The following is a 112,932-nucleotide window of genomic DNA, read 5'->3' on the forward strand; positions in this document are numbered from 1 at the left end:
TCGAGCCAGGAGTCCGGCAGCAACTCGTAACCGACGAACGCGGTGATGTCGAGCAGGCTGTGCGCCACGATCAGCGGCATCACCCGTTTCGTCCGCAGGTAGAACAGCGCGAAGATCACCCCCATCACCACGTTGCCGACGAAGCCGCCGAAGCCCTGGTACAGGTGGTAGGAGCCGCGCAGCACGGCGGAGCACACGATGATCGCCGGCGTCGACCAGGACAGCTGCCGCAGCCGGGTGATCAGGTACCCGACGACCAGGACCTCCTCCAGCACCGCGTTCTGGATCGCGGAGAGGATCAGCACCGGCACCGCCCACCAGTACGGCTGCAGCGCGGACGGCACGATCTGCGCGCTGATCCCGAGCCGGAGCGCGGCGTAGACCAGCAGCAGCCCGGGGATGCCGATGCCGGCCGCGAGGGCGGCGCCCCAGCCCGCGTCGTAGCCCGGCCGGCGGAAGTCGATGCCCAGGTCGCGGCCGGGCCGCATGTCGTCGCGGCGCAGTAGGTACCAGGCCAGGGCGACCGGAACCAGGTCGAAGAAGATGTTCAGCAGCTGATAGGTCAGGTCCAGGTACGGCCGCGGCGACAGCGGGGCGTTGAGCGTCGCGGTGTGGCTGGCCAGCGGCTTGCCGTCGGTGAGCGTGGCGGTCAGCCGGACCAGCGACCAGATCGCCGACTGCCCGAGCGACAGCAGCATGACGATGACGATCTCGGCGGAGTACGCCGATCGGGTGGACCGCTGGCCTTCGAGAGTCACGGCACTAACTGTAGGGCGCACCAAATTCGGCCATTTCGGCGCGCGACGCGCCGGGAGACGTGACGAGTCGCACTTTTGGTGCGTCGTGTTCCCGACTGTGCTGACCACCCTGAATGCATGGGAGACCTCGCACGCTTGCTCAAGGAGAGCTGGAGTCTCGTCGAGGAACATCAGGACAAGGTGGCCGGATACTTCTACGCCCGCATGTTCCTGTCGCACCCCGGCTTGCGCGACCTGTTCCCGGTGCAGATGGATGTGCAGCGCACCCGGCTGCTGTCGGCGATCGTCACGGCGGTGCAGACCCTGGAGGATCCCGAGCGGTTCGACGACTACCTGCGTGCGCTCGGCCGGGACCACCGCAAGTTCCACGTGCTGCCCGAGCACTACGAGGTGGTCGGCGGGGCGCTGATCGAGGCGATGCGGTCGTTCGCCGGCGAGCAGTGGGGTGTCGAGTACGACCAGGCCTGGGCGGACGCCTACGCGGTGATCGCCAGCAAGATGCTGGCCGGTGCGGACGCCGATCAGAATCCACCCTATTGGTACGGCGAGGTGGTCGCCCACGAGCGCCGCTCACACGACATCGCGGTCTTCACCGTGCTGCCGTTGCAGCCGCTGGAGTTCCGCGCCGGCCAGTACGTCAGCCTGGAGGCGACGCCCTATCAGCCGCGCCTGTGGCGCACCTATTCACCGGCGAACGCGCCGCGCCGGGACAACTCCCTGGAATTCCACGTACGGGCGGTGGGCGCCGGCTGGGTGTCCAGCGCGCTGGTCCGACGACTCAAGGTGGGCGACATGATCAAGGTGGCCGCGCCGATGGGCACCATGACCCTGGATCGGCGATCGACCCGGGACGCCGTCTTCGTGGCCGGCGGTACCGGCCTGGCTCCGGTGAAGTCGCTGCTGGAGGAGCTGACCCGGTACAACCGGACCCGCTGGGTGCACGTCTTCTTCGGTGCCCGGACCCGGGACGACCTGTACGACCTGGCCGACCTGAACCGCCTGGCCGCCCGTTATCCCTGGCTGTCGGTGGTCACCGCGTGCAGCGAGGATCCGACCTTCCCCGGCGAGCAGGGCAACATCTCCGACATCGTGGCCCGGTACGGCCCGTGGAACGAGCACGACTTCTTCGTCTCCGGCTCCGGCTCGATGGTCAAGGCCACCCTGAAGACCCTCGCCGAACTGCAGGTCCCGTCGATGCGGATCAAGTACGACAGCTTCAGCGACTAGCCGGCTAGTAGTCCCACGGCTGGCCGCTCTGCTGGTACTGCGCGATCGGCAGCAGCTTGGCGTCCGGCTCCATCCGGTCCACGTACAGCCGTCCCTCCAGGTGATCGATCTCGTGACTGATCAGCCGGGCCAGGGCCCGCTCGAAGACGGTCACCACCCGGGTGCCGTCGAAACGGGCGTGCTCCACCTCGATCCGCAGCGACCGGGCGACCAGACCGCGGTAGTCGAAGAAGGAGAGGCAGCCCTCGTACTGCTCGTCGCCGTCCCGCGACTCGCCGACCACCCGGGGGTTGAGCAGCACCACCGGCTGGATCTCGCGCTCCGGGGGGCGGACCACGGCGGCCGCGACCGGCAGTCCGATCTGCGGGGCGGCCAGGCCCACCCCCTTGCTGAACTCGTGCAGGTCCTCCAGCTGGGCGAGCGAGGTGAGCAGGCGGGTGACCGTCTCCCGGGCGGCCGGTCCCTCCCGGGGCAGCTGGAAATGCCTGGCACGCTGCCGGAGCAGGTCGGAGCCGCGCTGGATGATCCCGATGCCGCGCATCCGGTGCGAGGCGCGCGGCAGGGCGGGTGGCTCAGGCGGGCCGACCTCGTCGTACCGCGGTGCGTCGGCGCCGCGGAACCGCCATTCCAGGCGGTACCGGGCGTTCAACAAAGGCTGATCGGTAGACCACTCGAAAATGGCGCGACCTCCCTCGTTGCGGCGTTCCAGGGGACTGCGAACCGGAACCTCCGCGGCCAGCGACACCTCGACGCCCCACACCTGGGGTTCGAAGCTCTGCGGGAAGTTCAGGCGGACGGTGAGCTGCCGGGTCGGCAGCCGGACGGCGCGCTGGAACCACTGGCCCCATTTCTCCTCGCCGACCGTGTACGCGTACTCGATGGTGGTCCGCTCGCCGGGATAGAGCGGGAACTGGCCGCGCTCGTTCGCGAACAGCAGCCAGAGCTCCTTGGCCGCGTCCCGGTCCAGCTTGACCCGCCACTGCATGGGTTCGGCCGCGTCACCCTCGCCGGCCATCGCGCTGACGTCCATCTCCTCGAAGGTCAGCGGGTTCTCCCGGTGGTGCCGGTTGGAGCCGGCCGGGTCGCTCGGGTACCGATCCACTGAGATCTTCACGAGGTAGCGGGTGACCGGCTCGACGCCGGCGTTGTAGAGGGACCGGATCACCCGGCAGCGGTAGCCGCCGCCGACGTAGGTGAGCTCGGCGATCTCCCGTTCCACCACCAGGCCGGTGCCCGGCGGCAACCACTGGACCGGCACCGGCGGATCCCGGTGCAGCGCCGAGCCACGGGCGTGCCGGAGCTCGTCGTACTCCTGGAAGCGCTGCCAGATGGCACCGCCGGCGCCGAGCACCGCCTCGGCCCGGCGGGCGAAGTCCTCGGTCGGCTTGTGGCGGCGGCCCTCGACGTGGCTGACGTAGGAGGGGTCGAAGCCCATCCGCGCGGCGAGCTGCTTCTTGGTCATCCCGCGCTCGACCCGCCATTGCGCAAGCGCCGTGACGAATTGGTCTGCGGCCCTCTCAATGGGCGAGGTGGTCATCACGGATGTCCCCTTCGCGACGGCACCATCAGTGTCGCTGGCGTCGGGTATCCGGATGGGGCTAGTAGCGCGTTGCCGACAGGTACCTTGACAAAACCGGCATCGCCCTAACTCTGCGTTAGAGGAACCTTGCGGAGGGTATTCGTCCGAAAGATCCCGGCCGAGATATTGGTTAGCCTACCCTTAACCGGGTACTCTCGGTCACCTCGGGTCACCACGACAACCAGGCCCGGCGAGCGACCGGGCCGCGGATCGAGCCGGGGCCACTGCAGGAGCGGTGAGGTGGAGAAAATGGTGGACGTGTGACCGTCACCCTGCTGCGCACCGGCGCCCACCCGCTGGCTCCCGTGACCGCCGCCCTGCACACGATGTTCCGTGGCGTGCCGGTCGCGACGCTGGCGCCCGGCCTGATCGTGGCCGACCGGGCCGGCTGGATCCCGGCGGCCGAGCTGACCGGCCCCCGCCTCGGCACCCTGCTGGAGTCCGCCGGCCGCCAGTGGCGGGCGCAGCCGCACGCCGCCGCCGCGCTCGCCTGGAAGACCTACACCTACTGGCTGGCCCTGCCCGCGGTCCTCGGCTGGGCCTCCGCCCGGCGGGTGCCGCTGATCACCGCCGACAACGTCCTGGTGCAGTTCGACAACCCCGGCGTGCTGCTCAAGCTCGGTCTGCGGCCGGGCACCCCGGTGGCGGTGCTCCCCGATGATCCGCTCGCGCTCGGCGGCCACCCGGACGCGGTCGTCGTCGGCGACGAGGCCGCGCTGCTCGGCGAGTTCCGTCGGGCCGTCCTCGACCAGCACCTGACGCCGCTGCTGGACGCCCTGCACACCCGGGTCCGCCTCGGCAGCAGGCCGCTGCTCGGCTCGCTGGCCTCTGGCATCGCCTACGGCATCCTGCGCTCGGCCGACACCACCCCGGGCCGGTCCGCCGAGTCGATCGGCCTCCTTCTCGGCGCGCTCGGCATCGACGACCTGATCGACCTGGTCCCGGCCCCGCACGGCGGGCTCGACGTGCAGCGCAAGACCTGCTGCCTGGCCTTCACGCTGCCGACCCCGAAACTCTGCCCGGGCTGCTGCATCAAGCCGTAAAACCGATTATCGGATTACCGCCGCACGCTTTCGTAATCCAGCATTCCTCCGAGGCGCGGCGATTCCCACGGTTTCCGGCCGCGCTCGCGGCGTACCCCAAGGAAAGAGAGACGGCCGCGAGGTCGGCGCGAACCTCGCGGTCCGCGGCCTGGCGATTGACGGTACGACTGTCCGCCGCCCGCCTCGGCGGCGTCCGGATCCGGTCGACGGAACGACCGTCAGCTGCTGGCCTCGGCGGTGAGCACCGCGTCCGGGTCGTCGACCAGGTCGCGCACATCCCACATCCAGACGCCGCCGGTCCAGGTCGGGCGGAAGCCGAGCAGGTCGGACATGGTGCGCAGCATCTCGACGTCCCGGGTCTGCGGGGTCAGCACGACCACGCCGGCCTTCCAGTACCGCAGGTCGGCGAGGGTCATCTCGCGACGCGCGTCGGTCACCTCGGGAGTCGGGTTGCCCTGCCGGATCGAGGCCATCAGCCCGCTGGTCGGGCGCCACGGCGGAGCGAACGCCGCGGTGTGGTCGGACGGGTCCTGCGGGTTCTGGGTGGGCAGCAGCGCGTAGGCGCCGGCGATCCGCAGGTCCAGGCCGGTGTAGGCACTCCACCGCAGCGGGGCCGGGTAACTGCCGTCCGGCAGCGGCAGGGTGACCATGGTGTGCTGGTCGTCGACGTAACGCTGCCACTGGCCGGAGGTGACGAAGTCCGGCACCGGCTCCATCGGCACCGAGGCCAGCCGGGTCGGCACGATCGGGACCAGCGCCATCGCGACCGCGGTGATCATCGCGATCCGGATCGGGCCGCGGGTGTGCGGCTGGGTGCGGACCAGGTCGGCGGCGCGCTGGCAGCCGAGGGCGAGCACGATGCCGACGACCGGCGCGATGGCCATCGCCCACCGGGTCGGCACCGCCGAGTTCAGCACCGGAAGGTGGTGCAGGAACGCCCAGATGCCGGGCACCCCGGTGTCCGCGCCGTCCAGATGGATGCTCGGGCCGAGCGACATCGCCGCGAACAGCACGGCCAGCGCGCCCAGGGTCAGCACCGCGGCGCTGCGCCGCAGCCAGAGGATCAGCCCGAAGAAGAGGACGACCAGGCCCCAGCCGAAGAACGCGTTCTGCTCGGACGGGTTCTGCGCCAGCAGCAGCGGCTGGGTGGTCCGGCCGGCCACCGAGTGGGTGGAGTAGGCGGTGAAGGAGCCCAGGTCCGCCCCGAAACCGCGCACCGACTCGGCCAGCCCCTGGTACGACTGCGGGCCGAAGAACTGCACGCTCAACGGGTACGCCAGCACGGCGATGGCCAGCACCGCGGCGACCGTTAGCCCGCGCAGGAACGCGACGGTCTCACCGCGGTGCCGCTTGCGCCGGACCAGCCCGAGCACCGCGCAGAAGACGCCGAGCCCGACCGCCGTCATGAACAGGATTTCCAGGTTGATGAACGCCTGCCAGATCAGCAGACCGCCGAGGAGCAGGCCGTTGCGTACCGCCCGGCCGGGCACGCGCAGCTCCAGCGTGCGCCAGATGATCAGGGGAACCAGGAACTGCGAGACGATGTTCGGGTGGCCGGCGGCGTGCGCGATCATGCTCGGCGCGAAGGTGCAGACCAGCGCGCCGACCCAGGCGGCCGCCCGGGAGGTCACCAGGCGGCGGGCGAGCACCAAATACCATGAAGCACCGGTTAATGCCAATGCACCGGTGAGGAATACGTTGAACGCCACATGCGGGCCGAACAGTTCAGTGATCGGCGTCAGTGGCACCGAAACGGCCAACACCGAGGTGTTGGCCATCATGTTCACCCCATCGGGGTAATTCATGCGATCCGAGAAGAACGGATAAACGCCATCCGTGAGCACGCGGGCACCGTGCGCCAGCATCCACTCGAAGAAAGCCTGATCCTGTGGATCATCGCGCAACTCATGATCGAGATTGAGCCACAACGGAGCCGTGACGAAGAGCGCAACAGCTAGGAAACTTGCTATTGCCAGAACGTCCTGCCAGGTGAGGGCACGCCACAGAGGACGACGCCGGACAGGTGCCGTGGCCTGCTCTTCGGTCTTCTCCCCGGCGGGTACGGCGGAGGCCGGCGCCGCCGTGGCGATGCCGTCCTCAAGTGCGCGCAGCTCGGCGTCCAGGTCCTCGGCAGCGGTCACTTGGCGCGACGGCAGAACGCTCTCACCGGTCGACTGGCCCGTCGAGTCAAAACCCGTAATCGTCATAGCATCGGCGAGCCTAACCGAGGTTGCGAAGAGTTCCACGATGAGCGCCCGCAGCGTGATAGAGACGATATGTACGCGTGTTTTCCGCGTGTCCGTGGATCACTACACGCACAAGCGCCGGGTACGGCTTACCCGCCGAACTACCAGCGCGGGCTATGTCTCAATCAGGCCAAAAAATCGGCGCCGCCCGGCGCTCAACTTTCGGATAGCGGCGGTAGATGGTTAACTTCTCCGGTCCCGCTGTCAGCTCAGATCGGCAAGATGAGGGAACCTCACCTATGGCAGACATCACTGGAGACCAGCGGATCCAGTCCGAAGTGCTCGAAGGCCTTGCCACGGCCGTGAACCACCGCCGGTGGTTCGTCGAGCTCGCTCTCCCATACCTCGGGGACAACCCCATCGAGATCGGCAGCGGCCTCGGGGACTACGCCATCGAGTGGGCCGAGCACCTCCCGCGGTTCACCGCGACCGAGGCCGACCCCGACCGGCTGGTCCTGCTCAAGGAGCGGATGGCCGAGCACCCGAACATCGAGGTGCGGCAGATGCTGCTCCCCGCCACGGATGCCGCCGGTCAGTACAGCGCCGCCGTGTCGTACAACGTGCTCGAGCACATCGAGGACCACGTCGGCGCGCTGCGCAGCATGCGTGACCTGGTCCGCCCGGGCGGCCGCGTGATCATCATCGTGCCGGCCTTCATGTTCGCGATGAGCCAGGTCGACATCGCCACCGGCCACATCCGGCGGTACACGAAGAAGACGCTGGGCGCCGCCTTCAGCGAGGCCGGCCTCCAGATGGAGAAGATCCACTACGCGAACGCGCTGGGCCTGATCGGCTACTACGGCGCGACCAGCATCTTCAAGCTGGCCCCGAAAGAGGGACCGATGGTGAAGGTGTACGACTCGCTGGTGCTGCCGGTGACCAAGGCGGCCGAGCGGGTGGTCAAGCCGCCGTTCGGGCAGTCGGTCTTCGCGGTGGCGCGCACCCCGCACTGAGAGACGTAACACAGCACTCGCGCTGCGACACACTCGAGGCGACGGCCGGCTGGCCGTCGCCTCGACGCATCAGCCGCGGACCTGGAAGGTCGGGCGGACGGTGGCCCGGGCCAGGGTGTGGAAGGCCAGGTTGAACCCGACGTAGGCCGGTGTCGCGTCCGGAGTCACCTCCAGGCGGTCCACGTCGATCGCGTGCACCGCGAAGACGTACCGGTGCGGGCGGTCGCCGGGCGGCGGGGCGGAGCCGCCGTAGGCCCGCTCGCCGTAGTCGTTGCGGACGCAGAACGCGCCGTCCGGCAGCGGGTCGGCGCCCCGGTCCAGAGATGTCACCGCGACCGGCAGGTTGACCAGCACCCAGTGCCAGAAGCCGCTGCCGGTGGGCGCGTCCGGGTCGAAGCAGGTGACCACGAAGCCCCGGGTGTCGTCGGGGAAGCCCGACCAGGACAACTGGGGGGAGAGATTCTTCCCGCCCACGCTGGTGTGCGCGTACAGCTCGTCGAGCGGCTGCCCGTCCGTCACGTCCGCGCTGGTCACCGTGAAGGACGGAACCCGCGGCAGGATGTCGTACGGATCGGGGGCCAGAGCTCGGTCAAGACTCATGGGGTCCTCCGGCGAAGTGGCTTAACTGATCTGGCTTTCCCACGATGAGCCGAGAGTAACCGCCGGAAGTCTCGGTCGCCTTTCGTCGGTGTTGCGGGCACCGGTCACCCGTCCGAGTAAACGCACAGGTGGTGCGCGCCCTCATCGCGGTGGCCGGTGATGCTTGTGTCAGACATCCGACCGGGTGCGCGCGGCAGAGATCCCCGTGCTCGGTTGCGATCGGTGCGACAGCGCGCCATGCGAGCCGGCACCCGTCACCATGGCGGGTGCCGGCTGCTGTCCGTTCCTGGGTTCGGTCGCGCCGACCCGGACAGCGTCAGGAGCCGGGGATCCGTTCCACCCGGAGCCCGCGGTACATCTTCCGGTAGACCACCCCGGTCCGGTGGTTGCCGGCGTCGATCATCATGCCGCGGCCCATGTAGATGCCCACGTGCCCGGATCCGACCACCAGGTCGCCGGGGCGGGCCTGCGAGCGCGAGATGCTGCGGGCGCGCGCCGCCTGCGCGCGGGACGAGTGCGGGAGTCGCATCCCGGCCCGGGCGTACGCCTGCCGGGTCAGCCCCGAGCAGTCGAACCCGCCACGGCCCTCGCCGCCGGTGACGTACCGCCGGCCGAGCTGCGAGCGGGCGTACGCGATCACCGCGTTCATCCCGCCGCGGGCCGACATCCGCAGCGGGCGCTCCACGATCCGGCGCACCGTCCTGCGCACCATGCCGCGGTGCGACACCGTGGTCCGCCGCTGCGCGACAGCGAGCCGGCGCTGCGGTGCCCGGTAGGGCCGGATGCCGGGCTGCCGCACCGGCGGGGCCGCCTCCCGGACGACCGGCCGCCCGGCCGCCGGCTGTACCGCACGCCGGTTCGCCGGTGGCACCGCGGGACGGACCGCCGGCGGCGCCACGGGACGCACCCGCAGCGGCGCCAGTGGTGCCGGGCGCGCGGTGGTCGCCCGGCGCTGCATCGCCCGGGTGGCGCGCGCGGCAGCCGCCTGACGCTGCTGGTAGAGGCTCTCGTCGAGGCCACCGGGGGCGGCGAGACCGCCACCGGCCGTGGTCAGGACGCCGCCGGAGAACAGCCCGGAGTACGGAGCCACCGGCTCCGGGTTCGCCGGCAGGGCGGGCGAGGCTTGAACAGCCTCCGCGCCGTGCTCGGCGGGGTCTACGGCCGGTGCCATGACGGCCAGCGCGAGAGCGCCGACGGTCAGCACACGGCGAGTGGACGTACCGTGCAGTGTTGCCTCCGAAATAGGCCCGGGGCACTCACGCGAATCCCATCTTCAGCGCGACGCCAGGTGCGTCGCCGCGCTATTGCCGCCGTCGAAGGAAGGCAATGGGAACCCGGACAACTTTTGTGCATTCCGTGGACCATGCCAACACACCTTGAATTACGGCGTGGCTGGATTCAGATAATTAATCCCCCGATCTCGAACAGATAAAGGGCCGCCGTCACTCGGCCGCGGGCAACGACATGCGGATACCCGGCGCGGCCGTCGAGCCGTTCAGCGAAACCTCGCTGAGCTGGGCATCCTTCGGAACGTCGAAGGGCAGAACGCCGTTCACCGAGGCACCCGGGTCGATCTCGTCGAGCAGCGTCGGGCTGTCATCGTTGAGAAAAACGGCGGCCTCGTCGGCAACGGCGTACGCTGCACCGCCGGTGTCGTAGACGCGCTGCGCGGAGCTGTCGAACAGTTCCGGCTCCAGACCGTTGTTGGTGACCAGGACGTCGAGCAGACAGAACTGCCCGTGCGCGCGCTGTTCCAGCCCGTCCGGGCCGACCGCGGAGACACCGCAACGCACGCTTTTCACCCGCATCCCGAATCCGCCCGGCGCGGCGTCGGCCGGCCCGGCGGCGGGCAGGCCGCGGATCACCGCGGGACCACCGGCCGGGCGGTCGGCCGTCGCCACCGCCCAGATCCCGAAGGTGATCAGCGCCAGGGCGACGAAGACACCACCGCCCACCCAGAGCCGGGCTCGCCAGCGCAGCGTCCACTCGTCCACACCGTCGTCATCCGGATGGATCACCCGAATGGTCGTGGCACGGTGTGGTGTGTACGTCACGGCGTCCCCCAGCGAACGGCTCCGAAGCGCGCCCGAGGGCCGGACGCGCTGTCCGTCCATGCTGGGTTCGCGACGGCCGCACATCGCCACGACTCGCCGCAAAACCGACTTTATCGGCTATATCGTCTCGAGGATATTCCCCCGATCGAGTGATCAGCGGAGCAGGATCAGTTTTCCGAGATGGTCGCTGGACTCCATCACCCGCTGCGCCTCGGCGGCCTCGGCCAGCGGGAAGGTGCCGTGGATGATCGGTTTGACCACGCCGGCGGCGACCAGCGGCCACACCTGGTCGCGGACCCCGGCGACGATGCGGGCCTTGTCGGCGAGCGGCCGGGCCCGCAGCGAGGTGGACGAGACGGTGCCGCGCTTGGCCATCAGCGCGCCGAGGTCGAGCTCGGCGCGGGTGCCGCCCTGGAAGCCGATCACCGAGATCCGGCCGCCCGGGGCGAGCGCCTCGATGTTGCGGGCCAGATATTTCGCGCCGATGATGTCGAGCACCACGTCGGCGCCCCGGCCGTCGGTGACCTCGTGCACCACGCGTACGAAATCCTGCTCCTGATAGTCGATGGTGTGGTCGGCGCCGAGCGCGCGCAGCCGCTCGTGTTTCGCCGCGCGGGCGGTGACCAGCACGGTGGCACCCAGCGCCCGGCCCAGCTGAACGGCGAACGTGCCGATCCCGCTGCCGCCGCCGTGCACCAGGAACGTCTCGCCGGCGCGCAGCCGGTCGTGGGCCACCGTGTTGGACCAGACCGTGCAGGCCACCTCGGGCAGCGCGGCCGCCTCCACCAGGGCCAGCCCGGCCGGCACCGGCAGCAGCTGACCGGCCGGCACCGCGACCCGCTCGGCATAGCCCCCGCCGGCCAGCAGGGCGCAGACCCGCTCGCCCACGTGGTGATCCTCGACGCCCGGCCCGACCGCGCTGATCACCCCGGAGCACTCCAGCCCCGGATAGGCCGGGGCACCCGGCGGAGGTGGGTAGTGACCCTGCCGTTGCAACAGGTCGGCCCGGTTCACCGCGGCGGCGGTGACGTCGACGACCACCTCGCCGTGGCCCGGCTCCGGGTCCGGCACCTCGGCCCAGCGCAGCTGCTTGTCCTCGATCACGATGGCGTGCATGGGATCGACTTTGCCGCACGGGTACGACACAAACGACAGGCCGCCCGGGACGTCTGGCAGACTGGAGCGGCACCACGGGAGGACTCGCCTAGTGGCCGATGGCGCCGGTCTTGAAAACCGGTATGGGGCAACCCATCGTGGGTTCGAATCCCACGTCCTCCGCACCTGCCCTGAGCAGCCGAAACCGCTGCCGGCCTGGCCCGCCCAGGCCGGCGGCGACTCGTCGCGGGGACCCGCCGGAGTCACTTCCCGGCCGGCACAGCTGCGGAAATTCCGGGTTCGTCCCGCCCTTGGCTGATATTTAGGGCATGCTCGACACGGCGGCGGGCCCGAGGCACCGCCGCGCCGAGACGCCCGCTTACCGCCGGTATTCCTTCACCAGGGCGTGGAGCTCCTCGATGGTGAGCCACGTCTTGGTCCGATGGATCATGCGGTGGCAGTTCGAGCAGATGAGCGCCAGATCCCTCAGTCTCGTCTGGGTCTGACCGCTGACGTGCAGCGGGACCCGATGGTGGCACTCGATGTAGTCGACACCTCGCGGGCCGTAGGTGCTCTCGAAGTTGAAGTCACACACCTCACACGCGATAGCGATGCCGCGCCGCTTCGCCTCGGCGATCTTGTCTCGCCGGATCTTCGGGTCGCGCTCGCGCCGACGATGCTGGCGCATCAGGACGCTGCCTTCGTCAGCGACGGGATCATCCACATCCGTGTCGGAAGTCACCGAGTCCGAAGCCTCCGCCAGGAGGGCCTCGCGGATGGCCGCAGCGAAAGCATGCATCTCTGCCGGACGGTCCAGGAAGTCCGTCAGCACCTCGCGGTCCAGCCGGTTGCCGTTGGTGGCCCGCCCTCCATAGGACGGATGCGACGTTTCGATGTCAGCCATCTTGCGCAGCACGCTGGCCGGCGTGCGGAAGTCGGGCCCGCGCCGATCGACCGGATAGATGGTGGCCTGCTGCAGCAACGCGGACAGCTCGGCCACCCGCGGATCGTTGCGGTCGAGCTGACGCCAGCCATGGGGCTCGATCAGGGCGCAGGCCAAGATGATCTCGTCACGGGTCCAGTCCTGCCGAGGTACGTAGCGGACCGTGAAGCCGATTTCCGCGAACGCTGGGACGACAGTCTTTTCGCCGCCGCTGAAGCCGGCTGCGGCGAGGGGAGTACCGGTACTGAGGCCGTGCGCATATCCGGCGATGGCCTTGGAGTCGTACAGCCGGCCCTCATGCTCCAGGAAGTACAGACGCGAGGGGCCGAAGCGCGTCGTGCGCAGGAATTTCTCCCGGCCGAGCCGGTCGAACTCGGCGATGGCAGCGAGCACCGACGATGCATCGAGATTGGCAAGCGTCACGCCGGGGACCCTATGCCAGGGGTACGACAAGATCCGCCCGGCCGGCCGCGCTCCGGGCGGGTGGCCGGTTCGTCACAACGAAAACGCCCGGGCCCGGGAGGACCCGGGGCCGGGCGTCGACGTGGTGCCGGTGGTCAGCGGGTGAGCTTGACCTGCTTGCTCTTGGCGTACGAGGAGTTGCCGACCTTGTCCACGGCGACATAGCCGATGATCAGGTAGCCCTTCTTCGGCGTGGCAATCTTCACCGACCACTTGCCGTTCTTGACCGTGCCGTAGCGGACCTTGGACTTGTCGATGCTGCCCCGGACCCACTTCGTGCCGTTGAAGTAGTAGGTCGTGGTGCCCCGGACCTGGCCGACCACGATCGCCACCCGGGAGGCGCCGGCGCCCGCGTCGGCAGCGGTGCCCCGGATGGTCTTCCAGGAGGTGCCCCGGTTGCTCTTCGCCGGCGTCGTGATCTTGATGGTCGGGTTGGTGTAGTCGAGCTTGACGTTCACCGTGCCGACGGTCAGCGGGGCGGACTGGCCGGCGCCGTTGACCAGCGAGACGGTCACCTTGTGCGCGCCGCTGTAGGCGAACCGGTGCGCCACGCCGCGGGTGGTACGGGACACCGAGCTCACGGTGCCGTCGTCCCAGCCGACCCGGACCTGGTTGACGTTCGACGGGACTCCGGCCAGCGAGAGGCTGACCGGCAGCGTGGTGGACGGGCCGCGCCAGGTGGTGCCGGCGCTGAGCTTGTAGCTGCCGGTGACCTTGGTCACGGTGACGGTGTTGCCGCCGACGAAGTTGCCGGAGGTGTTCCCGTCGCGGTCGGTGAGCGCGACGGTGACGCGGTGGCTGCCGAGCTCGGTGTAGGTGTGCTTGGCCGACGTCTCCCCGGGCTGCAGGAAGGTCACCGCACCGCTGTTCTCGCCCCAGTCGACGAGGCGGTACTGCAGGCTGTTGTCCTCGTTACCGGTCAGCGACTTCTCGGTGATTGTCACCGACTGTCCGCTGTAGAGGCTGGTGTAGTTGAGCTGGTACGTGCCCTGCGCCGGAGTACCGGCGGCCTGCGCGGGCTGCACGAGCACACCCGCGGAGAGAACGACGCCGAGACCGGCGGCGAGTACAGCGGACAGCCGGCGAGGCTGAGTGAAAGGCATGGGTCCCCCGGAAGGCGAGCCGGCGAGTGATCAGCCCGGCGCGGAAGTCGATCAAGACTGCCGATCACCATAACCACCGCGCGCAAGCCCGCCGTCCGGGCGATCCCGGCTCAACCGGTCAGCTGCTCAGCTTCACCAGCTTGCCCTTCGGGGTGTAGGCGTTCCACACCTGGTCGACCGCCGCGTACCAGACGATCAGGTATCCCTTGGTCGGGGCGACCACCGGCTTGAACGACCAGGTGCCGTTCGCGGCGGGCCGGACGAGGAAGCCCGCCGCCTTCTCGGCGTCGCCCTTCACCCACTTCTTGCCGTTGTAGTAGTACTCGGTCTTGCCGCGCACCTGGGCCAGCCCGATCGCGGCGCGGTACAGCCCGGATCCCTTGTCGCCGGCCGTGCCGCGGATGGTGCGCCAGGACGACGCCTTGGACTTCTTCGACGGTGTGGTGATCGTCATGAAGGGCCGGGTGAGGTCGCTCTTCACGGCGACGCTGCCGACGGCCAGGGCGGCCGAGTCGCCGTTCTCGTCGGCGAGCGTCACCGTCACCTTCCGGGTGCCGGCCTGGGCGTACTCGTGCATCACCCGGGTCGTGGTCCGGTTCACCTCGCTGACCGTGCCGTCCCCCCAGCCGATCTTCACGGTGTCGGCCGCCGCCGGGACGCCGCTGAGCGCCAGCCCGGTCTCCTGGGCGCCCTCGGGCCCGCTCCACACCGTGCCGGTCAGCAGCCGGTACGTCCCCGCCACCGCCCCCACGACCACGGTGTCCCCGCCGCTGAAGGTGCCGGCGCTGTCCCCGTCGGTGTCGGTGATCGCCACCCGCACCCGGTACGTGCCGGCTGTCGCGTAGCGGTGCGCCAGGCTGGTGCCGTCCGCCATCGTGCCCTGCGTGCCGTCACCCCAGTCCACCTGCCGGTCCTGCACCGAGGCGTCCTCGTTGCCGGTCAGCGACAGCTGGGTCAGGGTGACCGACTGGCCGGCGAACACGCTGCTCGCGCCGAGCCGGTAGACGCCCTCCGCCGGGGCGCCCGAGGCGTGCGCCGGCGCCGCCAGGCCGGCCGAGAGCAGGGCGCCGAGCCCCACGGCGGACAGGGCTGCGGAACGGCGCGATCGAGTGGTGCGCATGGATCTCCCTGACGGGTACGACGATGACGGTCGCCCCGGAAGATCGGTCAGTCCCGCGGCGGGTTGAGGATCATCTGCGGGCCGGTGCCCCGGGTCGCCAGCCGGTCCCGCGGGTTGATCAGGTTGCACCGCTGCAGCGACAGGCAGCCGCACCCGATGCAGCCGGTCAGCTGGTCGCGCAGCCGTTCCATCATGGCGATCCGCTCGTCCAGCCGGTGCCGCCAGTGGCTGGACAGCCGGGACCAGTCGGCCTTGGTCGGCGTCCGGTTCTCCGGCAGCTCGGCGAGCGCCTCGCGGATCTCCTCCAGCGACACCCCGACCTGCTGGGCGATCTTGATGAACGCGATCCGGCGCAGGTCGGCCCGCTCGTAGCGCCGCTGGTTGCCTCCGGTGCGCGCGGCGTGCAGCAGGCCCTCCCGCTCGTAGTAGCGCAGCGCCGAGGGCGCCACCCCGCTGCGGGCCGCCATCTCCCCGATGGTGAGGGTCTCCATCCGCTCCCCTTGAGTTGAAGTGAGCTTCAAGTTGCAGCCTATCCGACATGACCGTCACCATGCTGCGACGCCTCACCGGCGACGAGAAACACGCGCCCAGCGCGCACTCCACACTGGATGTGATCAGGGTCCTCTACGAGCGGGTGCTGCGGATCACGCCGGCGACCGCCGACGCGCCCGACCGGGATCGCTTCCTGCTCTCCAAGGGCCACGGGCCGGCCGCGTACTACGCGGTGCTGGCCGACCGGGGGTTCATCCCCGAGGACTGGCTGGACGGGATGGGCCGCTGGCACAGCCGGCTCGGCACCCACCCGGACCGGGTGCTGATCCCCGGTGTCGAGGTGGGCACCGGTTCGCTCGGGCACGGCCTCGGTCTCGCCGTCGGGACCGCGCTCGGCCTGCGCGCCCAGGGCTACCCGCGGGCGCGGACGTTCGTGCTGCTCGGCGACGCGGAACTGGACGAGGGATCGAACCACGAGGCGATCGCGTACGCCGCGGCGATCCGGCTGCCACTCACCGCGATCGTCATCGACAACAGGTCCGCCACCCACGGCTGGCCGGGCGGCATTCCGGCACGGTTCCCCGGCTGGTCCGTGTCGCTGGTCGACGGGCACGACCACGACCAGATCGAAAAAGCGCTTTCGGTACGCGACGACCACCCGCACCTGGTCGTCGCCACCGTCGAACCGAAGTGGAGCTGATCATGCGGGAGACCTTCGTGGCCACCACCACCGCCCTGCTCGACGAGGACCCGCGCACCGCGCTGGTACTCGCCGACATCTCCGCCGACGCGTTCGCGCCGGCCCTGCGCCGGCACCCCGACCGGGCCCTGAACGTGGGCATCCGCGAGCAGCTGATGGTCGGGGTCGGCGGCGGGCTGGCGCTCACCGGGATGCGGCCCTACCTGCACTCCTACGCGCCGTTCCTGATCGACCGGGCGTACGAGCAGATCAAGCTGGACCTGGGGCACCAGGACGCCGGGGCGGTGCTGGTCAGCATCGGCGGCTCCTACGACGCGGCCGCCGCCGGATACACCCATCAGTCCCCCGGCGACGTCGCCCTGCTCGACACCCTGGACGGCTGGACCGTGCGGGTGCCCGGGCACCGCGACGAGGTACCGGCGATGCTGCGCGAGGCGGCCCGGCACGACGACCGGGTCTACGTGCGGCTGGGGGTGCAGGAGAACGCGGGCGCCCACCCGGACGGCCAGCGGCTGCGGGTGCTACGGCGCGGCGGGCCGCTGGTCCTGGCGGTCGGGCCGATGCTCGACCCGGTGCTGGCGGCGACCGAGGGCCTGGACGTCACGGTGGCGTACACCAACACCCCGCGGCCGCTGGACACCGAAGGCCTGCGCCTGCTGGCGGAGGGCGAGGTGATGGTGGTCGAGCCCTACCTCGCCGGGACGTCGGCCCGACTGGTCAGCGAGGCGCTGAGCGGCCTCCCGCACCGGGCGCTGCACCTCGGCGTGGGCCGGGCCGAGGTGCGCGATTACGGCACCTGGGAGGACCATGCCCGGGCGCACGGGCTGGACGCCGCCGGCCTGCGGGCGTCGATCACCGGATTCCTCGGTTAGGAGGGCCTCGCGCAGGTCAGGAAGACCTCGCGGAGCACGCCCTCGAAGCGCCACACGGCGTCGGTGTCGGGGAACCGCATCCGGAACCGCTCGCGCACCCCGTCCACAGCGGTGGCGGCCATCTCCAGCGCCGGCCGGGTCAGGTCGGGCCGCCAGGTGACGTTGCTCAGGTGCCGCAGATTGGCGTTCAGGTGCAGGCGCAGCCGGTGCAGCACCGGAGTCTTCTGGATGACCACCAGCCGGCGCCGGGTGAGCAGCAGCAGATGGTCGCCGGCGAGCGGGGCCTCCGGCCGGGTGCAGCGGGCCACCAGGACCGCGTCGTCGTCGGCATCGACGCAACGCTCGACGATCGGGAGGTGCCGGCTGGGGATGACCACGCCGGCTTCGGTGGTGGCGGAGAGGAACGTACGCGAGATCACGTCCATGTCATGGTTAACGGCCTGTGAACGAACCAGGCAGCGGCCCGAGCCGCTGAATAAGGAATTACAGCGATCGTGCTGCCATAGTGTCCCCATGCAGTGGCGCGTCCGACCGGTGCTGCCGGTCACCAAGCTGATCGGTGCCTGTGCCGTGGTGGTCCTCGCCGTCGCGTTCGGCGGCGGCGACCGGATCCGCTGGGTGCTGGCCGCCGTGGTCGCCGGCCTGCTGCTCGCCTGGGCGCTGCGCGACGTGCTGGTCCCGGTGCGACTCGCGGCCGACGCGGACGGGCTCACGGTGGTCAGCGGGCTCGCCCGGCGCCGGCGGCTGAGCTGGTCGCAGGTGGAACGCGTGCGGGTCGACCGGACCACCCGGCGCGGCTTGCGCAGCGAGCTGCTGGAGATCGATGCCGGCGACGCCATCTACCTGTTCGGCGCGCACGAACTGGGTGCCATGCCCGAGGACGTGGCCGCCGAGCTGACCGGTTGGCGCGCCTGACGACGCCCCGGAAAGCGGGCCTGGTCCTAATTGAGGATCTGGATGGTGCGGGCGATCGCGATGGCGACCAGGGCCGCGAACAGGATCGCGCAGCCGACGGCCTGTTTCAGTGAGCGGTGCGGCAGTTTGGCATAGGCCAGGATCAGCGCGGCGGCGGCGCCCGCGGCCAGGCCGCCGAGGTGGCCCTCGACCGAGATGCCGGGCAGGCCGAAGGTGTAGATCAGGTTCATCACCAGCAGCGGGATCAGCGAGCTGTTGTCCAGCGCCAGTCGCCGGTTCACGATGATGATGCCGATCACCAGGCCGAACGTGGCGGTCGAGGCGCCCGCCGCGGGGATGTAGGGCTCCTGGAGGGCGTAGATCGCGACGTTGCCGCCGAAGCCGGCCAGGAAGTAGAGCGCCAGGAAGCGGAGCGGGCCGAACCGCTCCTCGAGGTAGGTGCCGATCTGCAGCAACAACATCATGTTGAGCAGCAGGTGCACCGCGCCGTAGTGCACGAACATCGCGGTGACCAGGCGGTACCACTCGCCGGCCGCGACGCCGTGCCAGTCGCCGCCGTAGCGGGCGTAGCCCAGCACCTCGAACGCCCTGGTGAGCTTGGTCTGCGCACCGCCGGTGTTGAGGAACCCGCCCGCGCCGGCGATCGCGCGGAGACCACCGAAGGCGACCGAGACGGCCATCACCACGAAGTTGACAGCGATGATGGTGCGCACCGCGTAGGCGGCGCGGCCAGCGACAACGCTCCCGCCGAAAGCGGTACGCGCCTGCCGCTGGCTACGTCGTCCGTCTTTGACACAGTCCGGGCACTGGAAGCCGACCGCCGCGTCGTTCATGCATTTCGGGCAGATCGGTTTCTCGCACCGGCTGCATCGGAGCAAGGTCTCCGTGCCCGGGTGTCGATAGCACACCGGGGATGTGGAGGGAGCCTCACTCATGGCACCAAAGGTACCGTGAGCCTCAGGAGCGCTCGATCTCCACCCGCTCGATCACGACGTCCTCGCGCGGCCGGTCGCCCGGGCCGGTGGGGGTGTTCGCGATCGAGTCCACGACCTTGGCCGACTGCTCGTCCGCGACCTGGCCGAAGATGGTGTGCCGACGGTTCAGGTGCGGCGTCGGGCCGACCGTGATGAAGAACTGCGACCCGTTGGTGCCGGGGCCCGCGTTCGCCATGGCCAGCAGGTACGGCCGGTCGAAGGAGAGCTCCGGGTGGAACTCGTCGGCGAACTGGAAGCCCGGGCCACCCCGGCCGGTGCCGGTCGGGTCACCCATCTGGACCATGAAACCGGCGATCACCCGGTGCGAGATGGTGCCGTTGTAGTACGGACCGCTGCCCGGCTGACCGGTGCGCGGGTCGGTGTACGCCTTGGTGCCCTCGGCCAGCTCCACGAAGTTCCGGACGGTCGCCGGGGCGTGGTCCGGGAACAGCTGAAGCCGGATCGGACCGTGGTTGGTGTGCAGAGTGGCGTAAATCGTCTCGGCCACGGGTACTCCCAACTGCGTTGAATGGGAACTGTCTCGTCAATCGGATCCTCCCCCATGTGTCTGATCAGGCCGCGCGGGGGTACCCGAAGAGGCAACATGAGCCGAGAGACGACCACAGGAGGTGGGCACTGGTGTTCGCAACGATGCGCCGCAAGCGCCGGAGCGCGAGGATGCGCAACGAGCTGGGGCAGGGCGTGGATCACTTCAAGCGGGCCGCTTCGATCGCCGCGCAGGAGACCAGCGCGACCGTCGGGCCCCGGCTCAACGCCGCGGTCGAACGAGTGCAGCCGGCCGCCGGCAAGGCGAAGGACGCCGCGACGCAGAGCTGGGACAGCGCCCTCGCGACGCTGACCCCGCTGGTCGCCGCGGCCACCGACACCGCCCGGCAGGCCGGCAAGAAGGGCAAGAAGCTCAGCAAGCGGGAGCTCAAGGCGCAGCGCAAGAGCGCCGAGAAGCTGCAGCGCAAGGCCGACAAGGCGATGAACCGCAAGCGCGGCCGGGGCAGCAAGCTGGCCGGGTACGCCCTGCTCGGCACCGCCGTCGGGATCGGCGCCGCGTGGTACGCCAGGCGGCGCGGCGAGGCGCAGTGGGAGGAGTACGACGCCGCGCCCAACCCGGTCCAGGCCGGTGCCGACGACGCGGCTTTCGAGCCGCTGGAGCCGACCGTCTACACCACGGCGAACGGCACCTCCACCGAGCAGGCAGGCAAGATCAACCCCGCGAAGTGACCATCGCTCAGCGCCGGCCGGCCGCCTCCGGATCCAGGAGGGGGCCGGCCGGCAGCTGTGCGATCAGCTCGGCCGGCACGGTGACCGGGCGCACCCCGGCGTAGCCGAGCCGGGCCAGCAGGGCACCACTCGCCAGCGGATAGGCCCGGCCGGCGTCGGTGATCAGGTGGATCGCACCGGCCGGTGAGGTCACCACGGCGCCGCTGCCCCGGGGCACGTGTACCGGGCCGGATGCCGGAACTGCCGGGTTCAGGCGTACGGTGGCCGGCCCGTCAGCGGGGCGGGTGACACACACCCGTACCGGAAGATCGACGATCGCCGGGATCGCGGCCGGCAGGTCGTCGGCGGACCGCAACCGCCGGCCGGACGGCGGCAGCCGGACGAACTCCGCGCCCACCGCGGTGGGCGGCGCGAGCAGTCGGGCCTGCAGCTCGGTGACCGCCGCGACGCCGTCGGCCAGCACCACCGCGAACCGCGCGCCGGAGTCGGTGAGCACCTCGCCCACCCGGTGGCCGGGCAGCACCGAGGCGGCGCCGGCGCCGGGCACCACGGGAGCGATCAGATCCGGACCGGCCGGCACCGCGTCGATCCAGCCGGCCGCCACCCGCCCGGGCACCCGGCCCTCCCAGCCGAGCGCCCGCATCGTCGCTTCCACCCGGTCCGACGGCAGCTGGAAACGGTGCCCGGCATGCACCAGGACCGTGCGACCGGTCGGGTCACGGACCAGCAGCGCCTGATCGGCAACGGTCCCGCCGGTAGGGCTCACCCCGACCAGCAGGGTGCCGGCGCCGCCTTCGGTACAGACCGTCCAGGCGCTGTCCAGCAGTTTCTCCGCGGGCGGCAACGCGTCCGGGGCGTCCGGGATACCGAGCGTCTCCCCGAGCGGCACACCGGCCAGCCTCGTCGAGGCCACCGCCGTCACCCGCGGCCTCTCCGCGGCGGCGAGCAGCAGGCCGGAGGTGTAGTTGAGGATCGGGTGCAGGCGGTGGTCCGACTCCAGGTAGACGTAGCGGGCGCCGGTGCGGCGGTCGAGCAGGATCGCCGAGGGGTCGGTGGGCTCGCCCAGGGCCGCGCCGGTGACCATGCCGTACCCGGCCAGCGCGCCCGCCGTGAGCGCGGCGATCAGCAGGCCGGTCAGCACCACGGGAAGGGTGCGGCGCAGCGGGGGCCGCGGCGGATCCGCGTCATGGGCGATCAGGGCGCCGGTGAACCGTTCGAGCTCGGACACCCCGTCACTTTATAGCTGAACGTCGATGCCCTAGAGCCAGCCGTTGCGGCGGAACGCGCGGTACAGGATCACCGTGATCACCGAGAGCACGGCGATCAGGCCGGGGTAGCCGTACTGCCACTTGGTCTCCGGCATGTAGTCGAAGTTCATGCCGTAGACGCCGGCCGCGGCGGTCCACACCGTGGCGATACCGGCCCAAGCCGCGATCTTGCGCATGTCGTTGTTCTGGTCGACGGTCACCTGGGCGAGCCGGGCCTGCAGGATCGAGTTGAGCAGGTCGTCGTAGGAGGAGACCTGCTCGACGGTACGGGTCAGGTGGTCCTGCACGTCCCGGAAGTACCGGCGGATCTCCTTGGGCACCACGCCCTGGCTGGCGATGATCCCGGACAGCGGCCGCTGCAACGGCACCACCGCCCGGCGGAACTCCACCAGCTCCCGCTTGAGCTGGTAGACCTGCTGGATCGGGGCGCTCTTGTCGCGCGAGAAGACACCCTCCTCGATCAGGTCCAGATCCGCCTCGACCTGCTCGGCCACCTCCAGGTAGTGGTCGACGACCCGGTCGGTCACCGCGTACGCGACAGCCCACGGGCCCTGCTGCAGCAGCTGCGCGCGCTGTTTCTCCAGGTCGGCGCGGACCGGCGACATCTCGGAGGCGTGGCCGTGCCGGACCGTGATCACGAACCGGTCCCCGATGAAGATCATCATCTGGCCGGTCTCCACCACCTGGGAGCTCTCGGTCAGTTCCTGGTGCGGCACGTACCGCGCGGTCCGCAACACCAGGAAGTGCACGTCGCCGAACTGCTCCAGCTTGGGTCGCTGCTCGGCCTTCACAGCGTCCTCGACGGACAGCTCGTGCAGGCCGTAGGTCCGCGCGATGTCGCTCATCTCGAGCTCGGAGGGCTGGTGCAGGCCCAGCCAGACGAAGGCGTCGTCGCGCCGGCGGGCCTCGGCGAACGCCTGGTCCGGAGTGAACGCGCCGGGAATCCGCTCACCGGCGACGTAGACCCCGCAGTCGACCACCGCGGAGCCGTCCGGGCCGGTCTCCTGGCCGGGCTGCTGACCGGCGTCGGCGGACCCGAGGAAACGGTTCATCGCCCGGGCCGCCCAGGCCTTGGACAACGGCCGGCCAAGGCCCCACGTGTGGTTCTCGCGGTCGCTCATGCCAACCTCCCCCGGGTGCCCCGACAAACCAATCGAGGCTACTTCGTCAGGGGCGGGCGGAGTACGGCCGGGCGGACCGTCGTCGGTCGGCGGGGGGTCAGACCTGTCGCGGTCCACCCGGACGGTTCGGTATTGCCCAGAACCGTCCGGGCGCAAACCCGTCGATCAGGCGCGAACCTCGTCGATCGCCTCGGCGATCCGCCGGACGCCCTCGTCGATCTGGTCGACGGTGACAGCGGAGTACGCCAGGCGCACCGAGTTGCGACCGCCCTCCAGCAGGAAGTCGCTGCCCTTCACGATCGCGACACCCTTCTTCATGGCCGCCGGGAACAGCTTGTCCACGTCGACGTCGGCGGGCAGGTCCACCCAGAGGAAGTAACCGCCGTCCGGCTCGGTGAAGGTGGCACCGGGGATGTGCTTGCGGATCGACTCGGCCAGCACCTTCGCCCGCTCGCCCAGCGCCGCGCTGACCTTCTGGACCGACTTGTCGATGTCGCCGGACACGCAGAACTGGTGAACGATCGCCTCGGAGACCATGCCCGGGGAGATGTAGAGGTTGGTGGCCTTCTTCGCGATCGCGTCGATCAGCGCGGCCGGGCCGACCAGGTAGCCCACGCGCACGCCGGGGCAGACCGTCTTGGTGAAGCTGGAGGCGTGCACCACCAGGTTGTTGGTGTCCATCGAGAGCATCGACGGGAGCGGCTCGCCGCGGAACCGGATGTCCACGTACGGGTCGTCCTCGAAGATGATGAACTCGAACTGCTCGGCCAACGCCAGCAGTTCGCGCCGCTTCTCCGCGGAGAGCGTGAGCCCGGCCGGGTTCTGGTAGTTCGGGATGATGTGCGCCAGTTTCGGGCGAACCCCGGACTCCAGCAGCGTGCGCAGCTCGTCGATGTCGATGCCGTCCGGCCGCAGTGTCACCTGGTGCACCTTGGCGCCCAGGTTCTGCAGGTTGAGCAGGGTGCGGTCGTAGGTCGGCTTCTCCACGACCACGTCGTCGCCGGGCTGCACCAGGTGGCCGAAGAGGAACGCGTCGGCCTGCAGCGAGCCGTTGGTCACGATGACCTGATCCGGCGAGACACCGTGCTTGTCGGCGATCCACTTCCGCAGCGGGAGGTAACCGACTGACGTGCCGTACGCGGTGACCCCGGCCGGATCGGCGTCGAAGGCACGGGCGGCGGCGGCCTTCAGACCCTCCACGTCGACGATGTCCAGCGACGGAGCACCACGGGCGAACGAGATGAGCTGCTCTGCGGTCATGGTGCCAGCTTAGAGGTGAACGGTGGGTATCCTTCCGGGGCACACCCCTTTTCCACCTGGAGGGATCCACCCATGATCGGTCTGGTGCTTGCCGCCGGCGCCGGGCGCCGCCTGCGCCCGTACACGGACACGCTGCCGAAGGCGCTCGTACCGGTCGATGGCGAGACCACGATCATGGACATCTCGCTGCGGAACCTCGCCGCCGCGGGGCTGACCGACGTGACCATCGTCGTCGGCTACCGCGCGAGCGCCGTGGAGGAGCGGGTCGAGGCGTTCCAGAACAAGTACGGCGTGAAGATCTCCCTGGTGCACAACGACAAGGCCGAGGAGTGGAACAACGCGTACTCGCTCTGGCTGGCCCGGGACCACTTCGCCAAGGGCGCGCTGATGGTCAACGGGGACACCGTGCACCCGGTCAGCGTCGAGCAGACCCTGCTGGCGAACCGCGGCCCGAGCATCCTGCTGGCCGTCGACAACGTGAAGAAGCTGGCCGACGAGGAGATGAAGACCGTCTTCGACGCGGACGGCCAGCTCACCCGGATCACCAAGCTGATGGAGCCGGCCGAGGCCTTCGGTGAGTACATCGGCGCCAACATCATCGAGGCGTCCGCCGCGTCCGCGCTGGCCGACGCGCTGAAGGCGACGTTCGAGCGCAACCCCGACCTGTACTACGAGGACGGCTTCCAGGAGTACGCGAACCGCGGTGGCGAGGTCCGCGCGGCGACCATCGGCGACCTGCCGTGGGTCGAGGTCGACAACCACGACGACCTGGCGAAAGCCCGGGACATCGCATGCCGCTACTAGCCCGTAGCGTCCAGACCCCGCTGCACATCGACGTGCGGCGGGGCGCGGTCGCCGACCTCGGCCGGATCCTCGCGGACGGGCGCATCTCGTCCGGCGGTGACGTCGCCGTGGTGGTGGGTCCGGGCATCGGTGAGCAGATCGTCGACCTGCTGCGCCCCTCGCTGCGTTCGGCGACCGTCTACGTCACCACCGGCGGCACCCTGGACGCCGCCCTGGAGCTGGCCGACAAACTGCGCTCGGGGCACTTCGACGCGGTGGTCGGCATCGGCGGCGGCAAGACGGTGGACACCGCGAAATACGCGGCGAGCCGCTGGGGCCTGCCGATGGTCTCGGTCGCCACCAGCCTGGCCAACGACGGCATCGCCTCGCCGGTGGCCAGCCTGATCAACGACGGGATCAAGGGGTCGTACGGGGTGCACATCCCGTTCGGCGTGATCGTCGACCTGGACTTCGTGGAGGACGGGCCGGAGCGGGTCAACCGGGCCGGCATCGGCGACGTGATCAGCAACATCAGCGCGCTGGCCGACTGGGAGCTGAGCCGGCAGGTGCGCGGCGAGCCGGTGGACGGCCTGGCCGCCTCGCTGGCCCGGATGGGCGCCGAGGCGGTGCTGACCATGCCCGGCGACATGAGCGACGACGCGTTCGTCACGGTGCTCGCCGAGGCGCTGATCTCCAGCGGCCTGGCGATGGCGGTCTGCGGCAGCAGCCGGCCGTCCAGCGGCGGCTGCCACGAGATCATGCACGCCATCGACTCGCTGTTCCCGGGCACCGCCTCGCACGGCGAGCTGGCCGGCCTCGGCGCGTTGTTCTGCACGTTCCTGCGCGGCGACACCCGGCGTTTCGCTCAGATGGCGGACTGCCTGGAGCGGCACCAGCTGCCCCGGACGCCGTCCGACGTCGGGCTCGACGCCGACCAGTTCGCCCGGGCTGTCGAGTTCGCCCCGCGGACCCGGCCGGACCGGTACACCATTCTCGAACATCTGGCGATGACGCCGGCGGAGACCCTCCAGAGGTTGACCGAGTATGAGAACGCCCTCGCGGCCCGCTGAACCGGGCACCGCGCCCACCGCTGCCGACTACTACGCGGTCAACCGTGGTGGCGGGCTGTTCAGTGAGGCGCTCAGCCAGCGGATCGGTGCCCGGCTCGCGGTCTTCGCCTACCGGAACAAGCTCAGCCCGACCGTGATGACGATCGGCAACCTCGGCATCGGGTGCCTCACCTCGTTCGTGGTGATCGCCACCGCCGGCCCGGTCGCCGACGGCCGGGTCTGGAGCTGGCTGATCGGCCTGATCGCGCTGGTCGGCTGGCAGCTGGCGTACGCGTTCGACTGCTCCGACGGCCAGCTGGCCCGGGTGACCGGCCAGACCAGCACCGCCGGCGGGCGGCTCGACGTGCTCTGCGACGTGGCCGTGCAGTCCGCCCTGGTGGCCGCCGTCTCGTCGGTCGCGATGGCACAGGAGCCGGACACCCCGGCCTGGCTGCTCGCGGCGTTCGCCGCCACCTGGATGGTCAACCTGGTCACCTCGGTGATGCAGACCGGCAGCCAGGCGGCGAGCATGGTGACCAGCCGATCGTTGCCGATCCGGACGGTGAAACTGGTCCGCGATTACGGCGCGGTGATCACCTTGGCCGGCGTGCTGCTCACCGCGACTCCGCAGTGGACGGTCTGGTTCGTCGCCCTGTTCACCCTGATCAACGCGGGTTTCCTGGCCGCCAGCATCGCCTTCACCGGCCGGAGCGCCCTGCGCGGCTGACCTCCGCGTAAATGTCGATCAGGCGCTTGGTCAGCACGTCCGGGTGGAAGTGGCGCAGGTACCGATCCCGGGCCGCGGACGCGGCGGCAGCCGCCCCGGCCCGGGCCACCGGCAGCGCCGCGGCGAGCGCTGCCGGGTCCGGCTCGGCCAGCCAGCCGGCCGCGTCGGGGCCGTCACCGATCATGTACGGCACCCCGCCGACCGCGGTGCCGAGCACCGGCCGGCCCGCCGACATCGCCTCGAGGACCACAGTGGGCAGCACGTCCTCCCAGGTCGGGACGGCCAGCACCACAGCTGACGCGCGCCGCGCGGCGGTCATCCCGGCCCGGTCCAGCGGACCCAGGTAGGTCACGTCGCCACGCTCGGCGGCGGCGCGTTCGGCCAGCGGCCGCAGTTCGCCGTCGCCGGCGATGCGCAGCGTGCCGAGCGAGCCGTCCGGGTGCCGACGCCAGGCGTCCAGCAACAGGCCGAGGCCCTTCTCCGGGGAGAGCCGGGCGCCGTACAGGAAACCCTCGCCGATCGGGTCGGGCCGGCCGGGGTCGGGCAGGCCGTTCGGTTTGATCACGACGCGCTCGGCCGGGATGCCGTAGTCGGCCAGGTGCGCGGCGATCTTGTCGGTGAGCGCGATGTAGCGATCCACCGAGCGCCAGGTGGGACGGTGGACGGCCAGCGTGGTCGCCATGATCGCGCTCTGCGCCGCGGAGCCGCGGTAGCACCTGTGCTTGACGGCCGGCCAGCCGAGCAGCTTGCCCCGGCAGTCGTGGCAGTTGTGCCCGTCCCGGAAGTAGAGGCCCGAGGAGCAGACCTGCCGGTAGTTGTGCACAGTCTGAATGATCGGGACGCCGTGCCGGTGGGCCGTCCGGATCACCCGCGGCGAGATGAGCGGGTATGGGTTGTGCAGGTGGATTATGTCCGGTTTCTCCGCCTCGATCAGCGCCGCCAGGTCGCGCTGCGCGGCGATGCCGAGCATCGGCGACACCGGAAGCAACGCCTTCTGCGCCGCCGACATCGTCTCGATCGCATCCGAGCTGCGCTGGAACGGGATCACGTCCAGCCCCGCCGCCCGCAACTGCGAGATCTCGGTATCGACCATGACGTTCTCCCCGGAGGGGATCGCCTCGCGATACCGGTTGTGCGCCACCACCACCTTCACGGGTCAGAACGCTACCGTGGACGGGTGCCCGAACTCCCCGAGGTCGAGGCGCTCGCCGCTTACCTGCGGGAGCGTGCGGTCGGCCACACCGTGCAGCGCTTCGAGGTCTCCTCGTTCAGCGCGCTGAAGACGTACGATCCGGCGCCCTCCGCGCTGACCGGGCTGCCGATCACCTCGGCCGGCCGGCACGGCAAGTTCCTGGACATCGGCATCGGCCCCGACGTGCACCTGGTCGTGCACCTGGCCCGGGCCGGCTGGCTGCACTACCGCGACGCCTTCAAGTCGCCGGCCCCGCTCAAGCCGGGCAGCGGCCCGATCGCGATCCGGCTCCGGCTCGACGACGGCTCCGGCTTCGACCTGACCGAGGCCGGCACCCAGAAATCCCTGGCGGCCTATCTGGTGCGCGACCCGCTGACCGAGGTCCCCGGCGTGTCCCGGCTCGGCCCGGACGCCCTCGCGGTCAGCCGCGACGAGTTCGCCGCCCTGCTCAAGAGCCGCAACGGCCAGGTGAAAGGCGTGCTCACCGACCAGGAGGTGCTGGCCGGGATCGGCAACGCGTACTCCGACGAGATCCTGCACGTGGCGCGGATGTCGCCGTTCGCGCTCACCGGCAAGCTCACCGACGAGCAGCTCACCACGCTGTACGAGGCGATGCGCGAAGTGGAGACCGACGCGGTCCAGCGCTCGGTCGGGCAGAAAGCAGCCGAGCTCAAGGGCGAGAAGCGGGCCGGCATGCGGGTGCACGCCCGGACCGGCCTGCCCTGCCCGGTTTGCGGAGACACCGTGCGAGAGGTCTCCTTCGCCGACAAGAGCCTGCAATACTGCGCTACCTGCCAGACCGGCGGAAAACCACTCGCCGATCGCCGCCTGTCCAAGTTGGTCCGGTGAGAACCGCCATCACTCGATTACGGACCGTGGCGGTGAGGATTGCTACCACAACGTCACCTTCTCTCCGGCCAATCCATCGGTATAGTGGCCCGGTCCCTGGACACCGTTGTGACGCGAACGGGTATCGGTGGACCCGACAACGAGCCCGAGGTCGTGGCGGTGCGTAATCTTTTTCCGGATGCGGGAGGACGTAGGCGAAGTGACGACTAGCCTGCATCGCCCAACGACCGACAGCAGCCGGAGTAAACCCGTGCGGTACGAGAGCTTCGAGTGGCCGCAACAACAGCAGCAGCCACCGAGCAACGGCGTTCCCCGGTCCGCGTGGAACCGCCAGCACCGCCGGCTCTCCCGGTGGCACCGGCCGTACACCGCCGTGCTCGTCTTCCTCGACCTGATCTCCACACTGGCGGCCAGCGAGATCGCCGACGTGTTCCTGGAGAAATCCAAGAGCGGCTTCCAGCACAAGAGCTGGCTGTTCCTGCAGGGCTCGGCCCTGTTCACCTTCTTCGCCTACGTCGTGCTCCCGCTCGGCTGGCTGCTCCTGCTCTGGACCAACGGCACGTACGACCGCCGTTACCTGGGCCTGGGCAGCGAGGAGTTCAAGCGGATCGTGCGCACGTCGGTCACCGTGGTGGCCGCCGTCTCGCTGCTCGCGTTCGCCACCAAGACCGACCTGTCCCGCGGCACCGTCGCCACCGTGTCCCTGTGCGCGTTGCTGTTCATCCTGCTCTGCCGGGTCACCGCGCGACAGGTCCTGCACCTGGCCCGGCGCCGCACCGGGCACGGCGCGCACCGGATGGTCCTGGTCGGCACGCTTCCCGAGGCGCTTGAGGTCTACACCGCCGTCACCCGCAGCCCGGCCGCCGGCCTCATCCCGGTCGCCATCCACATCACCGACGGTTACGCTGCCGCCCGCGGCATCGAGACGCCCGTCCCGGTCTACGCCGGTCGCGACGTGCTCTCGCTGGTCCGTGAGGTCGGTGCGGACACCATCGCGGTCTGCGGCTCGGCCAGCGCCGAGCCCGGTGAGCTGCGCCGCCTGGCCTGGCAGCTGGAGGGCACCGGCGTCGACCTGGTGGTCGCGCCGCAGCTCACCGACATCGCCGGTCCCCGGGTGCACATCCGCCCGATCGAGGGTCTGCCGCTGCTGCACGTCGAGGAGCCCACCCTCTCCGGTCCCGGCTGGCTGGTGAAAAACCTGCTCGACCGGGTCGTCGCCGGCCTCGGCCTGGCGCTGATCAGCCCGATCCTGGCGGTCATCGCGCTCGGCATCCGGCTCTCCGACCCGGGCCCGGTGTTCTTCCGGCAGACCCGGGTCGGCCACGACGGCCGCACCTTCCGGGTCTGGAAATTCCGGACCATGTACGTGGACGCCGAGGAGCGCAAGGCCACCCTCGAAGAGCTCAACGAGTCCGACGGCATGCTCTTCAAGATGAAGCACGACCCGCGCATCTTCGCCTTCGGCCAGAAACTGCGCGCCACGTCGCTGGATGAGCTGCCCCAGCTGATCAACGTGCTCAAGGGCGAGATGTCGCTGGTCGGCCCGCGCCCGCTGCCCGCCGACGACGGCGACTACCTGGGCGACGTCCGCCGCCGCCTGCTGGTCCGCCCCGGCATCACCGGCCTCTGGCAGGTCTCCGGCCGCTCCGACCTGTCCTGGGACGAGGCGGTCCGGCTGGACCTGTACTACGTCGACAACTGGTCGCTCACCTATGACTTGAGCATCCTCTGGCGCACCATCTGGGTGGTCCTCAAGCGCAAGGGCGCCTACTGACCGCTTCCACCGACGGCCGGTGACGACGTCGCAGGCTCCGGAAGATCAACTTCAAGATCTTCATTTACGCGCGTCCGCTGGGGTGCGGATCGCATGCTCCCGCGCGGGCCGGGCACGGCGATCTGGCCGCTGGCGCGTCCAAAGCAATCGCCGCACCCTGCATTGTCCGCGGGTGGTTCCGGAAACCCCACCGGGCTGGCGCCCAGGGTGGTCTCCCGGGCCCGGAGACCACCATCAGGACCAGCCCGGGGGGGTTGCGACCCGGCGGGGCATGGCGCGGAACGCTTCGACGGGCGAGGATCTGTGCCGTGGCGGGGCAGATCGGGAGTGTGCTGGCGGTGGTCGCCGTGCTGGCGGCGCTGGCCGCCGCCGTCGTGGCAGTGCTCCGCCTACGGGCCCGGCGCGGGATCGCCACGACGATGCAGCGGGCGACCTATGAGGTGCTGCACACCGCTTCGCTGGCCGCCGAGCCGCTGCGAGCCGGGCTCACCCAGGCCACCGCGGCCAAGGCCGTCCGGCATCTGCGCGTCCTGGTGGGCGCGGTCGGGCTGAGTCTGGCCGACGAGAAACGGTGCCTGGCGTTCGACGGCCGCGGTCACCACCACATCGAACAGTTGACGGCGGCCGCCCAGCGCGCCCTCACCACCCGTCGCTCGATCATCCTCACCGCCTCCGAGCTGCCCTGCGACCGGGTCGACTGCGTGGTCCGCGGCGCCGTGGTGGCGCCGTTGCCCGGCCCGGACGGCGCGGCGCCGGCCGCCCTGGTCGCGGTCGCCGACGACCAGCCGCCACCGGGCCTGGTGCAGGCGACGCTGGAGGCGGCTCGCTGGGCCGGGTCCCAGCTGGCGCTGGCCGAGCTGGACTCGTCGCGGGAGCGGCTGGCTCGGGCCGAGGTGCGGGCGCTGCGGGCGCAGATCAGCCCGCATTTCATCTACAACGCGCTGACCGCCATCGCCTCGTTCGTGCGTACCGACCCGGAGCGGGCGCGGGAGCTGATCCTGGAGTTCGCCGAGTTCACCAGGTACTCGTTCCGGGCGCACGGCGAGTTCACCACGCTGGCCGAGGAGCTGCGCTCGATCGACCGCTATCTGACCATCGAGCGGGCCCGGTTCGGCGACCGGTTGCAGGTCCGGCTGCAGATCGCGCCCGAGGTGCTGCCGGTCGGCCTGCCGTTCCTCTGCCTGCAACCGCTGGTGGAGAACGCGGTCCGGCACGGCCTGTCCCGCAAACCCGGCGTCGGTATGGTGAGCATCGAAGCCCGTGACGCCGGCGCCGAGTGTCACATCACCGTCGAGGACGACGGGGTCGGCATGGATCCGTCGGTCTTCGGCCTGGAGAGCGCGGACGGCGACGACGGCCAGCACGTCGGCCTGGTCAATGTGGACGAGCGCCTGCGGTCGGTGTTCGGCGATCATCATGGCCTGATCGTCGAGACCGCCCCCGGCGCGGGGACGAAGGTGAGCATGCGAGTGCCGAAATTCCACCCCCAGGTCCGGGCATGAGTCTCGTGGTGCTGGCCGTGGACGACGAGCCACCGGCCCTGGACGAGCTGGCCTACCTGCTGGACGCGGACGGCCGGGTCGCTCACGTGCACCGGGCCGGTGACGCGACGGAGGCGCTGCGGGTGCTCCGTGACACCGAAGTGGACGCGGTCTTCCTGGACATCCGGATGCCCGGCCTGGACGGCATGGAACTGGCCCGGATCCTGCGCCGGTTCGCGCATCCACCGGCGATCGTCTTCGTCACCGCCTACGACGACGGCGCGGTGGACGCGTTCGACCTGGGCGTCACCGACTACGTGCGGAAACCGGTGCGGGCCGAGCGCCTGGGGGAGTCGCTGCGCCGGGTCGCCGGCCTGCGGTCCACCCCGGCACCGGCGGCTCCGCCGGACGAGCCGGCCATCCCGGTCGAGCTGGCCGGCTCCACCCGGATGTTGCCGCGCTCCTCGGTCCACTGGGTGGAGGCGCAGGGCGACTACGCCCGGCTGCACACCGCGGACGCCTCGCACCTGGTCCGGGTCTCGCTGGCCACGCTGGCCGAACGCTGGGCGAACGCCGGATTCGTCCGCATCCACCGCTCCTACCTGGTGCAGCTGCGCCTGGTCACCGAGCTGCGCCTGACCGGGTCGGGCTACGTGGTCGCGGTGGACGGCGTGGAACTGCCGGTCAGCCGCCGCCACACCCGCGAGCTGAAGGATCGCCTCATCCGCGCCGCCAAGCACGACTGGACCCGCTAATCCACACGCTTATCCACAACCCCACAGGCTTCTCCACAGAGTTATCCACAGGCAACGGTGGACAACCCGAGTCCCAACGTCTGTGGAGAACCTCGGGGCGTGCGGCGTTTCCCCGGCTGGAAACGTCATGATCGCCAGCCGCGCCACGGTCGGCGACGTCACCAGGCGCACTCAGCCGGCCTCGTCGACCCGTTGTCCACCAGGCGCGCACCATTCCTCGTCCCTTGAGATGTGCCGGCCGGGGGACGGGCGATAGCGGGTGACGGTGCCGAAGGCCTCGTCGCGCAGTTCGACGTACGCCAGCGGGGGATCCGGCTGGACAGCCTGCCGGGCCATCATCTCCACAAGTTGTTCACAACTCCACCTCCGGCCCTCCGCGAGCGGTCAATAGGCTGCTGCCCACGCGACGCGGCCGGTGAGCCACGGGGGCGCACCGGCCCGCTTCGCGACGAGACGGATCGACCGGCGGTCGCGCCGACGTCCGGACCGCGGCCAGGGCCGCCGACGGCCGAGGCGGACGGACCATCGACGGCCGGGGCGACGAGGGCCGCCGGTCGGGTGGACCGGGGCGGCGGCCGAGGTGGCACGCGGCCATCCACGGGCCGGGGATGGGCAACGGCCGCCGGCGGGCGGGGTGGGACAGGGCGCTGCCGCGGGCGGCGGGTGAGGAGTGGGACGCGTGGAAACGACCGAGCGACGGGTCCTCGTCGTCGAGGACGACCGGGCCATCGCGGAAGCGGTGGCGGCCCGGCTGCGCGCCGAGGGCTTCCTGGTGCAGATCGCCGGTGACGGCCCGAGCGCCGTCGAGGCGGCCCGCCGCATCCCGCCCGACGTGATGGTTCTCGACGTCATGCTGCCCGGTTTCGACGGCCTCGAGGTCTGCCGCCGCATCCAGGCCGAACGGCCGGTACCGGTGCTGATGCTCACCGCCCGCGGTGACGAGACCGACCTGCTGGTCGGGCTCGCTGTCGGCGCCGACGACTACATGGCCAAGCCGTTCTCGATGCGCGAGCTGGCCGCCCGGGTGCACGCGCTGCTGCGCCGGGTCAGCAAGGTCGCCGTCGCGCCGGCACCGGCCGGCCCGCCCACCCTCCGGTTCGGCGACCTGGAGATCAACCAGGCCGAGCGCCGGGTGCTCCGGGCCGGCGCCGAGAAGCACCTCACCCCCACCGAGTTCGACCTGCTGGTGCACCTGGCCCGGGCGCCGCGCACGGTGCTGCCCCGGGAGCGGCTGCTGGCCGAGGTGTGGGGCTGGGCCGACGCCTCCGGCACCCGTACCGTCGACAGCCACATCAAGGGGCTGCGGCGCAAGCTCGGGGCGGACCTCATCCGTACCGTGCACGGGGTTGGCTACGCCTTGGAAGTCGATCGATGAGAGCCCGGTTGATGCAGCTCGTCCACGACGTGGCGGCCCGGCTGTTCCGCTGGCTGCCCCGGCCGCTCGACCCGGTCCGCTCGATCAAGGCGAAGCTCTCGCTGGCTCTGGGCTTCGCCGGCGGCGTCGGCCTGCTGGTCTTCCTGTGGAGCATCGACTTCTACCGGGTCGACGTCCTCTGGGTCGGCATCGCGGCCGCGTTGGGGCTGGTCACCCTGCAGGTGATGGCACACGGCGCGACCATTCCGCTGCGCGAGATGACTGTCGCGGCCCGGGAGATGGCCCGCGGCGACTACACCCGCCGGATCCGCACCCGCTCGCAGGACGAGGTGGGCGAACTCGCCGAGGCCTTCAACCAGATGGCCGCCGACCTGGCGGCCGCGGACCGGCAACGGCGGGAGCTGATCGCCAACGTCTCGCACGAGTTGCGTACGCCGATCACCGCCCTCCGCGGCCTGCTGGAGAACATCGTCGACGGCGTCGCCGACACCGACCCGGAGACGATGCGCACCGCGCTGGCGCAGACCGAGCGGCTCAGCCGTCTGGTCACCGATCTGCTCGACCTGTCCCGGCTGGACGCGGGCGTGGTGCCGATGCGCCGGGAGCTGATCGACGTACCGGAGTTCCTGGACGAGGTGGTCCGGGAGGCGAAGGTGAACGCCGGCGGCACCGGCCAGGACGTCCGGTTCGAGGTCGCCGCCCCGGCGCTGGTGCTGCCCGGTGACCGGGAACGGCTGCACCAGGTCTTCGCCAACCTGCTGGACAACGCGGCCCGGCACAGCCCGGCCGGCGGCCTGGTGACGCTGCGCGCCGAGCGCCACGACGAGCAGGTGCTGTTCGCCGTCACCGACCAGGGCGACGGCATCCCGATGGCGGACCGGGAACGGGTCTTCGAACGCTTCACCCGGGGTGAGCGGCCGACCGGCGGCGGTACCGGACTGGGCCTCGCCATCGCCCGCTGGGTGGTGCAACTCCACAACGGAACGATCGCCGTGGTCGAGCCGACCGAACGCCGCGGCTGCCACATCCACGTACGCCTGCCTCTGTAAGAGCCTCAGGAAGAAGGACCGACCGACATGTCCACGGCACCCCCAGCTCGCCCGCAGGTACAAATCCCCCTAAATGGACCACTGCACGGTCCCTGGCCGAACGTCGGCCTCTGGGGCCGCCGGATGCCCGGCCCGGCCCGGCCGGCCTCGCCGAGCACCGTCGTCGCGGTCGGCGCGGCCACCGCTGTCGCAGCGCTGAGCCTGCCGCTCGGGCAGGTCGGCGTCGGCTGGCTGGTCACCGCGGTGGCCGGGGCGATCGCCCTGCTGCTCGCCCGGCCGGCGGCAAGCACGATCCCGGTGCTGGTGCCGCGGACCACGGCACCGGTGCGCCGGGACCGGCCGGTCTGGGCCGCGGCCACCGTCGCGCTGCTCGGCGTCGGCACGTTCCGCGCCGCCGGGTGGCTCTTCGCGCTCTGCCTGGTGACCGCGACGATCACCTTCGCCCTGGCGATCGGGGGTGGCCGGTCGATGCGGGCAATCGCCACGACGTACCTGATGGCGCCCGCTGCCATCCTGCGGTCCGCACCGTGGCTGGCTCGAGGCCTGGCGCGGATGCGCCGGGCGGGCGGCGGCCCGGCACCGGTCCGGATCGTCGGCACGCTTGCCGTCTCGGTCCTGCTGCTGGTGGTCTTCGGCCTGCTCTTCGCGTCGGCCTCGCCGGCCTTCGCCGACCTGATCGCGAACATCCTGCCGTCGGTCAGGCCGGACGGCGTGGTGCGCTGGGTCGTCGTCTGCGCGTTCACCGCGCCGGTGCTCGGCGGAGCCGCCTTCCTGCGGGCCGCCCCGCCGAACCTGACCGATCTCGATCGCACCGAGGGCCGCACGGTGAGCCGGTTGGAGTGGGCGGTGCCACTGGGCCTGCTGACCCTGCTGTTCGCGATGTTCGTCGCGGTGCAGCTGGCGGTGCTCTTCGGCGGCGCGTCACACGTGCGCGGCACGGCCGGCCTCACCTACGCCGAGTACGCCCGCGGCGGCTTCTGGCAGCTCTGCTTCGTCACCGGGCTCACCCTCGTCGTGCTGGCCGGCGCGGCCCGCTGGGCGCCCCGGCGGGCGGCCGGCGACCGGGCGGTGTTCCGCGCCGTGCTCGGCACGCTGACCGTGCTGACCCTGGTCATCGTCGCCTCCGCGCTGGTCCGGATGCAGGTCTACATCGACACCTACGGCCTGACCCGGCTGCGGCTGCTGGTCGCCTGCTGCGAGGTGTGGTTCGGGGTGATCCTGCTGCTGGTGCTGGTGGCCGGCATCCGGATCCGGGCGCCGTGGCTGCCCCGGGCCGCGATCGGGGCCGGCGTGCTGGCCCTGCTCGGCCTCGCGGTGGCGAACCCGGACCTGCTGATCGCCCGCAACCAGGTGGACCGCCCGGCCGACCGGATCGACGTCGGATACCTGGCCGACCTGTCGCTGGACGCGGTGCCGGCGATCGACGACCTGGCCGACCCGGTGGACCGCACCTGCGTGCTCTACCAGCTGAGCCAGAACCGGGGCGAGGACGGCTGGCAGACCTGGAACCTGGGCCGGGCCACCGCGCTGACGTTGATCGGCGACCATCCCACGCCGATCAACCCGGGCCGATGCCTGCCGGAACGGTACGGCTATTGACATTCCGCCGGGGGCGGCAAGACTGCCGGACATGGCCGACAAACCGCCGCCCCCGCGCACCCGGGTGGTGCTGGGCGACGCCACGGCCCGCCGCCGTCCCGCCGACCCGGCTCGCACCGACCTGGCCGAGCAGACCCCGGTCGGCGAGGCCCTGGTAAAAGGCCTGGTCCGGGCCCAGCTCGCGCTCGCCCTGCGGCTGTCGCTGGTGGTGGTGGCCGGGCTCGGCGCGCTGCCGTTGCTGTTCGCGGTGGCGCCGGCGGTGGGCGGGTTCAAGGTGTTCGGGATGAACCTGCCGTGGGTGCTGCTCGGCGTGCTCTCCTTCCCGTTCCTGGTGCTGGTCGGCGCGGCGTACGTGCACTGGGCCGAACGCAACGAGCAGGACTTCGCCGCCGTGATCCGCCGTCCCGAGCGATGAACCCCTACCTCGTACCGGGGATGGTGCTCGTCGTCCTGGTGACCGTCGCGATCGGCGCGTACGGCCTGCGTTTCGCCCGCACCACCTCGGACTTCCTGGTCGCCTCGCGCAGCGTCAGCCCATCCTGGAACGCCGCCGCGATCAGCGGTGAGTACCTCTCCGCCGCCTCGTTCCTGGGCGTCGCCGGCCTGATCCTGCGGTACGGCGTCGAAGTCCTCTGGTACCCGGTCGGTTTCGCCGCCGGCTACCTGGCCCTGCTGCTGTTCGTGGCGGCACCGCTGCGCCGCTCCGGCGCGTTCACCCTGCCCGACTTCTGCGAGGTCCGGCTGCGCTCGGCCGGACTGCGCCGGCTGGCCACCGCGTTCGTCCTGTTCATCGGCTGCCTGTACCTGCTGCCCCAGTTGCAGGGTGCGGGCCTGACGTTCGCCACCGTCACCGGCGGCTCGTACGCCTGGGGCGCCCTGCTGATCGGCGTGGTGGTCACCGGCAACGTGGCGTTCGGCGGGATGCGGGCGATCACTTTCGTGCAGGCGTTCCAGTACTGGCTGAAGCTGACCGCGCTGGCCGTACCGATCCTGTTCCTGATCTTTCAATGGCAGTCGGACGGCCGGCCCTCGGTGACGCCGCCGGCCGGCGCGGTGTTCCCCGTCGCGACGAGTGTGGTGTTCCAGCAGGACGCGGTGCTGGACGGCATCGGCCCGGTGACCGCCGGCGCCACGCTGCACTTCGAGGCCGGCGACCCGGTGCCGAAGGTGAGCACCGTCGATGCCCGGTTCGGCGACGGCTGGCTGCGGCCGGGCGGCGAGTCCGGGCTGTTCGGCACGTATTCGCTGATCCTGGCGACGTTCCTGGGCACCATGGGGTTGCCGCACGTGCTGGTGCGGTTCTACACCAATCCGGACGGCGCCTCGGCTCGCCGGACCACGCTCGTGGTGCTGGCCATGGTCGGGTTGTTCTACCTACTGCCGACGCTCTACGGGGTGCTCGGCCGGATCTACACGCCGCAGCTGCTGATGACCGGGCGGACCGACGCGGTGGTGCTGTTGCTGCCGGAGGCGGCGCTGGGCGGCGGACATCTGGGCCGGCTGCTCGGCGCGCTGGTCACCGCGGGCGCCCTGGCCGCCTTCCTGTCCACCTCGTCGGGGCTGCTGACCAGCGTGGCCGGGGTGATCTTCACGGATGTGCTGCGGCCCGGCCGGTCCGGATCGGTGCGTGACTTCCGGCTGGCCACCCTGCTGGCGGCCGTCGTACCGATCACCATGTCGCTGTTCCTGTCCGGAATGGACGTCTCCCGGGTGGTCGGGCTGGCGTTCGCGGTGGCCGCGTCGAGCTTCTGCCCGCTGCTGGTACTGGGGATCTGGTGGCGCCGGCTGACCGCGGCCGGGGCGATCGCCGGGATCCTGATCGGTGGCGGCGCGGCAGTCGTGGCGGTGTTCGTCACCGTGTTCGGCGCGAACCTGCCGAGCGGGATCGCCGAGTTCGTCGGCCAGCCGGCCGCCTGGACCGTGCCGCTGGCATTCCTGGTGATGGTCGTCGTCTCCCTGGTGACCAGCCGCCGCGTGCCGCCGGACGTGGGCGCGACGATGCTGCGGCTGCACACCCCGGAGTCGCTGAGGAATTAAGGATCTTTAAGGTACGACCCCCGGCCCGGCCCGCGACCGCACGCGTAGTGACGGGCATGAGGAGATCACGCCGGAACGCACACAAGGGACTCACCGGGCGCAACCGCAAGATTGCCATCGGCGTCGCGATAGCGGCCCTGGCCGGCGGCGCGCTGGCCGTCGGCACCGGGATGAGCAACGCCGCCACCAACTGCGGCGGCTTGGACCAGTCGCTGCGCGAGAACCTCGCCTTCATGGCCGACCAGCGTGCCCACCCCACCGCGCAGACCGACGCCGTGCTGGCGAACCGGCAGGCAGTGGTCGACCTGATCAACCTGCAGCGCCGGGAGGCGGGCTGCACCGCGAACATCGGCGCCCCGCCGGTCAAGGCGCCGACCCAGGCACCGGCGCAGCAGGCGACGACGGCGCCCACCAAGGCGCCCGCTCAGCAGGCGACGACGGCGCCGGCCACCCAGGGCGACGTCGTCTGCAAGGGCTCGACGGTGACGCTGTCCGGTGAGGCGGGCGCGCCGTTCGCCTCGAGCGGCACGTTCCCGATCGGCACCAAGCTCAAGGTGACGAACCTGGACAACAACAAGAGCGTCACGGTGACCGTGCAGACCACCTCGGGCAGCTGCGTGCTGCTCAACAACGCGGCCTTCGAGCTGGTCCGCGAACCGGGCAAATTCCTCATCCGCCGCGCGGTGATCGAGCGCGTGGGCTGACCTCGCCATGCCGATCGGATCCCGATGATCGGGTCCGGGTGTTCCGCGTTTCCCCCGTTTCGACGCGGAACGCCCGGACCCTTTCGGGCACCGGAATGCGCCGGTATTTCTGTGACGCAGCAAAGAACCCGTGACGCAACCCCTGCTTCACATCGCGGGATCCCCGCTGGTCGCGCCGATCTTGCGCCGATCGGCATCGATGAGCAAGTCGAAACTGAATGCTGTGACAAGCGTGACAGCGTACTGGAAATGTCAATTAACTGAACTTATCGTGACCATATTTCTCCATTGTGGAATTCGCCGGATTCGGTGCCAGCGGCAGGTCCTTCGGCCGGGCCGCCACGCCGTGTCGTCGCTTGCGAGTTCTGGCTGGTCGCGCCGTTGCCCATCCCGGTGCGGGCCGCCTACGCCCGGTCGAGCCCGACCGGCCCACTCGCCGTCTCGTCCGACGGCAGACCGGCCCGCTCGCCGGCCCGCCCGGCAGCAAACCGTCCCACTCGCTGCCCCGCTCGCCGTCCCGGCCGGCGGCGAACCGGCCCGCTCGCCACCCCGGCCGGTGGCAGGCCGGCCCGCTCGCCACCCCGGCCGGTGGCAGGCCGGCCCGCTCGCCGCGTCTCGTCCGGCGGCCGGCCCGCCAAGGGGGTTGCCCGCGCCGCCGGAATCATCGGCGCGCCGCCGGGACCGCCGGCCGGAAATCCGCGCGGCCCGGCTCGAACCCGGGACGGTTCGTCGCTCGGCATGGTTGTCGGATCGTTTGCGGAATGGCGGAGATCTGCTGGACAACCGGAGACCGGAAATGCTCAGCGCAGTTTGGTGAGGCCGTCGCCACGGACGAATATCAGTCGCCGATCGGTCGCATCTCCGGTCGGCCCCAGCACATATCCGTCAATCCACAGCCAACCGGCATAGGTGAGGCGCGGATCGACGCGAATCACCCGGAACGTCAGCGCCCGTTCCCCCGCGAACTGGACGCTGGCGGCGCCGCCGACGTGCAACACGTCGCCCGCGCGCGGCAAGTCGTCGGTCATTGCGCCACCCCCGGACAACATTACACAAAATGTGTAATCAAATGACAGCCCGGCGTATGTCCACTTTCGAGGGTTGATGAGGCAGCATGATCCTTTCTCGGTCGAAGGGAGCATCCGTGACTGCCGTTCCGGACGACGGTCGCCGCTCGCGTCAGCGGCAACTCGCCGGCGATCTGCGGGCACTGATCCTGGCCGGCGACATCGGTCCGCACCAGCGCCTGCCGAGCACCGCCGAACTGACCCGCCGATATGCGGTCACCAACATGACGGTCACCCGCGCCCTGCGCATCCTCAAGGCGGAAGGACTGGTCACCGGCCACCAGGGACGCTCCGTGACGGCCACCGGCCGGCGCCCGGCGACGGTGTTCGCCGGGACCCGGCACGGCTCGGCGCGGCTGCTCGACGTCGGCGAGGTTCCGGCGCCGGCACCGGTCGCGCGGGTCTTCGGCCTGGAGCCGGACGAGCCGGTGGTGGTCCGCCACCAGTTGCGGCTGCTGGACGCCGAGCCGGCCGAGTTGAGCTGGACCTATTACCCGGCCGCGCTGGCCCGGGGTACCGCGCTGGCCGAGCCGGACCCGCTGCCGGACGGTTCACCGGCGCTGCTGGCCACGCTCGGGCACCCACTGCGGCACGCCACCGACCAGGTGTCGGTGCGCCCGGCCACGGTGGCCGAGTTCATCGCGCTGCGCCTGCCCGAGGACATCCCGGTGCTGCGGCAGTTCCGGGTCGGGTACACCGACGGTGACCGGCCGGTCGAGGTCACCGTGATGATCAAGGCAGGCCAGCAGTTCGAGATCCGTTACGAGGTGCCGGTATCCGGTTGAGCCGGATCGGGCGCAGCCCCTCCTGCCGGACGAAGATGCGCCGCCTCTGCAACGCGTTCCCGGCCGGGCCGACGACGTAGCCGTCCAGCCAGATCCAGCCGTCGTAGGTGGCCCGTGGGTCGATTCGGATGATCCGGAAGGTCAGGGCTCGATCACCGGAGAACTGCACGCTCGCGTCGGGTCCGACGTGAACGACGTCGCCCGGCCGTAACACCACCTGAGGCATGCGCCGTCCCCTTCCGCCGGAGGTCCCCAGGAAAAAATAGCCGTTTGTCAATTACATCGGGTAGCGGCGTGCGCGATCTGTAATCGGGAGAATGTCCGGGTGACGATTCATTCCACCGACCCGTTCGCCGTGCCGGACGGGGACAAATCACCGGTGCGGCGGCTCCGCGGGCGGCTCGCCGCCCCGGTCACCCTCTGGACCGCGCCCGGCCCGGCCGGGCTGACCGTCTCCTCCACGCTGGTCGCCGACGGCGATCCGGGGCGGGTGCTCGGCCTGATCGACGAGGAGAGCGACTTCTGGGCGGCCGTCACCCGGGCCGGGCGGTTCGCGGTCACCCCGCTCACCCCGGCCGACCGGCAACTGGCCGACCGGTTCGCCGGGCTGATGCCGGCGCCGGGCGGCCTGTTCGCGACCGGTGAGTGGCAGCAGACCGGGTACGGCCCGGTGCCGGCGCACGCCGGGGTCTGGGCCGGCTGCCGGTTGACCGACGAGCGGCCCTGCGGGTGGGCGCTGCTGGTGGAGGCCACCATCGAGGAGGCGTTCTTCCCGGTGGCCACCGCACCGCTGGTCCACTTCCGGGGACGGTACGCGGAGCTGACTGACCGCTGAGCGCAGTCAGACCACCACTCAGCGCAGACGCCGACCGGCGGGGCGGGGCGGGCGGGTTTCCTTCGTACCGTGCCGGAAAGTCCACTCCGCCAACGAAGGTGGTGACACCGTGCCGGCCACCCCCGAGAGATATCTCGAGGTGCAGAACTCCGAGGAATTCGGGCGACTGCGCCATACCCTTCGCAGGTTCATCTTCCCGACGACCATCGCGTTCATCCTCTGGTACGCGCTGTACGTCCTGCTCTCCGCGTACGCGCGGGACTTCATGGCGATCAAGCTGGTCGGCAACATCAACGTCGCCCTGCTGCTCGGCCTGCTCCAGTTCGTCTCGACGTTCGTGATCGCGTGGTACTACGCCCGCTTCGCCGCACAGAAGATCGATCCCGCCGCCGACGCCATCTACCACGAGATCGACGGCCGGCAGCCCGCGGACACCGCCTCCGATGAGGGGAGCGTGGTCTGATGCCGCTCCTGTTCGCTGCCGAGGCCTCGGCCAGCACCTCGCGGACGCTCACCATCACGCTGTTCCTGGTCTTCGTGGCGATCACCCTGGGCATCACCATCTGGGCGAGCCGGCAGACCAAGACGGCCACCGACTTCTACGCCGGCGGCCGGCAGTTCTCCGGCTTCCAGAACGGCATGGCGATCGGCGGCGACTACATGTCGGCCGCGTCGTTCCTCGGCATCGCCGGCCTGATCGCGCTCTACGGCTACGACGGCTTCCTCTACTCGATCGGCTTCCTGGTCGCCTGGTTGGTGGCGCTGCTGCTGGTCGCCGAGTTCCTGCGCAACTCCGGCCGCTACACGATGGCCGACGTGCTGGCCTTCCGGATGCGCCAGCGCCCGGTCCGGCTGGCCGCCTCGGTCTCCACCGTCGTGGTGTCGATCTTCTACCTGATCGCCCAGATGGTCGGCGCCGGCGCGCTGGTGTCGCTGCTGCTCGGGATCAGCGCGAACCAGACGTTCCTCGGCATGAACGCGGGTACCGCCAAGACCGTAACGATCATCCTGGTCGGCGCGCTGATGATCGTCTACGTGGTGGTCGGTGGCATGAAGGGCACCACCTACGTCCAGATCGTCAAGGCGTTCATGCTGATGACCGGCGCCCTGGTGATGACCGTGATGGTGCTGGCGCACTACAAGTTCAACCTGTCCGAGCTGCTCGGCGACGCGGCCGCTCAATCCGGCAAGGGCGCGGCCTTCCTCGAACCCGGCCTGCGCTACGGCGTCGAGACGGCCGGCGACGCGACGAAGACCTTCTACAGCAAGATGGACCTGCTCTCGCTGGGCCTCGCGCTGGTCCTCGGCACTGCCGGCCTGCCGCACATCCTGACCCGGTTCTACACCGTCCCGACCGCCCGGATCGCCCGCAAGAGCGTGCTGTGGGCGATCGGCATCATCGGCGTCTTCTACCTGTTCACCCTGGCCCTGGGCTTCGGCGCGGCGGCCCTGGTGGGCGGCAAGGCGATCACCGCGCAGGACAAGGCGGGCAACACCGCGGCACCGCAGCTGGCCCAGAAGCTCGGCATCGACTATCTGGGCGGGGAGACCGGCGGCGCGGTGCTGCTGGCGATCATCGCGGCGGTCGCGTTCGCGACGATCCTGGCCGTGGTGGCCGGCCTGACGCTGGCGTCGTCGTCAAGCGTCGCGCACGACTTCTACGCCAACGTCATGAAGAGGGGCGAGGCGTCCGAGCGCACCGAGGTCAACGTCGCCCGGATCGCCGCCTTCGTGATCGGCGCCATCGCCATCACGCTGTCGATCTTCGCGCAGAGCCTCAACGTGGCGTTCCTGGTGGCACTCGCCTTCGCGGTGGCCGCCTCGGCGAACCTGCCGGCCGTCCTCTACAGCCTGTTCTGGAAGCGCTTCAACACCTCTGGCGCACTCTGGTCGATCTACGGCGGCCTGCTCGCCGCTGTCGTCCTGGTGTTCTTCTCGCCGGTGGTGTCCGGTTCGCCCACGGCGATGTTCCCGGACCAGGACTGGCACTGGTTCCCGCTGTCCAACCCGGGCATCATCTCGATCCCGCTGGGCTTCTTCTTCGGCTGGCTGGGCACCGTGCTCAGCAAGGAGACCGACGAGAAGAAGTACGCCGAGCTGGAGGTCCGGTCGCTGACCGGGCACGGCGCCCACTGACCCTTCCTCCGTAACACCCCGGGCCGGTGTCGTCGCCGCACCGGCCCGGGTTCCGGAGGAACTCCCACCTTCGTGCCGAACCATGTCGTGTCGCCGGATCACTGGTCATTGCGACCTAACCTGGTGCCATGTCTGCCACCACCTCTCCCAGCGGCAACTCCTCCGGACGGGCCTCCGTCCCGCCCGCCGGGCGCCCGGGCTCCCCGGGTGGGCCGGGCCGGTCCCACGGCAGCGGCGGCTCCTACCGGGGCGGCCGCACCAAGCCACGCTGGGGCCGGATCGCCCTGGTCGCCGGCGCCGTGGTGCTGCTCCTCGCGGTCATCGGCGGGATCTACGCGGTCAACTATGTCAACGGCATCGACGACAATCTCAAGCGCACCGACGCGTTCGCCGGGATCACCGCGGACCGACCGGCCAAGACGGTGGACGGCGCGTTCAACATCCTGCTGGTCGGCAGCGACTCGCGGGACCCGGACGCCAAGGAGGACCAGGCCAACGCCTGGCGGGCGGACACGCTGATGCTCATGCACGTGCCGGCCGACCACAAGAGCGCGCAGCTCATCTCGATCCCCCGGGACCTGTGGGTGGTAGTGCCCAAGGAGAACGGCGCGGCGTGCGGTGACGGCTCCCGCGCCAAGATCAACGCCTCGTTCGCCTTCGGCGGCCTGCCCCGCGCGGTGCACACCGTCGAGTGCCTGACCGGCGTGAAGGTCGACCACGTGGTGGCGATCGACTTCGGTGGCTTCAAGGAGGTCACCAACGCGCTCGGCGGTGTCGACCTCTACGTCGACCGGACCATCACCTCGATCCACAAGCCGCACCGGGTGTTCAAGAAGGGCATGATGCACATGAACGGTGCGCAGGCCCTGGACTGGGTGCGCCAGCGGTACCAGTTCCCCCGCGGTGACTTCGACCGGGTGAAGCACCAGCAGGAGTTCCTCAAGGCGATCATGGACAAGGCGGCGAGCAGCGGCACGCTGACCAACCCCGGCAAGCTCGACGACTTCCTCACCGCGGCGGCCGCCGCCGTCACCGTCGACCAGGACTTCTCGCTCAAGGACATCGCCCTGCAGTTCCACAGCCTGCGCTCGGACAACCTGACGTTCATGACCAGCCCGAACAAGGGCAGCGAGACGATCAACGGGCAGTCCGTGGTGGTCTCCGACCGGGAGAAGGCGCTGGCCCTGTTCGAGGCGGTGAAATCCGACAAGATGGCGGACTACCTCGCGGCGAACCCGGTCAAGAAGTCCTGACCGCACCGGAACCCGTACGCTGAATGCCGTGTTCGGACCTCAGGTACCCAGCGTGACCCCGGATCAGGTCGGCTCCGCCGCCTTTCTGCTCGACGTTCGCGAGCCGGACGAGTGGGTCGCCGGGCACGCGCCCGGCGCCCACCACCTGCCGATGATGGAGGTGCCGGCCCGGATGGCCGAGGTGCCCGCCGACGGCGAGGTGGTGGTGATCTGCCGCGCTGGTGGGCGTTCCGGCCAGGTGGTGGCCTACTTGATGAACAACGGCTGGGACAACGTGCGCAACCTCGACGGCGGGATGCAGTCGTGGGCGGCGCACGGGCGGGACATGGTCAGCGAGGACGGGCAGCCGGCCCGGGTGCTGTGAGCTGAACCAACCCGCGGCGGAAAACCCATGTCGAACCGTGATGGAAGCTACCGACCCCTGGTCTTCGCGCACCGGGGCGGCGCGGACGCCCTGCCGGAGCACACGCTCGGGGCTTACCTGCGCGCGCTGGAGGACGGCGTCGACGGGCTGGAGTGCGACGTCCGGCTCACCCGCGACGGGCACCTGGTCTGCGTGCACGACCGCCGGCTGAACCGCACCAGCAACGGCCGGGGGCTGGTCAGCCGGCGCACCCTCGCCGAGCTCGACGAGCTCAACTACGGCTCCTGGCACCCCGGTTACCCGGCCGACGAGGAGCTGCCCGACCTGAGCCGGCTGCTCACCCTGGAGCGGTTGCTCGAGGCGATCCGGGACTCCGGCCGCCAGGTCCGCCTGCTGATCGAGACGAAACACCCGTCCCGGTACGGCGCCGAGGTGGAGCGCCGGCTGGTGGGGATGTTGCGCCGTTTCGGGCTGGCCGAGCCGAAACCGGACGACCCGGTACAGGTGACGGTGATGTCGTTCGCGGCTCTCGCGCTGCGCCGGATCCGCGCCCAGGCGCCCGGGGTGCCCACCGTCTACCTGCTGGAGCTGCTGCCACCCGGGGTGGGCAAGGGCAAGCTGCCGTTCGGCGCCCGGATCGCCGGGCCCGGCGTCGACCTGGTCCGCAGCCGGCCCGGGCTGCTGCCGGCGATGCGGGCGGCCGGCCACCAGGCGTACGTCTGGACCGTGAACGAGCCGGACGACCTCGAACTCGTGCTGCGCCACCGGGTGGACGGCGTGATCAGCGACCGGCCCCGGTTCGTCCTGGACCGGCTGGCACAGATGTGATCCTGGACACAGCTGCTCAACCCTGAGGAGCGAGGCAGACTCGCAGACATGCCGGATCGTCCCGACTACCCAGCGCTGACCCGGGGTCAGATCGCGGTCCTCGACCGTGTGAACGCCGGGGAGACCGGGCTGCCCGTGCTGCAGCAGCTGGTCCGTCTGGCGCAGGAGGTGCTGGGCGCCCGCGGGGCCGGCTTCGCGGAGTACCTCGCCGGCCACGGCCGGATCATCGCGGCCACCGGGGTGTGCGAGCCGGCGATCGGCCGCCGGGTGGAGCGCCGCCTCGAGGTCACCGGCCGCACCCTGCTGATCCCCCTCGACTCGGTGAACGACGAGTTCGCCAGGCAGATCGAGGGCGGCGACCTGCGGCACATGCTGGGCGCCCGGTGCGAGGCCGGCGGCACGTCCGCCGGTTCGCTGCACGTCTACTTCGGTGCCGACGCCGGCGAGCCCGGGCCGGAGCATCACGCCGTGCTGGAGCTGCTGGCCGGTCACATCGGGCGGCTCTACGGCCTGGGCGCCGGGCTGCCGGTCCACCCGGCCCCCGCGCCCGGCGAGGCCGGCGCGCAGGCCGACCGGGACCTCTGGGTCGCGGTCACCAGCCACGAGCTGCGCACCCCGGTGACGGTGATCAAGGGTTACGCGGACACCCTCACCAACCACTGGGACACGCTCGGCGAGCCGGGCCGCCGGGAGGCCGTCCGGGTGATCGGCAACCGGGCCGGCGAGCTGGCCCGGCTGGTCGACCGGCTGCTCTCCGCGGCCAGCGACGACGGCGTGGTGGGTTCCGCCCCGGCCGGCCCGTTCGACCTGGTCGAGGCGTTGCGCGAGGCGGTCGGCGAGCTGCCGGCCGACCTGCGGCGCCGGTTGCAGCTCGGGCCGTTGCCCGGCGACCTGCCGAAGGCGTACGGAAACCGCGACTCGATCGCCACCATCCTCACCGAGCTCACCACGAACGCGGAGAAGTACTCGGACCCGGACACCGCCGTCGAGCTGTGTGCCGGGATGGACGACGACGTGCTGCGGTTCCGGGTCGCCGACCGCGGCGTCGGCATCGCCCCGGAGCACGTGGAGCGCGCCTTCGAGCGGTACTGGCAGGCCGAGGGCGGCGACCGGCACCATCACCCGGGCGCCGGCCTCGGCCTCTACCTGGTCCGGCGGATGGTGGAGCGCCAGCACGGCTGGGTGTCGCTGCGCCCGCGGGAGGGTGGCGGCACCGTCGCCGAGGTGCGCCTGCCCCGCGCCTGACACGCTTTTGCTGGCCCAAGTCACCGCTTTCCGGGTGACACCGCCTACGCTGGTCCCTCGTGAGCAAGCGTCGTAACCGCGAGTCCGCCCCCAAGACCAAGGTGCGCGACATCTTCGTCGCCCGCCCGTTCGAGGGCCTGGCCGACGAGCCCGAATGGGTCGCCCTGCGTGAGCTGGTCCCGGCCGCCTCCGCTCCGCTGACCCTGAAGCCGGAGATCGTCGAGGAGTACGGCGACCGTCCCGTCACCCTCTCCACCGTGCTGCCGATGGCGTGGCCGGCCATGTCCCGCCGGGACGGCGCGGTCTTCATCGGCCTGCAGCGGCACGTGCAGTCCGGTGACGTCTCCCGCGACCTGGCCGTGGCCATCCTCGCCGCGCTGCGCACCACCCCGGGCGACCCGGTCTCGGTGCCGGCCCTGCCCGGCGAGGGTCCGCGCCTGCAGGACGTGCTGGTCGACGGTCCGCTCGAGGTCACCATGCACGACGGCTTCGAGTACTGGCTGGACGCCGACCAGCTGCAGGACGCCAGCGTGAAGGCGTCGCTGGAGCGGGCCAACGCGTCGATCTACCCGACCGTCCGGCTGGCCGCTGCCAAGGCCGCGTACTGGTGCCGCATCGCGCCGGACAAGGGGCACGTCCGCTGGGTGCTCGGCGACGGCGAGGACCGCGCGCTGGACGCCCTGGCCCGGCTCTCCGCCGCCGGCGACCTGCTGCTGCGCGACGACACCAAGTTCGCCGGGATGTTCCGGGCGCACGGTCTGCTGGTGCCGGTGTGGGACATTCCCGGCGAGCCGGAGGCCGCCGACTGGGAGGCGCCGCTGGCCGATTTCGCCAAGCGCTACCAGGACACGCTGTCGATCACCGAGCCGCTCGACGCGGCCGCCCGCCGCGCCCGCCAGGGGCTGATCGGCCGCCAGCTGACCCTCCGCTGACCGGGCAATCTCCCACTGCGGAAGATCAACTTCAAGATCTTCGTATACGCCGGCCCGCTCGGGTGCGGATCGCATGCTCCCGCGCGGGCCGGGCGGGCTGATCTGGCCGCTGCGCGTCCAAAACGATCAGCCCGCCCTTCAATGTCCGCGGGTGGTTCCGGAGATCGAAACCCAGCCTGCTGCCGTGCGTGGCGGCCGGGCCCGCTCTCGTTCAGCCGGGCCCGCTCTCCCTCGGCCGGGCCCGCTCTCCCTCAGCCAGGCCCGCTCTCCCTCAGTGGGGCGCGTTTGATCGGGCAGCTCATGCAGCGTGGGCCGCCGCGGCCGCTGCCCAGCTCCGAACCGCGGATCCGGACCACCTCGATGCCGGCGTACTCCAGCTGGGCGTTCGTCTCCACGTTCCGCTCGTAGGCGACGCACAACCGGGGCGCGATGGCCAGGGTGTTGTTCCCGTCGTCCCACTGCTCACGCTCGGCGGTCACCGGGTCCAGCCCGGTGTCGATCACGCGCAGGTGGTCGATGCCCATCGCCTCGGCCGCCGCCTCCAGGAACGGTCGCGGCGGGCGGACCATCAGCTCGTCACCAGCGCCGGCGGTGATGGTCCAGGCCCGCAGGGTGTCGGCGACGATCGGGTACATCACCACGGCGTCGGCGTCCACCATGGTGCAGACGGTGTCCAGGTGCATGGTGGCCCGCTCCTGGGCGATCGGCACGGCCAGCACGGTGTGCGCCAGGCCGGCCGAGAGCACCCGGCGGGCCAGCCGCTCGGCGCCGGCCGGGGTGGTGCGCTCGCCGACGCCGATGGCGAGCACCTCGGGCGCCAGCACCAGCACGTCACCGCCCTCCACGTGCTCCAGGGCCGGTTCGTAGAGCAGCTCGGTGCCGGCGAAGCGCGGGTGGTAGCGGTACACCGCGTGGGTCAGCGTGGTCTCCCGGCGCCGGGCCCGCATCGCCAGGCTGGTGACCGCCACCCGGTCACCCACCCAGACCGAGGAGTCCCGGGTGAACAGCAGATTGGGCAGCGGGTCGATGACGAAGTCGTTCGGCTGCAGCATCTCGTAGACCAGGCTGCCGCCGCCCGGTTTGACCTCCTCGTGGGCCAGCCCGGCGATGAGCACCTCGGCCAGCCGGTCCGGGTCCTGATCGGCCAGGTAGGCGGCGACCCCGGCGCGCAGCCCATCGCCCAGCCGCCGGTCGGCGAGCACCCCGGCGGTCAGCTCCGCCCGGGCGGCCGGCACCGCGAGCGTCTCGGCGAGCAGCCGGTCCAGATAGAGCACCTCGACGCCGCGGGCGCGCAGCGCCTCGGCGAAGCCGTCGTGCTCCTCCTGGGCGCGGCCCACCCATGGGATGCCGTCGAAGAGCAACGAGCCACTGTTGCGCGGGGTGAGCCGGGCCAGCTCCTTACCCGGCCGGTGCAGCAGGACGGTGTGCAGGCGGCTGACTTCACTGTCGACGTACACGACCTCGACGGTAACCCGCACCGAATGTTACCGCTCGATGACAGTGCGACTAGATCTTGGGACGGGCATGCATCAAGCGGACGACAGAGCTAACTTGGCAGAGTGCGACGAAACCGCGACACGCAGGCGTCGATCTTCACCATCCGCAAGAAGACGTTGTCCGTGAATGCGGCATTCATCCACACTCATTCGCCTTTCTTTCCTACCCGTCACCCTGTTCCGTGAGGGTCCGAGCACGTACGGTAGTTGGAAAAGAAAGCCAGCCCGAGAAGACCTTTTGCCGGAGGTCGCAAAGTGACTGTCTTCCCTGCCCGCCCCGCTCTGCCCGTTCCGTCCAGCACCAGAGCGTTGACCCCGGTCAGCCATAGCTCGCCGGGCACTGACCTGGAGCCGCGCCTCTCCCCGATGGAGTGGGCGCGACGTCGCCGTGCCGAGCGCGGCGCCCGCCGCATGGAGGCCGCCGGAGCCCGGGCCCTCACCCGGCTCGACCGCCTCGGTTCCGCCTGGCACATCGTGGACTGGCCGCGCACCGACCTGTCCCAGTCCTACTACGAGCCCGACCCGGCCGACGACCGGGCGGGCTTTCTCGCGATCGGCCCCGGCGGGGTCTACGCGGTGACCGTGGCCGACCACGGGCGGTCCCGGGTCCTCATCGCCGGTGACGTCGTCCAGATCAACGGCAAGCGCCCGCAGTACGTGGTGGAGGCCCGCCGCGACGCCAAGCGGGCGGCCAAGGCGCTCTCCGCAGCTGTCGGCCTGAACGTGCCGGTCACCCCGGTGCTCACGTTCGTCGGCTCCGGCGTGATCAGCGTCCACGGCCTGCCGAAAGACTGTCTGGTCGCCACCGACCGGGAGCTCGACCGCCTGCTGCTCGCCGGCGGTGCCCGCATCTCCGCGGCCACGGCAAGCAAACTCTCAGCCGTCGCCAGTAATCCGTCCACCTGGGCGAACGCACCCTACCGGCCAGGTGGTGACTACCGTTGGTACAGCAACGGACAGACGGCCGCTGACAAGCGGCCGACCCGCCGGTAACGTTCCTTGCGACGTCGCCGACCCGGCGTCCCGGCCATCCGGGACGCCACGGCCGGCGCGACGGAAGCGAGGAGGAGCGGGTGGCGCATGTTGAGCTCTCCCTCTCGGGAGCGTTCGTCCCCCAGGCACGCACACCGGCCGAGGCCGAGTTCGTCACCGGCATCGAGCGCTGGTCCGGCACCGTGGCGGTGGCCGACGAGCCCTGCCTGATCGTCGACGCCGGGGGCACGATCCTGGCCGTCTCACCGTCCGCCAGCGAGCTGCTCGGTCTGGGCAAACCGGCCGACGCGGTGGGCAAGCGGCTGAGCACGACCCTGGAGCTGATCGACTTCACGGCCGGCGCCGGCCCGCTCGACGAGCCGGAGGCGGAGAAGATCCCACCGCTGCTCGCGGTCCGCAGTGAGCGCCTGGCCCGCGGCCTGATGCGCGTCGTGGCGGACTCCGGCAAAGCGCCGCTGACCGTTGACGCGATCTCCACGCCGCTGATGGCCGGCGGCCGGGTGGCCGGTTCGATGACCTTCCTGTCCCCCGTGCACTACTGAAGTCCGGTTTGTCCATGGCGGTGTGGTGTTCACCGCATCCGACAACCATTGGGTGTTACCGATCCGTAACGTAGGCTCCCGTCATGCTCGATCTAGACCTGTTACCGGGTGAGTACACGGTGTGCCGACTGCCCGCCGGCTCCACCCTGCCCGCCTCGCTGACCACGGGTCCGGACGACAAGAGCGTCATCTCGGTGACCTGGGGACTCGATGAGATCTCCATCATCTGCCCGTCCGACCGAGTTCCCGAGGGCGCCGAGACCGACACCGCCTGGCGGGCGCTGCGCGTCGCCGGCCTCGAGCTGACCATGACCGGCGTGCTCGCCTCACTGGTCGGCCCCCTGGCGGACGCCCGGGTCAACATCGTCACGTTCTCCACCTACGACACCGACTACCTCCTGGTCCCCACGGTCCGCCTGACCGAGGCGGTCAACACCCTGACCGCCGCCGGGCACCGCATCGCCGGCTGACCGGCATTTCCACCGGCGGGCCGGACGCCGCATCGGCCGGTACCGGCCTGGCATCGAATCGCCGGGAGACGACCTGGCCTCGGCCGGGGCAGGCTCCTACCATGAGCGCGTGTCCCCCCACGCACGCCGTATTCCCCTGGCCGTGGGCGCCCTGGCGCTGACGGCCGCTTGTGGCGCGCCGCCCGAGCCGCTGCCCACGAGCCCTCCCCTGTCCCCGGTCAGCGCGCAGCCCTCGGTCTCCCTGCCGCCGGCCACCTTCGCGCCGCTGACGCCGACCTACGCGCCGACTCCGACGTACACCCCGGCCTACGGCTACACCCCGACCTACGGCTACACACCGACGGCCACGGCCACGGCCACCGCCACGCCGCGACTGACCAACTCGCCGACGCCGACCCCGTCGCACGCCGCGAAGTGCTCCGGCCAGCCGACCGGAGCGGAGATCCTGGCGCTGGTCAAGAAGGAGAAGGGCATCCCGAAGGCGACCCTGAAGGTGCAGGACGGGCCGTTCTGCGCCGGGACCTGGTCGTTCACCACGGTGGAGATCGCCGGGCAGGATGCCGACCAGCTGGAGCCGCTGATGGTGGTGGCCACCGGGAAGGGCAGCACGCTGGTCAAGATCGCGGCCGGCACCGACGTGTGCAACCCGCAGGTACAGGCCAGCGCGCCGGCGGGGATCCGCGTCCTTGCCTGCGGCTTCTAGGAACGCCGGCGGTTCCAGAGACGCCGACGGTTTCAGAAACGCCGACGGTTCCAGAAACGCCGACGGTTCCAGAAACGCCGACGGTTTCAGAAACGCCGACGGTTCCAGAGACGCCGACGGTTTCAGAAACGCCTGCGGTTCCAGAAACGCCCTGCGGCTTCTGGGCGCGCCTGCGGCCCGCATCGGAGGGCGCGGCCGGTAGGCGGGACACCCCGGGTCTGTGGTGAGCCGCACGGTTTCTGGGCCATAGACTGGCGGAATGCCCGGAACGCCGCCCACGCGATTCACCTACCTCGGCCCGGAAGGCACCTTCACCGAGGCTGCCCTGCGCACCATCCCGGCCGCCGAGCACGGGGTGCGCACGCCGGCTCGGAGCGTGCCGGAGGCGCTGGAGGCGGTTCGCTCCGGCGAGGCCGACGCCGCTCTGGTGCCGTTGGAGAATTCGGTGGGCGGGGCCATTCCGGTCACGCTCGACGAGCTGATCACCGGGAGCCCGCTGACGATCACGCGGGAGGTGCTGCTGCCTGTCGAGTTCGTGCTGGCCGCCGACGCGCTGAAACCGCTGGCCGGGCTGCGGACCATCGCGGCGCACCCGCAGGCCTCCGCGCAGTGCCGGCACTGGCTCCAGGCGAACGTGCCGGACGCGACGGTGGTCGACGTGCTGTCCAACGCCGCCGCGGCACTGCACGCGGCCGCCGGAGAGTACGACGCGGCCCTCTGCGCCCCGATCGGCGTCCCGCGCAACAAGCTCACCGTGCTGGCCGAGAAAGTCGCCGACCGGGCCGAGGCGGTCACCCGGTTCGCCCTGCTCACCCGGCCCGCGACACCACCGCCGCCGACCGGTGACGACGTCACCTCGCTGGCCGTGTCGATCCGGCACGACCAGGTCGGCGCGCTGCTCGCGGTGCTCACCGAGCTCGCGGTCCGCGGCGTCAACCTGTCCCGGATCGAGTCCCGCCCGACCGGCGAACAGCTCGGGACCTACGTCTTCTTCCTGGACTGCACCGGCCACGTGGCCGAGGCGCGGCTCGGCGAGGCGCTTCAGGGGCTGCGCCGGATCTGCGCCGAGGTTCGCTTCCTGGGCAGCTACGCCCGCCACCGCCTGCTGCCGGAGCCTCCGGTCGAGGCGCCGGCCGGCCTCACCGACACCGACTTCGCCGACTCCTCGGCCTGGCTGGACCGCCTCCGCGCCGGCGACGTCAGCTGAACCGCGCCGCCCGCCCGGCTCGCCGATTGGAGTTCGGCACGCGGGGCGACGTCAGCTGAATCGCCGACCGCCGGCTCGTCGGCCGGGGGTTCGGATGGCGAGTGACGTCGGCTGAGTCGCCGACCGCCCGGGGTTTGGGTTTGGCGGATCGTCACCGCCCACGGGCGTCGCCCTTTCGGGTCGGGCGTTCTGGACGCGCCAGCGTCCTGCCCGGCCCGGAAGGGTCCCTGGCGGGAGCGACGATCAGTGATCAGCGCGGGTCCGAGTCATCGTTCCCTCGATCTTGATCTTGAGCGGTCCGGAACAACGCGAATCATCCCCAGCCCAGCTCGTGGAGGCGCTGGTCGTCGATGCCGAAGTGGTGGGCGATCTCGTGGACCACGGTGATCGCCACCTCGTCGACCACGTCGTCCTCCGTGTCGCAGGCGCGCAGGGTGGGCAGGCGGTAGATGGTGATCCGGTCGGGCAGGGTGCCGGCGTAGTCCCAGCCGCGCTCGGTCAGGGCGGTGCCCTCATAGAGACCGAGCAGGTCGTCACTGCCGTCCGGTGGGGCGTCCTCGACCAGGAACACCACGTTGTTCATCAGTGAGAGCAGCTCGACGGGCACCTCGTCGAGGGCCTCACCGACCAACTCCTCGAAGCGTTCCCGACTCATATCGACCGGCACACCGCATATTGTGCCCCGTGTCGCCGGCGCGGCAGTTCACCCGGCCGCGCCGGCGGCGGCCGTCAGGCCAGTTTGGCGGAGAGGCTGATCGTCGCGCCCGGGCTGAGCAGGCGGGAGATCGGGCAATTCTCCTTCGCCCCCTCGGCGATCTTCTGGAACGTGGCGTCGTCGATGCCGGGCACGTCGCCGACGGTCTCCAGGTCGATGCGGGAGACGCCGAACCCGGCGTCGGTTTTGTCCAGGTGCACCTTGGCGACGGTCTCCACCGAGGTGGGCGTGAAGCCCGCGTCGGCGAGGCCCTTGGAGAAGGCCATCGAGAAGCAGCCGGAGTGGGCTGCGGCGATGAGCTCCTCGGGGTTGGTCCCCTCGCCCTCCTCGAAGCGTGACTTGAAGGAGTAGTTCCCCTGCAGGCCACCCTTACCAGTCTTAAGCGTGCCGGAACCCTCGGTGAGGTTCCCTTCCCAACGGGCCGAAGCAGAACGAATAGGCATGGACAGAACGCTAGCCCATCCGGGGGCCGGTGGATGGCCGACGACGCAGGGCCCATGATGGATCACATGGCGGACATGGGGCCCGAGGCAGTGGTCGAATTCGGTCCGGCGGAGCCGGCCGGGTCACGCGCGGACAGAGCCGCCGGTTTCCTGCGCGGGCTCGGCGCCGATGCGCGGCTCGCACCGATCGTCGCGGCGCTGGGTGGAGTGGCCGGGTTCGCCTCGCTGCTCTCCGAGTGGCAGGTGACCACGGTGGAGGGGCTGACGTTCAACTCCGACGAGGTGGGCGAGACCAAGATGCTGCCCGCCGACCTGATCGATCTGGGCGGGATCGGGGCGGCCTACGTCGGCGGCCTCTTCCTGCTGGTGATCGCGGTGGTGCTGGCGCTGTTCGGGCCGGCGGCCGGTCGGCGGTACGCCCGGCTGGCCGGCCTGGCCGCCGGCGGGGTGCTGCTCGCCCTGCTGCTGGCCATGGTGCAGCTGATGAACGACGCGACCCGGGTGATCGCCCGCTTCTACACGATCGACCTGACCGCGGAGAACCTCAAGCTGGCCTACGGCCGGGGGCTGTGGTGCGCGCTGGCCGGGGTGGCCGCCGCGCTGGTCGCCCTCTGGCTGGCCGGGCGCGAGACCGGGCCGGGCGGACCGCCCCGCTGGCGGCGTGCCGAGCCGGCCGACGAGGAACCGGACAATCCGCTGGAATTGAGCATCATGCCGACCGCGCCGTTCGCCTCCCACCCGAGTGACCGGGACATGCCCCACCAGCAATAAATCGGGCGCGGCGGACCGGTAGGCTCGACAACTGTGATTGACCTCCGTCTGCTACGTGAAGACCCGGAACTGATCCGTGCCAGCCAGCGGCTGCGCGGGGAGTCCACCGAGCTGGTCGACGACCTGCTGCGCGCCGACGAGGAGCGCCGGTCCGCCACCCAGCGGTTCGAGACGGTCCGGGCCGAGCAGAAGTCCATCGGCAAGGAGGTCGCGAAGGCTTCCGGCGATGAGCGGGCCGCGCTGCTGGCGCGCACCAAGGAGCTGGCCGCCGAGGTGAAGGCGGCCGAGGCGGCCGCGTCGGAGGCCGAGCAGGCGCTCAAGCGCGCGCACCTCGCGGTGCCGAACGTGGTGGAGGACGGCGCGCCGGCCGGCGGCGAGGACGACTTCGTGGTGCTCCGCGAGGTCGGCACGATCCCGGAGATCGCCAAGCCGCTGGACCACCTGGAGATCGGCGAGGCGCTGCGCGCCATCGACACCGAGCGGGGCGCCAAGGTGTCCGGCTCGCGGTTCTACTTCCTCACCGGGGTGGGCGCGCTGCTCCAGCTCGGCATGCTGCAGCTGGCCATCCAGCAGGCGGTGGAGCACGGGTTCACCCCGTCGATCACGCCGACCCTGGTCCGGCCGGAGTCGATGGAGGGCACCGGCTTCCTCGGCGCGCACGCCAGCGAGATCTACCGGCTCGAGGCGGACGACCTCTACCTGGTCGGCACCTCGGAGGTGGCGCTCGCGGCGTACCACTCGAACGAGATCATCGACCTGAGCGACGGGCCGTCGCGGTTCGCCGGCTGGTCGACGTGTTACCGGCGGGAGGCCGGCTCGCACGGCAAGGACGTGCGCGGCATCCTGCGGGTCCACCAGTTCGACAAGGTGGAGATGTTCTCGTTCTGCCGGCCGGAGGACGCGCTCGCCGAGCACCAGCGCCTGCTCGCCATGGAGGAGGAGATGCTGGCCAAGGTCGAGATCCCGTACCGGGTGATCGACGTGGCGGCCGGCGACCTGGGGACCAGCGCGGCCCGCAAGTACGACTGCGAGGCGTGGGTGCCGTCGCAGGGGCGGTACCGCGAGGTCACCTCGACGTCGAACTGCACCACGTTCCAGGCCCGCCGGCTCAACGTCAGGTACCGGGACGAGAACGGCAAGCCGCAGATCGCGGCGACGCTGAACGGCACGCTCGCCACCACCCGCTGGCTGATCCCGATCCTGGAGAACCACCAGCAGCCGGACGGCTCGGTGCGGGTGCCCAAGGCGCTCCAGCCGTTCCTCGGCGGCCGGGACGTGCTCGAACCCGTTAAGTGAGGCGTAACCGATCAGCTACCAGCGGTCATGGTCGCTGGTAGCTGATCGGGTGTAACGTTCTCCTTCCGCCCTCCGCGGGGGTTGTGAAACCCACGGAGGTACCGATGCTCAAGCCCGGGCTCCCCAAGCTGATCGCCACGGATCTCGACGGCACGTTGGTGCGCAGTGACGACACGGTTTCCGCGTACACCCACGAGGTCCTGGACCGGGTCCGCGCGGCCGGCATCCGGATCGTCGCCGCCACCGGGCGCGGCCCTCGGCTCACCTCGCTGACCCGCAACGACATCCGGGTCGCCGACTATCTGGTGCTGGCCCAGGGCGGCTGGGTGCTGGACCAGGCCGAGTCGCGATATCTGCGGCAGGCCCGGCTGCCCGGCTGGGCGCTGGCCGACGTGCTGGCCCGCCTGGAGACGGTGGCCGGCCCGCTCTCGGTGATGTTCGAGGCGCTGGAGCACGACGACGCCCCGCTCTGGGGTGACTACGACCCGACCTGGCGCTACCCGGTGACCGTCGAGGCACGGACCCGCACCGAATGCCTGACCGGTGACGTGATCAAGGCGTTCGCCCGGTCGTTCCAGCACGACGTGGACGAGCTGCTGGACTACGCGCGCCGGGTGGTGCCGCCGGAGATGGCCACCGTCACCCAGGCCGGCCTGAACTACGTGGAGATCTGCCCGGCCGAGGTGGACAAGGGCACCGGCCTGGCGGTGGTCGCCGAGGCGGTCGGTGTCGATCCGGCGGACGTGCTGGTCTTCGGTGACATGCCCAACGACCTGCCGATGTTCGGTTGGGCCGGGTGGGGCCGGGTGGCGGTGGCGAACGCGCACCCGGAGCTGAAGGCGGTCGCCGACGAGGTGACGCTGACCAACGATGAGGACGGCGTGGCGGTCTTTCTCGACCGGCTATTGTCGAGGTGATGGCAGAGTTCCCGCGCGGCAGAAAACCCGAGGAAAACCGTCGATTCCGGCTCGTCGCCACCGACATCGACGGCACCCTGATCAACAGTGAACGGCTTCTGAGCCGGCTGACCATCGATACCCTCGCCGCCGTGCCGGTGCCGGTGGTTCTGGTGACCGGCCGCCCCCTTCGCTGGCTCGAGCAGCTCTACGACCAGCTCCCGGCACCCCTGCCGGCGGTCTGCCTCAACGGCGCGGTGGTCTACGACCCGCACACCGACGAGGTGCTGCGCACCGAGCCGCTCACCTGCGAGCTGCTGATCGACGTGGTCGGCCGGCTGCGTGACGCGGTGCCGGACATCTCGCTCGCTGTCGAGGTCGACGACGGACGCGCCTTCCGGCACGAGGCGACCTGGCCGCGCCTCTGGGTCGACCACCGCGTCGAGGTGATCTCCTCACCCGACGAGCTGACCTCGGTCCCGGCGGTGAAACTGCTGGTCCGCTCGGCGACCGCGGACCCGGACGACTTCCTGGAGCTGGTCAGCAAGGCGCTCGGCGGGGTGGCCGAGGCGACCCGCTCGTCGTCGTCGGCGCTGGTGGAGATCTCCGCGGCCGGCGTGACCAAGGCCGCCGGGCTGGCCTGGCTGTGCGAGCGCGACGGGATCGACGCGTCCGACGTCGTCGCCTTCGGTGACATGCCCAACGACATCCCGATGCTGACCTGGGCCGGACACGGGGTCGCGATGGGCAACGCGCACGAGGCGGTCCGGGCGGTCGCCGACGCGACAACGGCCAGCAACGAGGACGACGGCGTCGCCGTCTACCTGCGAAAAGCCTTCAACCTCTAGGCCGCTTCCGCTCGCGGTCCGCCATTTCCGGTACGCCACCAGCCCGCCACCGGTCCGGGCCGCGACGCGCCACCGGCTCCGCTTCCGGTACGCCGCCAGCCCGCCACCGGTCCGAAACGTGACGCGGCACGGGCTCTGCTTCCGGTACGCCGCCACGCCGCGACCGGTCCGGGCCGCGACGCGCCACCGGCTTCGGCAGGCCACGCCGGGCCGCTCGGGCCGCTGACCGTGACGTGGCGCCGGGGCCTGGCTGGCACTGACGGTGGTGTCCCGGCCGTTGAGACCACCGTGGGGACCAGCCATGGGGTGGGCGCGTCGCGGGCCTGGTGGCGGGACTGCCTCGCGCGACGGTCACGGGCGGGACCCGTGACCGACGGGCGGGGCGCTCAGTGCGTACCGTAAATCGGGTTTGATCTAGAGGTACTGGCCGGTGGGGCGGTCCGGCTTGCCGGGGATGACGCCGCCGACCGGGAGTGCCGGGCGTGGGCCGCCGCCACGCATCTGCTCCAGCTGGAGGCGGGCGGCCATCTGCTGGGCGACCAGCGCGGCCTGGATGCCGTGGAAGAGACCCTCCAGCCAGCCGACCAGCTGGGCCTGGGCGATCCGCAGCTCGGCCTCGCTGGGCGGCGTCTCCCCCTCGAACGGCAGCGACAGCCGCTCCAGCTCCTCGCGCAGCTCGGGAGCCAGACCGTCCTCCAGCTCCTTGATCGACCGCTGGTGGATCTCCCGCAGCCGGCCGCGGCTCGCCTCGTCGAGGGGAGCGGCCCGCACCTCCTCCAGCAGCTGCTTGATCATGCTGCCGATCCGCATGACCTTGGCCGGCTGCTCGATGAGGTTGCCCGGCTCCTCCGGGCTCATCGTGCCGTCCTCCTCGATGGTGCCCATCGGGCGGCCATCCGGACCCATGACGATGACGGAGCCGTCTTCCTTGTGCTCAGTGGTGCGGGAGTCGTCGGTCATGAGTCCTATCTTTGCGCACCGGCCAAACCGGCGTCGCCTCCGGTTCGCAGCTCCGCGACGGCGCACTTCACGCTGCCACCACCGCGCTTGAGCTCGGAGAGATCGACGTGCACGGGCTGATAACCGGCATCACGGACCTTACGCCCCATGCCGATCGCATCGGTGTTGAGGATCACATGACGGCCGTCGCTGACCAGGTTCAGCCCGAACGCCTCGGCGTCCGCCCGGTCGGCGAGCACCGCGTCCGGGAAGAGCTGGGCGAGCACCTGCTGGGAGGCCGGGGAGAAGGCGCCCGGGTAGTACGTGACGTGCCGGTCGTCGAGCGCGGCCAGCGCGGTGTCCAGGTGGTAGAACGCCGGGTCGACCAGGCGCAGCGAGATCACCGGGCGGCCGAGCACCTCCTGCGCCTCGGCGTGCGCGGCCGGGTCGGTGCGGAACCCGTAACCGGCCAGCACGATGCCGCCGTAGGCCGCGGGCAGGTAGGCGAAGTCGCCCTCACCCTCGTTGACGTGCTCCGGAGCGAAGAACTTCCAGCTGCCGGCGGTCTCGTAGAAGGACCGGTGGGCGACCGCCTCGTCGGCGCGCTGCGGGTACAGGAAGCGGGCGCCGTAGACGGTGCCGTCCACCGAGAACGCGCCGTTCGCCGAGTAGACCATGTCGGGCAGGCCCGGGCGGGGATCAAGCACGTGCACCACGTGACCGAGATTGATCAGCGTGCTGCGGAGCGACTCCCACTGCGCCAGTGCCCGGCCGGCGTCCACCGCGACGCTGGTGTCCATCCACGGGTTGATCGCGTACTCGACCGTGAAATGCTCCGGGGGACACATCAAATATGTCCGCTTTCGCGGCAAACGCTCCAGGTGGCTCATGAGGATTTAGCGTAGGTAGGCTGCGATGCGGCAAACAGCTCTAAACCTTGCTCCTCGGAGGCGAATCGTTGCAGATGGACGCCGTCGACCAGCGAATCATTGCGTTGCTCGTGGCGGACGCCCGCGCTTCGTACGCAGAGATCGGGGCCAAGGTCTCGCTCTCGGCTCCGGCCGTCAAACGCCGGGTGGACCGGCTGCGGGCGGCCGGAGTGATCAAAGGGTTCACCGCTGTGGTGGATCCGGCCGCGGTCGGCTGGACGACCGAGGCCTTCGTCGAGCTGTTCTGCACCGGGCGGACCACCCCGGCGCAGATCACGGTGGCCACCCGGCGGCACCCCGAGGTGGTCGGGGCGTACACCGTCTCGGGCCAGGCGGACGCTCTGGTGCACCTACGAGCGGCCGATATCGGTCATTTGGAACAGGCCCTGGAGCGGCTGCGCGCCGAGCCGTTCGTGACCTCGACGCGCAGCATGATCGTGCTGTCCCGGCTGGTGGAGACGCCGACCGGAGTGCCGTTCTAGAGGTACATACCGGTGCGGTGCTCGCCCTCGCTCTTCGGCGCGGCCGGCTTGTCGCCCTCGCCGAAGAATCGCTTGCCGCCGAACTCGCCGTGCAGCCGGTCGTCCAGCTCGTCGGCGAGGCCCGTCATCACCTGCACGGCCAGCATCAGGTGGGTGGGCTGGAAATTGCGGCCGAAGACCGGGATGGACGCCCACACGGTGTCCTGCGCGCAGTAGAGCCGGCCGATCGGCATCCGGTTGGTCAGCTCGGACAGCTTCACGTAGAGCTGCTCGGTCGGCTCGACCTCGGTCAGGATCGGCGAGAAGACGTCGACCAGCGGCGGGTTGTCCCGGACCCGGACGAACACCATCGCCGAGCCGGCCCGGATGCCGATGTCACCGTCCGCGTCAACCTGGAGCTGGTCGATGGTGGTCTTCGACATGGTGGCGATCACCGTGCGGACCCGCTCCTCGAGCGGCACCAGCTCGTCGGCCGAGCTGCCCAGCGCCTCGGCGAGCGCCTGGTCGTCGTCCAGGTCGTCGAGACCGAGGCCGGACTCGAGGCCCGCCTCCTGCCGCGCGGTGGCCAGCGGACCCGCCTCGATCAGCTCGTCCTCCTCGTCGTGCACCAGATAGACGAGGAAGGCCGGGTGCGGCGCGCCGTAGACGTCGCGCAGGGTGCGGGAGACCGCGGTGGCCAGCGAGGTCGCCTTGGCCTGCTCGGAGCGCAGGCCGAAGAAGTCACCGGAGCCGGGCAGCACGCCCGGCGGGGACCAGCCGAGCGCCACCATGTCGGCGACGGCGGCCCGATCCATCCGAAACTCGGCGGGCAGCGCGGCGTTGCCCACCGCGAGCGCCTCGATCACACCGGCCGGCAGCACCCGGATGCTCACCGAGTAGACGGCGGTGCCGGTGCCGGACGCGGTCGGGTCCAGGGTGAGGTCGACCTGGGCACCGGGCTGCAGGCTGGTCAGCATGCCGGCCAGGGCGCCGGCGAACTCCCGCCACGCCTCGGTGACCTTGGCCCGTAGATCGGCCGTGGACGGTTCGTCGAGCAACACACCCTCGGACGCATCGCCCGCCGCGGCTTCTGCCGTCATGATCGCACCTCCGTTCCCGTCACCCTATCGAGCGCGGCTGTGCCGTGAACGCCCCTCCCGCGGTCAGGAATCTTTCGGCCAGGAAAGCGCCAGGGCGCTGATTTTCGCCGCCGCCTCGGCCGGGTCCGCGCCGCGTCCCACGGCCAGACCCATGAGGTACGCCGTGAGCGGCGCGCCGGGACGCAACACGTTGTGCGCGACGTCCCGCGCCACGTCGAGCACCACCGTGGCCGGCACGTCCGCCGGCGGCACGCCCAGCTCCGCGCCGGCCGCGGCGATCCACCTCTGCAACTCGGTCGGCTCAGTGAGCTCGGTCATCTCGCCCATTCCTCCGCGGTACGCAGGTCGTCGTCGGTGTCGCAATCGAACCAGGGCGGCGGGCCGGGCCGGCGCCAGGACACCTCGGCGACCCGGAGCTGCGCAATCAGCTCCCGGACCGGCGCGCCGTGCAGCCCGCCGCGCTCGGCGGCGAGCCGGTCGATCGCCGCGCGCAGGGCCGCGGTGCGCCACACCCCGCAGAGGATCTGCAACCGCCCGTCGGTGTCCCGGTAGACGGCGCCCTCCATCGGCGCCGACTCCATGGTCAGCCGCAGCACGTCGATCGCCTCCCCGGTGAGGAACGGCAGGTCGGCGGCGAGCAGAGCGGTGTACGCGATGTGCTGCGGCACCAGGGCCAGCCCGGCCGCGGCAGCCGCGACAGGGCCACCGCCGGGCGGCTCCTCACGTGTCACATGCACCGGAACCGGCAGGTCGGCGGGCACCCGCCCGACCACCACCCGCGGGTCCGCGTCGTGCACGGCGGCGAGGACCCGGGTCAGCATCGGCTGGCCGGCGACCGCCAGCGTCGGCTTGTCCGCACCACCCATTCGCCGCGCCGCACCACCGGCCAGGACCACCGCCGCAAATCCCCCCACGTGAGTACCGTATCCCGAGCGGCCGCCAAGCGTGACCACGCGCTCGGACAGCGGGGGGTCGTAAGCTCCGCTCCATGGCGAGGAGCACTACCCGGCGGCCGGTGGTCCGCATCGATCTCGGCGCGTCCCCGGCGGTGAGCCGGCGGCGCCCGGACGAGCTCGCCGCCGAGGAGCCGCTGGAGATCCGGCTGCGCAAGCAGGCGCTCGCCGTCACCATGCGCACCCCGGGACACGACATCGACCTGGCGATCGGCTTCCTGCTCAGCGAGGGCGTGATCGCCCGCGCGGAGGACGTGGTCACCGCGCAGCTCTGCGCCGGCACGGACACCCCGAACACCTACAACGTGGTGGACGTGGTGCTCGGCGACCACGTGCCGCCGCCGGTCACCGACCCGAGCCGCAACTTCTACACCACCAGCTCGTGCGGGGTGTGCGGGAAGGCCAGCATCGACGCGGTGCGCACCCGGTCGCGGTTCGACGTGACAGGTGACCCGCTGCGGATCCCGGCCGGCGCGCTGGCCGAGCTGCCCGGCCGGCTGCGGGCCGCCCAGCGCGCCTTCGAACGGACCGGCGGGCTGCACGCGGCCGGGCTGTTCACCGCCGCCGGTGAGCTGCTGGTGCTGCGCGAGGACGTGGGCCGGCACAACGCGGTGGACAAGGTGCTCGGCTGGGCCACCCGGGAGGGCCGGTTGCCGCTGACCGGGCACGTGCTGATGGTCTCCGGGCGGGCGAGTTTCGAGCTCACCCAGAAAGCCTGGATGGCCGGGTTGCCGATGCTGGCCGCGGTGTCCGCGCCGAGCACCCTCGCCGTCGAACTGGCCGAGCAGGCCGGGATGACACTGGTCGGCTTCCTGCGCGGGGAGACCATGAACGTCTACGCCGGGGTGGACCGCGTCACGATCTGACCATGGGACGTTCGGATCTCGGCAACTTCCCGTGTCGATTTATTTTCATCCATGTCCGCGAGGCTGCGGGGCATGCCGATCTCACGACGTACCCTGCTGCTGAGCTCCGCAGCCGGTGCCGCCGGCGCCACCACCGGGTGGTCCCGCACGGCGAGTGCCGCGCCGTACCGGGGCCCGCTGCGGGCCGACCCGTTCACCCTCGGCGTCGCCTCCGGTGACCCGGAGCAGGACGGCTTCGTGCTCTGGACCCGCCTGGCCACCACCCCGCTCGCCGACGACGGCCTCGGCGGCATGCCGGACCGGACCATCCGGGTCCACTGGGAACTCGCCGCCGACGAGCGGTTCCGCCGCGTCGTGCGCCGCGGCTCGGTCGCCGCCCGGCCGGAGTCCGCGCACGCCGTGCACGTGGAGCTGCAGGGGCTGCTGCCCGGGCGGGAGTACTTCTACCGGTTCCACGCCGAGCGGTACACCTCGCCGGTCGGCCGCACCCGGACCGCGCCGCCGTGGTGGGCCACGGGCGGTTCGCTGGCCATGTCGTTCGTCTCCTGCTCGCAGTACGAGCACGGGTACTTCACGGCTTACCGCCGGCTGGCCGAGGACGAGCCGGAGCTGATCCTGCACCTGGGCGACTACCAGTACGAGTACCAGGCCGGCACCTACGTCGCGCCGACCGGCAACCCGCGTGACCACCAGGGCCCGGAAACCGTGACGCTGGCCAATTACCGGCAGCGGCACGCGCAGTACAAGACCGACCCGGATCTGCAGGCGGCGCACGCTGTCGCGCCGTGGGCGGTGGTCTTCGACGACCACGAGGTGGAGAACAACTGGGCCGACGAGGTGCCCGAGCAGCCCGACCCGAACTTCTTGGCGCGACGGGCTGCCGCGTTCCAGGCGTATTACGAGAACATGCCGCTGCGCCGGACCTCGATCCCGCGCGGCATCGACATGCAGCTGTACCGCCGGATCCGCTGGGGGCGGCTGGCGAACTTCCACCTGCTCGACACCCGGCAGTTCCGGGACGACCAGGGCTGCGGGGACGGGTACAAGGACTGCCCGGCCGCGGTGGACCCGGCCCGCTCGATCACCGGGGCCGAGCAGGAGGCCTGGCTGCTCGACGGCTTCCACCGATCCACGGCGCGCTGGGACATCCTCGGCCAGCAGGTCTTTTTCGGCCAGCGGGACAACAACGCCGGGCCGCAGAAGGTGCTCAGCATGGACTCCTGGGACGGGTACCAGGCGTCCCGGCAGCGGATCACCCAGGGCTGGGTGGACGCGCACGTGCGCAACCCGGTGGTGCTCACCGGGGACGTCCACGCGCACTGGGCCGACGAGCTGAAACTCGATTACGACGACCCGACCTCGAAGACCGTCGGCACCGAGCTGGTCTGCTCGTCGATCACCTCGACCGGGGACGGCGCCGACGTGCCGAGCGGGACGCACCCGTGGGCGGCCTGGAACCCGCACCTGAAGTTTTACAACAACCAGCGCGGTTACGTCCGGACCCGGATCACGCCGGACTCGCTGACCGCTGACTTCGTGGTGCTGCCGTACGTGAGCACGCCGGGAGCCCCCGCGCACACCCGGGCCAGCTTCGCGATCGAGGACCGGGTGCCGGGACTGACCAAGATCGCGGACAACCCGACGCCGGCCGCGAGCCTGCGGTCCAAGGTCGCCCAGGACCTGGGGGAGGCGACGGTCCGCCAGGAGACCGAGCGTCCCTGAGCACGGCCCGCGGGTCGCCGCTGCCGGATCGCCGGCCGGGCCTCGCCCGGCCGGCGACCTCATCGCCGCCGCCGGCCGCGACCCGGCCGCTGCCGGCCGCGCAGCACCAGGTGCGGAGGCAGCCCGAACCCGAGCACCTCGTGCAGCAGGCCGGCCAACTGGTGCGCCGGCTCCACGGCCAGCGCCCGGTCCACCGCGACCCGGGCCAGCGCGCCGCGCCCGGCGCACCACGCGGTATAGCCGAGCAGGCAGGCGACGGGGGCGACATAGGGCGGCTCCACCCGGCGCAGCACGTCGGTCCAGAGCCGGATCCGCCACTCCTCCCGCGGGACGACCCGGTCCAGCGCGAAGTCCTCCACCGCCCGGTCCGTCAGCAGCACGCCCAGCCAGGCGATCTCATCCGGCCCGAGGCGGCCGCCGGATCGGTAGCACCGCTCGGCGGCCCGGACCGCGTCCTGCCCCTGCTGCCGGACCAGCCGCTCGTAGTGCCTCGCCGGCTGGTCACCGGTCAGCAGGCCGCCGAACCGGCGCCGGGCCCGCTCGGTGGCGCGGACCATCTCGGCGCGCTCGGCGCCACCGACAGCTGCCACCTGTGCGGTCAGCTCGGCCCGGCTGGGCAGCGCGACCTGGCCGCGAAAGGTGGCCTCGGCGGCGATCACGCTGTCCCCGGGCAGGCAGGGCCGGCCCTCCGCCGGGCAGCAGTCGGCGCTGCCGCACAGGTAGGACCACCAGTGCCCGCCGGCGACCCGAAGCACGTCCAGCACCGTCACCTCGCGCCGGCGCAGCGCCTCGGCACAGCGCAGCGCCGCCGGGGTGACCCGTTTCAGCGGCCCGTAACCGACGACGACCGCGCCGCGCACCCGCTGCCTGGCGACCGCGTCGGCGACCCCGGCGGCCAACTCCTGGGCGGTGGCGTCGGTGGCGCGCGGCGGCGGCAGGTCGTGGCAGACGGCGAACTCCAGCCGGTCACCGCGCAGGCCGACGATGGCGAGGCTGTCGCTGGGGTGGTAGCCCATCACGAACGGGACCATGGCGATCAGCTCGGCGGGCGTCCGGATGACGAGGCTGCAATCGGATGTCATGCCGGGCAGCCTGGCCCGGCCGGCCGATCGGCCGCATGCCTTCCTCGCCGCCTGTGGACAGCCTGTCCACAGGCCGGGTCAGTTACGGAACGGCAAGCCCTGCAACTCCAGGCCCTCCTGCTGCCAGGCATGGGTGTGCCGGTCGAGGTCCATGGTCAGCTCGATCGAGGAGACCACGTCGTAACCGGCGGCGTGCAGGCTGCGGATCGCCTCGACGTTGCGCGAGGACGGGGAGATGGTCAGCGAGGTCATGTTCCGCTTTTTCGCCTCGGCCGCGACGTGCTGGAGCAGGCGACGGCCGACGCCCTTGTGCCGGTGGGTGATCGTGACGACCACCGGCTCGACCTCGCCGGCGCGGTTCCGCATGATCAGCCCGACCATTCCGATGACGCCGTCGTCGGCGTGGTCGGCGACCCACAGGCCGCTCAGATCGAGCCTGGTCAGATATTCCTCGAAGCCGGCGCCGCTGTCGTCGTCGGCCTCGCCGTACATCTCGTGCTGCTGCCGGGTGAGCTCGGCCCACAGCCGCCGGCCCGCGGAGTGGTCACTCGGGCGGTATGAACGCACTGCGACAGGGGCCATGCCGACATTTTGCCTCTGAAATGGGATGTCCGTCACCAGAAGCGCAAGATAACCGGGTGGACATGGCGTATCTGCGCGCGCACCCGGAGCATCTCCCGACATTCCTCACGCACCAGCGGATCCGGGAGACACCGGTACATCGCGGGGTGAGTTCGGCATCCCGGCTGACCCTGGATGACGGTACGTCACTGTTCGCCAAGACGTGGCCGGGTGGGGCGGCTCCGGCGGGACTGTTCGCAGCGGAGGCGGCGGGGCTGCGCTGGTTGCGGGAGGCGGGGGCGGTACCCGTACCGGAAATCCTCGTCTCGCTGCCCGAAATGATCGCGATGGAATGGGTCGAGCCGGCCAACAGCGGCCCCCCGCCGCAGGCCGCGGCACGGTTCGGGCGCGATCTGGCGATGCTGCACCGCAGCGGCGCGGAGTGTTTCGGCGCGCCCTGGCCCGGCTGGATCGGGCCGTTGCCGCTGGACAACACGCCGTCCGACGGGCCCTGGAGTTCCTGGTTCGCGGACCGGCGCCTGCTGCCCTACCTGCGAACCTCCGTCGATCGAGGTGCGCTGTCCGGTGCCGACGCCGCGGTGGTCGAGGAGGTCATCAACACCATTGACCGGTACGCCGTGCCGGAACCGCCCGCACGGATCCACGGCGACCTGTGGCCGGGCAACGTGCTGTGGGCCGCCGACGGGCGCGGGTGGCTGGTCGATCCGGCGGCGCACGGCGGGCATCGCGAGACCGATCTGGCGACGCTGGCGCTGTTCGGCGGGGTGGCCGGGCTGGACGTGATTCTCGGCGCGTACCAGGAGGAATGGCCGCTGGCGGAGGGGTGGCGCGGGCGGGTGCCGTTGCATCAACTGCATCTGTTGCTGGTGCATACGGCGGCTTTCGGGGCGGGGTATCGGGGGGCGGTGCTGGGGGCGGCTGAGGCGGTGCTTCGCGGGTAGGTGTCGTCCACATGTTCGGGTTGTCCACAGGGGGTCCGGCTCGGGGTGCCGCGGTCCGGCAGACTGGGTCCGGGGTCAGCCCCCAGGGTGGGTGGGGCGTGCGGCGGGGAGGGCGCGATGCCGCACCGTGCCGGTCGGCCCCCGCCCATAGGGCGAAACGGCTAGCGGCAAGTCGGCGCGGGAGCGGCTAGATTCGATTGGTGAGCGAGATCAGGGGATCAGTCGTGTGGGCCCGGTGGCGGCCGTGATCGCGCTCGCCGATCGGTTCGGGCGGGTGGCGACCGACCTGCGGGTCTCCCTGACCGACCGGTGCAACCTGCGGTGCACCTACTGCATGCCGGCCGAGGGTCTGGCCTGGATGCCGCAGCCCGACCAGCTCACCGACGCCGAGGTGATCCGGCTGGTCCGGATCGCCGTCGAGCGCCTGGGCATCACCGGGGTCCGGTTCACCGGGGGTGAGCCGTTGATCCGGCGCGGCCTGGTCGGCATCATCGCCGAGGTGGCCCGGCTCGAGCCACGGCCGCGGATGTCGGTGACCACCAACGGCATCGGCCTCGATCGACTGGCCGTGCCGCTGCGCGACGCCGGGCTCGATCGGGTGAACGTGTCGCTGGACACCCTCGATCCCGCGCGGTTCCAGGAGCTCACCCGGCGCGACAGGCACGCCGACGTGCTGCGCGGCCTGCGCGCGGCGGCGGACGCCGGGCTGACCCCGGTGAAGATCAATACGGTGCTGATGCGCGGGGTGAACGACGACGAGGCACCGGGGCTGCTGCGGTTCGCGCTGGAGCACGGTTACCAGTCGCGGTTCATCGAGCAGATGCCCCTGGACGCTCAGCATCAGTGGGACAGGCACACGATGGTGACCGCCGAGGAGATCCTCGACGCGCTGAAGCCCTTCGATCTGCGGCCCGACGTGGTTTCACGTGGAACGGCGCCGGCGGAGACCTGGCTGGTGCCGGGGCACGTGGACGCGGCCGGGAAGCCGGCTCGGGTCGGGGTGATCGCGAGCGTGACTCGGCCGTTCTGCGGCGATTGCGACCGGACCCGGCTGACCGCTGACGGGCAGGTGCGGAATTGCCTCTTCGCCACCGAGGAGAGCGATCTGCGGAAGCTGCTGCGTGATGGAGCGCCCGACCGCGAGATCGCTGAGGCGTGGCGGGTGGCCATGGCCGGCAAGCGAGCCGGCCACGGCATCGACGACCCGGCGTTCCTGCAGCCGGCTCGGCCCATGTCGGCGATCGGGGGATGAGGGCTGTGCTGACGGTTCGGTATTTCGCCGGGGCTCGGGCGGCGGCTGGTGGCCTGTCCAGCGAGGAGGTCGCTGCCGGGTCCCTGGAGGAGCTGGCTCGGGTGCTCACCGATCGGCATGGTGAGCGGCTGGGGCTGGTGATGAAGGCGGCCAGTTTCCTGGTGGACGGGTTGTCCTGCCATGACCGCGGTGCTGTGTTGCCGGCCGGGTCGACTGTCGACGTCCTGCCGCCGTTCGCCGGCGGCTGATGCCGGGCCATTCGCTGGTCCAGCCCATCTCGTAGCCCCTCGATGGCCCCCTGCTGACTTCGGCGTTCGCGGTTTTGTCGTACCCCTCCGGCAGGATTCGGGGCGCTCCGGGGGGAGTCATCGGCGAGTCAGCGAGGGAGGCCGGCGTGGTGCGGGTGGTGAGTCGGGCGGAGGCGTCCGAGGCGGTGCTCGATGTGGGATGGCGGTTCTTGCTGGGCACGTTGCAGAGCGCCGTTCCGGTTCCCTCGCTGGCCGCCGGGGCCGAGGTGGTCGCCGCCGCGGTCCGGGCCGCCGGGGAGCATGCCGACGGCCATCTGCGGGCCGACCTGCGCGCGGATCGCGTGTTCCTCAGCCTGCAGACGCTCCGGCTTGCCTCGCTGACCAGCCGGGATGTCGAGCTGGCCCACCGGATCTCCGCGGCGCTGGCGACGATCGGGCGCACGACCGAGCCCCAGGCGGTGCAGATGCTGGAGGTGGCGATCGACGCGCTGGACAGCGCGGCGATCCGCCCGTTCTGGAAAGCGGTGCTGGGTTACACGCACGAGCCCTCGGCCGACGGCCCGGCCGATCCGATCGTCGACCCGGCCGGGCGGGGCCCGGCGATCTGGTTCCAGCAGATGACCGAGCCGCGGCCGCAGCGCAACCGGGTCCACTTCGACCTGTGTGTGCCACATGACCAGGCGCCGGGCCGGCTCGCCGCAGCAGTGGCCGCCGGAGGGCGACTGGTGTCCGAGCGGCGGGCTCCGGCGTTCTGGGTTCTGGCCGACGCGGAGGGCAACGAGGTGTGCGTGACCACCTGGCAGGGCCGCGACTGAGACAACCGGCGGGGTGGGGGCACGCCCGGACGCCCGGGGGTGGATCAGGGAGACTTGGCGTGCGGCCGGAGGCCGCGCTTGGGGAGGAGTCCGGGTGGCGGTGTTCTTCGCGGTGATCCTGCTGGTCATCGTCCTGATCCACCTGTACCTGTACAAGCGGCTGGTGCTCGACCCGCTGCGGCCGGGCCGGTGGCGGCGGGTGGGCACGGTGATCGCCGCCGGGCTCATGCTGCTGGTGCCGGCGACGCTGATCGGGGTGCGCGCCGGGCATGTGAAGTGGCTGGCCTGGCCGGGGTACCTGTGGATCGCCCTGATGTTCTACCTGCTGATCACGCTGCTCGTGCTGGAGATTCCGCGGCTGGTGGTGCGGTTGGCCTGGGTGCGTCGCGGGCGTGCGGGAAAGCTCGCGGAAGAGAAGCGGAGCGGTGGAGCGGCGGTTTCCGGGTCGCAGGTCGCCGGGGCGGCTCCGGCCGCCGGGAGCCAAAAGCCGGTCCTGGCCGGCGCCGGGACCGGTAGCGAGACGCCGGCCCTGGCCGGCGCCGGGACCGGTAGCGAGACGCCGGCCCTGGCCGGCGCCGAGATCGGGACCGAGACGCCGGCCCTGGCCGGTACCGCGACTGGCGGCGGCTCGCCGGGTCGGGTCCGCGGGGTGAGCGACACCATCGCGGAGAGCGCGGCGGTAGCGGCCGGCACGACAAGCCCGGACCGGGCGGACGGCGGGGTCGATCGGCGGCTGGTGCTGGCTCGGGGGGCGGCGATCTTCGCCGGCCTCACCGCGGCGAGTGTCACCGGCTTTGGGATCCGGACCGCGACCGGTGCGCCGCGGATCGATCGGGTGCGGCTTCCGATCGCCAAGCTGCCTCGGGCGATGGACGGGACGCGACTGGCGGTGGTCTCCGACATTCATCTGGGCCCGCTGACCGGAATCGGTCACACCGAGCGCATCACCCGGGTGATCAATTCGGTGGACGCGGACCTGGTGTGCGTCGTCGGCGATCTGGTGGACGGCAGTGTCGCGGAACTGGGACGGCTCGCCGAGCCACTGCGCGGCATCGAGTCGCGGCACGGCGCCTACTTCGTGACCGGTAACCACGAGTACTACTCCGGCTACCAGCAGTGGATCGACGAGGTGGCCGAGTTGGGCATGCGCCCGCTGCGCAACGAGCGGGTCGCGATCGAGGGGCTTGACCTGGCGGGGGTCAACGACCTGGGCGGGGAGGAGCACGGTGATCCGGCCGATTTCGGCAAGGCGCTCGGTGATCGGGACACCAGCCGGCCGGTGGTGCTGATGGCGCATCAGCCGCTGGCCGCGAAACAGGCCGCGCCCTACGGGGTCGATCTCCAGGTCTCCGGGCACACGCACGGCGGCCAGATGGCTCCCTTCAACCTCCTCGTCAAACTGCAGCAACCGGTAGTCTCCGGCTTCGGACGGGTGGACGGCGTGCCGGTTTACGTGACCAACGGCGCGGGCTTCTGGGGACCACCGGTCCGCGTGGGCGCGCCGCCGCAGGTCACGGTGGTCGAACTCCGCGTGGCGTAACTCATCAAGATCGGTAAGTGTGTTTGAGCGTGGCGATTCATGCCGGAACCGACGGCCGTGACAGGATGCGAGACGTGGAGGTCAGCCCGGACACGTACGTCGCGGACCTGCACATCCACTCGCGATACTCGCGGGCCTGCAGTCGCGACCTGACCCTGCCCAACCTGGCCTGGTGGGCACGGCGCAAGGGCATCGCCCTGCTGGGCACCGGCGACTTCACCCACCCCGCGTGGTTCGAGCACCTGCGGGAGAGCCTGGAGCCGGCCGGCCCCGGCCTCTACCGGCTGAACGACGAGCAGGCGGTCACCAGACGACTGCCCGGCTCGCTGAAGGGCACCGCGCCGGCCCGGTTCATGCTGAGCGTGGAGATCTCCACGATCTACAAGCGGGACGACCGCACCCGCAAGGTGCACCACCTGCTCTACGCGCCCGACTTCGAGTCGGCCGGGCGGATCAACACCGCGCTGAGCCGGATCGGCAACCTGACCGCCGACGGCCGCCCGATCCTCGGGCTGGACTCCCGCGACCTGCTGGAGATCACCCTGGAGGCCGGCGGCTACCTGATCCCGGCGCACATCTGGACCCCGTGGTTCTCCGCGCTCGGCTCCAAGTCCGGGTTCGACGCGATCGCCGACTGCTACGCCGACCTGGCCGACCACATCACCGCGGTGGAGACCGGCCTCTCCTCCGACCCGGCGATGAACTGGCGGGTCTCCAGCCTGGACCGCTACCGCCTGGTCTCGAACTCGGACGCGCACTCGCCGGGCGCCCTGGCCCGCGAGGCCACCCTGTTCACCGGCACCCCCGACTACTTCGCGGTCCGCGACGGCGCCGGCCTGGCCGGCACCCTGGAGTTCTTCCCGGAGGAGGGCAAGTACCACGCCGACGGCCACCGTGCCTGCGGCGTGAACTGGGAGCCGGAGCGCACCCGCGAGGCCGGCGGCCGCTGCCCGGAGTGCGGCCGCCCGCTGACCGTCGGTGTGCTGAGCCGGGTCGAGGACCTGGCCGACCGCCCGGTGGGCTTCACCAGGGACACGCACGTCGAGCACCTGATCCAGCTGCACGAGATCCTCGGCGAGATCCATGGCGTCGGCCCCAAGTCCAAGACCGTCGAGTCGCAGCTCAACCACCTGGTCGCCACGCTCGGCGCGGAGCTGGACATCCTGCGCAAGGTCCCGGTCGACGAGATCGGCAAGGCCGGCGGTGACGAGCTGCGCGAGGCGATCACCAGGCTGCGGCGCGGTGACGTACGCCGTGTCCCGGGCTACGACGGCGAGTACGGCGTGATCACCCTGTTCGAGCCGGGCGAGCTGCGCAACCGCAACAGTGCGCCGCAGGTGGAAACCCTCTTCGACATGCTGCCGGTCGAGAAGCCGAAGACGGCGGCCAAGGAGGAGAAGCCGAAGCCCAAGGCCAAACCGGCCAAGGAGAAGCCGGCCCCGCCGCCGATCGCCTCGCCGCCCAGCCCGCACGAGCCGTTCGAGCCGATGCTGGCCGGCATGGAGGAGGTCGGCACCGGCCTGCTGGACCGGCTCGACGCGATGCAGCGGGTGGCCGCCTCCGCACCCGGCGGGCCGCTGCTGATCGTGGCCGGGCCGGGCACCGGCAAGACCCGCACGCTCACCCACCGGATCGCCTATCTCTGCGCCGAGCTGGGCGTCTTCCCGGAGCGCTGCCTGGCCATCACGTTCACCCGGCGGGCCGCGGCCGAGCTGCGCGAGCGCCTGGAGAGCCTGCTCGGCGACGTGGCCGAGGACATCACCGTCGGCACGTTCCACTCGCTCGGCCTGACCGTGCTGAAGGAGAACGCCAAGGCGGCCGGGCTCGGCACCGGCTGGCGGATCGCCGAGGAGCCGGAGCAGAAGCAGGCCCGGGAGCAGGCCGGGGACGACGAGGCGGCGTACCGGAAACTGCTGCGCCAGCAGGACCTGGTCGATCTCGACGACCTGATCAGCGTGCCGGTGACGCTGCTGCGGGAGGACCCAGCCCTGGTCGAGAAGTACCGCAGGCGCTGGCAGTGGATCTTCGTGGACGAGTACCAGGACGTCGACGAGCTGCAGTACGAGCTGCTGCGGCTGCTCAGCCCGGCGGACGGCAACCTGTGCGCGATCGGCGACCCGGACCAGGCGATCTACTCGTTCCGCGGTGCCGACGTGCGCTACTTCCTCCGCTTCAACCAGGACTTCGTGGACGCCCGCCTGGTCCGGCTGACCCGTAACTACCGGTCCTCGGCACCGATCCTGGCCGCCGCGGTGCAGGCCATCGCCCCGTCGTCGCTGGTCCGCGGCCGCCGGCTGGACCCGGCCCGGCTCGACCCGGAGGCGCCGCTGGTCGGCCGCTACCCGGCGCGCAGCGTCACCGACGAGGCGGACTTCGTGGTCCGCACCATCGACGAGCTGGTCGGCGGGCTCTCCCACCGGTCGCTGGACTCGGGCCGGGTGGACTCGCGCGCGGCCGTCGCCGGGTCGCTCTCGTTCTCCGACATCGCGGTGCTCTACCGCACCGACTCGCAGTCCGGCCCGATCCTGGACGCGCTGCTGCGGGCCGGGGTGCCGGTGCAGAAGCGCTCGCACAACCGGCTGCGGGACCGGGCCGGTGTCGAGGTGATCGCCCGCGAGCTGCGGCACGCCGGCGGGCTGGGTGGCTCGCTGGCCGCCCGGGTCCGGCTCGCCGCGCAGGTGCTGGCCCAGCGCTACGCGGCGCCGACGCTGGACGGTGGCCAGATCACCCCGGAGGACATCTGGTCGGCGGCCGACCTGCTCACCCCGCTGGCCCAGCGGGTCGGCGACGACCTGCCGCAGTTCCTGCAGCAGCTGGAGACCGGCGCCGAGGTGGACGCGCTGGATCCGCGTGCCGAGGCGGTCAACCTGCTCACCCTGCACGCCGCCAAGGGCCTGGAGTTCCCGGTGGTCTTCCTGGTCGGCTGCGAGGACGGGCTGCTGCCGCTGCGCTGGCCCGGCGCGACGCCGTCCGAGGAGGAGATCGCCGAGGAGCGCCGGCTGTTCTTCGTCGGGCTGACCCGTGCGCAGGACCGGCTCTACGTCAGCTACGCGGCGAAGCGGTCCCGGCACGGCAGCGAGCGGGAGCAGCAGCCGACACCGTTCCTGGACGTGATCGACTCCGGGCTGTTCGAGAAGCTGGGCGAGGCGGCTCCGGCGCGACCGAAGGACCGGCAGCTCAGGCTGCTGTGAGCAGCGCCGCGAAGGCCCCGATCAGCAGCGCGGGGCCGAACGGGAAGATCCGGCGGCGCCGGGTGGCCAGCAGCACCACCGCCACCCCGGCGCCGATCAGGTGCGCCACCAGCACCCCGGTCAGCACGGCCGGCCAGCCCGCGGCGAGGCTCACCAGCAGCGCCAGCACCGCCGCCAGCTTCACGTCGCCGAACCCGAGACCGTGGCCGGGCAGCACCGCGATCAGCAGGTAACCGGCGCCGGTCAGGACCGCCGCCAGCAGCGCGGGGCCGATCCGCGCCGGGGCGAGCAGCGCGAGCGGCACACCGACCCCGGCGGCGAGGGTGCCGACCAGCGGATCGGGCAGCCGCAGGGTCCGCAGATCGATCACCGCGAGCAAGACCCCGGTCTCGACGCCGAGGAGCAGCACCGGCAGCTGCGGGACCGCACCGAGCCGGGCGGCGAGCAGTCCGGCGGCCAGCAGCGCCGACAGGGCGCCGGCGAAGCACCGGCCGGCCGGGAACAGCGCCGGCACCGCCAAGATCATCACGGGTAGTACCACGATCGGGCACCGTAACGGCTCGGGCGGGTGAACGCAGGTCGGGTTGTGGACAACTCGGCCGATGTGATGTATCCGCAGGCGATTCCGTCACCATCGGTGCAGGCCGGGCACGCTACCGTGACAGCATGTCGCACAACGGCCCGCACTCCGGCCCGCCCTGGGCCGGCGGACGACCCGAGGAGCCGTACGCGGAACCCTCCGACCCCTGGGGTGAGAACAGCCGGGCGATGCACGACCCCGCCTGGGAGGCCGCCCCGATCCCGCACCAGCAGTACCCGCCGAAACCGGCCTGGCAGCCGCCTGCCCCGTCGCCGGAGCGGGGCGGGCGCCGGGGCATCGCGATGGGCGCCCTGATCGCGGTGCTCAGTGTGCTGCTCGGCGGCGGCCTGGCCACCGCGGTGTGGTACGTGCTGGGGCGCAAGGACGACGGCGCCACCCCGGACGCCACCGCGACCACCGCCGCGGCGGTCAGCGTGCCGCGCCCGCAGACCAGCGCCGACGCGCGGTTCGCCGGCAAGGGCCAGTGCGTGCGCAACGAGGGCACCAACACCGAGCCGGAGCTGCGCATCGTCACCTGCACCACGAACACCTACGAGGTGCTGAGCCGGGTCGACGGCCGGACTACCGGGGAGAAGGACGCGGTCGCCAAGTGCGGCAAGGTGCCCGGTTACACCAAGTGGTACTACTACGACACCGAGTACGACGACGTCGACTTCGTGCTCTGCCTCCGGGAGTACCCGGGTCAGTAGGCCGCTCTAGCGGACTCTAGCGACAGAGCTAGACAGCTTTAGAGCGACATATCGAGCCGACTCTAGCGTTCGTCCTAGATGGCCCGATACGGTGCTACGTCATGGATCCGGTGCGGAACCCGTATGCCCCCGGCGCCGGTCAGCGCCCGCCCGAGCTGGCCGGACGCCGCCGCGAGCTGGATGCCTTCGACGTCGTCCTGGAGCGCGTGGCCCGGGGTCGCCCGGAGCGGAGTCTGGTCCTCACCGGCCTGCGCGGGGTCGGCAAGACGGTGCTGCTCAACACGCTGCGCTCGGCGGCGATCGGCCGGCTCTGGGGCACCGGCAAGATCGAGGCCCGGCCCGACCAGTCGCTGCGCCGGCCGGTCTCCGGCGCCCTGCACATGGCGATCCGCGAGCTGGCCCCGCACCACCGCGCCCCGGAGCGGGTGGACGAGGTGCTCGGCGTGCTCAAGGCGTTCGCGCTGCGGGCCGAAGCCGGTCTCGGAACAGTCAAGATCCGGGACCGCTGGGCACCGGGCATCGACGTGCCGCCGGCCCGCGGCCGCGCCGACTCCGGGGACATCGAGATCGACCTGGTCGAGCTCTTCACCGACGCGGCATCGCTGGCCACCGACGTGGGCACCGGGATCGCGCTGTTCATCGACGAGATGCAGGATCTCGGCGCCACCGACGTGTCGGCGCTCTGCGCGGCGTGTCACGAGCTGTCCCAGCTGGGTGCACCGCTGATCGTGGTCGGTGCGGGGCTGCCGCACCTGCCCGCGGTGCTCTCCGCCGCCAAGTCGTACTCCGAGCGGCTGTTCCGGTACCAGCGGATCGATCGGCTCGACCGGGACGCGGCCGACCTGGCGCTCGGTGTGCCGGCCGAGCGCGAGGGCGTCGACTACGACCAGGAGGCGCTCGATCTGCTCTACGAGAAGTCGGGCGGGTATCCGTACTTCGTGCAGGCGTACGGCAAGGCGACCTGGGACCACGCGCCGCAGTCGCCGATCACCGCGGACGACGTACGGGTGGCCGCGCCGGAGGCGGAGAGCGAACTGGCGGTCGGCTTCTTCGGCTCCCGCTTCGAGCGGGCCACCCCGGCCGAGCGGGAGTACATGCGGGCGATGGCCGCGCTCTCCAACGACCCCGGCAACGACATGGACGCCGCGGTGCCGACCTCGGACATCGCGGTGGCGCTGGGCCGCAAGCCGGCCAGCCTGTCGCCGGCCCGGGACGCGCTGATCAAAAAGGGACTCATCTACTCCGGCGAGCGGGGCACCGTCGCGTTCACCGTCCCGCACTTCGGTCGCTACCTCAGAACGCAGCCGGTGTGATCTCCCCAAGACGGGTATAAGGGATCTCATGAAGCCCGTCCGCACCGCTGCCCGAGCCATGCTCGCCTCGATCTTCGTGATCAGCGGGGTCCGCGTGCTGATCAATCCCGGCGAAGGCCGCATCCAGGCCGCCCGCCGGGTGACCGACCGGCTCACCCCGCTGCTGGAAAAGACCGACCCGCGACTGCCCACCGACCCGAAGACGCTGGTGCGGGCCAAGGCCGCCGCCGACGTCACGGCCGGGCTGGCGCTGGCCACCGGCCGCTTCACCAGGCCGGCCGCCGCCGTGCTGGCCGCCGGGTTGATCCCGACCACGTTCGCCGGGCACCCGTTCTGGGCCGTCCCGAAAGACCGCCGCGGCGACCAGCAGATCCACTTCCTGAAAAATCTCGGCCTGCTGGGCGGCCTGCTGCTCGCGGCTGTCGACACCGAGGGCGAGCCCGGGCTGCGCTATCGCACGACGCACGCCGTCGACCGCGGACAGCGTTCGCTCAGCCGGGCGGTGGACCGGTCGCAGCGCTCGGTGCGCCGCGCCGCCCGGACCGCGAAGCGCGAGGCGAAGATCGCCACTCTCTCCGCCACCGCCGCCCGGAAGCTGCCCGGGTGACGTCGACGCACCCGGTGTGCGCGACCACTATGCCCTAATTGACCGGATAACAACCTTGTAGCGACCTTTGCGTTAAAGCGAGCGAGGGGCCGCACGGACGGTCTGCGCCTTCACCGCTCGCTTCCGCCCGGCAACCGACCTGCCACCACGTGACCCGCGCCGGTGGCAGGCCGTGCCGCGCCCGGAGGACGAGACAGGGGTCGGGCCATGCCGGTCAGTCAGAAACGCGCGCTTCGCGCCGCGCCAACCAGGTCCGCTCTGGTCGCGGTGGGCGGGTTGGTCACCCTCGCGCTGGTCGCGCTGTTCCTTTCCCGGTACGGCCTGAGCACTCTCGCCGTCACGCACGCGGCCGTCCGCGACTGGCTGGGCGGGGCCGAGCTCTACGCGTACCGGGAACCGGTGAGCGGAGCCGGCGTCGCGCTGCCGCCCGCACTCGCCATCCTCCTCGCGCCCCTCGCCCTCCTGCCGCTGAAGGCGGCCGGCTGGCTCCTCGCCCTGGCCGGCGTCGCGGCACTGCTGCTGGCGACCGTGGTGCTGGCCGGCCCCGTCGCCCGCCGGCACGGCCGCCGCCGCACCCCGCTCGTCCTGGCCGCCGCCGCGCTCGCCCTGCTCACCGAGCCGGTCCGGGCCGCGCTCGGCGAGGGACGCCCGGAGTTGCTGCTGTTCGGCCTGGTGGTGGCCGATCTGGTGGCGCTGCGCCGGGCCCGTGCGGTCCGGGCCGGCCGGGTCCGGCGGACGCCGTGCTGGCTCGCCGAGCGCCCCGGGCCACTGCTGGACCGGCTGCGGCAGGGCTGGGCCGACGGCACGTGGGCCGGCATCGGCACCGGGCTGGCCGCCGCGTTCGCGGTGACCCCGCTGTTCTTCCTGGCCGGGCTGATGGTTCTGCGCCGGCGGCGGGCCGCGGTGACCGCGCTGACCACGGCGGTCACCGTGACGCTGGCCGGGCTGCTGTTCGCCCCGCGGGAGACGGTGACCTGGTTCGGCGACACGCTGTGGGAGCTGAACCGGACCGATCCGCTGACCACACCGGGCAACCAGGCGCTGGCCGGGGTGCTCGCCCGGCTCTACGGCTGCCCGGCGCCACCGGTGCTGGTCTGGCTGTCGTTCGGCGCGGTGCTGCTGGCGGCCGGGCTGTTCCGGGCGCGGTCGGCGCTGGGCGCCGGCGACGAGGTGGCCGCGTTCACCGTGATCGGCCTGGCCGCAGCGGCCTTCGGCCCGATGAGCACGCCGGCCGAGCTGATCTGGCTGCTGCCCGCGCTGCTGATCCTCGCCGACACCGGGCGCCCAGTCCGGCGCGGTGTCGCCGCCGCCGGATACGCCCTGCTGGTGGTGCCGGTGCCGGTGCTGCTCGGCTGGAACGTGTACGCCTTCGCGCTGATCCTGCTGACCGGCGCCCTTCCCTGGCGGACGGCTCCGGCACCCCCCGCGCCTCCGCAGCGCGTCGCCATCCCGGTCCCCCGCGGCGGCTAGCCCGTGTTTCTCGCCCTCAGGGGCAGTTGACCCATTCCTCCTGGCCGTCCAGGAAGACCTGGCGTTTCCAGATCGGCAGGCGGGCCTTCACCTCGTCGACCAGGCGGGCGCACGCCTCGAACGCGGCGGCCCGGTGTGCGGTGCTGACCGAGGCGACCAGTGCCACATCGCCGATCCGCAGGGTGCCGATGCGGTGCGAGACGGCGACCGCGTAGACCGCCGGGTCGGCGGCGATCTCCTCGGCCACCTCGCGAAGGATCGTGGCGGCGGTCGGGTGGCCTTCGTATTCCAGCAGGGTGACACCGCGGCCGTGGTCGTGATCGCGGACCACGCCCTGGAAGGAGACGACGGCGCCGGCCCGGCGGTCGGCCACCGCGGCCTCGTGCGCGGCCAGGTCCAGCGGGGCGTCGAGGACCTCGGCGATGGTGACTGTCATACGCGCTCCCCGGGCAGCAGCGGAAGGGGCAGGAACGGAACCGAGTCGCCGGCGGCGACCTTGACGCCGGGGCGGACCACGAGGAAACCGTGCGCATTGGCGAGCCCGCGCAGCATCGCCGAGCCGACGTGGCCGACCGGGGTGGCGACCCGGCCGGTCGGGTCGAGAGCGGCCAGCGCCAAATGCGTGTCCCGGCCGCGGCCGGGGACCGGGGTGGCCGCCTCGACCTGCGGCAACTCGGCCGCGAACGGCCGGCCGGCCAGCCCCGCGAGCAGCGGAGCGACCAGGCTGACCAGGGCGATCACCGCGGACTGCGGGTTGCCGGGCAGGCCGGCCAGGAACCGCTGGCGGCCGTCCGGCCCGGGCACCCGGGCGAGCAGCATCGGGAAGCCGGGGCGGACGCCGACGGTGTTGACCACGTAGTCCGCGCCGAGCTCGGTGAGCGAGGGGTGCAGGTGGTCGACCGGCCCGTGCATGGTGCCACCGGTGGTGCAGACCAGGTCGGCGGTGGCCAGCGCGGTGCGGATCGCGGCGAGGTGCGCCTGCAGGGTGTCCTGGACCGGGCCGGCGACCGAGGTGACAGTGGCGCCGCAGCGGCGCAGCCAGCCCGGGACCTGGGGGCCGAGCGAGTCACGGACCCGCCCGGCGCCGGGCGGGCCGGCGGTGAGCAGCTCGTCGCCGAAGACCAACAGGGCGGCCCGGGGCTCGGGGCGCACGGTCAGCGTCTCATGTCCACAAGTGGCCGCGACGCCGATGACGGCCGGGTCGATCGGGGTGCCGGCCGGCACCAGTTCCTCGCCCTCGGCGGCCTCCTCACCGGGCAGCCGCCACTCCGGGGTGGCCCGCGGGGTGCCGGTGACCAGCCCGTCGGCGCCGGTGGTGGACTCCTCGACGCGGATCAGGGCGGCGGCGCCCTCGGGCACCATGGCGCCGGTGGCGATCTCGACGCAGGTGCCGTCGCCGGTCAGCGGCGGCGGTGTGCCGCCGGCCAGCACCCGCCCGACCGGCCGCCACGGGCCGGCGCCGCGCACCGCCCAGCCGTCGATGCTGGAGGTGGGGAACGCGGGCAGGGCGGTGAGGGCGCGCAGCGGCTCGGCCAGGGTGCGGCCGTCGCCGTCGGCCAGGGGGATCCGCTCGGTGCCGGCCGAGGCGGCGAGCCCGGCCTGATAGGCCAGCTCGCGGGCCTGATCCCAGCCGACCGGGGGGTTCACGTCAGCGCTCACCGGTCGAGCGTAGTCCGCTAGTGGTCGCCGCCTCGGATCTGGTCGACAGTGTGTGCGAGGAGCGGGGCGAGGACGGCGAGACCGTCCTTGGCACCGCCGGTGGAGCCCGGCAGGTTGACGATCAGGGTGCGCCCGGCGACGCCGGCCAGGCCGCGGGAGAGGGCGGCGGCCGGGATCTTGTCGCGACTGTGCGCGCGGATCGCCTCGGCGATGCCCGGGATCTCGAAGTCGAGCAGCGGGCGGGTCGCCTCCGGAGTCCGGTCGGTCGGGGTCACGCCGGTGCCGCCGCTGGTCAGGACCACGTCGACGTGGTCCTGGACAGCTGCCCGGAGCGCCGCGGCGACCGGCTCGCCGTCCGGCACGACGACCGGGTCGGGCACCTCGCAGCCGAGCTCGCGCAGGCCGGCGACCAGGCGCGGGCCGCTGGTGTCGGAGTAGACCCCGGCGGCCGCCCGGTTCGAGGCGACGATCACGCGGGCTCGGATCGTCACGGCCGGTCCTCCGGGCGTACCCAAAGTCCGGTCTTGCCGCCCTCCTTGCGGAGCACGCGGACCGCGTCCAGGCTGGCGGCCGGATCCACCGCCTTGATCATGTCGATCATCGCGAGACCGGCGGTGGCCACGGCGGTCAGCGCCTCCATCTCGACGCCGGTGCGGTCGGCCGTCTTGGTGGTCGCGGTGATCTCGACCACGTCGGCGCCCAGCTCCAGCTCGACCTCGACCCCGTGCAGCCCGATCGGGTGACAGAGCGGCACCAGGTCGGGGGTGCGCTTGGCGCCCATGATGCCGGCCAGCCGGGCCACCGCGAGCGCGTCACCTTTCGGCAGGTCACCGCCGCGCAGCAGGGCGATCACCGCGGCGGTGGTGTGCACCTGACCAGCGGCGACGGCCCGGCGCTCGGTCACCGTCTTGGCGGACACGTCGACCATCCGGGCGGCACCTGTCTCATCGACGTGCGTCAGCCGTGTTTCCTCGGGCATACCCGCGAGCTTATAGAGCGCCGCCGGGAAGCACGTTCGCATCGCCGCCGAGTTGACTTCACACTTTGTCCATACCCGGGTCATAGCGTCTCCGGCACTGCTCAGGCGGCCTACCCGGGGGTATTGAAAATAGAAATCGGAACGGTTTTTCATTGCTTTCCGTTGCCATTCGGGAACCGTCAGTAACAATCGCTGGAATCGTTCCCGCATTATGCTCATAACGACACGATCTACTGGAAATCGGAAAGATCGCAGCCTACCTTCGATCTCGTCGCGACGGACACCCGGCCGGCTTCGTTGAAGACCCGGCCGCCAGGGAGCGGATTCCGGACCATCGAGGATGAAGGAGAACGCCATGCGCGGCGGCGACTGGCTCTGAAAAAGACAGTGATGCGCAAAACGGCGCAGATGAATAGCCTTGAACCCTGAGCGACAGCTCAGTTGCGTTCGGCGACAAGGACATCATGTCTGAGACCGGCACCAACGACGACGCGACCGATCGGCGGCTTCGGCTGCTCATCGGTCTCGTCGTCGTTTTCGGGATCGGCGCCTCCGCCATCTGGGCCCATCAGGCCTACCTCCATCCGGAGCCGGTCCCGCCCCTCGGCTTGCTGGTGCTGCTCTGCGGCACGGTGGTCGCGGCGTACCGCCTGCGGGTGACGGTCCGGGTGCGATCCGGCCGGGAGGGCCTCGCCTGGGACGAGATTCCCGCGCTGGTCGGGCTCATGCTGATCCCGGCGCCCTGGGTGGTGCTCTGCGCCGCGGTCAGCGTCCTCGCCCTCAAGATCTGGGACCGGCTCGGCCTCCGCAAGACCGTCTTCGCCACCGCCAAGGAGGCGCTGACGGTGAGCGCGGCCGGTGCGGTCTTCGCGGCGTTCGGGGTCCGCCCCAGCGTCACCGAGCCACACGTCCCGGTGCTCGCGGTGATCACTGGCCTGGTCGTCTTCACCGTGGTCGACCAGCTGGTCTTCCTCCCGGTCCTGGCGACCGACAACCGGACCAGCATCCTGCGCACCGCCCGGCGCACCCTGATGGGCAAGGTCATCGGCTTCCTGGGCGAGCTCGGCGCCTGCCTGCTCGCCCTCTGGGTGCTGACCTCGCACGCGAACGTGCTGCTCCTCCTGGTCGTCCCGCTCGTTGTGGCTTGCATGCAGCTGTGGCAGTCCCGCAGTTCCCGGACCCGGGAGGAACGCGAGTCGTGGCAGCGCCTGGCGAAGGCCACCGACGAGCTCAACGCCGTCGATCTCACCCAGGTGCTGCACTCCGCGGCGACCCGGGCCGCACAGATCTTCCGGGCTGCCGAGGCGGCCATCGACCTGACCGCCGACAGCCCCGGCCGGACGGTGCGCGCCACCGAGGAACGCGTGCTCGCCGACGGCCCGCTGGCCGTGGCGCCCGCCCGCCCCGGCGACACCAGCGTGGACCTGATCGCGCACGACGGCGGGGTCCGGGTCGGGGTGCTGCGGCTGGGCTTCGGTGGCGCGGTGCGCCTGACCGAGGTGGAGGAGTACAAGCTGCACACGTTCGCCTCGGCGGTGTGCACCGCGATCCGCAACGCTCAGGCGTACGCCGAGCTGGCTCGGATCGCGGCGGAGAACGCGTACGCGGCAGCCCACGACCCGCTCACCGGGCTGGCCAACCGCCGGCAGTTCTACGAGCGGGCCGAGCGCCTGTGCCACGACGCGACGCCGGACGGCCTGGTCGCCCTGATGATCATCGACCTCAACCACTTCAAGGAGGTCAACGACACGCTCGGGCACGCCACCGGCGACGTCGTGCTCTGCGAGGTGGCCCGCCGGCTGAGCCGCGCGGCCGCACCCGGCGACCTGGTGGCCCGGCTCGGCGGGGACGAGTTCGCCGTGCTGCTCACCGGCCTGCCCACGCCCGCGCTGGCCAACCACCGGGCCGGCACCATGCTCGCCGCCCTGGAACCGGGCATCGAGGTCGAGGGCCTGCAGATCACCGTCGAGGCGGCCGGCGGGATCGCCCTGGCAGCCGGCACGGGCAGTGTCGAGGAGCTGATGCGCCGCGCCGACATCGCCATGTACCAGGCGAAACGCGCCGGCGAGCCGACCATGAGCTACACGCCCGCCCGGGACACCGCTGACGTCGAACGGCTGATGCTCACCGGTGAGCTGCGCCGCGCGGTCGACGAGCACGAGTTCACCGTCGACTTCCAGCCGATAGTCGACCTGGGCAGCGGCGAAGTGATCTCGGCCGAGGCGCTGGCCCGGTGGCACCACCCCGGGCAGGGCGACCTCGACCCGCTCCGGTTCCTGGAGGCGGTGGAGCGCTCCGGCCAGCTGCCGGCCTTCGCCGACGCGGTCCTGGACCAGTCGCTGGCGGCCATGCGGACCTGGCGGGAGGCCGGCTTCGACCTGCCGGTCGCGGTCAACGTGTCGCCACGGAGCCTGCTCGACCCGGACTTCCCGGCCGCGGTGCTGAGCCGGCTGGAGCACCACGACGTGCCGGCCAACCGGCTGGTCCTGGAGCTGGCCGAGACGCTCACCATCAGCCAGCTCGAGGTGGTCGCCCGGGTGCTGGCCGAACTGCGCAACGCCGGGGTGCGGCTGGCCGTCGACGACTTCGGCACCGGGGTCTCCTCGCTCTCCGTGCTCTCCCGCATCCCGGTGCACCAACTCAAGATTGATTCGGAGTTCGTGGCCGCGGTGGAGACCTCCGCGGAGGCGGCCGCGGTGATCCGGACCACCGTTGACCTCGCCCGCAACCTGCACCTGACGGTGGTGGCCGAGGGCGTGGAGAGCGAACCGCAGCGCCGGGCGCTGTGGGAGCTGGGCTGCCTGGCCGGGCAGGGACACCTGTTCGCGCGGCCGCTGTCGGCGGCCCGGTTCCTCGGGACACTGCAGCGAGGGTCGGCGGGACGGCCCGGGGCGCTGGCGGTGGCGCTGCACGATGCCGGCGCGGTGGTGCGGATGCCGGTTCGGCGGTCGTCCGGGGCGGGGAGATCTTCTCTGCCACACTTGCCGGCGTGACTTCAGCGGCCGGCGGACTACTCAGGCGGATCGACCGGGCCGGCGGCGGGCTCGCTGCGGATCTCGGGTGGTATCTGGCGGCCGCGGCGTTCGCCCTGGTCACCGGCGTGACGTCGACGTTGCTGCCGCATCGGCAGTGGGGGTTGATCGCCGCTTGGGGGTACGCGGTCGCGGCGGTGGTGGTGGTCGCGCAGCTGGTGACCTACTCGTTGGCCGGGCGGGCCGCCTCGGCGCCGGCCACGTCGGCCTCCGGGGCTTCGATCAGTGCGCGTGCCGCCGGTATGCCTGCCGCGGATGCCCGGCCCGGTGCTGCCGCTTCCAGCGCTTCGCCGGTCGAGGACGCTCCCGACGTACCCAAATCGGGTTTTTCGCTCTCGACGCTTTTCGATGATCGGTGCCGGGCCTGGCTCGCGTGGTTGACGTGGGCCGGGGTGGCGCTGCTGCCGCTGGTGGTGGAGGCGGTGCAGCGAGCCGGCGGGCGCACCGACCGCGCGCAGGAAGAGGTGCTGGTCGTCGAGGCGATGGGGAAGTCGCTGGTCGAGCACGGGACGCCCTACCTGAGCCGGGCCGGGATCGCGACCCTGCCGATCGGCGAGCGGCTGCTCGGCTATCGCCCCTATCAGCCCGGGATGGCGATCTTCGGGCTGCCGCGGGCGCTCGCCGGCGACCACTGGTGGACCGACGCACGGGTGTGGTTCGCGATCACCGCGGTGCTCGCGGTCGGCTTGGCCGTCGCGGTCCTGCGTCCTTTTCACCCCTTTCCGGTACGAGCGATCCAGGCCGCCACCGTCCTGCCGGTGACCGCACTGACCCTGGCCACCGGTGGTGACGACATCCCGGTGCTGGCCCTGTGCCTGCTCGCCCTGGCCCTCGCCGCCACCGGCCGATTCGCCTGGTCCGGAGTGGCGGTGGGGATCGCGGCGGCCGCCAAGCTGTTCGCCTTCCCGGTGGTGGCGGTGCTCGTGGTGCTGGCCGTGGTGGCCGGCCGGGGTCGCCGGCTGATCCCGTTCGCTGTCGGGCTGCCGGTTCTCGTCCTCGTCCCGCCGCTGCTGGCCGACTCGGACGCTCTGGTGGAGAACGTGCTCCGGTTCCCGCTCGGGCACGGGCTGGTGACCAGTCCGGCACAGTCCCCCTTTCCGGGGTATCTCGTCGCTCAACATCTGCCCGGTGGCCGGATCCTGGCGGCCGCCCTCCTCGTGGCCGCCGGGTTGGTGATCGGCTGGCTGCTGCTGCGCCGGCCGCCGCGGGATGCCGGGGCTGCGGCGCTGTTCTGCGGCTGGGGGCTGCTCGCGGCCATCCTGTTGATGCCGACCACGCGGTTCGGCTATCTGCTCTATCCGGCAGCGCTGCTGGTGTGGGCGCCGGTGCTGGCGTCGGCACCGGTGCTGGCGTCGGCAACCGGTGTTGGCGTTCAGCAATCGCACAGGTCCTTCCGCCCCACGGCATGACACAGCCTTGTACCGTCAATGAAATGCAGATGACCTGTCCCAAGTGTCACGGCGAGATGCGGGTCTACGAGCGCAGCGGCGTCACGATCGACCAGTGCACCGAGTGCCGCGGCATCTTCCTGGACCGCGGCGAGCTGGAGAAACTGTTCGCTGCCGAGGCCACTTACAACCGTTCCGCGCCGGCGCCGGGTCCGGCCACCCACACGCCTCCGCCGCCGCCTCCGGCACCGCACGGCGGGCACGGATATGTTCCGCCGCCCCCGCCGCCGCCCGCCTATGGTGCTCCGGTGCACCACGCGCCGCCGGCAGCGCACTACCCGCCGGCGCCGCATTATGGGCATCACGGGCACTACCGGCACTACGGGCACCATGGGCACTACCGGCGGCGTGGGTTCCTGCACGATCTCTTCGACTGACGGTCCGCTCAGTCAGCGGTCTGCACAATCGGCGGTCTGCCTAACTGGCGGTCTGCACAATCGGCGGTCTGCCTCGCTGGCGGTCTGCACGGTCGGCGGTGCGCCCGGTTGGCGTCCTCACCGGTTGGTCTTCCGCCCGGTGGGCCCTTCACGAGTTGACGGTCCGCTCATCTGCCCTTTGGGCTGACGGCCCGCTTTCCGCCCGCAGCGTGTCATCCGCTGGCGGTCGTGGCGCCCGCCCCGGTCCCACCCGGCCGGGGCGGGTTCCGCCTGCTTCTTTCAAGCCCTTCCGGTGAGGCCCGTCGGATCGGGGCGCCCGCCGGCAGAGGGAATCGGCGGGCGCCGCCGTGAGTCGACGCGGTAGGCCCGATCTCTTACGGGCGGAGACGACGCTCCACTCGTGCCTGCTCGACCAACTCCCCGTAGGTGTCGGCATCCTCTAGTGCCGATCGGGTGAGGAGCTGAACGGTCCAGGGAACGGGACAGGGTGGCGCGTGGTCGGGATCGGGACACAGAAGCCTGGTCACCTGCTCCTTGATGATCTCCGCCTGTTCCTCGGTGGCGTAGATGCCCAGTCGTACTTCCCAGATGTCTGCGTCTTCCGGCATGCCGGGTCTCCTGCCTACTTCTGTGGTGTGCCGCAGCGGTCGCCACGTGCGCTTGACGTCGCAGTGGCGCTGGTAGTGGACCAGCGGGGCGGGGATGTCGCGCTCGGCGTCCGATTTGGTCGCCCGCGCGGTGTTGCTGCCGCCATCGCCCGATCGTAGGCAACGACGTCGGGTCGGTGTACGGCGCCAGCGGCCCATCCCCTGGCAGCCGGGGTCGGTTTTTCACGCGTCGCCTTGTGGACCGGCTCGCGGGCGGGTTGGCGGCCTCGGCCTTCCGGATCCTTTCGTGGGCCGTTCGCCGAAGCCGTGTTGCACCGACCGGCTCCGTGTTGACGGCTGTTCGGCAAAGGTATGGCCAGCCGATTCGGCGATGGTCTGGTTGCCGCCTCCGTCGGCGGTCTCCCCGGTGATACCGCGGCGTCCGGGAATTGGGACGGCGGCGAGACATTACTCAAGCGCCTCCGGCGGCTGCCGTTGACCGAGAGCGACCGCGCCTCGCTCCGACCGCGCGACAGCCATGCCCGTGACAATGTCGGTACTACCAGCGGCAACTTCTTGCCGGTGAGACACCGAAGGATGCCGGACGAACTGGCCACAGTGGCATTGGTCACTGTCGGTGACCACAAAACGGAGTCAGGCCGTCACTTAAAAGAGAGATATTTCGATAGGTCTCTCTTTTCGTTCGCGTTACGAAGTCACTGGAATACGCTACGTCGCTGATCTTGGGTATTGTCACGTCGCCCCCTGTCGCGGCGAACGGAGGAACAACCGTGACTGAAACAGCTGACCGCACGGCGAACCAGGACCTGCGAGACGACTTGGAAGATGTCTACGGCCGGTACGAGGAAATGCGTTCCGGAGTGGACGAGCTCCAGCGCAGCCTGGCCACCATGCAGGTGAGCGCCCAGTCCCCGGACGGCGTCGTGCGAGCCACCGTCAACGCTGACGGCGACCTCGTCGACCTGCGCCTGGACCAGCAGGCCTGCCGGGAGTGGAACGTGGAGACCCTGGCCCGCGTGATCGTCGAGACGGTGCAGAACGCGTCAGCCGGCAAGCACCGGCAGGTCGAGCAGCTCGTCTCCGCCCACCGGCCGCCGGATGCGACCGCCTGACCGCTCCGCAGACCGCTCGCTGGACGCGACCGCCTGACCGCTCCACAGACCGCCCGCTGAGCAAGACCGCCTGATCAGGCCCGCCGGACGAGGTCACCTGATCGCAGATCGCCCACCGGACGACGCAACCCGACGAGCTTCACATACCGAACCAGTCAGTCCGCACGATGCACCACCGGACGAGGCGGCATGACGGCCGCACGCCGGACCGGACGACTCCACCGATCGACCACCGGACGAGGCGGACGCAGCGGCTGACCTGCTCGCTGCCAGCCGCCTCGCTGCCAGCCGCCTCGCTGCAGCCGCCGAAGGTGACTCCAGCCCGATGCGATGCACGCCGGACGGGGGCCGCGGCCAACTGCCGCGACCCGGCGTGCACCCGCGGCACAGCCGCCCTGGCGAGAGCCGGCTCGCGACGACGAAGCACGGCCCACAAAGGACGCGCAGGGCTGAGCTACGGCCACGGGCACGGGGCTACAGGCACGGGACTCGGCACGGGCACGGACGGGACGCTCCGGGCGTACCGAAAACGGGGTGGCATCGAACCGCAGACTGCCGTGCGTTTTCCGGGATTTTGTCCGGTGCGCCGCAGGCGGCCGGCACAGCTAGATGTGATGTCCGGGGACGTTGGTCGAGGAAGTGTGACCACTCGATCTGACGATCATGGCTTGATTCGGTGAACGATGAAGGCCTCCAGCGCTGCAGTGGAGTTGTCGAGACACCGCTGACCAGCACCCGGAGGCCTTCATGTCCCACGCTAACGCTGCGCTGACCGTTCGAGCGCGATTGCGGCTGGCGCGTCTGATCGTGGAGGACGGGTGGTCACCCGCACGAGCGGCCGAACGCTACGACGTGTCCTGGCGAACCGCGAACAAGTGGGCCGAGCGTTACCGTGCCGAGGGCGAAGCCGGCATGAGTGACCGCTCGTCACGACCACACCGGCAGCCGAACCGGACCCCCGCACCGGTGACCCGCAAGATCCTGCACCTGCGCACGAAGCGGCGCTGGGGACCGGTCCCGATCGCCGACCAACTCGGCTTGGCAGCCTCGACCGTGCATGCCGTCCTTCGCCGGCAACGAGCAAACCGGCTGTCGTACCTGGATCGCGGCACCGGCGAGCCGATCCGCCGCTACGAACATGACGCTCCTGGCGACTTGCTACACGTCGACGTCAAGAAACTCGGCAATGTGCCCGACGGCGGCGGCTGGCGCTACCTCGGCCGTCAACAAGGCGAGAAGAACCGGGCCGCCACCGTCGGCAAACCGCGGAGCAAGCATCGCAACCCCGTCATCGGCACCGCGTTCGTGCACACGGTCATCGACGACCACTCTCGCGTCGCCTACGCCGAAATCCACGACGACGAAACCGCGATCACCGCCACCGGCGTGCTGCGCCGCGCCGTCGCCTGGTTCGCCGCACGCGGCGTCACCACCCGACGGGTGCTGTCGGACAACGGCTCGGCCTACAAATCCCGGCTCTGGGCTTCGACCTGCGCCGACCTCGGCATCACGGTGAAGAAGACCCGCCCCTACCGGCCACAGACCAACGGCAAGATCGAACGCTTCCACCGAACCCTGGCCGACGGCTGGGCCTTCGCCAAGCTTTACACCAGCGAAAAGGCCCGCCGAGCCGCCCTACCCGCGTTCCTGCACGACTACAACCACCATCGGCCCCACACCGCCATCGGCAAGCTGGCACCCATCACCCGGTTGAACAACCTCGCTGGACATCACAGTTAGATGGCCATATCGACGAAGCGGGACAGGTGCAGCTGCGCGGCCACGGTGATCGTGTCGGTGGGGCCGTTACGGTGCTTGGCCACGATGAAGTCGGCCTCGCCGGCGCGCGGTGACTCCTTGTCGTAGTAGTCGTCGCGGTGCAGCAGGATCACCACGTCGGCGTCCTGCTCGATGGAGCCGGACTCACGCAGGTCGGAGAGCTGAGGGCGCTTGTCGGTGCGCTGCTCGGGGCCACGGTTCAGCTGGCTGACGCCGATCACCGGGCACTCGATCTCCTTGGCCAGCAGCTTGAGACCACGGGAGAGCTCGGAGACCTCCTGCTGGCGGCTCTCGGTCTTTTTCGGCGAGGACATCAGCTGGAGATAGTCGATGACCAGCATCTTGAGGTTGTGCCGCTGCTTGAGCCGGCGCGCCTTGGCCCGGATCTCCATGAGGTTCATGTTGGGCGTGTCGTCGACGAAGATCGGCGCCTCGCTGATCTCACCCATCCGCCGGGCCAGTTTGGTCCAGTCGTCGTCGGAGAGCTGGCCGGATCGGAGGGTGTGCAGCGGCACCCGCGCCTCGGCGGAGAGCAGCCGCATCACCATCTCGATCTTGCTCATTTCCAGCGAGAAGATGGCGCTGGCGCAGCCGTGCCGGATCGCCGCGTTACGCGCGAAGTCCATGCTGGCTGTCGACTTGCCGAGACCGGGACGCCCGGCCACGATGATCAGCTGGCCGGGGTGCAGACCGTTGAGCAGGCGGTCGAGATCCTGGAAGCCGGTGGGGACGCCCTGCATCACGCCGCCGGACGCGCCGACCGCCTCGATCTCGTCGAGGGTCGGCTGGAGCATGTCGCCGAGGGCGGCGAAGTCCTCGCTGACCCGTTTCTCGGTGATCTCGTAGATCGTCTGCTGCGCCCGGTCGACGATGTCGTCGACGTCACCACCGGCGTTGCCGTTGGCGTTGTAGCCCAGCTGCACGATCTTGGTGCCGGCCTCGACCAGCCGGCGCAGGATGGCCCGGTCGGCGACGATGCGCGCGTAGTAGGAGGCGTTGGCGGCGGTCGGCACACTCTCGATGAGCGTGTGGAGATAGGGCACACCGCCGACTCGCTGCAGGTCGCCGCTGTCGGCCAGGGCCGCCGCCACGGTCAGCGCGTCGGCCGGCTCACCGCGCCCGTAGAGGTCGAGGATGACGTCGAAGATGGTGCCGTGGATCGGCCGGTAGAAGTCGTGGGTCTTGAGGATCTCGACCACGTCGGCGATCGCGTCCTTGGAGAGCAGCATGCCGCCCAGCACGCCCTGCTCCGCGGCGACGTCCTGCGGGGGCGCCTTGTCATAGGAACTGCCGCCCGGCGCGCCACCGCCGCGGGACGGACCGCCGCTCGGGGGTCCCCCGGACGGCTGAGAAGAGGGACGTGGATCCGGCCGTGCGTCGTCGGTGATCGACACCGGGACATCCCCCCCAAACTGACCATGCCGACAGGACGAGCGAACAACCCTCGTACGACTCCTTCGGCCGGTCAGTGCCCGACTTCAGCAGAACCGGTCGATCAGAGGGCGGGACCACTGTACGAACCCGGCCGCCACCAGCCCAACTGCATCGGTGGACGAGTCTTGGGACAACCTGTGGACAGGACCCTCCCACTCTGTGGGTAGCCCTGTGCACACCATGTGGACAACTCTTGGGGAAAGAGCCTCAGCAGGAGTTTTCCGGGTTCTTCCTGTGGAGGGCAGAAAAGCTGATGGATCTGCGAAAATACCGGGTCGGGTGAGCAAGCCATCGCTGTCAGGCGTTGCGGTTCCGTCTCCGGCACGTCACCCTTTTCAGGTGGACCAACGGGAGTGGGACTACGGCGCCCGCATGTCGCGCGAGAGGCGCGCTGCGGAGGCTTGGCCCATTGCCGAGCAGGAAAGGGACGAATCGGAATCCCGGTGGTCGTCGCTGACCGACACCGGCAGCATGACCCCGAGTCCCGAGGCGCTCACCTGGCAGCGCCGGGCGGACGCCTGGGCACAGCAGGGCGGCGAGGTCGAGCCGTACTCCGGCGGTGGCGGCCAGGAGGTCGAGCCGGCGAACCGCTGGTCCGACGTCGCCTCGACGGGCCGGCCCACGTTCCCGGCCGACGGCACCGGCTGGCGCACCCAGACCTCGGAGTGGCGGGCCACCGGCGCGCGCTGGCGGCAGACCACCGAGTGGCGCTCGTCCACCGGGTCGCACGTCTGGCGCTCCACCACCGAGGCCTGGCAGTCGGAGAACGAGGGCGACGCCACGCCGAACCGCCCGACCATCTCCGGCACCGCCTGGCCGACCCCCGAGCAGGAGAGCGCAGCGGCCGCCCGGGAGAGCTGGTCCGAGACGCCGTCGTGGCGGCGCGCGGCGGACACCGGCCGGGCCGCGACCACGCCGGTCGAGCAGACCTGGAGCAGCAGCTCCGGCACCCCGTCCTGGCAGCAGCCGTCCGCGCAGACGCCGTCCTGGCAGCAACCGGCCCCGACGCCGTCCTGGCAGCAGCCGTCCAGCCAGACACCCTCCTGGCAGCAACCAGCCTCGACGCCGGCCTGGCAGCAGCCGTCCAGCCAGACGCCGTCCTGGCAGCGGCCCGCCACCGACTCCTGGTCGTCCGCCGCGTCGACGAGCGGTTCGTGGAGCGCCGAGCGCCGCGGCGCCCCGGGGGAGAACACCACCGACATCGGCGGCTGGGAGCAGCGCTCCGACGGTCCCGGCTGGCAGGCCGGTCCGCGGGACGACGGCCGGCACTTCGTCCGCGAGGACGACCGGGCCGCCTGGCAGCGTGGCGCGGAGACCGAGTGGTCCACCCGCCGCGGCCGGCGACGCGCTCCCGAGCCGGACACACAGCCGTCCGGCGGCAGCGGCTGGTCCACCACGTCCGACACCGACAACTGGGCCGGGCACACCGACACCGGCAGCATCGGGCTCTCCCCGACGTCGTCGATGCCCGACGCTGGCCCGCCGGCGCCCTCCTGGGGCGGCCGGTCCGCGCGCCGCGGCTATCCCGCGGAGCCGGAGGGACTTCCCGACGCCTACGGCGAGCGCAGCGGTCAGACCCCTATTCGGTACGGCGTACGCCCCGAGTCGTCCACACGCCTGTCCCGCCGAGCCGCGCCCGACGATGCGGCAGTGCCGCTCCGTGACGAGGGTGCCGCCGCCTCCGGTGGCCTGCCCGAGCGGCAGCGCGGGGCGAGCCAGTTCCGTGACGAGCCCGCACCCGGCCCGGCCGGCCTGCCCGAGCGGCAGCGCGGCGCCGGCCAGTTCGGTGCCGAGAGCGCCTCCGGTGGCCTGCCCGAGCAGCGGCAGCGCGGCGCCGGTCGCCGTGGCCAGCGGCCGCAGCGCTACAACGCGAACGCGACGAACTGGCGGGAGGACACCTCCTCCTGGGATGCCGAGCCGGACACCAGCAACTGGACCCGCGACCCGGACACCGGCCAGTGGAGCCGCGCCGAGGACGACCCGCGCGTGCTGGCCTGGCGTGCCGAGGCGGCCCGCCGCGAGCAGCTCAAGCAGGACGAGGAGCCGCAGCCCGAGCAGCCCGGCCCGACCGGTTGGAGCGGCAGCGGGCGGCGTGGCCGGCGTGCCGACGAGCCCACCGGGCCGATCGGCGGAGTGCCCGGCGGTCCGCTGCCCAGCAGCGGCATGCCGGACGGCCCACGTCCGCGCAGCGCCATGCCGGGATCCGCCGCGCCGCGCAGCGCCATGCCGGGCGGTACCTGGTCCACCGGTGGCGCGATGCCCGGACCGGCCACCCCGCGCAGTGCCATGCCGAGCCCTGGCGGTGCCCCGTGGAACGGCGCCGACCAGCCGGATCCGTACTCGTCCGGCCGCTTCCGCACCGACGCGTCCCGGTCCGGTGCCGCCGAGGCGTACGGAAATGACGTCAGTGGCCGGCGGCGTGCCGCCGAGCCGGAGCCGGATTCCTGGTCGGCCCGGCGGGCGGGCGGTCCAGCCGACGAGTACCCGACCGAGGGCTGGCGGCAGGGTCCGCTGCCCCCGCGCCAGGACCCGCCGCGCGAGTTGCCCGCCGGGCGTTCCGGTGGTTGGGCCGAGCCGGGTTACGCCGCCCCGCCGGCTCGTGAGCTGCCCGCCGGCCGGTCCTCGTGGCCGGACCCCGAGCGTGGTGTCCCCCGGCAGACCGGGTTCGGCTCCCTGCCGCCGGAGGACTCCGGCTGGTCGGAGCAGGATCGCGGCCCGCGGCGTACCGGCGAGCCCGGTTACGGCGGCCCGCGGCGTACCGGCGAGCCCGGCTACGGCTACGGCACGCCGGACGACGACGCCCGGGCCTGGTCCGAGCAGCGGCGGCCGAGCGGCGCCCGGGAACTGCCCGCGGCCCCGCAGCGGCGGGACGACGGCTATGGGCGTGACCCGCGCAAACCGGCTTACGGTGGCCAGCGCGAGCTGCCCAGCGGCCCGTCGTCCTGGTCCGATCAGGCCGGGACACCGGACTACGACGACGAGACGGATCGCTACGGCAATCCGCGGCGCCGCGACGACCGGGACGATCCGCCGTACGGTGGCGGAGGTGGTGCCCGTGGGCAGGCCGATTGGCGGACACCGGGGCCACCCGGCGGGCCTTCCTGGAACGGTGGTTCCGGCCCGGCCAACGGGTGGACCGGCGCCGGGCCGGGCAACGGCGGTTATCGCCGCGGCACCCCAGATCCCGGTTACAGCAGCGGCGGCGCGCCGGACGGGGGCGGCTGGCGCGCCAGTGCCGACACAGACGCCCCCGGCGGTGACTGGCGTGCCGAGCTCAACGGCGGCACCCCCGGTAGTGCCGCACCCGTCTCCGGCAGCGCCGGGTACCGCGCAGCAGCCACGCCCGGCGACTGGCGTCAGGAGCTGAACGGCGGCGGCGCCGCCACTCCCGGCGCCGCGCCGGTCTCCGGTTACCGGGCCGCCGCGACGCCGCCGGGTGACTGGCGTGCCGGCCTCACCGGCGGCGGTTCCCCGGCCGCGCCGGCGACCGCCGCGGTCCCGCCGGCGCCCGGTGCCGACTGGCGGGCCGAGCTCACCGGTGGCACCGCCGCACCCACCTCCGGCGCCGCGGGCTACCGCGCGGCCGCCACCGGCGACGACTGGCGCGCCGACGTGAGCGCGGCACCCACCTCGGGCGCCGCCCCGGCCGCCGGGAGCACCGGGTACCGCACGGCCGCTGCCGCGCCGGCCGCTGGCGACTGGCGTCGCGAGCTGACCACCGAGCCGGCCGACGGCGAGGCGCAGCGGTTCAGCACGTCGGACTTCCCGTCGTTCCGGCCGAGTGGCTCGGCCGCTGTCGCCGGCCGGGAGAACCTCGCGCTGAGCGCCACCTCGGTGATCACCGCACCGCCGGGTGCCGCGCCGGGCGAGGCCGAGGAGGACAGGTCGTGGCCGCCCCGGCGGGCTGCCGGCGGCGCGCTCTTCGAGAACACCGGCTCCTACGAGCGCCGGCCGGTCAGCAGCGGGGTGCCCTCCAGCCGGCCGAACGACCTGCTCAACCCGGATGAGGACGAGGAGGAGGAGAGTTCCAGCAGTCCGCTGGCCGCCGTCGGCTACACGGTGGTCTGGTACGGCGTACCGGTGGTTCTCTTCGTCCTGGGCATGCTGCTGCTGAACACCGGCCAGCGTGCGCACGCGCTGCAAACGCTGGCCGACGCCGCCCCGGAGTTCGGCATCTCGCTGGCGCTGAGCATCGTCGTCGCGTTCGGCCTGCGCTTCGCCACGACGGCCTGGAAGTCGGCGAGCGTCGGGCTGGCCGCGGCGGTCGTCGGTGCCGGTCTCGCCACGGTCCTCAGCTCCGCGATCACCGGCAACAGCCTCAGCTGACCCGGCGGAACAATCCGCGCCGCACGGCTCCCGGCGCCGGCCGCGTCCCTTGCCGGTCCGGGGTTGACGTCGCGGCCGACGGTACGCCGGTCGGGAGGACGATCAGCAGGGCCAGCGAGCACAGCACCAGCAGATTGCGCAACAGGAAGTCGCGTGGGCCGGCGGTCGGCACGTCCTCCGCGCCCGGCCAGACGACGAACGAGACGACGCCCCAGACCAGCATCGCGTACAGCGCCGCCACCCCGGACCACAGCAGGACCCGGGGCCGGGCCGCCCAGCCACGCGCGTGCACGAGCAGCAGGATCATCGCCGGGATGAACCAGTAGATGTGATGTGGCCAGGTGATCGGGCTGACCAGCCCGGAGGTCAGGCCGACCAGGGTGACGCCCATCAGGTCGTTGCCGGCCCGGTGGGCCCGGACCGCCCGGTGGAGGCCGAAGATCGTCACGGCCAGGACCAGCCCGCCCCAGAGCAACGTGCTCGGCGGCGTGGGGGCGACCAGCCGGGCGAGCAGCCCTTTGACCGACTGGTTGCCGGTGTAGAACGCCTGCCCGACCCGGTCGCTGTCCCACAGCGCGCTGGTCCAGTAGAACCAGGACTCGCGGGGTGCGACCGCCGCGGCGATCAGCGTCGCGCCGACGGCCGCGGCGATCGAGACGCCGCACGCGCGCCAGCGCCGGGTGACCGCCAGATAGACGATGAAGATCGCCGGGATCAGCTTCATCGCCGCGGCCAGCCCGATCCCGATGCCCGCATATCCGCGGCGGCGGGGCAGCGCGTGACAGAAGTCGAACATGACCATGGCGACCAGCACCATGTTGATCTGGCCGAGCGTCAGGTTCTCCCGGATCGGCTCGATGATCAGCACCAGCGGGACCGTCACGGCGGTGAGCCACCAGGACGAACTCCGGGTCGCCGACGGCAGCGCCGACCGGAAGATCCAATAGGTGGTCGGGACCAGCAGACCGGCGGTCACCGCGGTGAAGATGACGGCGACCCAGCTGAACGGCAGCAGGACCATCGGCCACATGATCATCGCGGCGAGCGGGGTGTAGGTGAAGTAGAGGGCGCCCTGGACCGCGTCGGGCCGGGCGTAGTCGTACAGATTCCGGCCCTCGGACCACCACGTCAGCGCGTCGTAGTAGATGTGCAGGTCGAAGAAGTGGTGGCGGAAGCCATACCAGGCGTAGAAGAGAACGGCGAGTCCCAGCAGAGCCGAGCAGATCATCACGCGCCGGGCTGGCCCCGGAAAGGTGCGGCTGACGTTGTCGATGACTGCGCTCATTCCCCGGCGGACTCGGAGCTGCCGCTGGCTCGGCTCCCGTGCCCGACCAGGGTAAGGGAATCCGTCGCGTGCCCGCGGACCCGGCATAAAGCCTCGTCGATGACGAGCATCACAAGAAGGCCCGGACCGTCCCCCACCGCAAGGTCCGCAAGGCCTGCGGCGCTTGACGGTACGCCACCAGGCGCGCTCCCGGCCCGTGAGCGTCGCCAGCACCTGCCCGTGCTCGGTCATGTGCGCCACCAACTGCACGCGGCGTGCCAGCGCCCGCCCATGACCAGGCATCTGCGCCACCACCCGGCACCAAGCGTGCCAGCACCCGCCCGCAACCAGGCATCTGCGCCACCACCCCGCACGAAACGTGCCGGCACCCATGCGGACCGGGCGAAAGCACGAACGGCATGCCGGGTGTGAACCCGGCATGCCGTTCGCTGTGGTGCGAGCCTTACTTGGCGGCGACCACGTTCACCGGGAACGTGGCGGTCACCTCGGGGTGCAGCTTGACCTGGACGTTGTACGAGCCCGTGGTCTTGATGTGACCCGGCAGCTCGAGACGACGACGGTCCAGCGACGGACCACCGGCGGCCTTGACCGCGTCGACGATCTCGGCCGGGGTGATCGAGCCGAACAGGCGGCCACCGGTGCCGGAGCGCGCGCTCAGCGTCACCTTGAGGCCGGACAGCTGGCCCTTGACCTCGTTCGCCTGGCCCAGGTCGCGGATCTCACGGGCCTCGCGGGCCCGCTTGATGACGACGACCTGCTTCTCGGCGCCCTTGCTCCACCGGATCGCGAAGCCCTGCGGCAGGAGGTAGTTACGGCCGTAGCCGTTCTTCACCTCGACGATGTCGCCGGGGGTACCGAGGCCCGAAACCTCCTGGGTGAGGATGATCTTCATCTGGGTGATCCTCCTCAGCGCGCCGTCGCCGTGTACGGCAGGAGCGCCATCTCGCGGGCGTTCTTGACCGCGCGGGCGATCTGCCGCTGCTGCTGCGAGGTCACACCGGTGACGCGGCGGGCACGGATCTTGCCGCGGTCGGAGATGAACTTCCGCAGGAGCGCGGTGTCCTTGTAATCGATGTAGGTGATCCCGTCCTTGTCGAGCGGGTTCACCTTCTTCTTCGGCTTGCGAAGCGCCGCAGCCTTAGCCATTGCTCTTACTCCTGAACTCAAGAAAGCCCGAGGGCTTAGAAGGGAGGCTCGTCGTCGAACGAGGAGTTGTTGCCACCGCCGGAACGGTTGCCGCCGCCGGACGGAGCAGCCGTGGCCCAGGGGTCTTCGAAGTCGTTGTTGCTCCGACCGCCCCCGCCGCTGGACTGCTGCCGGTTGCCGCCACCGCCGCCACCGAAGTTGCCGCCGCCGCCACCACCGAAGTTGCCGCCACCACCGGAGGCGCCGAAGCCACCCCCGCCGCCGCCGGACCGGTTCATCCGCTGCACCTTCGCCGTGGCGTAGCGCAGCGACGGGCCGATCTCATCGACCTCGAGCTCGATGACGGTGCGCTTCTCTCCCTCTTTGGTGTCGTAGGTGCGCTGGCGCAGCCGGCCCTGCACGATCACCCGGGTGCCGCGGGTAAGCGACTCCGAGACGTGCTCGGCGGCGTCACGCCAGATGCTGCACGACAGGAAGAGTGGCTCGCCGTCCTTCCACTCGTTTGACTGCCGGTCCAGGGTCCGCGGCGTGGAGGCGATGCGGAACGAACAGACCGCCGCCCCCGACGCGGTGAAGCGGATCTCCGGGTCGTTGACCAAGTTGCCAACGACGGTGATTACGGTTTCTCCAGCCATGAAACTTCTCCTCGCCGCTCAAGTCGTCGATGCAAAGGGTCTCAGGACCCTCTGACAAAAACGCCTCAGCGGGTCTCGGGACGGATGACCTTGGTCCGCAGGATGGACTCGTTGAGCCGGAGCTGACGGTCCAGCTCGGCCACGGCCTCGGGCGTCGCCTGCAGGTCAACGACCGCGTAGATGCCTTCAGCCTTCTTGTTGATCTCGAACGAGAGCCGGCGACGGCCCCAGACGTCGAGCTTCTCCACCGAGCCACCCGCGGTCCTGATCACGTTCAGGTACTGGTCGAGCGACGGGGCGACGGTGCGCTCCTCGAGCGAAGGGTCGAGGATCACCATCAGTTCGTAATGACGCAAGACATTCACCTCCTGTGGGCTATGCGGCCACGGTCTCTCCGTGGCAGGAGGTCTTGTGTCGAACGCAGAAGAAAGCCGTGGGAGAAGTGCGCCCCACGGCGGACAGTCTGCGAACCGAGCCAGCATACCCACCCCGGGTGCCCTGGCCCAAAACGAAGACCCCGTCCGTGGACGGGGTCTCTCGCCGTGCAGAGCCGCGGGGCGTCCGGTCCGGTTCGTTGGGTGGGACCTGGGGAGGAACGACCACACCGATGAGGTGGACGCGGTCGCCCCGCGGAGCCTTACGAAGCAGAGCTTACGCCAGATTTGCCCGGGATGCACGTTGCGACACGAATGCCCGAATAGCGGCGGTGAGCACGCCCAGGACACAGACCATCGCGGTCAGCCCGAGCAGGCCGATCGGCCGGCCGGTCCGCATCGGCTCGACCGCGGCCACCGGCTCGGCCGCCGGCGCGGCGACCGGGCCGTCCAGCGCCTGGACCGGCGCCTCGGCGCCGGTTGGCGAGGTGGCGTCCGCGCCGGTCACGGCGGTCACCGAGGCACGGTCGCCGGGGACCAGGGCCTTGCGCTCACCCGGGGGCATCCCGGCGAACTGCGGGTGGCGTGCCGAGGTCGTACGCGAAGCCTTGTTCTTGATCTTTTGGGGTGTTTCGTGGTGTTTCACGGCGGTCTGGTCGGTCGCGGTCCGCATCTGATCGGCGGTCTGCCGCGCGGCGGACCTGTGCTGGGCAGCCCGGGCGGCGTCCGGCGAGTCGCGCAGCGCGCGGGAGCGCGACGACCGGGTGTCGGGGACGGCCGAGCCGGTGGCCGGGGAGAGGGCCGACGATCCGGCGATGATCGAGGGCAGCGTGTCGGCGCTGGAACCGCCCGGCACCGGGTCCGGCAGCGTGGCCGGGGTCGACGGGACCGCGGTGACCAGCATCGGCACCGGGTCGTCGCCGCCCGAGCAGTCCGGGGACAGCACGACCGGCGTGGTGCCGCGGCGGAAGACCACCTCGGCGGCGCCGTCGTCCGGGATGACGCCCTTGCGCGCGCCAGCCAGCTCCAGCCGGGCGTCGTGACCGGTCCGGTTGATCACGTGCAGGGTGCTCTCGGCGGGCACCGTCATCTTCTCGACGCTGGGCTTGGAATCGCAGCTCAGGCCGAGCATGCCGCCACCGAAGGTGACCCGGCGGTCGCCTGGCTGGAGTTGTTCGGCGCTCGCCGTCCCGGAGGCGATCAGCGGCCCGCCGAAGATCAAGCCGCTGGCCACCAGCGCCGCCATCCGGTATCGGAACTGCCGCGACATGCACCACTCCCCAGTTCGCCGCCGGACAGGAGCCGGCAATCGGTCAAACGTGATCGATGGGGCTAACGAGGCGCGGCGGAGGCCGGTGACGCTCGGGAGAAAGTGTCGGTCCCGCGTCGTAGGCTCGGGCCATGCGCATCGGAGCCCACGTCGATCCCGCCGACCCGCTGGCCGAGGCCGCCGCTCGCGGCGCCGAGGCGGTGCAGTTCTTCCTCACCGACCCACAGGGTTACAAAAGCCCCAAGCCACGCGCGGACGCCGAGCTGCTGCGGGCGTCCGACGTGGACATCTACATCCACGCGCCCTACATCGTGAACGTCGCCTCGCCGAACAACCGGATTCGCATCCCCAGCCGCAAACTGCTGATGGCCCACGCCAAGGCCGCCGCCGAGCTGGGCGCGAAAGGCCTGATCGTGCACGGCGGGCACGTCGGTGCGGGCGCCGACCTCAGTGCCGGTTTCGACAACTGGCGCAAGGCGTTCGAGTACGCGGAGAACGACGGCGGCCTCCCCCTCCCGATCCTGATCGAGAACACCGCCGGTGGGGACAACGCGTGCGCCCGCCGCTTCGACCACCTGGCCCGGCTCTGGGAGGCGGTCGGCTCGTTCGGGGCCGGCTTCTGCCTGGACACCTGCCACGCCTACGCCGGCGGCGAGGACCTGGTCGGCATCGTCGACCGGGTCAAGGCGATCACCGGCCGGATCGACCTGATCCACGCGAACGATTCCAAGGGTGGATTCGACTCGGGCCAAGACCGGCACGACAACCTGGGTAATGGGAGGATCGACCCCGAGTTGGTGGTCGCCGCCATCCGCGCCTCCGGTGCTCCCGCCATTGTGGAGACTCCGGGTGGGGCGGACGGGCAGAGTGCTGACATCGCCCTGCTGCGCGCGCGTTCCGGCGCCTGACGTACTGGTCCGGGGAGGGTCATGACCGAGCAGCCGCAACCGCTCTCGACCAGGTCCGCCGGTGACGGCGCGGAGGCGCCGGGGCGGCGGGAGCCGAGGGGGAAACGGCTTTTCGGGATCTTCGGGTCTCGGCGGGCTGGGAAGAAGGCCGCGTCTCCGGCGCCGAGTGGGTCTTCGGGTGACTCGGAGAAATCGGGTGGCGAGAAGATCGGGCCGGAGGCGGAGCAGCTTTCGGCCGGTCGGCAGGTCCCGGGTGGCGGGGTGATGGGCGAGGCCACCGAGTCCGGGGCCGCCACGCCGGAGGCCGCTGGATCTGGGGCCGCCACGCCCGACGCCGCTGGATCTGGAGCCGCCGCTCCGGAGACCGCTGGATCTGGGGCCGCCACGCCGGACGCAGGCAAGTCGGGAACTGCCACGCCTGAGTCCGCCACGCCGGACGCCGCCAGACCGCAGACTGTCAAACCGGAAGCCGCCGAGTCGGGAGCTGCTAAGTCGGAGGGCACCGCGGCCGAAGCTGCCACGCCAGGGGGCGCTGCTTCGGGGGATAAGTCCGACAAGGGCGCTGGGTCGGCTTCGGGCGACAGAAAGACGGGCGGCACGGCCACGGTCCCGACCGGGAAAGATCCCGCCGCCGGGAAGCAGCCGACTGCGAAGGATGCGGGCTCGCCCGGGAAAGACTCCTCCGCCCCGACGGCAGCGGAGTCGGCTGCGACCGACAAGGCCTCGGCGGCCGCGGGCGGCTCCGGTGATCCACAAAAGACTTCGGTCCGGGTGAAGCGGAAGCGCAAGGAACTGCCGGAGACCCGGCCACCGGGGGCGCCCGAGGATCCCTGGTCGGCCTTTGCCGCCATCGCCGCGGACAAGCCGCCGGGACGGATCCGGCGCGGCCTGCGAGCCGTCTGGCGTGCGGTCGTGCACGAGTATGCGCTGGCCGCCTACATCTCCGCGGTCCTTGCCATCGGGCTGACCTGGCCGACACTGCGGTACCCGCTGCACACGCTGCCGCAGGATCTGGGCGACCCGTCGCGTCAGGCCTGGCAGGTGTCCTGGCTGGGCCACGTACTGCGGACGAACCCCGTCAAACTGTGGCAATCAAATGCCTACTTCCCAAACGGCAACAGCTTCGCGTACGGCGACAGCCTGCTCGGGTATGCCGCGTTCGGCCTGGTCGGGGATGGGCCGGCGGCGGCCGTGCTGCGCTACAACATCCTGTTCGTGCTGGCCCACGCGCTGCTGCTGTTCGGCGCGTATGCGCTGGTGCGGCAGCTCGGTGCTCGGCCGACCGGGGCTGCGGTGGCGGCGGCGGCCTTCGCGTACGCGCCGTGGCGTCTCGCCCAGGAAGGGCACCTCGACATCGTCTCGGCGGGAGCGATTCCGCTGGCCTTGGCGCTGTTGGCGCGCGGACACGGCTGGTCGATGCGGTATGGGTTCCGCCCGGAACGGCGCCGGGCCGGGTGGGCCGCGCTGGGCTGGTTGGTGGCTACCTGGCAGTTGAGTCTCGGCTTCTCGCTCGGGCTGCCGTTCGCGTATGTGCTCGGCGGCATCGTGCTGTTCCTCCTGATGGCGGTGCCGGTCCGACGACTCCGGCGACGGCGGCGGGAGCAGCGGCAGAAGAAGGAGCAGACGGGGAAGGAGCAGGCCGGAAAGGAACCGGCTGCCGTGCCAGAGACCGGGGCAGAGACCGGGCCGACCACCAAACCAGCGGCCGGCACGAAGACCGAACCTGCCGCCGCCTCGGAGACTGGGGCAAAGGCGGGGCCGGCCACCACACCCGAAGTCAAGGCGAAGACCGAACCTGTTGCCACCTCGGAGGCTGAGGCAAAGGCGGGGCCGGCCACCACGCCCGAAGTCAAGGCGAAGGCAGACTCGGTCACCCCGGAGGCTGAGGCGAATGTCAGCCCGGCCACCACCCCGGGAGCTGGGGCGAAGACCGAGCCGGCCACCACGTCCGATGCGGGAGCGGAGGGTGGGCCGGTCATCGCGTCGCAAACCGGGACGAAGCCGGCCGAGGCCGGATCGCAGGCGGACAAGGCCGATGAGGCTGTCGGTGCTGCGGAGACGAAGCCAGCTACGGACGATCCGGCTGCGAGTGGGCCGGGCCGGGCGGAGCCGGGCGAGGAAGCGGCCGAGAAGCAGCAGGCCGTGGCGCGTGATGGCGTGCCCAGCGGCCTGGAGATCCGCAAGGAACGGCCGGCCGGAACGAAAACGGCCGTCGATGAGGCCGCCAAGGGACCGGTCGGCAAGGCCAAACCCGCTGGCCCAACAAAGACCGGCACGGAGACCGGCAAGGCGGAGACCGGCAGTACGGAAACCAGCGAGGCCGGTGAAGCCGACAAACCCGCGCTGAAGAAGGGCAAGAGGAGAGTCGGCAAGACGCGGCCAAAGAAGACCGGGACGGGTGCCCGGCGGCCGCGGCGGGAGAGCCGGGCGGTGCTCGGCTGGCGGCTGCTGGTCACCAACATCCTCGGGGTGCTGTTCTTCCTCGGGGTCGGGGCGGCGATCGCGATTCCGTACCTGCGGGCGCCCGACTCGCCCACCCGCGGCGAGGAGATCGACTTCTTCTCACCACCGCTGCGCAGCCTGCTGATCGCTCCGGCCGAGTCGCGGATCTGGGGTGCCGCGCACGTCACGCCACGCGCCTCGCTGGGGTGGCCGGCCGAGATGTCGCTGCTGCCCGGCTTCGTGCTCTACGCCCTGGCGCTGACCGGTCTGCTGTTCTCGATCTGGCGATGGCGGCAGCGACTGGTCCTGGTGCTGGCCCTGGCCGCCGCGGTGATCCTGACCCTGGGCACCAACTTCTTCGGCGGCCGGTGGACCTACCTGCCGCTCTTCGGGCACTTCCCGGCCTCGTTCGACCTGCGCATCTCGGGCCGGTTGACGCTCTGGACGACGCTGCTGCTGGCGATCCTGGCGGCCGGGGCGATCGACGAGTTCGTCCGGCGGATCGAGCACTTCGCGGCGCAGCGGACTCCGCCGTGGCCGAGTCCGTGGCTGCGCCTGGCCACCCTCATCCCGCTGCTGCTGGTGGTCCTGGAGGGCTGGAACGCGACGGCACACCCGGTGGCCCCCGCCCAGCCGGCAGCGCTGCGCACCGTGGGCGGTCCGGTGCTGGTGCTGCCGACCGCCGCGCTCAGCGATCAGACCGTGCAGCTGTGGACCACCTCGCGGTATCAGCAGGTGACGAACGGTGGCGGGATCGTCGCCGCCGCCAAGCAGGAGGAGCTGCGGCAGAAAGTCGCGTCGTTCCCCGATCTGGCGAGCATCCAGTACCTGCGGGACAACGGTGTCGGCACGGTCCTGCTGATCCGTTCCGAGGTGGTCGGCACCCCGTGGGAGCAGGCCGGTGACCTTCCGGTCGACGCTCTCGGCATCCGCCGCGAGGACCTCCCCGACGCGGTCGTCTTCCGGCTGAACTAGGGAGCGCGCATGACGAGCGGCACTAAAGAGGGCGCGCATGACGAGTCGCACTGAAGGAAAGCGCGCATGACGAGCCGCACTGGAGGAGGGCACGCATGACGAGCCGCAGACACGGGCGAGAGACGGGTTCGCGGAAGCGGGCTGCCGACGCCACGTCGCCGAAGGGGCCGGCCTGAGGGCGTACCGGAAAGCGGGTGAAAGCGGAACCCGCGGCGGACCGGGAGCGAAACGCGAAGCGGGACACACCGGAAGGTGTGTCCCGCTGGGGATGGAAACCTAGACCTTGGCCACGACCGGCGGCTCCGGCGGCAGCCCGACCGGCGCGACCGGCGCGACCGGCGCCTTGCCGAAGCCGAGCGACCACCGCAACCGTTGCACCCAGCCCTCATCCGGGCCGTCCACCGGCCCCGCGTCCGGGTCGGCGCCGCCATAGGTCTGCCGGACCACGTCCAGCTCCGGCCGCCAGATCTCGCGGATCACCAGGCCGCAGAGGACCGCCACGGTGATCAGGCGCAGGGCTGACGCGAGGACGAAGGTGCCCTCCGGGATGACCGGCTTGCCGCCGGCGCCGATCAGCTCGGCGTAGAACGCGGCGAAGTAGCCGATCTCGGCGACGGTCCAGGCCAGGATCGCGCCCCACTTCGGGCGGGCCAGGACGATCAGCGGGACGAGCCAGAGAACGTACTGCTGCGACCAGACCTTGCTGAAGATCAGGAAGAACGCGACGACCAGGAAGGCCAGCTGGGCCAGGCGCGGCGGCTGCGGGGCGAGCAGGCCGAGCGCCAGCAGGCCGATGCAGGCCAGCCCGAAGAGCGCGTAGGTCACCAGGTTCAGCGTCGGCACGTGGTCGCTGAGCCACTGGAACGGCCCGCCCCCGCTGCTGGTCCACTTGCCGTCGAGGTAACGCCCGACATACCAGAACGTGCCCCAGCCGACCGGCCGCTCCGAGTTGAGCCGGAAGAACCGCAGCCAGGCCTCGTGCTGCCAGTGCCAGACCGGGAAGTTGACCACGGCCCAGGCGACCACCGCGCCGGCCGCCGCGGCGAACCAGGACCGCAGGCGCCCGGAGCGCAGCGCAAGGATGAACAGCGGCCCGATGATGAACAGCGGCCAGAGCTTGGCCGCACCGCCCAGACCGAGCAGGACGCCGGCCCACACCGGCCGCCGGCGCACCCACAGCAGCAGGCCGATGGCGGCCAGGCCGATCGCCAAGAAGTCCCAGTTGACGGTGGCGGTCACCAGGAGGATCGGGGAGAGCGCGAAGATCGCCGCGTCCCAGGGCCTTCGCCGGCGCAACGCCAGGATCACCGCGACGGTGACCACCGCGAACAGCGACAGGACCAGCGCGTTGGCGTTGTAGAACCAGCTGCCCTGGTTGATGTCCGGGTGTTTCTCGCCGTACCAGTGCACCGGCAGGCCGAGCGCGCCCATGAAGTAACCGGTGACGACCGGGTACTCCACCTGGTGGTCGACATAGGGGACGGCGCCGTCGCTCAGGCCCTCGGCGTAGTAGAGGGCGAGCACGTCGGTGTAGCAGAACCGGGTGTACTGGACGTTTTTCTGCCAGTCGCCGTCCATGCAGGGCGATTTCTGCACCCAGGAGAACGCCAGGATCAGGCAGGTCAACGCCATGATGATCCGCGGGGCGGTCCAGAAGCGGCCGGGCCGGGCATCCGGCCGGGTCGCGTGCGAGCCGAGCGGCCCGCCGATGAGTTGCGACAGCCCCCGCACGAAACCGTCCTAGGTCGCGGTCGAGGTGGTTGGTTCAGACCAGGACCGGCCGGGGCCGTCGGAGGACGAGGTCGCGCTGGGGACGTCGGGCCGATCAGGGGACGGTTGCGCGCTCATGTCTTGGCATCATGCCGCATGAACCTCGAAGATCGACGGCCGACCGGATACGGCGCACCGAGGGATACCCGAGGAAAAAACGGCGCCCACCTCATCGAGGTGGGCGCCGTTCAGGTCAGGAGGAGATCAACCGGTGGTATCGCCGTTGTTGTTGTCCCCACCGCCGTTGTTGCCACCGCCGCCGTCGTTGCCGCCGCCGTCGTTGTTGCCACCACCGGTGTTGTTTCCGCCGTTGTTGTTTCCGCCGGTACCGTTGTTCTGGCCCTGGCAGAGGACCGACAGGGGGCCGTCACAGACTCCGCTGTTGTCCTGGGTCGTCGTCGGGTCCGGCTCCGGCGGCGTCTGGCCGTTGCCGAGCGTGTCGTCCCCGCCGGGAACTCGATCCGGGAACTTGGCCTCGTCCCAGTTCTTCTTCTCGGCCACCGTGTCGAGGAACTTCTTCCAGATCGACGCCGGGGTCCCGGAGCCGAACATCTTCTTGCCGCTCTCCTCGGTCAGCGGCACGCGTTTGGTCTTGCCGCCGACCCAGACGGTCGCCGCCAGCTGCGGGATGCCGCCGACGAACCAAGCGTCACCGTTGGCGCTGCTGTTCGTGGTGTTGAGCTCCCACGAACCACTCTTGGCGATCGCATCGCGACCGTTCGACAGGGTGTGGTTGGCGTGCGCCGGGATCTGCTTCAGCACCGCGGACAGGTCCGACATCTGGTTCTTGTCGAAGACCTTGACGCCTTCCTTGGTGATCGTGGTCAGGCTCTTCGGCTTGTTGGTAGCCGGGTCGACTGCCTTGATCGACTTGATGAAGTGCGTCTTGTGCCGGACGCCCTGCGCCACGATGGTGGCGACGCCGGTCGCGTGCTCCAGCGGGATCACCCGGAACTGGCCGAAGCCGACCTCGCTGCTGAACTTGCCGTCCAGGGTGTCGGCGGAGGCCTTCTCGAGGTCGATGCGCTCGCCCTGCGGGTGCTTGTCCGAGCCGTTGGTCCAGACGTACCGGATGCCGGCCGCCTTCGCCGCGGCGAGAACCTTGCTCGGGTGCAGTTTGTCGGCGATCCAGTAGAACGGGAAGTTGTACGACCGGATGGTCGCCGTCTCCAGATCACAGAATTTGATCTTGCCGTCACACAGGCTGTCGTCGGCGCCGGCGTTGCTGATCTTCTTGCCGTTCGCTCGGGTGAGCGTACCGTCCCAGGTCGTCTTGAACGAGTAGTTGGCGGTCAGCGCCGCGGACAGCGTGTAGATCTTGAAGGACGACGCCGGCGACTGGCCGCCACCGTTCTGCATCACGCCACTGCCGTCACCGTTCATGTAGCCGCCGTAGTCGACGCCCTCGGGATCGTCACCGCCGTAGTACCCGAGCACCTCACCGGTATCTGGATCGATACCGATCACCGCGGACTGGTACGAGGACGGCCGCCCGTGCAGCGGAGAGTCGTCGCTCTTGCGCGAACCGGCCTGCTCGGCCGCTTTCTGGATCACCGGGTCGATCGTGGTGGTGATCGTCAGGCCGCCCTTGTCCTGGACTTCCTTGGAGATGTTGAGCTGGCTCAGCTCGTACGTCACGTGCCGCCGGATCATGCCGACCGGCTTGCCGTCCGCGCACGTCTTGCAGGTGGCGCTGGTCTTCGCCGGCAGCGGCTGGGGCCATTTCCGCTTGTCGTAGACGTCCTGGCTGATCCAGCCCATCTCCAACATGTTCTTCATGGTGTACTCCCACCGGTCTTTCGAAGCGGTCGGGTTCACCAGCGGGTCGTAGCCTCGGTGCGTGGCGGTCGGGTAGGGCTGCTTGATGATCGAGGCGATCACCGCGGCCTGGTAGGGGTTGATCTCCTTCCGGCCGCCGGCCCCACCGTGGACGATGCTGACGTTGTAGTAGCCGTTCGCCGCGGCCTCCGCGCCGAGCCGGCCCTCGCCCAGGTCGATGTAGTTCAGGTACAGGCCCATGATCTCGGGCTTCTCGTACTTCGACTCCAGCTTGCGGGCGATCACGGCCTCGCGCAGCTTGCGGCTGTAGCTGATGTCCTTGAGCACCGCGACGTGCCGGGCGTACTGCTGAGTGATGGTGGACGCGCCCTGCTTGTCGCCGCCGGTGAAGTTGTTCCAGGCGGCGCGGGCGATGCCCTTCATGTCGATGCCGTTGTGGGTGTAGAAGTTCTTGTCCTCGGCCGCGGCGACGGCGTGCGCCATGGTGTCGGAGATGTTCTGGTACGGCACGTTGACCCGCGGATCGCCGGTCTTGTACAGCACCTGGCCCTTGGCGTTGAGGACGACGTTCATCTGGTCCTCGGCCTTGGGCGTGGGCAGTTCGACGTCGTCGAAGAAGTAGGTGCCGCCGACGATGCCGGCGCCGATCATGATGACCAGCACGGCGGCCGCGGCGGTCAGGATGTTCGCGCGGCGGTACTTCTTGTCGGCCTTGGAGCGGGGGCGCTTGCCACCGCCACCACCGCCGACGCTGCCGCCGCCACCACCGGAGCCGGGTGGTGGCACCGAGGCGCGGCCGCCGACCGGGGCGGCGCCACTCACCGAGGCGCGCCCCGGGGTCGCCGAGCCCACCGAAGCCGAGCCCACCGAAGCCGAGCCGACCGAGGCGCGGCCGCCGACGGATGCGGAGCCCACCGAGGCCGAGCCGACCGACGCGGAACCGGCTGGGCGCCGGTAGGCATCGGGTGCGGGACGGCCCTCGTCCGGTCCGGAAGCAGCGGACGGCCCGGGCACTTTGGCCCGGGCTCGTGCGTTCTGCGGATCGCCGTACGCGTTCATTCCTTCACACCTACCGTTCGCGGGGGCGCGGCCCGCCCCGCCGGGAGATGCTCCCGGAGGCCGCGCCACGAGCGGGCGTTTGAGGCTGCGTCACCGGCAGCCGACTGTTCCGACGTCGAAAACGAGCCTGTCTTAAACGTGTCCACGTTACTGACATCGATCCGGTTCACCGTCGGCCCTCCCCGACTTGTGAAACGGAACCCGTTTTCCACTGGATCGGGGACTCGTCCTCACCGAGCGCGTCGCGACCGAGCACGTAACGCTCGATGAGGTGGTTCCAGGAGCAGGAGCGGCACACCTCGACGACGAAGACCTGGCACTCACGCAGCGTCATCGCCAGGACCGGCAATTCGGCGGCCTTGTGAGCCTGGCCGGCGGACTGCTTGAGCTCGTCGCCATAGACGTAGTGCACCAGCGTCAGGTTTTCCCGGCGGCAGATCGGACACCGCTCGTCGGTCGGCTCGCCGTGGAATGTCGCAGCGTTCTTCAGGTACGGCGACGCGTCACACACCTCTAGCGGGCTGACCTTGCCGTTCCGCACATCACGCAGGAGCGCCCGCCTCTGGAGCGAGTAGTCGACCACCTGCCGCTGCGTGCGCATGGCGAAGAGAGTACGCGGTCCCCGCGAGCCGGGCGACCGTCATCACGGAGCGTGGCGTGGCGACTGCGCAGCATGTCCGAGTTGCGCCGTCCGGCATCCCGATCTACGGTGACGATGTATCGGGCCGATACATCGGGACACACTCGTGGGGAGGGTCGGGGTGCTGGAATTGGCGATCCTCGGGCTTCTGCAGGAGGCCCCGATGCACGGGTACGAACTCCGCAAGGAGCTGGCCACCAAGCTGGGCACGCTTCGCGCCGCGATCAGTTACGGGACGTTGTACCCGACACTGAAGCGGTTGAAGCTGGCCGGCTGGATCAGCGAAGCCGAGACGAACAACAACGAAATTGTTCCCCCGATGACCAGCAAACGGGGCCGGGTTGTCTACAAGATCACGGCGGAGGGCAAGGAACGCTTCGCGGAGCTCCTCGCCACCGCCGGGCCGGAGACGTATGACGACGCCGGCTTCGGGGTGCATTTCGCGTTCTTCGCCCGGACCGACCAGGCCACCCGGCTGCGGATCCTGGAGGGGCGCCGGCGACGGATCGAGGAGCGCCGGGAGGGGCTGCGGGAGATTCTCGCCCGCGCCGCCGACCGCCTCGACGCGTACACGCTCGAACTGCAGCGGCACGGCCTCGACGCGTGCGAGCGCGAGGTCCGCTGGCTGGAGGAGCTGATCACCAACGAGCGGTCCGGCCGTACCCCGGCCTTCCGCAACCGTGCCGGCGGGCTGTCGCCGGCTGCGGAGACACCCTCGGAACCACCGCGTCCGCGATCGGACCGGCCGTGATGAACAACAAGGAGGCAAACGCGATGGGCTCCGTCCGCGTCGCCATCGTCGGTGTGGGTAACTGCGCCTCGTCCCTCGTGCAGGGCGTGGAGTACTACAAGAACGCCGACCCCAACGACCGCGTCCCGGGTCTCATGCACGTGACCTTCGGCGACTACCACGTATCCGACGTGAAGTTCGTCGCGGCGTTCGATGTGGACGCCAAGAAGGTCGGCATGGACCTGGCCGAGGCGATCGTCGCCAGCGAGAACAACACCATCAAGCTGACCGACGTGCCGCCGACCGGCGTCACCGTGCAGCGTGGCCCGACCTTCGACGGCCTGGGCACCTACTACCGGGAGATCATCGAGGAGTCCTCGGCCGACGTGGTCGACGTGGCCCAGGCGCTGCGCGACGCGCAGGTCGACGTGGTCGTCTCCTACCTCCCGGTGGGCTCCGAGGAGGCCGACAAGTTCTACGCGCAGGCCGCGATCGACGCCGGCTGCGCGTTCGTGAACGCCCTGCCGGTCTTCATCGCCTCCGACCCGGTCTGGGCGCAGAAGTTCACCGACGCCGGCCTGCCGATCGTCGGCGACGACATCAAGAGCCAGGTCGGTGCCACCATCGTGCACCGCGCCCTGGCC

At 71.1% G+C, this 112,932-nt stretch carries 108 protein-coding genes and 1 tRNA gene (3 of these 109 only partly in view); 63 read left to right on the plus strand and 46 right to left on the minus strand.

The features are described from left to right. A protein-coding gene (locus tag Actob_RS43190; RefSeq protein ID WP_284917721.1) for a hypothetical protein crosses the window boundary here: on the plus strand, positions 1 to 30 show its end. The gene continues 435 nt to the left of window position 1, outside the view; 30 of the gene's 465 nt are visible here — the last part of the coding sequence; its start codon lies off the left edge, out of view; the stop codon is at positions 28 to 30. On the opposite strand, the gene Actob_RS43195 is transcribed toward Actob_RS43190, so the two are convergent. Then, on the minus strand, positions 1 to 758 hold the 5' portion of the coding sequence (locus tag Actob_RS43195; protein WP_407653515.1) for a CPBP family intramembrane glutamic endopeptidase. It extends 22 nt beyond the left edge of the window; 758 of the gene's 780 nt are visible here — the first part of the coding sequence; it begins with the start codon at positions 756 to 758; its stop codon lies beyond the left edge, outside the window. The genes Actob_RS43190 and Actob_RS43195 overlap by 52 nt on opposite strands. 117 nt (positions 759 to 875) lie before the next feature. Here Actob_RS43195 and Actob_RS43200 point away from each other — a divergent pair, with 117 nt between their 5' ends. After that, on the plus strand, positions 876 to 1,985 hold the full coding sequence (locus Actob_RS43200) for an FAD-binding oxidoreductase (protein ID WP_284917722.1): 1,110 nt from the start codon (positions 876 to 878) through the stop codon (positions 1,983 to 1,985). Between the two features lie 4 nt (positions 1,986 to 1,989). Here Actob_RS43200 and Actob_RS43205 read toward each other — a convergent pair whose 3' ends face one another. Then, positions 1,990 to 3,522 carry a peptide deformylase gene (locus tag Actob_RS43205; protein WP_284917723.1) on the minus strand — a complete coding sequence of 511 codons (1,533 nt, stop codon included), beginning with the start codon at positions 3,520 to 3,522 and terminating at the stop codon, positions 1,990 to 1,992. Positions 3,523 to 3,890: 368 nt separating this feature from the next. Between Actob_RS43205 and Actob_RS43210 the strand changes: the two genes are divergently transcribed. After that, positions 3,891 to 4,607 carry an IucA/IucC family C-terminal-domain containing protein gene (locus tag Actob_RS43210; protein WP_284922531.1) on the plus strand — a complete coding sequence of 239 codons (717 nt, stop codon included), beginning with the start codon at positions 3,891 to 3,893 and terminating at the stop codon, positions 4,605 to 4,607. Positions 4,608 to 4,825: 218 nt separating this feature from the next. On the opposite strand, the gene Actob_RS43215 is transcribed toward Actob_RS43210, so the two are convergent. Continuing rightward, entirely contained in the window at positions 4,826 to 6,814 is a 1,989-nt protein-coding gene (locus tag Actob_RS43215; RefSeq protein ID WP_407653516.1) for a glycosyltransferase family protein, read from the minus strand. Positions 6,815 to 7,092: 278 nt separating this feature from the next. Between Actob_RS43215 and Actob_RS43225 the strand changes: the two genes are divergently transcribed. Then, on the plus strand, positions 7,093 to 7,806 hold the full coding sequence (locus Actob_RS43225; RefSeq protein ID WP_284917726.1) for a class I SAM-dependent methyltransferase: 714 nt from the start codon (positions 7,093 to 7,095) through the stop codon (positions 7,804 to 7,806). Positions 7,807 to 7,875: 69 nt separating this feature from the next. On the opposite strand, the gene Actob_RS43230 is transcribed toward Actob_RS43225, so the two are convergent. The 4 genes from Actob_RS43230 to Actob_RS43245 form a co-directional block, all read right to left on the minus strand. Beyond that, on the minus strand, positions 7,876 to 8,406 hold the full coding sequence (locus Actob_RS43230) for a YbhB/YbcL family Raf kinase inhibitor-like protein (protein WP_284917727.1): 531 nt from the start codon (positions 8,404 to 8,406) through the stop codon (positions 7,876 to 7,878). Positions 8,407 to 8,722: 316 nt separating this feature from the next. After that, positions 8,723 to 9,610: a C40 family peptidase gene (locus tag Actob_RS43235; protein ID WP_284917728.1), complete on the minus strand. Its 888-nt coding sequence runs from the start codon at positions 9,608 to 9,610 to the stop codon at positions 8,723 to 8,725. A 238-nt stretch (positions 9,611 to 9,848) separates the two neighbouring features. Continuing rightward, positions 9,849 to 10,424, minus strand: a complete 576-nt coding sequence (locus tag Actob_RS43240; protein ID WP_284917729.1) for a DUF4352 domain-containing protein — start codon at positions 10,422 to 10,424, stop codon at positions 9,849 to 9,851. A gap of 189 nt (positions 10,425 to 10,613) precedes the next feature. Then, positions 10,614 to 11,576, minus strand: coding sequence for an NAD(P)H-quinone oxidoreductase (locus Actob_RS43245; protein ID WP_284917730.1), 963 nt, complete (start codon positions 11,574 to 11,576; stop codon positions 10,614 to 10,616). Between the two features lie 77 nt (positions 11,577 to 11,653). Here Actob_RS43245 and Actob_RS43250 point away from each other — a divergent pair. Further along, positions 11,654 to 11,738: transfer RNA gene (locus Actob_RS43250), tRNA-Ser, on the plus strand. A gap of 196 nt (positions 11,739 to 11,934) precedes the next feature. On the opposite strand, the gene Actob_RS43255 is transcribed toward Actob_RS43250, so the two are convergent. The 4 genes from Actob_RS43255 to soxR form a co-directional block, all read right to left on the minus strand. Continuing rightward, the gene (locus tag Actob_RS43255) at positions 11,935 to 12,921 is read right to left on the minus strand and encodes an HNH endonuclease (RefSeq protein ID WP_284917731.1); all 987 of its coding nucleotides are present in this window, start codon (positions 12,919 to 12,921) and stop codon (positions 11,935 to 11,937) included. 134 nt (positions 12,922 to 13,055) lie between these two features. Beyond that, complete coding sequence (locus Actob_RS43260) at positions 13,056 to 14,063, minus strand: hypothetical protein (protein WP_284917732.1); 1,008 nt, start codon at positions 14,061 to 14,063, stop codon at positions 13,056 to 13,058. 118 nt (positions 14,064 to 14,181) lie between these two features. Then, entirely contained in the window at positions 14,182 to 15,183 is a 1,002-nt protein-coding gene (locus tag Actob_RS43265; protein ID WP_284917733.1) for a PKD domain-containing protein, read from the minus strand. A gap of 47 nt (positions 15,184 to 15,230) precedes the next feature. After that, entirely contained in the window at positions 15,231 to 15,674 is a 444-nt protein-coding gene (gene soxR, locus Actob_RS43270; RefSeq protein ID WP_284917734.1) for a redox-sensitive transcriptional activator SoxR, read from the minus strand. A 47-nt stretch (positions 15,675 to 15,721) separates the two neighbouring features. Here soxR and Actob_RS43275 point away from each other — a divergent pair, with 47 nt between their 5' ends. Both Actob_RS43275 and Actob_RS43280 read left to right on the plus strand, forming a co-directional pair. Next, the gene (locus Actob_RS43275; RefSeq protein ID WP_284917735.1) at positions 15,722 to 16,375 is read left to right on the plus strand and encodes a thiamine pyrophosphate-dependent enzyme; all 654 of its coding nucleotides are present in this window, start codon (positions 15,722 to 15,724) and stop codon (positions 16,373 to 16,375) included. Positions 16,376 to 16,377: 2 nt separating this feature from the next. Further along, positions 16,378 to 17,247 carry a transketolase family protein gene (locus Actob_RS43280; protein ID WP_284917736.1) on the plus strand — a complete coding sequence of 290 codons (870 nt, stop codon included), beginning with the start codon at positions 16,378 to 16,380 and terminating at the stop codon, positions 17,245 to 17,247. Here Actob_RS43280 and Actob_RS43285 read toward each other — a convergent pair. Continuing rightward, entirely contained in the window at positions 17,244 to 17,672 is a 429-nt protein-coding gene (locus Actob_RS43285; protein WP_284917737.1) for a hypothetical protein, read from the minus strand. The genes Actob_RS43280 and Actob_RS43285 overlap by 4 nt on opposite strands. An 88-nt stretch (positions 17,673 to 17,760) precedes the next feature. Between Actob_RS43285 and Actob_RS43290 the strand changes: the two genes are divergently transcribed. Then, entirely contained in the window at positions 17,761 to 18,162 is a 402-nt protein-coding gene (locus Actob_RS43290; protein ID WP_284917738.1) for a PH domain-containing protein, read from the plus strand. Between the two features lie 26 nt (positions 18,163 to 18,188). Here the strand turns inward: Actob_RS43290 and Actob_RS43295 are convergent, their stop codons facing one another. Together Actob_RS43295 and Actob_RS43300 are read right to left on the minus strand one after the other, a co-directional pair. Continuing rightward, positions 18,189 to 19,097 (minus strand): rhomboid family intramembrane serine protease, encoded by a 909-nt coding sequence (locus Actob_RS43295; protein WP_284917739.1) that lies wholly within the window; start codon positions 19,095 to 19,097, stop codon positions 18,189 to 18,191. Between the two features lie 22 nt (positions 19,098 to 19,119). Next, positions 19,120 to 19,644, minus strand: coding sequence for a peptidylprolyl isomerase (locus Actob_RS43300; protein WP_284917740.1), 525 nt, complete (start codon positions 19,642 to 19,644; stop codon positions 19,120 to 19,122). A gap of 131 nt (positions 19,645 to 19,775) precedes the next feature. Here Actob_RS43300 and Actob_RS43305 point away from each other — a divergent pair, with 131 nt between their 5' ends. Continuing rightward, on the plus strand, positions 19,776 to 20,372 hold the full coding sequence (locus Actob_RS43305; RefSeq protein WP_284917741.1) for a hypothetical protein: 597 nt from the start codon (positions 19,776 to 19,778) through the stop codon (positions 20,370 to 20,372). A 7-nt stretch (positions 20,373 to 20,379) separates the two neighbouring features. On the opposite strand, the gene eccB is transcribed toward Actob_RS43305, so the two are convergent. The 3 genes from eccB to Actob_RS43320 all read right to left on the minus strand — a co-directional run bounded on the left by eccB (position 20,380) and on the right by Actob_RS43320 (position 24,021). After that, positions 20,380 to 21,600, minus strand: coding sequence for a type VII secretion protein EccB (eccB, locus tag Actob_RS43310; protein WP_284917742.1), 1,221 nt, complete (start codon positions 21,598 to 21,600; stop codon positions 20,380 to 20,382). A gap of 30 nt (positions 21,601 to 21,630) precedes the next feature. Further along, a complete protein-coding gene (gene corA, locus Actob_RS43315; protein WP_284917743.1) occupies positions 21,631 to 22,761 on the minus strand; it encodes a magnesium/cobalt transporter CorA in 1,131 nt (376 codons plus the stop codon). Between the two features lie 165 nt (positions 22,762 to 22,926). Then, positions 22,927 to 24,021, minus strand: a complete 1,095-nt coding sequence (locus tag Actob_RS43320; protein ID WP_284917744.1) for an aminotransferase-like domain-containing protein — start codon at positions 24,019 to 24,021, stop codon at positions 22,927 to 22,929. 72 nt (positions 24,022 to 24,093) lie between these two features. Between Actob_RS43320 and Actob_RS43325 the strand changes: the two genes are divergently transcribed. The 3 genes from Actob_RS43325 to Actob_RS43335 are packed head-to-tail and all read left to right on the plus strand — an operon-like array spanning position 24,094 to position 26,580. Further along, positions 24,094 to 24,825 carry a phosphocholine cytidylyltransferase family protein gene (locus Actob_RS43325; protein WP_284917745.1) on the plus strand — a complete coding sequence of 244 codons (732 nt, stop codon included), beginning with the start codon at positions 24,094 to 24,096 and terminating at the stop codon, positions 24,823 to 24,825. Then, on the plus strand, positions 24,813 to 25,874 hold the full coding sequence (locus Actob_RS43330) for an iron-containing alcohol dehydrogenase family protein (protein ID WP_284917746.1): 1,062 nt from the start codon (positions 24,813 to 24,815) through the stop codon (positions 25,872 to 25,874). The genes Actob_RS43325 and Actob_RS43330 overlap by 13 nt, the downstream gene beginning before the upstream one ends. After that, positions 25,849 to 26,580, plus strand: coding sequence for a CDP-alcohol phosphatidyltransferase family protein (locus Actob_RS43335; RefSeq protein ID WP_284917747.1), 732 nt, complete (start codon positions 25,849 to 25,851; stop codon positions 26,578 to 26,580). Before Actob_RS43330 ends, Actob_RS43335 begins: the two co-directional genes overlap by 26 nt. Here the strand turns inward: Actob_RS43335 and Actob_RS43340 are convergent. Beyond that, complete coding sequence (locus tag Actob_RS43340) at positions 26,552 to 27,733, minus strand: glycosyltransferase family 4 protein (protein ID WP_284917748.1); 1,182 nt, start codon at positions 27,731 to 27,733, stop codon at positions 26,552 to 26,554. The genes Actob_RS43335 and Actob_RS43340 overlap by 29 nt on opposite strands. A gap of 24 nt (positions 27,734 to 27,757) precedes the next feature. Between Actob_RS43340 and Actob_RS43345 the strand changes: the two genes are divergently transcribed. The 4 genes from Actob_RS43345 (at position 27,758) to Actob_RS43360 (ending at position 32,631) form a co-directional block, all read left to right on the plus strand. Further along, complete coding sequence (locus Actob_RS43345) at positions 27,758 to 28,621, plus strand: Fpg/Nei family DNA glycosylase (RefSeq protein ID WP_284917749.1); 864 nt, start codon at positions 27,758 to 27,760, stop codon at positions 28,619 to 28,621. A 178-nt stretch (positions 28,622 to 28,799) separates the two neighbouring features. Beyond that, a complete protein-coding gene (locus Actob_RS43350; protein ID WP_284917750.1) occupies positions 28,800 to 30,395 on the plus strand; it encodes a sugar transferase in 1,596 nt (531 codons plus the stop codon). 308 nt (positions 30,396 to 30,703) lie between these two features. Then, positions 30,704 to 31,897 carry a sensor histidine kinase gene (locus Actob_RS43355; protein WP_284917751.1) on the plus strand — a complete coding sequence of 398 codons (1,194 nt, stop codon included), beginning with the start codon at positions 30,704 to 30,706 and terminating at the stop codon, positions 31,895 to 31,897. Next, positions 31,894 to 32,631 carry a LytR/AlgR family response regulator transcription factor gene (locus Actob_RS43360; RefSeq protein WP_284917752.1) on the plus strand — a complete coding sequence of 246 codons (738 nt, stop codon included), beginning with the start codon at positions 31,894 to 31,896 and terminating at the stop codon, positions 32,629 to 32,631. Before Actob_RS43355 ends, Actob_RS43360 begins: the two co-directional genes overlap by 4 nt. 171 nt (positions 32,632 to 32,802) lie before the next feature. Here the strand turns inward: Actob_RS43360 and Actob_RS43365 are convergent, their stop codons facing one another. Continuing rightward, positions 32,803 to 32,970: a hypothetical protein gene (locus Actob_RS43365; protein ID WP_284917753.1), complete on the minus strand. Its 168-nt coding sequence runs from the start codon at positions 32,968 to 32,970 to the stop codon at positions 32,803 to 32,805. A 340-nt stretch (positions 32,971 to 33,310) separates the two neighbouring features. On the opposite strand from Actob_RS43365, the gene Actob_RS43370 reads away from it, so the two are divergent. The 6 genes from Actob_RS43370 (at position 33,311) to Actob_RS43395 (ending at position 39,395) form a co-directional block, all read left to right on the plus strand. Beyond that, positions 33,311 to 34,006, plus strand: coding sequence for a response regulator transcription factor (locus tag Actob_RS43370; protein WP_284917754.1), 696 nt, complete (start codon positions 33,311 to 33,313; stop codon positions 34,004 to 34,006). Beyond that, entirely contained in the window at positions 34,003 to 35,055 is a 1,053-nt protein-coding gene (locus Actob_RS43375) for a HAMP domain-containing sensor histidine kinase (RefSeq protein ID WP_284917755.1), read from the plus strand. Before Actob_RS43370 ends, Actob_RS43375 begins: the two co-directional genes overlap by 4 nt. A 123-nt stretch (positions 35,056 to 35,178) precedes the next feature. Further along, on the plus strand, positions 35,179 to 36,654 hold the full coding sequence (locus tag Actob_RS43380; RefSeq protein ID WP_284917756.1) for a DUF4153 domain-containing protein: 1,476 nt from the start codon (positions 35,179 to 35,181) through the stop codon (positions 36,652 to 36,654). Positions 36,655 to 36,685: 31 nt separating this feature from the next. Beyond that, positions 36,686 to 37,069 carry a DUF485 domain-containing protein gene (locus Actob_RS43385; RefSeq protein WP_284917757.1) on the plus strand — a complete coding sequence of 128 codons (384 nt, stop codon included), beginning with the start codon at positions 36,686 to 36,688 and terminating at the stop codon, positions 37,067 to 37,069. Next, positions 37,066 to 38,691 carry a sodium/solute symporter gene (locus Actob_RS43390; protein WP_284917758.1) on the plus strand — a complete coding sequence of 542 codons (1,626 nt, stop codon included), beginning with the start codon at positions 37,066 to 37,068 and terminating at the stop codon, positions 38,689 to 38,691. The genes Actob_RS43385 and Actob_RS43390 overlap by 4 nt, the downstream gene beginning before the upstream one ends. A gap of 56 nt (positions 38,692 to 38,747) precedes the next feature. Then, a complete protein-coding gene (locus tag Actob_RS43395) occupies positions 38,748 to 39,395 on the plus strand; it encodes an RlpA-like double-psi beta-barrel domain-containing protein (protein WP_284917759.1) in 648 nt (215 codons plus the stop codon). 800 nt (positions 39,396 to 40,195) lie between these two features. Here the strand turns inward: Actob_RS43395 and Actob_RS43400 are convergent. Next, complete coding sequence (locus tag Actob_RS43400) at positions 40,196 to 40,423, minus strand: hypothetical protein (protein ID WP_284917760.1); 228 nt, start codon at positions 40,421 to 40,423, stop codon at positions 40,196 to 40,198. 116 nt (positions 40,424 to 40,539) lie between these two features. Between Actob_RS43400 and Actob_RS43405 the strand changes: the two genes are divergently transcribed. The 9 genes from Actob_RS43405 (at position 40,540) to Actob_RS43445 (ending at position 48,840) form a co-directional block, all read left to right on the plus strand. After that, positions 40,540 to 41,247 carry a GntR family transcriptional regulator gene (locus Actob_RS43405; RefSeq protein ID WP_284917761.1) on the plus strand — a complete coding sequence of 236 codons (708 nt, stop codon included), beginning with the start codon at positions 40,540 to 40,542 and terminating at the stop codon, positions 41,245 to 41,247. 325 nt (positions 41,248 to 41,572) lie between these two features. Further along, a complete protein-coding gene (locus Actob_RS43410) occupies positions 41,573 to 42,082 on the plus strand; it encodes a flavin reductase family protein (protein ID WP_284917762.1) in 510 nt (169 codons plus the stop codon). Between the two features lie 109 nt (positions 42,083 to 42,191). Then, on the plus strand, positions 42,192 to 42,545 hold the full coding sequence (locus tag Actob_RS43415; RefSeq protein ID WP_284917763.1) for a DUF485 domain-containing protein: 354 nt from the start codon (positions 42,192 to 42,194) through the stop codon (positions 42,543 to 42,545). Continuing rightward, on the plus strand, positions 42,545 to 44,218 hold the full coding sequence (locus Actob_RS43420; protein WP_284917764.1) for a solute symporter family protein: 1,674 nt from the start codon (positions 42,545 to 42,547) through the stop codon (positions 44,216 to 44,218). The genes Actob_RS43415 and Actob_RS43420 overlap by 1 nt, the downstream gene beginning before the upstream one ends. Before the next feature lie 128 nt (positions 44,219 to 44,346). Further along, complete coding sequence (locus Actob_RS43425; protein WP_284917765.1) at positions 44,347 to 45,471, plus strand: LCP family protein; 1,125 nt, start codon at positions 44,347 to 44,349, stop codon at positions 45,469 to 45,471. Between the two features lie 28 nt (positions 45,472 to 45,499). Then, entirely contained in the window at positions 45,500 to 45,835 is a 336-nt protein-coding gene (locus Actob_RS43430; RefSeq protein ID WP_284917766.1) for a rhodanese-like domain-containing protein, read from the plus strand. A gap of 27 nt (positions 45,836 to 45,862) precedes the next feature. Further along, positions 45,863 to 46,663, plus strand: coding sequence for a glycerophosphodiester phosphodiesterase (locus Actob_RS43435; protein ID WP_284917767.1), 801 nt, complete (start codon positions 45,863 to 45,865; stop codon positions 46,661 to 46,663). A gap of 48 nt (positions 46,664 to 46,711) precedes the next feature. Continuing rightward, positions 46,712 to 47,908: a sensor histidine kinase gene (locus Actob_RS43440; RefSeq protein ID WP_284917768.1), complete on the plus strand. Its 1,197-nt coding sequence runs from the start codon at positions 46,712 to 46,714 to the stop codon at positions 47,906 to 47,908. 59 nt (positions 47,909 to 47,967) lie between these two features. Further along, a complete protein-coding gene (locus tag Actob_RS43445; protein ID WP_284917769.1) occupies positions 47,968 to 48,840 on the plus strand; it encodes a DUF5926 family protein in 873 nt (290 codons plus the stop codon). A 251-nt stretch (positions 48,841 to 49,091) separates the two neighbouring features. Here Actob_RS43445 and Actob_RS43450 read toward each other — a convergent pair whose 3' ends face one another. Next, complete coding sequence (locus Actob_RS43450; RefSeq protein ID WP_284917770.1) at positions 49,092 to 50,297, minus strand: arginine deiminase; 1,206 nt, start codon at positions 50,295 to 50,297, stop codon at positions 49,092 to 49,094. A gap of 294 nt (positions 50,298 to 50,591) precedes the next feature. Here Actob_RS43450 and Actob_RS43455 point away from each other — a divergent pair, with 294 nt between their 5' ends. From Actob_RS43455 to pheA, 5 genes are all read left to right on the plus strand, one after another. Beyond that, complete coding sequence (locus tag Actob_RS43455) at positions 50,592 to 51,329, plus strand: hypothetical protein (RefSeq protein ID WP_284917771.1); 738 nt, start codon at positions 50,592 to 50,594, stop codon at positions 51,327 to 51,329. Positions 51,330 to 51,409: 80 nt separating this feature from the next. Next, on the plus strand, positions 51,410 to 51,871 hold the full coding sequence (locus Actob_RS43460; RefSeq protein ID WP_284917772.1) for a PAS domain-containing protein: 462 nt from the start codon (positions 51,410 to 51,412) through the stop codon (positions 51,869 to 51,871). A gap of 83 nt (positions 51,872 to 51,954) precedes the next feature. Next, positions 51,955 to 52,341: an ACT domain-containing protein gene (locus tag Actob_RS43465; RefSeq protein ID WP_185038376.1), complete on the plus strand. Its 387-nt coding sequence runs from the start codon at positions 51,955 to 51,957 to the stop codon at positions 52,339 to 52,341. 109 nt (positions 52,342 to 52,450) lie between these two features. Beyond that, the gene (locus Actob_RS43470; RefSeq protein ID WP_284917773.1) at positions 52,451 to 53,044 is read left to right on the plus strand and encodes a hypothetical protein; all 594 of its coding nucleotides are present in this window, start codon (positions 52,451 to 52,453) and stop codon (positions 53,042 to 53,044) included. Positions 53,045 to 53,303: 259 nt separating this feature from the next. Continuing rightward, positions 53,304 to 54,251: a prephenate dehydratase gene (gene pheA / locus Actob_RS43475; protein ID WP_284917774.1), complete on the plus strand. Its 948-nt coding sequence runs from the start codon at positions 53,304 to 53,306 to the stop codon at positions 54,249 to 54,251. 313 nt (positions 54,252 to 54,564) lie between these two features. Here pheA and Actob_RS43480 read toward each other — a convergent pair whose 3' ends face one another. Continuing rightward, positions 54,565 to 54,906: a metallopeptidase family protein gene (locus Actob_RS43480; protein WP_284917775.1), complete on the minus strand. Its 342-nt coding sequence runs from the start codon at positions 54,904 to 54,906 to the stop codon at positions 54,565 to 54,567. Positions 54,907 to 54,980: 74 nt separating this feature from the next. Further along, complete coding sequence (locus Actob_RS43485) at positions 54,981 to 55,409, minus strand: OsmC family protein (protein WP_284917776.1); 429 nt, start codon at positions 55,407 to 55,409, stop codon at positions 54,981 to 54,983. A gap of 66 nt (positions 55,410 to 55,475) precedes the next feature. Here Actob_RS43485 and Actob_RS43490 point away from each other — a divergent pair, with 66 nt between their 5' ends. The 4 genes from Actob_RS43490 (at position 55,476) to Actob_RS43505 (ending at position 59,220) form a co-directional block, all read left to right on the plus strand. Continuing rightward, entirely contained in the window at positions 55,476 to 56,180 is a 705-nt protein-coding gene (locus Actob_RS43490) for a hypothetical protein (protein WP_284917777.1), read from the plus strand. Positions 56,181 to 56,213: 33 nt separating this feature from the next. Continuing rightward, positions 56,214 to 57,476, plus strand: coding sequence for a serine--tRNA ligase (gene serS, locus Actob_RS43495; RefSeq protein WP_284917778.1), 1,263 nt, complete (start codon positions 56,214 to 56,216; stop codon positions 57,474 to 57,476). Positions 57,477 to 57,580: 104 nt separating this feature from the next. Then, entirely contained in the window at positions 57,581 to 58,393 is an 813-nt protein-coding gene (locus tag Actob_RS43500) for an HAD family hydrolase (RefSeq protein WP_284917779.1), read from the plus strand. Continuing rightward, a complete protein-coding gene (locus Actob_RS43505) occupies positions 58,393 to 59,220 on the plus strand; it encodes a Cof-type HAD-IIB family hydrolase (RefSeq protein ID WP_284917780.1) in 828 nt (275 codons plus the stop codon). The genes Actob_RS43500 and Actob_RS43505 overlap by 1 nt, the downstream gene beginning before the upstream one ends. Positions 59,221 to 59,634: 414 nt before the next feature. Here the strand turns inward: Actob_RS43505 and Actob_RS43510 are convergent, their stop codons facing one another. Further along, positions 59,635 to 60,180 (minus strand): bacterial proteasome activator family protein, encoded by a 546-nt coding sequence (locus Actob_RS43510; protein WP_284917781.1) that lies wholly within the window; start codon positions 60,178 to 60,180, stop codon positions 59,635 to 59,637. 5 nt (positions 60,181 to 60,185) lie between these two features. After that, positions 60,186 to 61,049, minus strand: a complete 864-nt coding sequence (gene ddaH / locus Actob_RS43515; RefSeq protein WP_407653517.1) for a dimethylargininase — start codon at positions 61,047 to 61,049, stop codon at positions 60,186 to 60,188. Positions 61,050 to 61,117: 68 nt separating this feature from the next. On the opposite strand from ddaH, the gene Actob_RS43520 reads away from it, so the two are divergent. Then, positions 61,118 to 61,570, plus strand: coding sequence for an Lrp/AsnC family transcriptional regulator (locus tag Actob_RS43520; RefSeq protein WP_185038386.1), 453 nt, complete (start codon positions 61,118 to 61,120; stop codon positions 61,568 to 61,570). Here Actob_RS43520 and Actob_RS43525 read toward each other — a convergent pair. The 3 genes from Actob_RS43525 to mobA all read right to left on the minus strand — a co-directional run bounded on the left by Actob_RS43525 (position 61,567) and on the right by mobA (position 63,545). Further along, positions 61,567 to 62,649, minus strand: a complete 1,083-nt coding sequence (locus Actob_RS43525; protein ID WP_284917782.1) for a T3SS (YopN, CesT) and YbjN peptide-binding chaperone 1 — start codon at positions 62,647 to 62,649, stop codon at positions 61,567 to 61,569. The genes Actob_RS43520 and Actob_RS43525 overlap by 4 nt on opposite strands. Positions 62,650 to 62,712: 63 nt before the next feature. Then, positions 62,713 to 62,976 (minus strand): DUF6457 domain-containing protein, encoded by a 264-nt coding sequence (locus tag Actob_RS43530; RefSeq protein ID WP_284917783.1) that lies wholly within the window; start codon positions 62,974 to 62,976, stop codon positions 62,713 to 62,715. Continuing rightward, positions 62,964 to 63,545: a molybdenum cofactor guanylyltransferase gene (gene mobA, locus Actob_RS43535; RefSeq protein WP_284922533.1), complete on the minus strand. Its 582-nt coding sequence runs from the start codon at positions 63,543 to 63,545 to the stop codon at positions 62,964 to 62,966. Before mobA ends, Actob_RS43530 begins: the two co-directional genes overlap by 13 nt. A 92-nt stretch (positions 63,546 to 63,637) precedes the next feature. Between mobA and fdhD the strand changes: the two genes are divergently transcribed. Both fdhD and Actob_RS43545 read left to right on the plus strand, forming a co-directional pair. After that, positions 63,638 to 64,468 carry a formate dehydrogenase accessory sulfurtransferase FdhD gene (gene fdhD, locus Actob_RS43540; RefSeq protein ID WP_284917784.1) on the plus strand — a complete coding sequence of 277 codons (831 nt, stop codon included), beginning with the start codon at positions 63,638 to 63,640 and terminating at the stop codon, positions 64,466 to 64,468. A 72-nt stretch (positions 64,469 to 64,540) separates the two neighbouring features. Then, the gene (locus Actob_RS43545) at positions 64,541 to 66,190 is read left to right on the plus strand and encodes an alkaline phosphatase D family protein (protein ID WP_284917785.1); all 1,650 of its coding nucleotides are present in this window, start codon (positions 64,541 to 64,543) and stop codon (positions 66,188 to 66,190) included. A 59-nt stretch (positions 66,191 to 66,249) separates the two neighbouring features. On the opposite strand, the gene Actob_RS43550 is transcribed toward Actob_RS43545, so the two are convergent. Continuing rightward, positions 66,250 to 67,272 carry a DUF4192 domain-containing protein gene (locus Actob_RS43550; protein ID WP_284917786.1) on the minus strand — a complete coding sequence of 341 codons (1,023 nt, stop codon included), beginning with the start codon at positions 67,270 to 67,272 and terminating at the stop codon, positions 66,250 to 66,252. Positions 67,273 to 67,350: 78 nt separating this feature from the next. Further along, positions 67,351 to 67,854 (minus strand): GNAT family N-acetyltransferase, encoded by a 504-nt coding sequence (locus Actob_RS43555; RefSeq protein WP_284917787.1) that lies wholly within the window; start codon positions 67,852 to 67,854, stop codon positions 67,351 to 67,353. 56 nt (positions 67,855 to 67,910) lie between these two features. Here Actob_RS43555 and Actob_RS43560 point away from each other — a divergent pair, with 56 nt between their 5' ends. The 6 genes from Actob_RS43560 to Actob_RS43585 all read left to right on the plus strand — a co-directional run bounded on the left by Actob_RS43560 (position 67,911) and on the right by Actob_RS43585 (position 75,841). Next, positions 67,911 to 68,795 carry a fructosamine kinase family protein gene (locus Actob_RS43560; protein ID WP_284922534.1) on the plus strand — a complete coding sequence of 295 codons (885 nt, stop codon included), beginning with the start codon at positions 67,911 to 67,913 and terminating at the stop codon, positions 68,793 to 68,795. Between the two features lie 235 nt (positions 68,796 to 69,030). Further along, positions 69,031 to 70,047: a GTP 3',8-cyclase MoaA gene (moaA, locus tag Actob_RS43565; RefSeq protein WP_284917788.1), complete on the plus strand. Its 1,017-nt coding sequence runs from the start codon at positions 69,031 to 69,033 to the stop codon at positions 70,045 to 70,047. After that, on the plus strand, positions 70,044 to 70,295 hold the full coding sequence (locus Actob_RS43570) for a MoaD/ThiS family protein (RefSeq protein ID WP_284917789.1): 252 nt from the start codon (positions 70,044 to 70,046) through the stop codon (positions 70,293 to 70,295). The genes moaA and Actob_RS43570 overlap by 4 nt, the downstream gene beginning before the upstream one ends. Positions 70,296 to 70,453: 158 nt before the next feature. Continuing rightward, on the plus strand, positions 70,454 to 71,110 hold the full coding sequence (locus Actob_RS43575; protein WP_328518407.1) for a VOC family protein: 657 nt from the start codon (positions 70,454 to 70,456) through the stop codon (positions 71,108 to 71,110). A gap of 94 nt (positions 71,111 to 71,204) precedes the next feature. Beyond that, a complete protein-coding gene (locus Actob_RS43580; RefSeq protein WP_284917790.1) occupies positions 71,205 to 72,650 on the plus strand; it encodes a metallophosphoesterase in 1,446 nt (481 codons plus the stop codon). Positions 72,651 to 72,715: 65 nt separating this feature from the next. Then, positions 72,716 to 75,841, plus strand: coding sequence for a UvrD-helicase domain-containing protein (locus tag Actob_RS43585; protein ID WP_284917791.1), 3,126 nt, complete (start codon positions 72,716 to 72,718; stop codon positions 75,839 to 75,841). Here the strand turns inward: Actob_RS43585 and Actob_RS43590 are convergent. Beyond that, complete coding sequence (locus tag Actob_RS43590; RefSeq protein ID WP_284922536.1) at positions 75,828 to 76,367, minus strand: prepilin peptidase; 540 nt, start codon at positions 76,365 to 76,367, stop codon at positions 75,828 to 75,830. The genes Actob_RS43585 and Actob_RS43590 overlap by 14 nt on opposite strands. A gap of 140 nt (positions 76,368 to 76,507) precedes the next feature. Between Actob_RS43590 and Actob_RS43595 the strand changes: the two genes are divergently transcribed. From Actob_RS43595 to Actob_RS43610, 4 genes are all read left to right on the plus strand, one after another. Next, positions 76,508 to 77,131, plus strand: a complete 624-nt coding sequence (locus tag Actob_RS43595; protein WP_284917792.1) for an LppU/SCO3897 family protein — start codon at positions 76,508 to 76,510, stop codon at positions 77,129 to 77,131. Positions 77,132 to 77,232: 101 nt separating this feature from the next. After that, positions 77,233 to 78,444 carry an ATP-binding protein gene (locus tag Actob_RS43600; protein ID WP_284917793.1) on the plus strand — a complete coding sequence of 404 codons (1,212 nt, stop codon included), beginning with the start codon at positions 77,233 to 77,235 and terminating at the stop codon, positions 78,442 to 78,444. A gap of 28 nt (positions 78,445 to 78,472) precedes the next feature. Next, positions 78,473 to 79,051, plus strand: a complete 579-nt coding sequence (locus tag Actob_RS43605) for a DoxX family protein (protein WP_284917794.1) — start codon at positions 78,473 to 78,475, stop codon at positions 79,049 to 79,051. 207 nt (positions 79,052 to 79,258) lie between these two features. Then, positions 79,259 to 80,521 carry a glycosyltransferase 87 family protein gene (locus tag Actob_RS43610; RefSeq protein ID WP_284917795.1) on the plus strand — a complete coding sequence of 421 codons (1,263 nt, stop codon included), beginning with the start codon at positions 79,259 to 79,261 and terminating at the stop codon, positions 80,519 to 80,521. Positions 80,522 to 80,537: 16 nt separating this feature from the next. Here Actob_RS43610 and Actob_RS43615 read toward each other — a convergent pair whose 3' ends face one another. Genes Actob_RS43615 through moaC form a run of 4 tightly spaced genes read right to left on the minus strand, consistent with a single transcriptional unit; the run spans position 80,538 to position 83,159 of the window. Then, positions 80,538 to 80,957 (minus strand): molybdenum cofactor biosynthesis protein MoaE, encoded by a 420-nt coding sequence (locus tag Actob_RS43615; protein WP_284917796.1) that lies wholly within the window; start codon positions 80,955 to 80,957, stop codon positions 80,538 to 80,540. Next, complete coding sequence (locus Actob_RS43620; protein ID WP_284917797.1) at positions 80,954 to 82,180, minus strand: molybdopterin molybdotransferase MoeA; 1,227 nt, start codon at positions 82,178 to 82,180, stop codon at positions 80,954 to 80,956. Before Actob_RS43620 ends, Actob_RS43615 begins: the two co-directional genes overlap by 4 nt. Before the next feature lie 17 nt (positions 82,181 to 82,197). Then, positions 82,198 to 82,695, minus strand: a complete 498-nt coding sequence (locus tag Actob_RS43625; protein ID WP_284917798.1) for a MogA/MoaB family molybdenum cofactor biosynthesis protein — start codon at positions 82,693 to 82,695, stop codon at positions 82,198 to 82,200. Then, positions 82,668 to 83,159 (minus strand): cyclic pyranopterin monophosphate synthase MoaC, encoded by a 492-nt coding sequence (moaC, locus tag Actob_RS43630; RefSeq protein WP_284917799.1) that lies wholly within the window; start codon positions 83,157 to 83,159, stop codon positions 82,668 to 82,670. Before moaC ends, Actob_RS43625 begins: the two co-directional genes overlap by 28 nt. A 464-nt stretch (positions 83,160 to 83,623) precedes the next feature. Between moaC and Actob_RS43635 the strand changes: the two genes are divergently transcribed. The 3 genes from Actob_RS43635 to Actob_RS43645 are packed head-to-tail and all read left to right on the plus strand — an operon-like array spanning position 83,624 to position 88,016. Then, positions 83,624 to 86,152, plus strand: coding sequence for a putative bifunctional diguanylate cyclase/phosphodiesterase (locus Actob_RS43635; RefSeq protein WP_284917800.1), 2,529 nt, complete (start codon positions 83,624 to 83,626; stop codon positions 86,150 to 86,152). Next, the gene (locus Actob_RS43640; RefSeq protein ID WP_407653518.1) at positions 86,149 to 87,600 is read left to right on the plus strand and encodes a glycosyltransferase 87 family protein; all 1,452 of its coding nucleotides are present in this window, start codon (positions 86,149 to 86,151) and stop codon (positions 87,598 to 87,600) included. Before Actob_RS43635 ends, Actob_RS43640 begins: the two co-directional genes overlap by 4 nt. Before the next feature lie 23 nt (positions 87,601 to 87,623). Then, a complete protein-coding gene (locus tag Actob_RS43645; protein ID WP_284917801.1) occupies positions 87,624 to 88,016 on the plus strand; it encodes a TFIIB-type zinc ribbon-containing protein in 393 nt (130 codons plus the stop codon). A gap of 374 nt (positions 88,017 to 88,390) precedes the next feature. Here Actob_RS43645 and Actob_RS43650 read toward each other — a convergent pair whose 3' ends face one another. Next, the gene (locus tag Actob_RS43650; protein ID WP_284917802.1) at positions 88,391 to 88,624 is read right to left on the minus strand and encodes a hypothetical protein; all 234 of its coding nucleotides are present in this window, start codon (positions 88,622 to 88,624) and stop codon (positions 88,391 to 88,393) included. Positions 88,625 to 89,394: 770 nt separating this feature from the next. Here Actob_RS43650 and Actob_RS43655 point away from each other — a divergent pair. After that, the gene (locus Actob_RS43655) at positions 89,395 to 89,736 is read left to right on the plus strand and encodes a YbaB/EbfC family nucleoid-associated protein (protein WP_284917803.1); all 342 of its coding nucleotides are present in this window, start codon (positions 89,395 to 89,397) and stop codon (positions 89,734 to 89,736) included. Positions 89,737 to 90,483: 747 nt separating this feature from the next. Then, the gene (locus Actob_RS43660; RefSeq protein WP_284917804.1) at positions 90,484 to 91,476 is read left to right on the plus strand and encodes an IS481 family transposase; all 993 of its coding nucleotides are present in this window, start codon (positions 90,484 to 90,486) and stop codon (positions 91,474 to 91,476) included. On the opposite strand, the gene dnaB is transcribed toward Actob_RS43660, so the two are convergent. Continuing rightward, positions 91,473 to 92,909, minus strand: a complete 1,437-nt coding sequence (dnaB, locus tag Actob_RS43665; RefSeq protein ID WP_407653521.1) for a replicative DNA helicase — start codon at positions 92,907 to 92,909, stop codon at positions 91,473 to 91,475. The two genes, Actob_RS43660 and dnaB, sit on opposite strands and share 4 nt — an antisense overlap. 511 nt (positions 92,910 to 93,420) lie before the next feature. Here dnaB and Actob_RS43670 point away from each other — a divergent pair. Next, entirely contained in the window at positions 93,421 to 97,275 is a 3,855-nt protein-coding gene (locus Actob_RS43670) for a chromosomal replication initiator protein DnaA (RefSeq protein ID WP_284917805.1), read from the plus strand. On the opposite strand, the gene Actob_RS43675 is transcribed toward Actob_RS43670, so the two are convergent. From Actob_RS43675 to Actob_RS43700, 6 genes are all read right to left on the minus strand, one after another. Next, complete coding sequence (locus Actob_RS43675; RefSeq protein ID WP_284917806.1) at positions 97,268 to 98,560, minus strand: glycosyltransferase 87 family protein; 1,293 nt, start codon at positions 98,558 to 98,560, stop codon at positions 97,268 to 97,270. The two genes, Actob_RS43670 and Actob_RS43675, sit on opposite strands and share 8 nt — an antisense overlap. A gap of 442 nt (positions 98,561 to 99,002) precedes the next feature. Next, positions 99,003 to 99,452 (minus strand): 50S ribosomal protein L9, encoded by a 450-nt coding sequence (rplI, locus tag Actob_RS43680; protein ID WP_284917807.1) that lies wholly within the window; start codon positions 99,450 to 99,452, stop codon positions 99,003 to 99,005. A gap of 14 nt (positions 99,453 to 99,466) precedes the next feature. Next, positions 99,467 to 99,706, minus strand: a complete 240-nt coding sequence (gene rpsR / locus Actob_RS43685; RefSeq protein ID WP_007073789.1) for a 30S ribosomal protein S18 — start codon at positions 99,704 to 99,706, stop codon at positions 99,467 to 99,469. Positions 99,707 to 99,741: 35 nt separating this feature from the next. Next, positions 99,742 to 100,341: a single-stranded DNA-binding protein gene (locus tag Actob_RS43690; protein WP_284917808.1), complete on the minus strand. Its 600-nt coding sequence runs from the start codon at positions 100,339 to 100,341 to the stop codon at positions 99,742 to 99,744. A gap of 65 nt (positions 100,342 to 100,406) precedes the next feature. Further along, complete coding sequence (gene rpsF, locus Actob_RS43695) at positions 100,407 to 100,697, minus strand: 30S ribosomal protein S6 (protein WP_014448192.1); 291 nt, start codon at positions 100,695 to 100,697, stop codon at positions 100,407 to 100,409. A gap of 295 nt (positions 100,698 to 100,992) precedes the next feature. Beyond that, on the minus strand, positions 100,993 to 101,985 hold the full coding sequence (locus Actob_RS43700; RefSeq protein WP_284917809.1) for a hypothetical protein: 993 nt from the start codon (positions 101,983 to 101,985) through the stop codon (positions 100,993 to 100,995). Positions 101,986 to 102,116: 131 nt separating this feature from the next. Here Actob_RS43700 and Actob_RS43705 point away from each other — a divergent pair, with 131 nt between their 5' ends. Then, positions 102,117 to 102,893, plus strand: coding sequence for a deoxyribonuclease IV (locus tag Actob_RS43705; protein WP_284917810.1), 777 nt, complete (start codon positions 102,117 to 102,119; stop codon positions 102,891 to 102,893). A gap of 771 nt (positions 102,894 to 103,664) precedes the next feature. After that, the gene (locus tag Actob_RS43710) at positions 103,665 to 106,310 is read left to right on the plus strand and encodes a hypothetical protein (RefSeq protein WP_284917811.1); all 2,646 of its coding nucleotides are present in this window, start codon (positions 103,665 to 103,667) and stop codon (positions 106,308 to 106,310) included. Positions 106,311 to 106,586: 276 nt separating this feature from the next. On the opposite strand, the gene Actob_RS43715 is transcribed toward Actob_RS43710, so the two are convergent. The 3 genes from Actob_RS43715 to Actob_RS43725 all read right to left on the minus strand — a co-directional run bounded on the left by Actob_RS43715 (position 106,587) and on the right by Actob_RS43725 (position 111,519). Next, positions 106,587 to 108,041, minus strand: coding sequence for a glycosyltransferase family 87 protein (locus tag Actob_RS43715; RefSeq protein ID WP_284917812.1), 1,455 nt, complete (start codon positions 108,039 to 108,041; stop codon positions 106,587 to 106,589). Between the two features lie 243 nt (positions 108,042 to 108,284). Beyond that, entirely contained in the window at positions 108,285 to 110,918 is a 2,634-nt protein-coding gene (locus Actob_RS43720; protein WP_284917813.1) for a transglycosylase domain-containing protein, read from the minus strand. 166 nt (positions 110,919 to 111,084) lie between these two features. Further along, complete coding sequence (locus Actob_RS43725) at positions 111,085 to 111,519, minus strand: DUF5318 domain-containing protein (RefSeq protein WP_284917814.1); 435 nt, start codon at positions 111,517 to 111,519, stop codon at positions 111,085 to 111,087. A gap of 160 nt (positions 111,520 to 111,679) precedes the next feature. On the opposite strand from Actob_RS43725, the gene Actob_RS43730 reads away from it, so the two are divergent. Beyond that, a complete protein-coding gene (locus tag Actob_RS43730) occupies positions 111,680 to 112,309 on the plus strand; it encodes a PadR family transcriptional regulator (RefSeq protein ID WP_284917815.1) in 630 nt (209 codons plus the stop codon). Positions 112,310 to 112,332: 23 nt separating this feature from the next. Next, a protein-coding gene (locus Actob_RS43735) for an inositol-3-phosphate synthase (protein ID WP_284917816.1) crosses the window boundary here: on the plus strand, positions 112,333 to 112,932 show its 5' portion. Its footprint extends 480 nt past the window's final position; only the first 600 of its 1,080 coding nucleotides appear in the window; its start codon is at positions 112,333 to 112,335; its stop codon lies beyond the right edge, outside the window.

This window comes from Actinoplanes oblitus (genome assembly GCF_030252345.1).
GTDB lineage: Bacteria > Actinomycetota > Actinomycetes > Mycobacteriales > Micromonosporaceae > Actinoplanes > Actinoplanes oblitus.

Coding starts and splice junctions, on each gene's coding strand:
- Actob_RS43720 (WP_284917813.1), bottom strand. CDS start 110,918: ATGAACGCGTACGGCGATCCGCAGAACGCACGAGCCCGGGCCAAAGTG.
- corA (WP_284917743.1), bottom strand. CDS start 22,761: ATGAGCGACCGCGAGAACCACACGTGGGGCCTTGGCCGGCCGTTGTCC.
- Actob_RS43500 (WP_284917779.1), top strand. CDS start 57,581: ATGCTCAAGCCCGGGCTCCCCAAGCTGATCGCCACGGATCTCGACGGC.
- Actob_RS43660 (WP_284917804.1), top strand. CDS start 90,484: ATGTCCCACGCTAACGCTGCGCTGACCGTTCGAGCGCGATTGCGGCTG.
- Actob_RS43280 (WP_284917736.1), top strand. CDS start 16,378: ATGCGGGAGACCTTCGTGGCCACCACCACCGCCCTGCTCGACGAGGAC.
- rplI (WP_284917807.1), bottom strand. CDS start 99,452: ATGAAGATCATCCTCACCCAGGAGGTTTCGGGCCTCGGTACCCCCGGC.
- Actob_RS43375 (WP_284917755.1), top strand. CDS start 34,003: ATGAGAGCCCGGTTGATGCAGCTCGTCCACGACGTGGCGGCCCGGCTG.
- Actob_RS43725 (WP_284917814.1), bottom strand. CDS start 111,519: ATGCGCACGCAGCGGCAGGTGGTCGACTACTCGCTCCAGAGGCGGGCG.
- Actob_RS43705 (WP_284917810.1), top strand. CDS start 102,117: ATGCGCATCGGAGCCCACGTCGATCCCGCCGACCCGCTGGCCGAGGCC.
- Actob_RS43425 (WP_284917765.1), top strand. CDS start 44,347: ATGTCTGCCACCACCTCTCCCAGCGGCAACTCCTCCGGACGGGCCTCC.
- Actob_RS43360 (WP_284917752.1), top strand. CDS start 31,894: ATGAGTCTCGTGGTGCTGGCCGTGGACGACGAGCCACCGGCCCTGGAC.
- Actob_RS43605 (WP_284917794.1), top strand. CDS start 78,473: ATGAAGCCCGTCCGCACCGCTGCCCGAGCCATGCTCGCCTCGATCTTC.
- Actob_RS43390 (WP_284917758.1), top strand. CDS start 37,066: ATGAACCCCTACCTCGTACCGGGGATGGTGCTCGTCGTCCTGGTGACC.
- Actob_RS43420 (WP_284917764.1), top strand. CDS start 42,545: ATGCCGCTCCTGTTCGCTGCCGAGGCCTCGGCCAGCACCTCGCGGACG.
- Actob_RS43480 (WP_284917775.1), bottom strand. CDS start 54,906: ATGAGTCGGGAACGCTTCGAGGAGTTGGTCGGTGAGGCCCTCGACGAG.
- Actob_RS43215 (WP_407653516.1), bottom strand. CDS start 6,814: ATGACGATTACGGGTTTTGACTCGACGGGCCAGTCGACCGGTGAGAGC.
- Actob_RS43690 (WP_284917808.1), bottom strand. CDS start 100,341: ATGGCTGGAGAAACCGTAATCACCGTCGTTGGCAACTTGGTCAACGAC.
- fdhD (WP_284917784.1), top strand. CDS start 63,638: ATGGCGAGGAGCACTACCCGGCGGCCGGTGGTCCGCATCGATCTCGGC.
- Actob_RS43440 (WP_284917768.1), top strand. CDS start 46,712: ATGCCGGATCGTCCCGACTACCCAGCGCTGACCCGGGGTCAGATCGCG.
- Actob_RS43210 (WP_284922531.1), top strand. CDS start 3,891: ATGTTCCGTGGCGTGCCGGTCGCGACGCTGGCGCCCGGCCTGATCGTG.
- Actob_RS43400 (WP_284917760.1), bottom strand. CDS start 40,423: ATGACCGACGACTTGCCGCGCGCGGGCGACGTGTTGCACGTCGGCGGC.
- Actob_RS43550 (WP_284917786.1), bottom strand. CDS start 67,272: ATGACATCCGATTGCAGCCTCGTCATCCGGACGCCCGCCGAGCTGATC.
- Actob_RS43485 (WP_284917776.1), bottom strand. CDS start 55,409: ATGCCTATTCGTTCTGCTTCGGCCCGTTGGGAAGGGAACCTCACCGAG.
- Actob_RS43590 (WP_284922536.1), bottom strand. CDS start 76,367: ATGATCTTGGCGGTGCCGGCGCTGTTCCCGGCCGGCCGGTGCTTCGCC.
- Actob_RS43545 (WP_284917785.1), top strand. CDS start 64,541: ATGCCGATCTCACGACGTACCCTGCTGCTGAGCTCCGCAGCCGGTGCC.
- Actob_RS43260 (WP_284917732.1), bottom strand. CDS start 14,063: ATGCCTTTCACTCAGCCTCGCCGGCTGTCCGCTGTACTCGCCGCCGGT.
- Actob_RS43200 (WP_284917722.1), top strand. CDS start 876: ATGGGAGACCTCGCACGCTTGCTCAAGGAGAGCTGGAGTCTCGTCGAG.
- Actob_RS43595 (WP_284917792.1), top strand. CDS start 76,508: ATGTCGCACAACGGCCCGCACTCCGGCCCGCCCTGGGCCGGCGGACGA.
- Actob_RS43510 (WP_284917781.1), bottom strand. CDS start 60,180: ATGACCGACGACTCCCGCACCACTGAGCACAAGGAAGACGGCTCCGTC.
- Actob_RS43505 (WP_284917780.1), top strand. CDS start 58,393: ATGGCAGAGTTCCCGCGCGGCAGAAAACCCGAGGAAAACCGTCGATTC.
- Actob_RS43395 (WP_284917759.1), top strand. CDS start 38,748: ATGAGGAGATCACGCCGGAACGCACACAAGGGACTCACCGGGCGCAAC.
- Actob_RS43290 (WP_284917738.1), top strand. CDS start 17,761: ATGCAGTGGCGCGTCCGACCGGTGCTGCCGGTCACCAAGCTGATCGGT.
- Actob_RS43700 (WP_284917809.1), bottom strand. CDS start 101,985: ATGTCGCGGCAGTTCCGATACCGGATGGCGGCGCTGGTGGCCAGCGGC.
- Actob_RS43675 (WP_284917806.1), bottom strand. CDS start 98,560: ATGAGCGCAGTCATCGACAACGTCAGCCGCACCTTTCCGGGGCCAGCC.
- Actob_RS43320 (WP_284917744.1), bottom strand. CDS start 24,021: ATGACCGCAGAGCAGCTCATCTCGTTCGCCCGTGGTGCTCCGTCGCTG.
- pheA (WP_284917774.1), top strand. CDS start 53,304: ATGCCCGGAACGCCGCCCACGCGATTCACCTACCTCGGCCCGGAAGGC.
- Actob_RS43435 (WP_284917767.1), top strand. CDS start 45,863: ATGTCGAACCGTGATGGAAGCTACCGACCCCTGGTCTTCGCGCACCGG.
- Actob_RS43650 (WP_284917802.1), bottom strand. CDS start 88,624: ATGCCGGAAGACGCAGACATCTGGGAAGTACGACTGGGCATCTACGCC.
- Actob_RS43385 (WP_284917757.1), top strand. CDS start 36,686: ATGGCCGACAAACCGCCGCCCCCGCGCACCCGGGTGGTGCTGGGCGAC.
- Actob_RS43245 (WP_284917730.1), bottom strand. CDS start 11,576: ATGCACGCCATCGTGATCGAGGACAAGCAGCTGCGCTGGGCCGAGGTG.
- Actob_RS43615 (WP_284917796.1), bottom strand. CDS start 80,957: ATGACAGTCACCATCGCCGAGGTCCTCGACGCCCCGCTGGACCTGGCC.
- Actob_RS43490 (WP_284917777.1), top strand. CDS start 55,476: ATGGCGGACATGGGGCCCGAGGCAGTGGTCGAATTCGGTCCGGCGGAG.
- Actob_RS43265 (WP_284917733.1), bottom strand. CDS start 15,183: ATGCGCACCACTCGATCGCGCCGTTCCGCAGCCCTGTCCGCCGTGGGG.
- Actob_RS43525 (WP_284917782.1), bottom strand. CDS start 62,649: ATGACGGCAGAAGCCGCGGCGGGCGATGCGTCCGAGGGTGTGTTGCTC.
- Actob_RS43585 (WP_284917791.1), top strand. CDS start 72,716: ATGCGAGACGTGGAGGTCAGCCCGGACACGTACGTCGCGGACCTGCAC.
- Actob_RS43570 (WP_284917789.1), top strand. CDS start 70,044: ATGAGGGCTGTGCTGACGGTTCGGTATTTCGCCGGGGCTCGGGCGGCG.
- Actob_RS43610 (WP_284917795.1), top strand. CDS start 79,259: ATGCCGGTCAGTCAGAAACGCGCGCTTCGCGCCGCGCCAACCAGGTCC.
- Actob_RS43230 (WP_284917727.1), bottom strand. CDS start 8,406: ATGAGTCTTGACCGAGCTCTGGCCCCCGATCCGTACGACATCCTGCCG.
- Actob_RS43330 (WP_284917746.1), top strand. CDS start 24,813: ATGCCGCTACTAGCCCGTAGCGTCCAGACCCCGCTGCACATCGACGTG.
- rpsR (WP_007073789.1), bottom strand. CDS start 99,706: ATGGCTAAGGCTGCGGCGCTTCGCAAGCCGAAGAAGAAGGTGAACCCG.
- Actob_RS43325 (WP_284917745.1), top strand. CDS start 24,094: ATGATCGGTCTGGTGCTTGCCGCCGGCGCCGGGCGCCGCCTGCGCCCG.
- Actob_RS43635 (WP_284917800.1), top strand. CDS start 83,624: ATGTCTGAGACCGGCACCAACGACGACGCGACCGATCGGCGGCTTCGG.
- moaC (WP_284917799.1), bottom strand. CDS start 83,159: ATGCCCGAGGAAACACGGCTGACGCACGTCGATGAGACAGGTGCCGCC.
- Actob_RS43645 (WP_284917801.1), top strand. CDS start 87,624: ATGCAGATGACCTGTCCCAAGTGTCACGGCGAGATGCGGGTCTACGAG.
- Actob_RS43465 (WP_185038376.1), top strand. CDS start 51,955: ATGCTCGATCTAGACCTGTTACCGGGTGAGTACACGGTGTGCCGACTG.
- Actob_RS43600 (WP_284917793.1), top strand. CDS start 77,233: ATGGATCCGGTGCGGAACCCGTATGCCCCCGGCGCCGGTCAGCGCCCG.
- soxR (WP_284917734.1), bottom strand. CDS start 15,674: ATGGAGACCCTCACCATCGGGGAGATGGCGGCCCGCAGCGGGGTGGCG.
- Actob_RS43285 (WP_284917737.1), bottom strand. CDS start 17,672: ATGGACGTGATCTCGCGTACGTTCCTCTCCGCCACCACCGAAGCCGGC.
- Actob_RS43275 (WP_284917735.1), top strand. CDS start 15,722: ATGACCGTCACCATGCTGCGACGCCTCACCGGCGACGAGAAACACGCG.
- Actob_RS43205 (WP_284917723.1), bottom strand. CDS start 3,522: ATGACCACCTCGCCCATTGAGAGGGCCGCAGACCAATTCGTCACGGCG.
- Actob_RS43530 (WP_284917783.1), bottom strand. CDS start 62,976: ATGGGCGAGATGACCGAGCTCACTGAGCCGACCGAGTTGCAGAGGTGG.
- Actob_RS43350 (WP_284917750.1), top strand. CDS start 28,800: ATGCGGGAGGACGTAGGCGAAGTGACGACTAGCCTGCATCGCCCAACG.
- Actob_RS43380 (WP_284917756.1), top strand. CDS start 35,179: ATGCCCGGCCCGGCCCGGCCGGCCTCGCCGAGCACCGTCGTCGCGGTC.
- Actob_RS43295 (WP_284917739.1), bottom strand. CDS start 19,097: ATGAGTGAGGCTCCCTCCACATCCCCGGTGTGCTATCGACACCCGGGC.
- Actob_RS43670 (WP_284917805.1), top strand. CDS start 93,421: ATGACCCCGAGTCCCGAGGCGCTCACCTGGCAGCGCCGGGCGGACGCC.
- Actob_RS43555 (WP_284917787.1), bottom strand. CDS start 67,854: ATGGCCCCTGTCGCAGTGCGTTCATACCGCCCGAGTGACCACTCCGCG.
- ddaH (WP_407653517.1), bottom strand. CDS start 61,049: ATGAGCCACCTGGAGCGTTTGCCGCGAAAGCGGACATATTTGATGTGT.
- Actob_RS43365 (WP_284917753.1), bottom strand. CDS start 32,970: ATGATGGCCCGGCAGGCTGTCCAGCCGGATCCCCCGCTGGCGTACGTC.
- Actob_RS43225 (WP_284917726.1), top strand. CDS start 7,093: ATGGCAGACATCACTGGAGACCAGCGGATCCAGTCCGAAGTGCTCGAA.
- Actob_RS43335 (WP_284917747.1), top strand. CDS start 25,849: ATGAGAACGCCCTCGCGGCCCGCTGAACCGGGCACCGCGCCCACCGCT.